We start from the raw sequence: 115343 nt of genomic DNA, 5'->3' as shown, positions 1-115343 counted from the left end.
GATGCACAAAGCCGACTAGCTATACGCCCTTACCCCACAGAATTAGTTGAAGAATGCAGGGCTAAAGATGGAGAGCTCATCACTGTAAGGCCAATTCTTCCGGAAGATGAACCGCATCACGCGGAATTCATCAAAAAAGTCAGCAAAGAAGATTTGTATAAACGTTTCTTCTCAGATGTTGGCGAGTTTAACCATGAAGCTTTAGCGAATTTAACCCAGATTGATTACGACAGAGAGATGGCTTTTGTCGCCGTAATCAAAGACGGAACCAAAGAAGAAATCATTGGCGTATCTAGAGCGTTGATCAACCCAGAAAACACCGATGCGGAATTTGCAATACTCATTCGTACCGATGTAAAAGGAAAAGGCCTTGGGAAAATATTGATGAGTAGAATCATCGATTACTGTAAGGCTAAAGGCACGAAGCAAATGTCTGGCATGACAATGCCAACCAACCGAGGAATGTTAACGCTGGCTCAAAGATTAGGCTTTGAGGTTGATGTGCACTTTGAAGATGGTACGGCTGATATGGTGTTGCCTCTCAACCCTGAATCATAATAAAACGGGCAATAGGATCATTAAGATCCTATTACCTAGTGTCGATCTTAAACGAGCTTCCAATTTTTCTTGAGGTATTTAATACACCAAGATTTAGCTTCGCCAATCTTATTTCTTCGCCACGCCATGATCAGTTCCATATCCCATGCCTGAGTACCGCTGATGATTTTTAGCTTACCTTCTTTAATCAAAGGCTCAGCGACATGTTTTGGCAAAGACCCAATGCCTAGACCTTCCACCAGCGCCTGACATTTAGCATTAAAATTCGTAACCGTTAAACGAGGCTGCTTCTGAAGAATATTCACACTCATCGCAGGCTGATCTCTTGCCGTGTCGGCAATAGCAATGACGCGATACTTTTGCCTTGCTTCTTCATTAAATTCACCACTTCGTTTATGAACATAGTGGTGAGTTGCAGCAACCCATACCATAGACATAGTGCCTAGAGTTTCAGATTTAACATCTTGAGGTAGCGTATCCACTTTTGGACAGACAAGTATATCCGAGCGATCTGTTGCTAGAGATTCCCAGCAACCAGCAAGAATTTCTTCTTGTAGCCTGATGCGCGTCTTACTCACATTGCCTAATTCTTCAACCATAGGGAAAAAGCAAGCGACAGGAATAATGCCATCGAAAGCGACGGTAATATCGAGCTCCCATCCGTTGGCCAACAGAGTCGCATCATTAACCAGTTTTTCGGTCGCAGAAAGAATTGCCCTACCTCGCTCTAAAAGCAGCTTGCCTGCTTCAGTGAAGTTGGCTTTATGTCCAGAACGGTCAAAGATCATGATATCTAGGTCTTGCTCCAGCTTTTGAATCTGATAACTCAAAGAGCTAGGCGCTCTATTCAGTTCATTAGCAGCAGATGCGAAACTACCTCTTCTATCAATTGCATCGAGAATATGCAGGGCTTCAAGAGTAATAGGGCTGTGCAAAACGATATCCTTATTCTAAAAGTAAAACTCTAAGTCAATCCGCAGATGAGTTTGCAAATCTCTTATAGATTACATAAATGAATGACGGATCGATATTAGCGACATTTTCTTAGAAATTATACTTAAGAAGTTGTTTTACTGAGGCTAGAACGAATGAAGCCAGCTAAAGCTGGCTTCATGATAGTGATTTATTGCATTCAAAAAGGTATAGAAAAGTGATGTAAATGCGATAAATTATTTGTTTTCTGCCATCTCTTTTTTCACCATGACTAAAGCCGCGACGATAAAAGTGATGATTAGCGCTAATTCCATGACAACTCCAAGAAATTGAAAATGATTTGGCCTAATAAATTTAACGGCGCAATTCTAACACTTATATGAACTTAATCTACTCATAAGAACAAAAATTAACGATTTTATCGACCTTGATCAATTTCCGTACATTTCTGTTAAAAAATTTAAATTTTCATTCGCTTTCTTAACCTTTTTAGCGAAATAAAAATCATGCGAAAGGACTACTTTGTTGTGACTTTCCCACCGATAATTTTGTAGGCTGGAGCGCCCCTTATCATACATTCCCGAGCAAATTCACTGGCACAATTTGGACATTTACACGCTTCTGTTACGTAGTTTTGTACGATCCGCTCTTTGAAGCATTTTACTAGTGCCCCTTTGCCACCTTTCTTGTACTTAAATAGTTGGGTGCGGCATTTGCTGCAATAGATATCGACACTTTTTTCTGGTTGTTTTTTGTTAGGTTTTGCCATTTCGAACTCTACTCAGCAAAGCCAGACTCAAATTCAGGCTTAACCCATACCTGACTAAAATCAAACCAGCCTAAAGCGTTACATTTAGCATTCTGCAATGAACCACATTGGTCCTTGCTGACACCCAACCAACAGTGAAACATCGGAATAACCTGTCGTGATTCTACAAGAGACTTACCAATCTCTTTGCCCGGAAAGTTTGCTTGCGATTCAGCACGCCATTGGTCAATTAAACCCGACCACCTACGGAAATCGTCTGGTCGGCTCAAATGTTCAATATCAGAATCATTAAGAAGCCATCCGGCTAAGGCATCATCTCTATGACTAGCAATCCCCATCGGCTTAATCCAAATATCCACTTCTCTGGCATTTTCAACCGTGAGTTCATATTTAATAAAATCAACGCCGATACCATCTTCCTTAAGAAGTTGTTCGATGGCTTTAGCAATCATAGGAAACGTTGGGTGCTGAGCATGATAAGCAACGGTAAGTCGCTTAGGTTCAGTAGGTGTGACACTGTGACTTACAGGGACTTGATGATACCAGCCGGGTTTCAGACCGTGAGCAGGCAATACACCTAGCTCCACAATGTTTTGTTCAGGCATCAACTTAAACAAGTTCATTGCGCTTAATTTGTGACACAAGTATTCAGCCCATGTTTCATCTGCGGCAATACCATCGCGACGGTTGAGCAGCAAATAAGTGCAGCCAGGGTCTAAATCTACATCTTCAGTCGATGAGCCCCTTTTATTTTTAACGGGATTAGAAAGGCTGGGAAAGACCATCGACGAATGTGTTTCATCAATGACCCATACCTCAACGCGGTCAAGCAAGGGGCGAAATCCGAAATAGTTGTCAAAAGCTTGCAGGACAAGTCGTTTTTCGTCGTTCAACACAACCTTATACGGTCCAGTACCAATAGGCAGCAAATCAAAGTTTTCTCCACGCTCCGATTCAGGTATAAGCACCTTTGCACAACATTCTGCTAACAGCAACGGTAAGCGAGTATCAGGTTTCTGTAACCAGATATCGACAATGCAGTCCGCCGGCGATTCAACTTTATCGATGTGTGAAAATAGATTAACGAAGCGAAGATTCCATAAGCTTTCAACAACCATTTCTGTCGTCAAAAGATTCCCATTGTGGAAACGGACTCCCGGGCGCAAGTAAAACCGCCAATGCTGAGGTGTAATAGGTTGCCAGGCGTGGGCCAAATCGGGTTTTAGCTGTTCTGCTTCGTCAAAGCGGGTTAAGCCACTATAAATTTGACGAGCAATATGCTGCTCCGAGCGACGCATTGGTTTTAATGGATTAAGCACCGAAAGCGGACGATAGTAAGGAAGTCGAACAACTTGAAGCCCTTCTTGGTGCTGAACGCCAAGGTAGCTTTGAATCACTTGAGTTAACTTGCTGGCATCATGGTCAAGTACAGAAAAAGCCTGAGCAATTTTACCTTCATCAAGATATCGCCGAGCAAGATTTTCACTGACGTCAGCCCTACTTCGCTTAAATATGAGTTTGGATAGTTTTCCTCGTCCTGCCGCTGGATGCCATTCTATCCAACCTTCTTCTTCCATTTTATTAAGTACTATTCGCGCATTTCGGCGTGTACAAAACAGAATATCAACGACATCTTCAAGCTGAGCATTGGCATCTTGACCATTGAAGTGCTCAAACAATGTTTCGAACTGAACTCTTAAGCGGGGGCTACTCATAAAGAGGAAATCTCACATAACTCAAACTTTCAGTGAGTTTCCCTATTTTCAATTATTGATGCAAGTGAGTTGATAATAATTTTAGTGAATAGAACAACCTAAACATTCAGCAAGTTGCTCCAACTGTGTTTGATTATCCAGTTTCATTGACCATTTAGCTTCACTGCAATTAACCACAATGACATTTGCCCCATTGCCTAGCAGTTGAACCGCATCCGTGCTCGCTTGTAGAGTGACACGATGTTCACCGTCGAGACGAATCACAATTTCGTGCTGAGTGGCGATAATTTTACCGAATTTGAATTCAATAACCATTTATTCCTCTGTACGCAATTGCTGGCGTTCATTGCGCATTTTCTTTACCGCAATAGTCAGACGGCTTGTACAAACTAAACGTTCGCGATCATCTGTAATATTGATTTGCCAGACTTGGGTTGAAACACCAATATGTACTGGATGAGCAGTACCGATAACATGCCCTGAACGCATCGAACGAATGTGGTTTGCGTTAATGTCTAAACCGACACAATAACTCTCATTATCCACAGCGAAGTTTGCCGCTACTGAACCCAAAGTCTCTGCTAAGACGACTGAGGCGCCACCGTGCAACATGCCTAAAGGTTGATGAGTAAAATGACAAACGGGCATGGTTGCAGTAACCGTATTCTCAGTAAAAGCGGTATACACAATATTGAGATGTTCCATTAGTGTATTTTTGTTGCTTGCATTGAGGATCTCTAAGCTTATTGGTTTCTTCCATATTTCCATCGTAACGCCCTGAATCGATTTAAAGATTTAGTATTGTAGTGGTAAAGATTTGGATTGATACTATAACCCTATTATTTATGACTGGGAACGAACGATGAATAAGATAATAAAAGCTTCCTTGCTCTTTACTTCACTCGGTTTAGCCGCCTGTAGCTCGTCTCCTACTGGGCGAAATCAATTGATCCTTTTTTCTGATCAAGATATGAGCAGTTTAGGAGCAAAGTCATTTGAACAGATGAAAATCGATACACCTATTAGTAAAGATGCTAAAACCAATGCTTATGTGCAGTGCGTAGCAAATACCATTACCGCTTATGTACCGAAACAACCAAACTTTTCTCAATGGGAAGTGGTGGTTTTTGACAGTGACCAAGTCAATGCTTTTGCGCTACCTGGGGGTAAAATAGGTGTCTACACAGGGTTATTGAAGGTTGCGGTTAATCAGGATCAGTTGGCTACCGTTATAGGCCATGAAGTTGCCCACGTCCTAGCGGATCATAGTAATGAGCGTTTGTCACAATCACAGCTCGCCAATGCGGGACTACAGATAACAGATATTGCACTTGGTGCTTCTGAGTATTCTCAATACCGTGAATTAACCATGGCTGCGCTTGGTGTCGGTGTTCAATATGGTGTTCTGCTTCCTTATGGAAGAACGCAAGAATCCGAAGCTGACATTGTTGGTTTAGAACTGATGTCTAAAGCTGGTTTTGACCCAAAACAGAGTATTGATTTGTGGAAAAACATGGCAAAAGCTTCGGGTGGAAGTGCACCACCAGAACTACTGTCTACTCACCCATCGCACAGCACTCGAATTCAAGAGTTGGCGAATAAAATACAAACATTACCTGCAAGCAGCGCTAAGAGTCCAAATTGCCAAATATAGAAAAGGGAGCAAATGCTCCCTTTCTGATATGAGTTCTAGATTCTCTTCCTCAAGCTTTATGTTCCAAGTATTAATAGCGGTAAGCTGAGCAAGGTGTCACCGGTAGTCGCAAAGCCCACAATAATACTGATTAAGCCTATCAATAATCCTATATACCAGACAGAGGAAACAATCTGCCCATATCTATCTAAAGGTAATAGATGGCTTTGATGCCTGTGTTTCCATTCGAATGCCAAATCCAGTGACCCCATGATAAGCAGGAATCCCAGCAAGGTTAGTCCCAATGCATAGCTAAGCGCAATACCGCCAATAATAGCCACAATACAGATCAGCATCCCCACTCGGCTGTTCATCGAAAAGCTAATGCTCTTTAATACGTGCCCGCCATCTAAAGGCAATATAGGCAACAGATTAAACAGGTTTAAGAACGCGTTAAACACAGCCAGAGCAGCCCATAACTGACTTCCTGTTATCCAATAGACGACTAACAAAATCAGCGACAGTATGAAACCAAAGCAAGGCCCCATAATCGAGATAACCACATCTTGCCAACGCGTGTTTATCTTTTCGTCACTCAGTGCAAGCCCACCCAAAAACGGAACTAAGTAAATACCTTTGGTACGCATACCAAAATACTTCATTGCCTTTACATGACCGTATTCATGAAACACTAAGCATAGGATTAAAGCCAACGCAAACTGATAAGAGAACAACCAAGAATATGCAGCGAGGCTTGCTGAAGCGAGCACCACTTTAATCAACTTGGCACTTTTCAGGGCTTTCATACCAAGCGATACGATACCAATCAGACTAAAGCGTTTTTCAGCAGGTGGCGGCGTAAACGGAACCTGTCGCTCGATGTCCTTTTCCGTTCTGACGCTCTCTTCAACAAGCTGCTCATCAACCAATACGCGATAGTTGAGACTAAAAGGTTGCCATGTTAAATCCACCTCGAGCCGACATTCAATGACCTGCTCGCCTCTTTGCAGCTTAAAGTGATGATTGATTGTAGTCGAATCATCAACTTGGGCTTCCCGTTGTGAGACCAAGGTATTGTTCCAAAACAATTGCTGCCATCCAGCCATGGAGCCTTCGAGACGAAGAGGGTGACCGAGTAATTCCGTGTTTAATAGTTCCACAAATCTGTTCTACTCTTAGTTTAACTTGGAGCGCGATTATGCCATTTGTAAGATAAACGTAAAACTATAGGTTATATGTATATGATATTTGTAGATTGTATCAATAACCCTTTAAATCCTGTGCATAAAGTGGATAATACGCCCTCACGAAATTTACAAAGGTGGGTAATATGTCTACTGAAGCAACTTTGCTTGAACGCTGCGAATCTAAATGTGAGCTATGCTCTGCTGAAACTTCTTTAACTCCGTTTGTGGTTGCGCCACATACACAAGTTACCGTAGATCACTCTGCGATGCTTTGCGAGACTTGTAAGAGTCAAATCGAAGAACCAGGGACGGCAGATGCGAATCACTGGCGTTGTCTGAATGACAGTATGTGGAGCCAAGTACCACCTGTACAAGTGCTTGCATGGCGTCAGCTTAAACGTCTGACGGCGACTGAAGGCTGGGCACAAGATCTTCTAGACATGATGTACATGGAAGAAGAAATCGCAAACTGGGCTGCAATCGGCATGGACGATGACGCAGAGAAACCACGCGATGTTAACGGTGTAGAACTTAAGAAAGGTGACGACGTCACAATCATTAAAGACCTACCTATTAAAGGTTCATCTCAAGTGATTAAGCAAGGTACAGTGGTACGCGGTATTAGCTTAGCTGATGATCCTAAACTTATTTCTGGTAAAGCTAACGGTCAGTCAATGTACATTATTGCTGAGTACTGCCGTAAAAAATAATGCCTGATGTTGCTTGTGAAATCGCTGATATTGACGCAGTCATTTCACAAGCCACGCACTGCATTGCAGAGATCAAAAAAGCCGAAGACTCTTAGAGTTTTCGGCTTTTTAATTCGTACGCATTTGATTAACGCTGCAGACCAATATCACGTTGGATATGGCTAGACAAATCAGCACTGTAGTAATGAGTCGCTGGTTTGTTATCTACAAACAAAATATCAATCAAATGAGCTATCAATCCTTTGAAGTTAACCGCATAGGTTTTTTTATCCATAGAGGTGGTCGTTGCTACACTACCCATATACATTGCTTGTGCCATGATAGCCTCTCTTAATAAATCCGGTAACTTTCTGTATTTTCAGCAATGATAGGTAATAATTTGCCCGTTAAAAAATGACAAAATTTGGATATTCGAATTAGATATTCTAATGAAACAAGCTGTTTACATACCACAAAATATAAAATCAAATTACATGACTAAAAAACCAGCAAACCGAATTCGAACTGACTAATTATTCCACAAGCGATCATGGACTAATAAATTTATACAGCTTGTTAACAAATGAAAATTTAACTATTTTGCCAACACTATCCCATTACTTCTCTGCGACTTACACACTGTAAGATAAAGCCCTATTCCTCTGATTTTACGTGAATTAACTCATTTCTCTCTAACGACTTCTGTTTTATGACTAAACACAGCACTGCCACAGTCATTGTGAATAGAAGAACAAGCAAAGAAATTTAGGTCGGAATTTCCCATGAGGAGCCCACCAACAACATTTTCAAACCAATAAACAGCATAATGAGGGACAGTGCTGGCTTAAGATAGATAAAATTATGCATCATTCCCTGTAAAACAAAGAACAATGATCGCAATCCAGGTAATGCGAAAATTTAACTCCTCACTGCTTTTAGCGTCTAGTATGAGGATCAAAAAAGGAGCCTTTGATAGCTCCTTCCTTCTTATGCCTTAAACAGCTTGGCAAATTTTAAAAACCAGCAATGGGTAATAAGTACACTAACGCGGACCACGCACCTATCCACCCTACGACAACTGCTGTATCAAACCAGTCTTGAAACCACATGTTTCCCCCTTTCCTTCTCGTATTTTGAGAAATAAAGACTGAAACTTAACCAGCAAACATTATGCCATGTTATTCGTTGTGGCTATGTAATTGCTCTATTGGTCTGTTATTTAACAGCTCTGGCTGAGCTGACAGTAAGCCAATAAAGGCATCTGCCATTGAAACGTTACTTACGTAACCCTCACCTTTCATTGCAGTTATTGCATCATAGCCTTCTTTACCTTTCATCGTATAGGCAGATGATGTACCACAATAAACTGTATCAGTTTCAACAAGTTGCCATTCATCATCAATACAGATCTTTAAGTCTTTGATGCGCTGACCAACAGGTTTATCTGCGTGATATCGGTAGCTTAAGTTGTGAGTATAGGGATAGCTTCCCGAACCTGTACCATCAACACCATTGTTTATTGCGTTATTAATAGCACCTTCAAGTGTGAGTGCGATTGTTTTCCCTTTCACAGAATAAACGCCAATCGGTACGGCAAACGGCAATAACTTTCCTGCAATGTCGGCAACCGAGAGTTTGCCCGGTTGGATGGAGGTTCGTACACCACCAGCATTGTGAATAGCAAACTGCACTTGATGTCCACGCTCACGCATAGCATGTACAAATGACTGCGCGACTAAAGGCGCGAGTTCACTTGGGCCATTTTCATCGGGCACACGTACATGTCTCAATGAGTTATGAGCTTCCGCGATCATCTGAGTCTGAAGCTCTCTGACTCTAGGAATATATTTGTTGATCAAAATGCCCTGTACATCAGGATCTTTTTTACAAACCACCACATTTGGATGATTGTTTACGTATTCGCAAGCTTCTAGGTGCGCACCATCGCTGCCCGCTTCACTCATACTTGCATCAATAAACAGACGACGCCCTAGCAGCAGCTCATTGCGACCATCGAAACTAATCACATTACCTTGATCATCAAAATCAATTTGGCAATGTCCCAGCGCTAACGCATACAAACCAGATTGAACAACATATGTGTTGTTAATGCGTTGGCCATACTCTTCTTGAGTTTCTAACCCTAAAGCGCTGAAATCGCCCTGTAGCACATGGCTATGACCACCAACGATGACACTGATGCCATTCACTTGTCGTGCAAGTTCTTTGTCTGCGTCATATCCAAGGTGGCTCAACAGGATAATTTTGTTGATACCCGCCTTATGTATTTGTTCGACCGTATTCTTTGCTGTTTCTAATGCATTCATAAACGGCGTATCGCTATCAGGGTTTGCGATATCGACCATTTTGTCTAATGAAAGACCGAAGATAGCGATGTTGCTACCATCTACATTTTTGGTAATCCAATTGGCACAACCCAATGTTGGGTTAAACGATTTAACCGATTCATTATCTGATAAGCGATGTTGTTTATTTGAACGCTCATTAGAAAGATCCCAGTTTCCGCACAGAAGAGGAAAGTTGGTACGCTTGGCAAAGATAGCGACCGGTTCATTCCCCATATCAAGTTCATGGTTACCCAATGCCATCGCGTCTAAGCCAATTGCGTTTAGCATGTCTGCGTTTGCCTTTCCTTTAAATAAGGAGAAATACAATGTGCCTTGAAAGCAGTCTCCTGCATGCAAAAAGATAAACCCTTTTTCCATACGGCGTGCATCTTCGCGCAATTGCTGCACTCGTGTTGCAATACGAGCAAATCCACCAGCACTAACGAAAGGCGTGAGTGTCTTACCATTGATATCTAAAGTTAACTGTAATGACGTAGGTTCAAAATAAGAATGGGTATCGTTGATGTGTGCCAGAGTGATTGACGTTACTTTTTTCGTGTCTTTTCTATTTTTCATATTGTGTGTTCTCTTTTCTTTCACTCTAATCCTAGCGCACAGATCATGACAGATTCGTGATAGTAATGAAACGATAATGCAAAGAAACTTGGGAAGTTTGACATCAACGCATCGCTTGATTTATCAACACTTAAACCACTTATAAGGTTTATGTGAGGTAACCGTCTGCTTATATTGCAGTTTTACATTATGCTTAAATAAAAATCATAACTAGCCTCCTTGGTATCCGAGGCATGAGGAGTTGGCCGATGCTATTAGAACGTATCGAAATTTCTGGTTTTCGAGGTATTCGTCGCTTATCTCTTTCATTTGATGAATTAACAACCTTGATTGGTGAAAACACGTGGGGCAAATCATCTTTGCTCGATGCTCTTTCAGTCATGTTACCCGCATCTTCTGAGCTTTATCAGTTTGAATTACAAGACTTTCATGTAGATTACGCCGTCTCCCATCCACAAACTCAAAATTTACAAATCGTGCTGAGCTTTGTCACTACAGACAAAAACGAATACCGGGCGGGTCGATACAGAAAGTTAAAGCCTATATGGTGTGAAGACGAAGAAGGTATGCATCGCATTATTTATCGCGTTAGCGCTTCTCGAGTTAAATACGATATAGCCACTACCTATACTTTTCTCGATTTAAAAGGCAACCCAATTGCTGTCCATCATAGTGAGAAACTGGCTCGCGAGTTGATGAGCTTGCATCCTGTCATTCGTCTGCGCGACTCACGCCGTTTCATTCGACCATTTGGTAAAACCAACAGTGAAAATGAACGGGTTGAAAAACGCATTGATAATACCTGCCGTCGCCTAATGGCCATTCCCGGTCACGTTAACAAGGGTGAAATGCGAAGCAGCCTAAATGCGATGAATGCATTGGTTGACCACTATTTTTCGTTTAAAAGTCAGAGCCGAAAAAATCCTCGCCTAGAGCGAGACAGTTTGGTTTATTCAACACCGACCAACGGAAAAAGTTTGAAGCAAATTGTCGGTGAGACGAAAGACAGACAAACACGGCTTTTATTCTTAGGACTTCTCAATGCTTACTTGCAAGCAAAAGGACCACAAGATATTCGCCGCTGCGCTAGGCCTATATTGATCGTCGAAGATCCAGAAGGCCGTTTGCACCCTACTCATCTGGCTAGAGCATGGAGCTTGCTCGAACTGTTACCAATGCAAAAAATATTAACCACCAATAGTGGTGAGTTATTAGGTTCTGTTCCCATTCATTCAATTCGCCGATTAGTGCGTAAATCTGACAAAACCATTGCCACTTCAATGCCAATAAAAGGATTCGGGCAAGACGAACTTAGACGAATTGGTTTCCACATCCGCTTCCATCGTACTGGCGCTCTTTTTGCTCGTTGCTGGTTATTAGTCGAAGGTGAAACAGAAGTTTGGTTGTTCAGCGAACTGGCAAGACAATGCGGTTATAACCTAGCTGCTGAAGGTGTGCAGATCATCGAATTCGCGCAATCTGGACTCAAGTCTTTGATTAAGGTGGCCAAATCATTTGGTATCGATTGGCATGTGGTCACTGATGGCGACTCAGCTGGGAAAAAGTACTCAGCAACGGTTATCAATATGCTTGAGCATGATCAACAAAGACATCGTTTAACTGAATTACCAGACAAAGACATAGAACACTTCCTTTACTCACACGGCTTTGAATTTTTCTTTAAAGACATGGTGAAGATCCCGCATGACCAACCTATCCCTGCCAAAAAAGTGGTCACAAGAGTGCTCAAAAAACATGCTAAACCGGATCTGGCATTAGCCATTGTTTCTCATTGTGAAGCTGGTGGCGTGGAATGCATCCCCGTGCTTCTTCGCTGGACGCTAAAACGCGTAATCACTATGGCCAATGGTAATACATAACACTCTATTAATTTGCTCAAGTGAGCATTAGCAAAAAAGGCATACTTTGGGGTATGCCTTTTTGCTATTAATAACCTATTCAAATAACAATTGAAGAGAAATATAAGAAATATTGATACTAGATATTACTCACTGAGCTTGTTCATTTATCACTGAATGGTGAGGTGATTTTTCTGTTGATGCACGTTTATGCAGCCATAACCCACTCGCTTTCATTGAAAAACCAAACGCACCACCTAGCAATAATGATGGAATCACAATTTGCCATTCGCCACTTGCAGCAAACGTGGCACAACAGCCAATAAATGTTCCTGGGATATAACTAAGCCATTGCTTTTTCGCTTGAATACACATCAAGAATGATACGATGCCGGTCAATACGTAGCCAAGAATGTCGATAGACATATACTGAGCACCACTGATAATGACCATCGCCCAGAAAACACCCGTCAGGTTCGTCGCATAACTTTCCAGTAAGCCGCGAACACCGTCTTTGGGTGCAGCGAAGTAGCTAGTGCAGCCCAGAAATCCTGCCCAAGAGAGTAAACCAAATGAAACGGCTACCCATCCCCATATGCCAGAAAGGATACCAGTCGTGATTGCGATTGCTAAAAGTGTGCTCATCATACCCTCTAGGAAGCGGCTTTTGCTTGTTAACCGCATCAGTGAATTGAGCATAGATACTAAAGGTAGTGATGCCACTATAAAGTGATATAAATCACATATAAAATGTACACTATAATCTTGTTACACATTTTTAGTGACGCAAACGATAAATCAACACAAACCGTAATGAACCATCTAGTGGCTGACTGCATCAACTTACAAAGATAAAAGTAGCACGTATGAGCAGATATTTTATAGGAAAAGCGATCGCCCTTTCATCATCCTAAAGCCTTCACGCATAATGCATTCTGCTAAAGGGTTTTCGGCCATATCGGCTCGCCAAATAAATGAAAGTGTTCTCTCCATATTTAGCTCGGGCACATTTAACGCAACCAGTTTTCCCATTTCAATGTAACGTTCTACGTCCAAATACGGCAGGCAGGTAAGATAAGGACCATTGGCAACTAGGCTACGAAGAACAGGTACGTGTTCGTATTCTCGCCACACATCCAGATCTTCCACTAAATGGTGAATAGAACTATCAAAAGTTTTTCTAGTGCCCGAACCTCTTTCTCGTAGAACCCATTTGGCTTGTTCTAACTGAGCGAGACTGACCGTGGCACGTTTTGCAAAAGGATGATGTGAAGAAGCAATGACAGTTAAATGATCTCTACACCACTCTTCCTGATGGATACGGTTGTCATCGCTGCGACCTTCGATGATGCCTAAATCAAATTTATAGTCCAGTACACCTTCAATAACCGCTTGGGTACTTTTTACGCTCAGATCGATTCGGATCTCAGGGAAGTCGTTATCAATAATACTTATGAGGTCTGGCACCAAGTGTTCTGCGGGCGTTTGACTGGCTCCGATAGAAATCTCACCACTGACTAATTGCTGATCGTAAAAGCCCATTTCAATCTGCTGAGCGTCTTGTAATAAACGCTTAGCCTTTGGACGAAGCCACATGCCCCAATGCGTTAACGCCATTTGTTTACCTTGGCGTTCAAAGAGCGGGCGGCCAAGCATTTTTTCCAATTGTGCTAGTGACATACTTGTTGCCGATTGAGTTAAAGCCAATTTCTCTGCAGCAACACTGACACTGCCGGTGTCGGCAACAGCATCAAATACAGCCAACTGCTTCAGTGAATATCTCATCGCACTCTTTCTCCTTTTACCAAATCCTCTTGCTCTTCTATGAGCATTCGGTTGCATTCTACCGACTAAACACAGCATATCAACATAATTGATAAGGGCTTTTAATATTATCAATTTTACTTAGTGAAACTCCGACCGTTAACCTAGTAACGAATCAGCACATAAGGTGTTGTTTTCTAATAAGGAGTATCACTATGGTTATCTATTGGGAGACCAGACATGGCGTCAACTGAGTCTTACAATCAACATTATTTTTCGCCGAAAGAGATGATGGCGGAAGCTGAGAAATTCGCATTAAGCAAAGCTCAAAAATCAAGCGGAATGACCATAAGTCTTGCCATCATGGCGGGTGCTTTTATAGGCCTAGCATTCTTGTTTTACATTACTGTAACCACCGGTAATGCAAACGCGGAATGGGGTCTGAACCGTTTTGTCGGCGGCTTAGCATTCAGTATGGGCTTAATACTTATTGTTATCTGCGGTGGTGAACTGTTTACCAGCTCTGTGTTATCCAGCATATCTTGGGCAAACAAACAGATTAGTTTAAGCAAAATGCTTGCTGTGTGGGGAAAGGTTTACATAGGGAACTTTATAGGTGCGATGTTTTTGCTTCTATTGGTCTCTTCAGCGGGCCTTTATCAATTAGATCATGGTCAATGGGGTCTAAATGCCCTAAACATTGCTCAACACAAACTTCACCACACCACACTACAAGCTTTTTCTCTTGGTGTTTTGTGTAACTTACTGGTCTGCCTAGCTATATGGTTAACCTTTAGCTCTGCAAATGCCATGACCAAGGCCGCGATGACAATTATGCCGGTAGCAATGTTTGTATCAAGTGGCTTTGAACACTGTGTCGCAAACATGTTTATGGTCCCTCTAGGCATAGTGATACATAACTTTGCTCCAGATTCATTTTGGCAACAAATAGGTGTCAGTTCTTCAGCATATTCCGATCTCAACATTCTGCATTTTATAACTTCCAACTTAATCCCTGTCACTCTCGGGAACATTGTTGGCGGCGCAGTTTTAGTGGGACTTGCAAACTGGTCTATTTATAGCCGCCCAAAACTTATCTCAGCCCAAATTTCATCAATAACACAAACAACACCAATTTCGTCAGGTAAGGAAACAACTATGAAAAGTACCATTACTATGAAAGACATTATGGATCCAAATCCGTTGACTATCAGTGCAGATATGCCAGTTCAAGCTGCTATCGATAAACTGCTAGATCATCAAGTAAACGTTGCAGCAGTGGTGAATATGGATAATCGTCTAGTGGGTATTTTTTCTGCTCATGATGTGATGGTTGAGCTTTGGTGTCAGAATTACATTCCAGCTAAGGATCAAAAGGTGGTTGATTTAATGTCACGTGATGTTATCGCCATTGATGTCAATGACAAGTTGGTTGATGTTGCCGAGTTTCTTTGCATCGACAGAGAACAGCTTTACCCAACGACAAGCATGGGAATTGCAACACGTCTAAGTACTTTATCAGTTGAAGAACGAGCTAAGAGCATGAAAGTTCAAAAGCCACACCAACTTCCTGTATTAGACAACGGACAGTTTGTTGGAATGATTGAGCGTCATCACGTACTACAAGCCCTTCGTCCAATTTATGGAGAACGTCTAACCGTTGTAGAAGAACAGCAGCTAGAACGTGCATAACAGTCAATAACAAAACAAAAACATCAGTTGGCAAAAAACAAAGCCCCTGCATGCAGGGGCTTTCTTAAATCTTACAAATTACTTTTTAACACCTTCAATATGGAGTTCCATATCGACATAGCTCGCTGGACCCATCACTGCAATATCGAAGTCTTTGAGTTCTAAACGTGTCGAACCTTCGAAGCCAGCTCTTTCGCCACCCCATGGGTCTTGACCAGCGCCGATGAACTCAGCATCAATCGTAATGCTCTTAGTGTGACCGTGTAACGTCAAATCACCCATAACATCCAGTTTGCCGTCACCTTTGTCGACAACTTTAGTGCTCTTAAATGTTGCAGTACTGAATTTAGCCGCATCAATGAAATCTGCACTACGGATATGTTTATCTCGTTCTGCGTGGTTTGAATCCAGACTTGTGGTATCTACATTCACCTCAACAGAAGATGCGTTGATGTTATTTGGGTCATAAGAGAATTCGCCATCGAACTTATTAAAGCGTCCTTTAATAAAGCTATAACCTAAATGGCTAACTTTGAAACTGATGGAAGCATGAGCTCCCTTTGAATCAATCACATAATCCGCTGCGCTTGCACCAAAAGATGCAATCATGCTTGCAGCTAATCCAACTGCCAATAACGTTTTCTTCATTACGATACTCCTATCATTTTGCGTAGCGTATTATCTTTACTAATAAAATGGTGTTTAAATGCTGCAAGTGCATGTAACACAGCAACGACGATTAAAGCCCAGGCCGCATAGAGGTGTACAAAACCGGCTAAGTCAGCCTGCCCCTCAAATAGAGCTCCCGCTCCCGGAACGGTAAACCAATTAAACACATCGATCCCACGACCATCTTCGGTTGAAATTAAGTATCCAGAAACAAACAGCACCATCAAATCAAAATAGATAAAGAAATGGGCAGTTTTAGCCATTAATCTCTCTAGTGGTGAACCATCCATTTTGGGTGACACCGTCACACATTTCCAGACAATGCGAAATAGTGTTACTACCGCAAGTAGTAATCCGACAGATTTGTGCCAGTGAGGTGCCGTTTTGTACCAAGTGCTGTAGTAAGAAAGATCCGTCATCCAAAGACCGACGGCAAACATTCCAATAATCACCACCGCAGAAACCCAGTGGATAATTCGCGTCACCGCGTTGTAGTGTGTAACTTCGGAACTCATACCTATTTCTCTCATTACCATTATTGATACCATCACTATTGTTGATACCAACATCCAATTAAAACGGTATCACTGGATACATAGTGTTAACAGAGTATTTACCAATATTTACCTTGCCGCTAGCCATACAGATTGAAGAACTTGTTCAGAAAAATCGAATGACTTTAAAACACGAAGACGAGATGAAAGATTAAAATTCGCTTTCTTTTTCAATTTGATAGAGCTCATCTGCGATATCAAGCATTTTTCTTTCGATGACAGATTGAGCGTCAGACAGACCTTTATTGTAATAAACTGGGCCGATCTTATTTGTAACAAACTCTAACAGAAACCATGCATCAAACTGTTCAAGCTCTATGCCTAACTCATCAGCACAGTATTTTTGTAGAGCTTCGGTAAGGCCCTCTTTCTGTTGTTGAGTAAACTCAATATCACTCATCGTCATCTCCCGAAATGAAATTAGGTGCTTATTATACCCAACAAGACTGATGATTTTCACTGAAACACTGCGGCAGTTCAAAATTAGGCAATTAGAGAAACATTAAAATCGAATTTTGGTGAAGTAAAACCATCATTTATCACTAGAGACAAGATGTAACTGTGATAATCTAGCTGAGCTTAAATTATGGAGAATAAGTAATTGTTATTGGACCTGGTCACACAAAGCGTCAATGAATTTCAAACAGACTGCTTGAGATTGTGTGAAAAGCACTATCCTACTATTCATAACAAAGGAATGAGTGAACACCATTTAGGGCTGGCTTTCGCTCGTCGCTTGTCGCGCACCTTAACGGAATTTGGTCACACCTGCGATTATGATTCGATAGAATCAACTCATCATACCGATATGCCTCACCATTTCCGTGTATCTTGTGAAATGGGAACAGTTTGGATACTCACTCATCATTTAGTCAGTGCCGGTAAAACGTGCCGAGACAAGTTAATGAGAGATATTTTTCAGTGGAAGCAAGAATATGCCTATGCTATCCAACCAAACGATCTTCTTATTCTTTTAACGGATCACTGGATAAGCAAAAGTCAAAAAAGCCGTGAATTACTTCACTGGTGGACAGGGCAATTACCCGACGAAATTGATGAGTACAGTGCACAAGGCATAACACTTTACGAGAGCGATTCACTTTTAACTCAAGCTTTAGAAGCTCGATATCAAATCAGTCCTTGCTACATTAAGTTTGGACATCCATTAAAACACTCGAAAAATCAGCAGTTAGTGAGAAAATACATCCAACTTTATGCGGTATTACAGTGGGGATAACTCTTCCCCATATCCCCTAACCCTATCTTCTCAAAATTTATCCTGCTGTCACTTTTTCTACATATTTCTGACTCATAGTAAATCAAAACCTAACCGTTAAGTTTATCGTGAAAAGCCTAAAGCGCTATCAGTACGAAAGATATGCAGTGCTATGTAATCTCGCTTATCCAAGAATATTCAAACAGACCAATTACGGATTCGATCCAAACGGTCAGCGCATTGTCTATAACCGATTTGGTAAAGTCATGATGCGGGTACTTTGGAGCAAGAAAAGCGAGGAAGTTATTGTTGTGATCAAAGGATCTCATTCACTTTGGGATTGGCTATTAAATCTGGGGATGTGGCAAATTACACCAAAGACACTTTGCACTCATTATCCCATTCATGCTGGTTATTCATACTTGATATTGCAAGAGAGCCGACCGGGCTACAACACCGATAAGCTTGGAGTCTCCGTTTACGAACGATTGTTAAGCTATATTGTTCCTCTGATTGAACTAGGGAAAAAAGTTACCTTTACTGGCCATTCATCAGGCGGAGCAATAGGAACTGTTCTGGCAGACTTAGTTGAGAAGAAATATCCAAAATCAATAAAACGAGTGGTAACGTTTGGTCAGCCAGCTATTGGTGGTTATCAATTTAAAAGACAATATTCGCTCTCACATAAAACATATCGTGTGTGTTGCGACCTCGATATCGTCACATTTTTACCCCCCTTGCCATTTTACTATTGGCACGTGGGTAAATTATTGTGGTTACACAACGAAAGAGTTTATGAAAATACACCAACGTTACTCAGGTTAGGTAAAAGTATTGTTTCATGGGCTATAAGACCATTTTCATATCATTTAATGAGTCGTTATATACGAAATAAAGATTTTTTTGACGATCGTTAATAAACATCAAACAACTAAAGAATCTAAATAGGATCATATATGGCTAAAAATAAAATTTAAGATCATCATGAAAGCATCAAAATATAACACTTAAATACAACGTAACTACACAATTTTTAGCATCACACACTATATAATATGGCACTTTAATGAGATTCAACTTGTACGAGTTAGGTTTTCTATTATTACGGTCATTAAAACGATCCAAGTCTTGATCTTTTACTATTTTTGATCTCGATATTAATGATTGACAGAATATTAATATCGTCAATACTATGACGTGAATCAAAACAATTTGACGCATGGATGCGTAGATTAAATATTATTTTTTGGGATATAGCGGATTCTATGATTCTTATTAATAAACACCAATACGATAAATACATTCGTTTCGATAACACAGGACAATATGTAGCTCATTATAAAAACATGACGCTACGGAGTGTATTTCAACCCATATTTTCTAGAGAAAAGAGAATTGTTGGTGTGGAAGCCTTGGTTAGAATATATACAAATGGACATAGACAAATTCGTCCTGATTTATTTTTTTATTCGGATCAATATAATCAAGTTGATCAAATTAATGTCGAATTATTAAGCAGAGCGATTCATATAAGAAATTTCGCCAACTCCCCTTTCAAAAACATCAGGCTATTTCTAAATCTGTTACCTTCTGTTGGCCAACTGCTTGTCCAAAACGAAAATTTGTCCTGCCGGTTATCAAATCGTATAAATGATCTCAACCTTAGACGTCCACAGATAGTCATGGAAATTGTTGAGCAACACTCAGACGATAATGAATTGCTAAAAGAAGCGACTCAAACCCTTTCAAATTACGGTTTTCACATTGCTGTCGATGACTATGGTTCACAAGCTTCAAACTCTGACCGAGTTGACCTCATCTCTCCAGATATCATCAAATTTGATCGTACCCTTCTGATGAAATATATGAACGGCGATACGTCACCACTGCTTGATGCAATTGAAGTAGCGCAGAATGCTAACGCTAAAACAGTAGTGGAAGGAATTGAAACAGAACAGCAGTTTGAAGCGATGAAAGCACTGAATCTTAATATGTATCAAGGCTATTTTCTTGGCACCCCTGAGCGTGTGATGCCAAGAGTGCAGCTAGCATGTGGCTAAGCTGTATTAATCAGTATTAGCCACAGCTCTCTAACCCAAGCAGTTTAACCTAAACAGTTTTCTGCCAATCATATTCCATTTGTTTTGCAGTATTCACAGCCAAATCCATAGACGCAATTTCAGACACCAAAAACAAACTCATATCGATACCTGCCGAAATGCCAGCTGAAGCAACCAAGTTACCTTGCTTAACCCAGCGTACATTCTCCTGCACATCCAACTTAGGAAAGTCACGCCTTAAATCTGCAATATCCTCCCAATGTGTTGTAACGGAATGATTATCTGTCACACCCGCTTTTGCTAACAAAAATGCACCGGTACACACTGAGGCAACAATCTTTGACTTTGCTGCATGTTGCTTAATCCAGTCGATGACTGTAGGTTTTTTGAGTTCTTCAGTGTGAACGCCACCAACGACGATCAGAAGATCTATGTTGGGGACCGTCTCAAACGAAAAATGAGGCTTCACCTCAAAGCCTCCGCGAGCTTTCACCAAATTCGACTTTTCAGCAAACAAAAACACGTTCCAATCATTATTCGCTAACCGCTTAGCCGTACTAAATACTTCAAACGGTCCGGAAAAATCCAAGACTTCAGCTTCATCATAAATGTATATCCCTATGTTCATTCGCATTCCTTAGTAAACAATCTATTTCTTAGTAAACAATCTGCGTGATGACTTGAGTTTTCACTGAGTTAGCAATAAAGCAGTTGTCGTGTGCCTGATGATGCATTTTTTCTAACACTTCGTGGCTGGGGATGTTGTCACCAACAAAAGTGACCTTTGGACGCAGAATCACTTTTGTCATAGATTCTTTGTTCTGTTCATTCAGCTCGAGCACACCTTCTGCATCATCAATATACTCATCGATGACGTAACGTTTTTTAGCCGCGATAGAAAGGAAAACAAGCATATGACAACTTGATAATGCAGCGATAAAGGCTTCTTCTGGGTCAACATTCTCTTCCACCGAGTACGGCAAAGGAACAACACTTGGTGAAGGAGACGCGGGAACGGTGATGCCACCATCAAACTCCCATACATGAGCTCGACTATATTTATTATCGCTAAACACTTCGCCATCCTTGCGAAACCACGAAATTTTAGCTGTATGCTTAGACATAGATACTCCCTTTTATCGATAAATAGTGAAACTAGAGGTCAAAAACACCCCCAAATATAATTTTATTTTCAATTATTTACTTAAATTACTGGAAGGTAGGACGCAGCTTTGCAATTCCCATTTTTGCTGTTGTTCAGCCAAAGAAATCTTTTGCCTGGCTTTAATATCGCTCCATAAGAAGCCATTTTCTAGCCCGCTGACTCTCTGTTCAAACTTGATACACGCTCTTTCAAGAACACTTTCTAACTGGATTTCAGTCTCAGATTCTAATGCGAGGAGAAGATTCAGGTAGTCCCAAAGCAAATCCCCCAGTTTTTGCTCTAGATAATAGCGACGATTAAGGGGGATTTCTTCTAATACTTCATCAAGCTCTGTACGCATCTCGTTGAGATATGTCTGAGATCCGTTGAACCAATCGCTCGTGGTATCAATGACACTTTTACGCCTTGCAATACTGAGCAACTGCTCAAAGTACATAGACGTCATCGGCGTTAATTTATCCATTATTTCCCTATTGATAGTAACTGAGGATCCTTCCTCAACATGTTTCTGACTAAACTAATTCTTCATCATTAGTTTTTCAGCCACGTTACCGCATCGCTATAACTTTCGAAATATTTAATTTCACCAGAGACAAACCAATTACCGATTTTTGCCGAGACTTCTTGCCATTCTCGATTACCATACAAGGCGATCTTGTCAAAATCTGAGCCATGTTTTAATCCAAGCTTAAAATCATCCCAAGCAGCTCTTAACTCCCACCCTTTAAGTTCTGTGGCATCAAAAAGTACTTTTACTTTGGGTTGATTTACTTTAATCAAAGCTGCATCGATCATCGGTGAGATAACTTGATAGTCGTCATGGGTAAGACGACCAACGGCTTTGATTGAAACAAAAAACTCATTCTCAATTCTATCTAAACTATCGATAAACCATGTCTTTCAATACTCATAAGTCCTCCTAAACATTCAATCTAGGAATAAGCGTTAAATATCACCAAGCGATATTCAACACATCATCATTTAAGAGATTAGTTAACAATCAAAGGAATGAGTTGAGCGTAAATCACTTTTTGAACAAACCGTTGTTTTACATCAATCGAGATTAACGCTCAGACAAGACGCAACAAACGGTACGCTGATTGCAAAGATCAAGATGGGAAAGTTGATAACGCCTACTTAAGTTTTCAATAAAACACTTCACCTGTACGAACATCCAAATAAATCTTGTCTGTTAGTTTAAGCCCACCACAGTATATAAAATACACATCGCGATCAGCATATTTGGTTGACTTCACCCAGCCACCAAGCTCTTCAAAGTCAACAGGTGAGCAGCTTCCATCGTTAAGTAGTTTGTCCGTCGTTTTTAAAAACATCTCTTCGAATTGCACGAGATCATCTGAAGCGGCAATGTAGCCCTGAATTGTTTTCTTCCGTTCTTCTGCTGTAATCACAGGTGCTTGCTCAACGAGTCCATCCAAAGGAATCCACTCAGCAATTTCAGGTCCACCCTGTTCATAAACAAAGTATGCAGAGACGCGCCCCCAGCCATTTTTCTTTTCTAGTAGACGAACTTTTTCGCCTTTATAAAGATAGCGTTGAACAAAGGCATCTAAATTTGCTTCTTCTCGTATCCCAAGCTTTTCTGCATCAACATAGAATTCCATATTCTCTGGCTTTAAATCCGCAATGCTTTGAGGTTTTACTTCCTCTGTTTTATCTGCTTGATCGTCGACAGCAGCAGCTTGGTTGGCCAATTCTTGTTGAGGTTTGTAGTAAAACAGGTAGTAACCTGCACCGGCGCCAGCAACTCCAAGAAGCAAAAATACAACCATCAGCAATTTTTTCATTTGTATACGCCATACCTTATGGTTTGAGCCCAGAGGATTCTCAATACTTTCTTTTCTTTAACTACAATAATCCTAGCAGTGGTGATTATTTGACCACTGCTAGGATTACCACTCTTGTGAGTACATTAGCATTCGACAATGAAACTATCTAAAACGCACTTGATCTCTATAACGACCATTATCTTGATAACTTTATCTTGGCTTACCCATGCGAGCCAGTGTAATGAGCAGGATTGGAACAAAGCGCTTGTTTCTCAACAAGCGTTAGATCGCAAGTACAATTCGTTAGCGCAGAAATACAACAAGTGGTTACCAAGTTTCCAACAGTCCATTTTTCTCCATCTTGAGTTTTCGAACCAAGAACTCACCTATCTATGGGCTAAGAACTCAAATCACTTTCGAAGCAAGATCGATAGACAAATAGAAGCTGCGTTGGAATCACGGCAAAAGATCAGCTCATTAGTCTCATACTTAGATGAGATCTCTCAGGAAGTGACTACGCAAATATCCGCATGGAATAAAATAGGACAAGACTGCGAAGTTGATAGGCTGATAACAAATGAAGTGGCAGCGCAACACTATGTGCGATCTAACAGGCAACTGATACAAGAGTTTACTAACTTTAAACAGCAACTCTTTACAATGAGGAGCTACTACGATCGCGAAATCTTAACCTTGCAAAATATCACTGCACCTATACCACCATAAGCCATGCCATACATGAGATTTACATTGTAAACTCGACAAAAGATTAAGGGTTTAACTCTATTAGTTAACAGCCACAATAGAGAACTTTTTATAGACAATTATCTGCACCATTTAAAAGCCAAATAGTCGAGCTTTTTGCATTATTTTGGTGCATTAGTGTTTTCTCATATAAATGACCCAAGAAAAGACTGGGTATTCAACTTTGGCTCGAAACTTGTACTACTCTCTAAAAAGTGAAAATGAATTGCACATATTTAGGGAGAAATAAGATGCAAGACACCTTAGCGGTAATACTAGCCGGCGGTATGGGTTCACGATTATCCCCCCTCACTGACGATCGTGCCAAACCCGCAGTACCTTTTGGCGGTAAGTATCGAATTATTGATTTTACCTTAACCAACTGCCTACATTCCGGATTACGTCGAATACTCGTATTGACGCAGTACAAGTCCCATTCCTTACAAAAGCATCTACGAGATGGCTGGTCTATTTTCAATCCTGAATTGGGTGAATTTATCACTGTTGTCCCCCCACAAATGCGAAAGGGTGGAAAATGGTATGAAGGTACAGCAGATGCTCTATTTCACAACATGTGGCTACTCTCTCGTAGCGACGCTAAACACGTCGTCGTGCTTTCTGGCGATCATATCTATCGTATGGACTATGCCGCCATGCTGGAGGAACATAAGGCTAAGGGCGCGAAACTGACCATTGCTTGCATGGAAGTTCCAAGAGAACAAGCGTCAGCCTTTGGTGTTATGGGGATTGATGAAGAGAACCGAATCACTTCGTTTGTTGAAAAACCCAATGACCCACCGTCAATGCCGAATAGCCCCAATTCTAGCCTTGTTTCTATGGGGATATACATTTTCTCTATGGATGTACTTAAACAAGCACTGCATGAAGACTCCGAAGTAGAAGCTTCTACGCACGATTTTGGTAAAGACATCATTCCAAAACTCATTGAAGGCCGAAGCGTCTATGCGTATGAATTCTGTAATGAGAAAGGACGTGTTGATCGTGATTGCTATTGGCGCGACGTCGGTACCATAGACTCTTTTTATGAAGCCAATATGGATCTATTGGAGCCAATTCCGCCGATGAACCTTTATCAAAAGAACTGGGCGATTAGAACTTATGAACCGCAGCTTCCACCAGCCAGAACTGTCTCTTCAGCGACAGGCAACGAGGGGATTTTCATCAACTCCATCATTTCTAACGGAGTGATCAACTCTGGCGGTTCAGTTCATCACTCGATCATTTCTGGAAGTGTAGTGATCAATGACAGTGCTACTGTTGTCGATAGTATCTTATTTGATGATGTTGAAGTTGGTGAAGGATGCCAGCTTGTAAATTGCATTATTGATAAGCACGTGAAAATACCACCTAATACACAGATAGGATTAGACTCTAAGGAAGATGCTAAACATTTCACAATTTCTGAAAAAGGTATCGTCGTCGTTCCTGAAAGTTATAAGTTTTAGCAGCAAATAACATATTGGACTTCCTACAAAACTGGCTGGCTGTTCGACACTGTATCCAGCTAGTTTTGCATACCATTCCCATCTATTCCCCGTTCTAAGTTCTGGTGTCTCAAAATATTTGATGATGAAACACATGCAACCAGAGATTGTCACAATTTAACCAATTGAAACCTGTATCATGGTTTTAAGGAACGAATAGGCGAAATAACAACATTTTCAATAAAAGAGATTGAATAACCACAGGTATTTCGTTATTTAAGTAACAAATCCAATTGTTGGGAACAAATAGATGAAAATAACAACCCGCACAATGGCTGCGTCAAAGCACGTAGCTCTTGTCGCACATGACAACTGTAAACCTGAACTTCTACGCTGGGTAAAAGAGAACAAAGAAAAACTACAGGGTCACTTTCTATACGCTACTGGTACCACTGGTAACATGTTGAACAAAGAAACTGGCCTACCTATCAAAAGCCTTATCAGTGGCCCAATGGGTGGTGACCAACAACTAGGCGCATTGATTTCTGAAGGTAAAATTGATGTCTTGATTTTCTTCTGGGATCCGCTTAATGCAGTTCCACACGACCCTGATGTTAAAGCATTACTGCGTATTGCTGGAGTTTGGAATATTCCTGTTGCAACGAACCGAGCAACAGCCAAATTCCTGTTTAGCTCGGAATTTATGGATAAAGAAGTAAGTATCGAGATCCCTGATTACGAAGCTTACTTAGCAGAACGTCTATAACCAAATATGCAAAATCCCCTTATCAGGGGATTTTTTCTTGATAACAAACAAGGCAAGGTAACTAACCCGCAATGTCATCCGATTGAATGAGTTTGCAACCAGCCTGCTTCATTTGCTTCCAAGCACTTTCCACATCGCCTTGCGCCATTTCTACGCCTCGGCAAGCATCTTGAACAACCGAAGTTTTGAATCCAAGAGAAACCGCATCTAAAGCCGTGAACTTCACACAGTAATCAGTTGCGAGCCCAACGATCACCAGCTCTTTAATTCCATTAGAATTTAAATAGTCAGCCAATCCCGTCGCTTGAAGTCTTTGGTTGTCGAAAAAGCCGCTGTAGCTATCAATCTTAGGGTTGGTCCCTTTGTAAATGACTTTTGTAATCGCCTCAACATTAAGACCAGAAATGAACTCCGAACCTTCGCTGTCCTGAACACAGTGATCTGGCCACATGATTTGCGGTATACCATCTAAAACGATCACTTCCCCAACCTTCTGATCATTAGAAGAAGCGAAGCTTGAATGCCCGGCTGGATGCCAGTCTTTAGTTGCAACAATGTGTTTGAAATGAGGAATTAGCCGATTAATTACGGGGACAATTTGGTCACCATCCGCAACAGGTAAAGCACCCGATGGTGAAAAATCATTTTGAACATCCACTAATAATAATGCTTGGGTCATATGGAATCCTTTTAACTTTTCTTAGTCACTGGATAATCGCCATTCAACAACTCCTGCACAAACACTGAACCATTTCCGGTATAAGTAATCCATACTTTCTCACGTGCACGAGTCATTGCTACATAAAATAATCGTCTTTCTTCTGCAAATGCAAAATTGTCATTAGAGGCTGTCAATGCGCCATCAAGGTGTAACGCTTTAACTCTCGCAGGGAACTGCCCTTCATCCACAGAAAGAATAATCACATAATCTGCTTCTTTACCTTTGCTGGCATGACAGGTCATAAATTCTAACTTAAGTGATAAGAAACGGTTTTGCCAATCTCGCAACAGTTCAGGTTTGTTGTAATGATTACGGCCAAGTAAAAGTACCGTTTTTACGCCTGATGCTTTGCGATTTAAACCATCTAAAATTTTCTCAACGCTGCTACTCGGCGATAGCACTACCGCTTTGCTACTTTGTGTCTTCACGCTGTTGAGTGTCTTTTCACGTTGCTGTGGGTTTTGCTGAACAAAACGATTCGCCACTTCACCCAACTTATCGTTGAAACGGTAGGTTGTATCTAGATGATGCACTGTCGAATATGGCATACGTGATTCGAAATCGGTGGTGAGATCGACATCGGATCCCGCGAATTGGTATATCGATTGCCAATCATCACCAACCGCGAACAAATTGCACTGGTTTGTATTCTGTTCACACAAAGCTTGAATCAGATCCAAACGCTGCGGTGATATATCCTGATATTCATCAATCATGATGAACTTCCAAGGAGCAGCGAACTTCCTTTTCGTCACATAATTCGTAGCACGACTGATCATGATGTTGAAGTCGATGTGGTTGCTTTCTTTGAGCATTTCTTGCCAAGCTTGATAGCAAGGCCAACATAGAGCGAGTTCACTGTTAAGACGAGGATAATCAGGATGCTCAACCAAACGCTCTTGGACCGACTTTTTCGATATGCCAAGTAAGGCCAATTGGTCTAACTGTTTCTCAAGCCAAGCAATCAATTTGGGGTTCTCGACATGGCTGCCGAGTTCATCATCTCCCGCCAGATATGCAATTGGCCATTGTGATAAATGCTTTTGCCAACGCTTAAAGTTTGTCGGTGTCATCCAGTGGCGTTTAAGCCAGTCGATACACCATGCCTTCTTAAGCTTTTCATCTAAAGCAATTGGCGAGATAACGGCATTACCACCATCAACCTTGTTTAGAATACTCAAGCCAAGTTGATGGAATGTGTTTACTTGGATCTTCTCTGCCGCTAAGCCTATTTTGTTCTTTAATCTCTGCTCCATTTCACCCGCAGCGTCACGGCCGAAAGCGACCAACAAGATTTCTTCGGCTTGGGCTAAATGGCTCTGTAAAAGATAAGCGACTCTAGCGGTGAGCACGCTTGTTTTACCTGAACCTGCACCCGCTAAGACTAGGTTGTGATCATCATTGAGTAATACGGCATGCTGTTGAGAAATATTCAATGGTGAAGACTCAACCTGATTGAACAAAACTTCCCAGTTCAATCTTTCATTTTCAATCCAACGACTGTTTCTTTCTAAGAGTTGGTCAGAAGTATTGAGTATCCAAGGTGACAAACTAGCAATGTGTTCGGGCAAACGCTTATGCGCTTCTTCTAACGACATCCCCATCGTTGTCAAATCGTCGTATACACGATTAACCCAGCTGTCGACGAGCGAATGCGGTAAGAATGACGGTAATCGAATTAAGCGTGTCAGCTCTTGCTGCCATTGTGGTAGATACTGGCTCAACTGAGCACATTGTTGATTGTGCCAATTTTGATAGATAGCAACAGCTTTGTGGGCAAATTGGCGGCAATCAGGCCAAGGTAACCCCTGAACTAACCAAGTTCGCTGTTTACCATTTTCTTCATGTGCGAAGAATTGAAGTGCTCCCCAAATGGCACCACGTTGAATTTTTACTTTTCCATTCCACACGTTAAAAGGAATATGCTCTTCAGTCATTAACGATGAGAGAATGACACATTCATTACCAAGCTCAACTTGATTATATTCACTAGAAATAAAAAACTGTGCAGTCTTATTTGCTCTCAGCTGCATTGATATTTGCTCTTTGAATTCGTTGCCAACCATCATACCCTAACCACTTAGCGTGAAGCCAAAATAATGTCAATAATGTTTGATGTTTACTTTGTGCTCGCATGAGATTATTTATGTAATTTGATCAAAAAGTTATCAACACAGTCTGATACACTCAATTTTTATTTTTAACAGTGATGGGCCATCGTGTATTTGTTAAAACGACTTCGTGTTCTATGGGCTAATAAAACCATCAACTACAGTGTGCTGATTTTCATTGCACTACTCGGTGTTGTCGTTCCAACTTGGTATTACAGTCTAAACACTTGGGTGACACCTCTGATACTGGGCGTTATCGCTGCGGCACTTGCCGAGCGAGACGACAGCTTTACAGGTCGATTAAAAGCCATCACCCTAACATTTTTCTGTTTTGCTCTTGCTGCCTTCTCAATCGAAATCTTGTTTAAAACGCCGATACTTTTCGCTATTGGCCTGTTTACGTCGACTTTTGGCTTCATCATGCTTGGTGCTATCGGTAGTCGTTATGCAAGTATTGCCTTCGGCTCCTTGCTTATTGCTATCTACACCATGTTAGGCGCTCATCACAGTACGAATATTTGGTTCCAGCCTTTACTATTACTGACTGGTTGTGCTTGGTATTACTTCCTTTCAATGATCTGGCATGTTCTCTGGCCACTTCAACCAGTGCAACAAAGCCTTGCCAATGTCTTTGTTCAAATTGGTCAATACCTCGATGCTAAAGCGGAACTGTTCCACCCTGTATCCGGTTTATCGCCTCAACCACATCGTATTACTGAAGCCAACTTAAACTCAGCCACAGTTTCTGCACTCAATCAGTGTAAAGCAGTATTTCTTACTCGCTCAAAGAGAGGCCACGTAGACAGTGCCAGCGACCGTTTTCTTAATATCTATTTTCTGGCACAGGATATTCATGAGAGGGTAAGTTCAACCCACTATCGTTATCAGGAGCTTTCAGGGCAGTTCGAGCGCTCAGATGTGCTGTTTCGGCTCAAACACTTATTGCAGAAACAAGCTCAAGCTTGTCATCAAGTTGCGCATTCCATTCAGTTAGGTTTGCCTTATATCCATGATAGTGATTCGATCATCGCGCTTGATGAACTTCAGCTATCCCTTAATCATCTTCAACAACAAGAGAATAAAGAGTGGAAAGTCTCACTTGCTCAGCTTGGGTATCTGTTCAACAACCTCGCGACGGTAGAAAAACAGTTATGTAACGTGAGCAATCCTGACACGACAAAACTTGAAGATGGCATCTTACAAGATACTGAAGCCCATACGTTCAAAACGGCCTGGTTAAGGATTAAATCTAATCTGACTACTGATTCATTACTGTTCCGACATGCGGTTCGAATGTCTCTCGCGTTAACCGCTGGGTATGGGATCATTCAAGGCTTAGGGATAGAGCGTGGTTACTGGATTCTGCTAACGACTTTATTTGTCTGCCAACCAAACTTTGCCTCAACACGTCAAAAACTGAAAGCGAGGATCATTGGCACTATTGCAGGCCTGTTGATAGGCGTACCGCTGTTAACCTTATTTCCCTCGCTTGAAAGCCAGCTAGTATTTATCGTCTTCTCCGGCGTGATGTTTTTCGCCTTCCGTATTAACAATTATGGCTATGCGACCGGATTTATTACCGTACTCGTACTGTTTTGCTTCAACCAGCTTGGTGAAGGTTATGCCGTGGTATTCCCTCGCCTTGCAGATACGCTAACAGGTTGTGCGCTAGCGGTGTTTGCCGTTTACTTTATTCTTCCGGACTGGCAGTCAAAGCGTTTGCACAAGGTAATGGCCGATGCTGTAGATGCAAACAAGCAGTATTTAGATCAGATCATCGGTCAATATCGAATTGGTAAGAAAGATAACCTGAGTTACCGAATTGCAAGGCGTCAGGCGCATAACCAAGACGCAGCTTTAGCCGTAGCAGTAAGTAATATGCTTGCAGAACCGGGTAAATATAGAGCCGCAACAGATGAGAGTTTTCGTTTCCTCACTCTTAACCATGCCCTGCTGAGCTACACCTCAGCATTAGGCGCTCACCGAACTCGAATTGATGATGAAACAGTGCACCAATTGGTCTTGGAGTCTCATCGCGTGATTCACCAGCACTTAGATGCGCTCTATCAGCAACTTTATAATCACTGCACTGAATCTGACGCAATCAATATTGATGATTCAGGGTTAAAAGAACGTCTAAGTGAATGGCGTGAAGAAGATAGCAGTTCTGCTCGCTTAGTGCTTCAACAACTCCATTTGATTTACCGAATGCTACCTGAGCTGCATTCACTGGCAGCCAAGTTCGCTGTACGTGTCCCTCCTAGCAAGCAACCGTCCTTATAGAACCACTGTTGGTGCCATTGAGAAAAATGGCACCAACATGCGTTTTTTTACATTAGCAGGCATATAACCTGACACTTTTCGGACATAAGCATCAGTACGAATACTAACATGAATGTCAGTCTTATCTTACACAGTAAGGTTTAGGTGCTCATGAACTACAAGACCATGGCGAGACGTGAAAACAGGTTATTACGGGACATTAGGATGAACAGCGTTCAGTTTGATAATTTCAAATCACAGTTACAGCAGTTAACACCTCAGCAACTGCGTGCGCTGCAAGGTGAGATTTCTCATTCTCTAGAAGGGGAAAGATCTGAGCTGGTGACTTCTGAAGAGTTAGAATTAATCTCTAAGTTGTTCTCGTAACTGCGTTTGTGCACCGTTAACTTGCATAATAAATGAACAAGGCATAAGCTTTTATCACTAAGAGGGATTAGCGTATGTCAATTTCATCTCTACAGTCTGGTTACCCTATTGTTCAGCAGTCATATAAAATGGCTGACGAAGCAGCAAGAGAGATTCAAGAGTCCAATTCATTCAAGAATGACTTTTCGGACAATGACGCGCTCAAATTCAATGCTATTGAACACAAAAAAGCCCACCACCATTCAAAAAACGATATTGAACCGATGCTAAAGCTAAACCAAGCGGCTCAATATAATCGCGTTGGAACCAATGTGATTCAACGCGAACAAGATATGATTGGCAGTCTGCTTGATATCCATATCTAACCCTCACACTTCTCGTTTAAAGATTGGCTATCGCAATATCTCTTTGTGAGACGCTTACGCCTTTGATCTGTGCGAAAACCTGCATGCCTTCTTCTAACTTTAGATCGTCCAAGGCCCATTTGGTGATGGTTGCCCATAAATAACAACCTTGTTTCAAATCCAGTTTTACAGCGACACTCTTTTTATTATCGCCATAGTGCTGATATTCAATACCCGCGATACGAGCTGGCAAGATGTTTCGAATCGAAGATTTTTCATTTTTATCCAGAGCGATCGAAACGTCATTTGCTCTAATTTGTAGACGAACGGTTGATCCAACTCCGGCATCAACTTGTTGAACCCAAAAAGTTAAACCTTCGACAAATTGCAATTGAGTCAAACCATATTCCAGATTGTGTTTGCTAACCGTGGCAGAAAATAAAGTGCTTTGCTCACTAAAAGATTGCCAAGGACGCATCACTTTTGATGACCAAACATCTTCTATTTTTCCATCTGAGACGACCTTACCCTGATCTATCACGATAAGATGATCCGCTAATCTTAGAATTTCGCTTAAGCTGTGCGACACATAGAGAATCGGAATTTTCACCTTCTTAGATAGCATCTCTAAGAAAGGCATGACTTCACGTTTACGAGGCAAATCTAAAGAAGCTAACGGCTCATCCATTAGCAATAAATCAGGTTTCGACAGCAATGCTCTGCCTATCGCAACACGTTGCTTCTCACCACCTGAGAGCCCTTTTGGATAACGAGACAATAAAGGTTCTAGAGACAACAACTCTACGATGGAGTTGAAATATTCATCGTCTTTTTCTCTGACGCCATAATTTAAATTTCCCTGAACCGTATAATGAGGGAAAAGCCGTGGTTCTTGGAACACATAGCCGAGATTACGTTTTTCAACCGCAATATTTGTACCCTGAGTACTATCAAATACGGTTCGACCATTCACCACGATCTTACCTGTATCGGGGCTTAATAAACCACTTACAGCATTCACTATCGAGGTTTTTCCGGCACCAGAACGTCCGAAAATTGCGGTAATACCGTGGCTTGGCGCAATGAAATCCACGTTCATTTCCACGTTTTCCAGATGCTTCTGGAAAGTCACCTTAACGCCTTGATTCATTGGCTCACTCCTACACGGCGTCTTACTCGTCGACTTACCCATTCAGAAGTCAGAAGTGATAACAGTGCAATAACGATTGAAATAATACACAAGCGTGCAGCCGCCATTTCTTCTCCCGGTGTTTCAAGGAAGGTAAACATAGCTAACGGAATGGTTTGAGTCTCAGCGGGGATATTTGAAACAAAACTGATTGTGGCGCCAAACTCTCCTAAACTTCTCGCAAAGGCAAGCATGACTCCGGTTATTACACCAGGCAGTGTTAAAGGTAGAGTAATAGTAAAGAATACTTTTATCGGTGAAGCGCCAAGCGTCTTTGCCGCTTGTTCTAGTTTAATATCAATACTTTCTACGCTTAAACGAATCGCTCGCACCATCAAAGGAAGTGACACAACCACACAAGCTAAAACAGCACCACGCCAACTAAAACTAAAAGAAACGCCAAACCAGTCATAGAGCCAACTGCCAATTACGCCTCTCCTGCCCATCGAGATCAACAACAAATAACCGATCACCACAGGCGGAAGCACTAAAGGCAAATGAATTAGGCTATCCAACACGCTTTTACCAACAAACTCTTTACGAGCAAGTACCCAGCCAAGTATTACCCCAACAGGTAGCAGCCACACAACAGCGTATGCGGCCACTTTCAAACTTAATAGCAGTGCGGTTAACTCATAATCACTGAGCATATAGTCACTAAGCAAATAGTCACTGAGCAAATTTCTCGTTTCCCAAGTCTGTACGGAATCCGTATTTATTTAGTATGCTTCTGGCTTCGTCAGACTGAATAAAGTCCACCAGTTGTTTGCTGCTTAACTTGTCGTTAAGTTGTACCAATGGATAGTGTATTGCTCCATGCAGCGATGGTTCAAATGACTGCAACATTTCTACTTTGTCAGTAAGTAAAGCATCTGTTTTGTAGACGATGCCTAATGCTGATTCTCCACGCTCAACCAATGCTAACGCACTGCGAACGTTATTTGTCTGAGCCAATTTAGATTTGACCTCACTCCAAACACCTAAGTTAGTGAGCGCCTCTTTGGCGTAAATACCGACTGGTACGGAATCTGTATTCCCTACCGCTATTCGAGAATCATCAAGCACTTTATTCCACTCTTGCTTTTGATCCAATTTGAATGACTGTGTCGGTGAACTCGCAGGTTTTATTAACACCAATTGGTTACCGGCAATCAATGAGACCTTATCTATATCGGCCAGTTTCTTTTCGACAAGATAGCTTACCCACTTCTCATTCGCAGAAAGGAAAACATCCGCAGGAGCACCGCTTTCAATCTGACGAGCTAATGAGGATGAACCTCCGAACACGGTTACGATATGACTGTCATGTTGTTGATTGTAAGCTTCAACTAAATCACCTACCGCATTGGTCATTGATGATGCGGCATAGATTGTAACGGTATCTTTGGCCAAAACTGAATGACTAGAAAGGAGTAATCCTAGGCATAATATGATCTGCTTCATTTTATTTAACCTTGAATGCACCGTCCCATAAGGAACTCCAATTCATATTCTCTTCTATTGCGTCTGCAATTCTATTGATTGCCAACTCTTTAGTCGCCACATGATCATATTCCTGTAATTCTTCTGCTCCCGCCCAGCGGCAAATTAGACTCGCTGTTTCAAACTCATCAAAGACACCATGCAGATAAGTACCAAGGATCTGGCCACAAGGACTGACTAATCCATCGTTATTACCATTATCAAGAGTAATAATAGGCTTTGAATGTGAATCCACCGCGAGTTCAGATACCCCAACGTGAATTTCATAGCCGGAAACACGGGCACTTTCGCCGTTAAGATGTAGCGTACCTTTGACATTCGTTAGTTGTTTTTGCGACGTTAACGTAGTGTCCATATCCAACAAACCAAGCCCTTTTGAGCTGCCCGCTTTGCCTTCTACACCATCTGGATCGTGTATCCAGTGACCAAGCATCTGATAGCCACCACATATTCCCATGACCTTGCCACCAAGACGAATATGACGCTGAATATCTTTATCCCAACCTTGTGAGCGCAAATATTCCATATCAGCACGAGTTGATTTGCTGCCTGGCAAAACTATCAGATCAGCATGTTGAAGTTTCTCTCCTTTACCTACATAACGCAGGTCAATATCAGGGTTTAGTCGCAAGGCATCAAAATCGGTATGGTTGCTAATACGGGTAAAAACCGGAACGACGACTTTAAGCTTGGTTTGTTCAGCTTTAACTTGATTAGCAGTAATTGCGTCTTCCGCTTCTAAATCAAATCCGTGTAAATATGGGAGTACACCAAGTACAGGCTTGCCTGTCTTTTCTTCCAGCCAATCTAGCCCTGACTGTAAAAGAGCAATATCACCTCTGAAACGGTTAATAACAAAACCTTTAACTCTAGCTTGCTCGGACTCAGATAATAGAGCTAACGTCCCGTAAAGATGGGCAAAAACACCGCCTCTATCAATATCGGCAATGATAATCACGGGAACATCTGCAGCCTCTGCAAACCCCATATTGGCAATATCGTTCTCTCTTAGGTTCACTTCTGCGGGGCTACCTGCACCCTCTATCACAATATACTCATACTGCTGTTGCAGCTTGCCAAATGAATCTAGAACCGTTTCCATCGCAACCTTTTTATAGTCGTGATAGCTTTGCGCTTCCATATTAGAGAGTGCCCTACCTTGCAAAATAACTTGCGCACCCGTATCCGAATTAGGTTTGAGTAAAACAGGATTCATGTGTACTGAAGCCTCAATGCCACAAGCAAGAGCCTGTACTGCCTGAGCTCGGCCAATTTCGCCGCCATCAGCAGTAACCGCACTATTCAAGGCCATATTCTGTGGTTTAAATGGTGCGACTTTGCAGCCTCGTCTTGCCAACACTCGGCATATACCTGCCACTAATACACTTTTACCAGCATCAGAAGTGGTACCTTGTACCATTAGAGCTTGAGTCTTCATTTTCATCGTATTTCTTGTACTGATTTTTTAAACATACTATACCCAAATTTGAACTAATGTCCTGAATATCAACACGAATGATGTAAAATTAGAGCAGATAAAAAGCAAACAAACATTACATCCATCAAATTTTTTAATCACCTTATATTAGTTAAGATACAATGGCCTGTAATTTGCTAATAAATAATGTATCTTTACATTTTAATTCACTCAGGACGAATACACTTATGTTAAAAAAGGCAGGTCTATTAAGCTTAATTGGTTTTGCTTTCGCAGTACCAAACACCGCAATGGCGAACAACTTTAGCTACAATTTTCTTGAAGTAAGAACTGCTATTAGCCCTGAGTCGTTTGGCGGTGAATTTAGTACCCATTTTACAGATAACTCTCACTTTATCTTACGTGCGGATACTCGCTTTGATGAGGATTGGGATATGGCTGGTGGTATTGGCTTCAATGGCCCTATTAACCAATTCATGGACATATACGGACAAATGTTGCTGCATCATGTCAACTACACCAAAGAAGAAGGTGATGATTCCGAATTTATCTATGAGTTGAATGTTGGTGGCCGCGTATGGTTGACTAACCAACTTGAAGTTCATGCTAAGATTGGTCGCGCTGATGAAAGCGGTGTGTTTATTGGCGGTGTCCGTTTCCATTCAACAGACCAGTTGTCTTTGAGTGCTGAAGCGAGAAACGCGGGTATCTGGGGACCTCAAATCGCTATGGGTGTACGCTTCAATTACTAATTGAACGTTAGATCTCATTCCCAAAATGATGTCGTCATATTTAATTTAGATTCGACTAAAATTCGAAGAGTTTTGTAATATACTCAACCTTATACCGTACTCAATAATAAAAACGACACGGCAAGGTTAAAATAGATATGTCGACATCAAGTTCCAATAACATCTCTGAACTCGAAAAATACCTCCAGAATGGCATGAAGTTGTCGGTCAGTTTCCAATTCGGCCCAAACGACAATTACGATTTCACAACCACCCTAGTCGGACATAAGACCCAACAGTATTTGATCCTCGATCTTCCAATCAAAGCATTGGAATTACTCGTCATGCGTAAGCTTTCTAATGTACAAACCGTGGTGAGGGGCATTTGCAACAAAGACTACGGACATATTGTTGCGTTTAAAACTTCAACTTATCAGTCGATTAGAAGACCTTTTAACCTTCTGTTTTTACGCCCTCCCAAACATTTTGCGACGAAAACTATTCGGGAGCATGAACGTTATTCAATTTCACTACCTGCTAGCATCAGCACAATAAACAGTGAAGTATCTGGCGTCATGGCGGATTTGTCCGTTTCTGGCTGTGGAATTTTTGTAGCTGGAGAAAACGAATTACAAACTGGCAGTAAAGTTGATATCCGCTGCGAATTGATAACTTCACTGCCTGAGAACCTTGGCTGTCACATTGTAAAAATCAGTAGAGAGCCCAAAGGGCATTTGATAGGTATTAAGTTCGATGAAACTATCAATATGTCAGACGAAATGAGAAAAGAAGTGCTGGAACATGCCTTCAGTGCTGGTTCGATATAGAGCAAAGTCTAGTTAAAGGCCTGCTCTATATCACTAACAATAGGTTTGTTTGTAATGAACCAAAGCTTGATACAGGCTCTCTTCTCGGATTGGTTTAACAATGACATATTCGGCACCCGCAGCTAAAAATGCTTGTTGGGTAGACTCCATTCCATCGGCAGTACAGGCGAAAACAGGTGTGTTCAGTTGCATCTCTTTCTTGAGGACTTTCGTTGCATCAACACCATCAAGGAAAGGCAATTGATTATCCATAAAAATAATGTCGTATTGCTGTGTTTTCGCTTTCTCTATCGCTTGTAAGCCATCTTTGACCCAATCCACATCCATCCCATACTTTTCACAGAACGCTCGAGCAATAAACGCGTTGGTATGATTGTCCTCAACCAGTAATACTTTCAATGATTTATCAAATAAAGCAAAGCGTTTAGTTTCTTCTTGTTTCTCATCCGAAATACTTTTCCGAGAAACAACTTCCATCGGCAATATAACCACAAACTCGGTTCCTTTACCAAATTCAGATTTCACTTGAATTGAGCCACCAAGCATTTCAACAAGGCTGTGAACAATAGCCAGACCTAATCCACTACCGCCATACTCCCGAGTTGTTGTCGGTTCAGCTTGCATAAACGGTTCAAAAATAATCTTTAAGTCAGATTCTTTAATACCAATACCAGTATCCCTCACGGTGACGTATAACTGGTCGGTGACGCCATATTGCATAGAAATACGAACATAAATCGAACCTTCATTCGTAAACTTGAGGGCGTTATTAATAATGTTGTACAAGATCTGATTTAAACGTACCTGATTGCTGTTAACGATTACGCCTTCGTTAATGTCAGTTTCAATTTCAAACGCCAAGTTCTTCTCTTGGCACATTGGTTTGTAAATTTGTTCAATGGCAGAAACCACATTAATTAACGGAAAGTCTGAAGATGAAATACGGAACTGCCCCTGCTCAATCTTAGAGAAATCGAGAATATCGTTAAGTACCGCGAGTAAATGTTCTCCGCTGCTGCACAGTACATTGAGCTGATCGATTTGCTCAGGGCTTGTTACGGAGCGTTTTAATAATTGTGATACACCTAAAATTCCGTTTAATGGTGTTCGCAGTTCATGGCTCATCTTGGCTAAAAAGTCCGCTCGAACTCTTGCGGATTCTTCCGCTTCTTTGCGCGCTAATCGACTTTGTTTCTCTGCTTCCGCGAAACTTGTTACGTCTTGCCCCTGAGTGATAATCGACTCAATCTTATTTTCGATCACTATCGGTGAGATACTCCAGCGGAACACTTTTTTATCGATTTCCGTCATCACCTCTTTCGATAGTTCGCCGGTTGCTGCAGATTGGATGTCTGGTAAGAGTTGTTTTTCTAAAGCCCTGAACGACCTCTTGCTTTCACCTTTCGCACCTATAAACTCCTTCTGCGCGGCTGGGTTCATACGAATAATGTACCCTTCCGTAGACCATAGAATGATTGGTGAGAGTGAGAAATTGAAAAGATCTTCGAACTGCTTTTCTTGCTCAGCTAAACGCTGGAAGGTGTTTTCAAGCGTGCGTCCAAAATGGTCAAACTCATAAATCGCAGATCCCGGAAAGAAATACTCTTTGCCCTGCACCGCTACTTTGTGGGTGTAAGACATCAGCTGATCAATTTCGTGTTTAATACGTTTATGTAACCACCAGCGAGTAACAATGGTTACACCCAACAAAGCGATTAACGCAAACACAATCCAAAAATAATAGCTGTCTCTTAATTTCAATGCATTCTGGTTACTTTGTACTGAAAATACCGCCAGATAGGTAGGAACACCTTCAAGTTCCAGCATGGTTTTGCTGACGATATTTTTTTCATCAAGAGCTTCACCCGTCACACTTCGGATAATATCTTGTTCATTGTAAAGATCGTTGCCATTCAGGGTCGAAGACAAAATATTTTCATCCACAGCAAGCACCAGATTTTGGGCATTGCTGTTATCTTTAATCGTTTCAATCAATGCGTAGTTATCATTGAGAACAATAGATACATAGAGAAAGCCAAGTACTTCACCCGTTGCAGGATCGACGATTGAAGACCTTCTTACCAAAAGGTAAGTAGGACCAAGTAGCGAAGGGCTCTTAATCAGATGCCAGTTACTGCTTATTGACACTCTACGGACTATTTTCCCAAGCTCTTTGGTTTCAATACCATAGAACTGAGAGTTGCCATCGTCCCAAAGCATTTCTTTCTGGCTGGTAATAAAACGAATGTCTGGTGTATTAGAGAGCTCAAGCTGGTCAACAGTAAGAAAGTATTGATCCAGCTCTTCTTCTTTGCCGCTGTGAATAGCCTGAACCAGTGTTGCGTTCTTCGCACTACTGTCTTGGTGTATCTGCAGTGTAGCAAGACGAAAATCAAACAAACTTTGTATTAAGCTCGAAGTCTGCTTTGACGTTCTCATGACTTCTTGAGCAATTAAACGACTACTGATTTGATAGCTCTGGAACAATACCATGATGATCAAAGTACCAAGTGCAACAACAATTGCATGACTTATAAAAGATGCAATATTTTTCTTCTGCTTAATCGGGTTGATACTTTTTACCACTGCTTATCTGCCTACTAATTATCTGAATATCGGAAAGCGCGTTGTTTGAGTTTCTCTATCGTTTCTTTAGAGTCATTTTTAGTTACAACGGCTAAATCGCCTGAATAGACAAGCGGTACGGGTTTATTTTCGATGTCCCATTTAATGGCTTCCGCCATTGCAATACCGGTATCATCATTCATTCGCATCACAGTAACATCCAAATCACCTTGCACGATAGCGTCTAGCTCAGCAGAACCGCCTCCCCATCCATTGATTTCAACGTCCTGACGATTCAATTCCTTTAGCGCTTTTGCTGCACCTAATGCAACGTCGGTTGAACAGGCATAGATGAATTTAATATCAGGATCTTTTTCAATGATCTTTAACGTCGACTCATAACCACTCTGCTCGGTAGTTTTGGTATAAAAAGACGAAGAAAGCTTGTAGCTATTACTCTCTTCCATCATTTGAATGAAGCTACTACCACGAGCATCACTGATATAACCTTCAGAAAAATACAGCACCGAATACTTACTGCCATCTGGAATAGCTTGCTTGTAATAATCAGCAATTTGATTTGCACCGAGCTCATGATCGAAACCCACATACATCATGGGTTGTCTCTCTTCCCAGCCTTGCACTGGTGTCGTGATATTTTGCAGAATGAGTTTGGTGTCTGACGAATTCAACACGTGTTCGATAAATTTCCTATGGCGTGTTGTGTCTAGAGTAAAAATTAAATAGCCAGTGTTATTTTTTATCGCTTCCATCAGAGACAAACTTTGTTGTCTCATATCCACGTTTGGTCTAGTAAACACTTGGTTTAACTGATATTTAATCCCCAACTCTTCCATTCGTTTCTCGAATGCCTTGATATTGCGAACCCAATAATCAGAAATTTGTTGGCCGGGATAAACAACAGAGATAGTGACAGGTTTGTCTTGAGTGACAGAGATTGGGACAGGTTTGTTACGCACGGTTTCCGAAAGCAAAAGCGTCCGCTCTTTCTCCGTTGGGTTGATACTTAAAAACTCTTTGTAGTGCCAATAACCATCTAGAAATTGAGCCGACAATGCAGGTGTGGCACTAAAAAAAAGTGAAAACAATAAGGCTCTTTTCATTCTATCCGTATTCTTTTTGTACGCTGTTGATTGATTATTCACTCAGTAAGCCCTTAAGTTTGACCTTAGTATCAGTGCATCATTTAGACATGAAATACCTACACAGATTACTAAGAAGTTGAAAGGATGCAACTTGGAACATCAGCTATTCAAATGAATATTTTCAATAACATAGCGGTTCTAGGCTTAACGAGTATATAAGGATTATTATGCATATATTGCCGAATTGATAGTACAGGCACCTAAAATTTCTTATAGGTGCCTGCGTTCGATGAAGTATTGTTCAGCTTTAAGGGCTAGAAAGTGAAAGCTAGGTTGGTTGAAACCCCAAACTGCCCGTCTCCCGCATAATTACCAGCCAAGTCAAAACTGACGAGATCTCCAGGGCTAATCCCGATACCAAGGGTAACAGCATCATCCAACGTATCTTCAATATCAATCTCGTAGCCCGCTCTCAGCTGAGCCCATCCCCATGCATTACCTTCAACACCAAACCGAACATATTGAGTATTATCTTTATACCCTGAGAATCTTTCCTGCTTGGTTAAATCGATATCCACAGAGGCAGTAAACAGCTCAGTTACGTATCCACCGGAAACCGTGACCTGAGTATCTAATTGATAGGTGTTAACTCCATCATAGGTTTTAAGCTCTTGTGAAAAGAGATCTTTAACTGCAATACCTGCCCGATAATTATCGAGCATCCATACCGCCCCCAAATCCAAGTTGAACGCATTGTCTTTCACTTCGCTTTTGTCATAATCATCCAAATCAAAGTTTTCTACCGTGACAACTTGTTTATATGTACGCAGTTGTTGGAACTTAGGTGTAACACCAAACGCAAAGTCTTGTCCTTTGATCGCTACAGTTTTCGCAAATGACAGGCCATACTCTGTATAGCCGAAAGCCAATAAATCCACACTTGAATTTTCGTAACGGTTTCTGGCATCAGCCTCTGTATTCCCCGTAGAAGCCTCAATATCTGTTCTTACCAAAACTTCAGCGTACCCTCGAGCGATAAAGTTCACTGAAACAGCCTCTAGAGGTACAGCAACAGCCATACCTGCGCCAGCAGAAACACCCAAAGGTTTGTCGTCAGAGAGTTGATCAAGATAACTGTTTATTTGATTGACGTTTTCTTGAGTCGGTGTAGCTGCGGCTTCAAAGGCTTTAATGCTGTCTTGCAGATCATCAATTGTTGTTAATGACTCGTCTGGGTCACGAGCCGTTGCTCCGATTGCGGGCAGTAAGATACCGAAGGTATCATTGTCTCGATATATTGCTCCTAATGCTGGGTTATAAAAAGGAGCGAGAAGATAGTCGGCAGTTGTCACACCAGTATTGCCCATACCGTTACCACGTGCATCGGCGACTGTATTCGCCGCATTTACTGAGGTCGCAACCAATCCACACACTGCTATAGAAAGTACTTTCTTAGAATTATTCATTTCCACATCAACCTTTTGTATTGTCCCTTTTCAAGATTAATACACAAAATCAATATTTACAGAAAACCGTGCGATCGTTATCTCAGAAAACAGATATTGTTGATAAAAATAAGGTAGGAAAAGCTCAACGCTTCGCAGGGAAAGCTCTTAGTTAGGAACGTATACGCTTAGTAATGAAGGTTGTTGAATGAGTTTTTCTTTTTGAATCTTAGACAGACGTTTGATTCGATATTCAAGTCGAAGAGCATCACCTTTCTTGTCACCAACTTGATGCGACCAAACCAGCTCTAAAGGCATCTTTCCTCTTAAAGCTTTTGCACCAGTGCCTGAGCAGTGCTGGCCAAAACGACGTTCGACATCTGTGGTAATACCGCAGTAGAGGGAATTTTGTGGTGTTCGTACAAAGTACACCCACCACGATTTTTCTTTGTGGCTTAACGTTGTCATTAAAGAAGCTTTTCTACCATGGCTCTGAGTTCAGCAACTTCTTGTCGTAGCTCTGCGACTTCAGCCTCAAGCATTTCCATTTTGTTGCTTGAGAAAGTACTTGCCGAAGATGACTCAACCGCTAGAGCTTCCAAGTCTACTTCTCCGGAAAACAGATGCTGATAACGCGACTCTCGTTTACCTGGCTCACGAGGCAGTTTCACCACTAATGAACCTGATTCTCGCGCAGCTAAACGTTCTAGTACTGCTTCTGTTTCTTTAACATCGTTAAATGAGCATAAACGATTGGTTCTTGTTCTTAGCTCGCCTGGCGTTTGAGGGCCTCGTAGCAACAGACAACAGACAATGCCTAGTTCTTGCTCATTCAGCTTTAAGTCACCGAACTCGGTATTACAAAATCTATGCTGAAACTTGCTTGCGCGGCTGTTAAAACCACTCTCATCACTCACTAAACGGCGAGAGATAAGTTCAGACACTACATCTTGAACTTCTGCATCACTCAGCGACAAAACTGGCTCACGATTACTTTTTTGGTTAACAGCGGCAGTCAAACTATTTAAGGTTAGCGGGTAATAATCTGGAGTTGTGACTTCCTTTTCAATCAAACAGCCAATGACTCGCGCTTCTAAAGGACTCAATTCTATATTCATTTTTTTATTTCCTTCTATGGAGAAATGACCGCAACTAAAGAACAGTTTAGTGTTCGAGAGTCATTGCAAACTTCAATATATTGCCGTTCTCGTCCATGATAACGATTTTTGCTCGGTTCAACTCAATATCAATATGTTCCATGACTTTACGCTCACGAAGGTAGGCTTGACGGAGTTTAACGTTGTGTTGATCTTCAACTAGTGCGATATCGGCTTTAGAGACAACAATTTCAGAGGACAGCATGATCATTTCGGTACTTAAAGTTTAACTGCGCACATGATATAGCGCTTATTGAGTGAAGTACAATCAAGCCAAGCGCTAACTGGCGAATAAATGGACAAGTTGTTGTAAGGTTTGATCTTAAGTCTGTTATGAGTTGCAACGATGTGCTTTAATCACTGTTAGTTGCATTGAGATAGGAAAAGGGACCTATGAACAGCGTATTTGAAATCGTGAGCTTAGCTCGTCGCAAAAACAAACTGAAACGTGAACTTCTTGATAATGAAAAGAAAGTTCGTGATAACCGCAAACGTGTAGACTTGCTTGAAAACTTGGTTGATTACATCAAACCAGAAATGACTCAAGAAGAGATCATGACTATCGTTAAGAACATGAAAGCAGACTACGAAGATCGTGTTGATGACCACATCATCAAAAGCGCAGAAATTTCAAAAGAGCGCCGCGACATCAGCCGTCGTATCCGTGAGCTAACAGAACAAGATAAGCAAGCGCACCAACCTAAAAAATAAGGTTGAACCCAATTAATGAAACCCGTCATTTGACGGGTTTTTTATTACCAATAACAATAGCTTCTCTTCGCCAAAAAACCTAAAGCCAATACCTGCCATTGATAAGCCAGTAACAGTGGATAGCGTGAAAAGTAAGAAACGAGCAAACTTGAATCTGGATGTTGCAGATTTCGGGTTCAGATACAAAATAAAGAGAAAGAGCAGGCTTAATAACCTGCTCTTTGTTTTTCAAAACTGTATTTCAGAGCTGAATGAAACCTGCATATGCCGCTCTATTGGATTTAGTTGAGTTCTTCGATGTCATTAACAACAGTATTAGCAATCGCCTCAACGAAATCATTCTCAACAGATTTGTCTCTTAAAGCTCCCGCTATCACCTGAAGATTCTGTGCGAAACTACCTTTGTAAACTAGGTTATTGCGATTAATGAGTGGTTTAGTTGGCTCATCACCTGCACGTTGCACGTTAAAGTTAAATTCTGGATATCCAAGTGAGTCAGATGGAATTGGTGTTGCGTCGCCTACAAATCGTCTGGTGTAGTCGATGTTTATCGTAATCGTATCCATTCCCGGAGCATCTGAAAGCATACCTTTATCAGCTAGTTTGGTAAGTACTAGACTCTCCACCATTTTAGATAGCTCTTCTTTACTGTGATACTCAATGGCAGGTTCATGAAACTGAGTAACCTGAACGTTAATTTTATCGATGTGGAACTGGGCTGTTACTTCTTTACCTTTTGAAGTGCTGCCACAGCCACTTAAAAGTAAGGTTGCCATAAGTACAGGAATAGACATTAACCACTTGCGTTTCATAGGGGTTTTCCTTTTTTTATATTGAATGAGCCATTAAGAAACCAATGATAAAATCTGTAAAGTGAATACCGACACATAATTGAGCTAAATCAATAATATAGATACAAAACCTATCGCTATGTGTTGCTAGCCTAATTTGGCTTTTATTGATGGATGTAAATATACCTTAAACTAACGACATACCATTCTAGAGTCGTTCGACTTAGACTGAGCATAGAATCATAGTTTCGTTTAGTTTAAAACCATCAACTAACTGATTTAAAAAACCTTTAATTAAGGCACTTAATCATGAAACAAAACATTGTACATATTGCATTAGTCGTCAGAGATTATGACGAAGCGATTGATTTTTATGTGAACAAGCTTAAGTTTGAGCTTATTGAAGATACCTACCAGCCTGAGCAGGATAAGCGTTGGGTGGTGGTTGCCCCACCAAATTCACATGGTGTTAGCTTGTTGTTGGCGAAAGCTTCAAAGCCTGAACAACATGACTTTATCGGCAATCAAGCTGGAGGCCGAGTGTTTCTCTTTTTAAATACTGATGATTTCTGGAGAGATTACGAATATATGAAATCAATTGGTATTAAGTTCATCAGAGAACCTCAACAACAAGACTATGGTACTGTTGCTGTGTTTGAAGATCTTTATGGTAATTTGTGGGACCTATTGCAGCTCAATGCTGACCATCCTATGGCCAAGCGATAAGCACTATTTGCACGTTATAAGGGTTTTGATTCGATAAGTCGGCAGACATTATTCTACTTTGTTGCTTAGTTGAAATGAGGAATTATTCGCTCGCTCACAGAATTAATTTCATTTGATTGCTACGTAAAACGTTTGCGTAATCGCTAACCTTCTATTTCCTAAATATTGAGGCTTTCATCACACTTTGACTGTTGGTATATTAGCGCCAGTTAATCAACTTAGACCATTCGAGGCATGGAGCTCCCTCATTTATCTCAAGACGAGAAGATTGGTACCGGTGATACCAAGTCCGGCAAATAAAGAGGGTCTATATTATGGATATGCAAACAATTGAAATCATGGGTTACGCAGCGTCAATCATGGTTGCTATTTCTCTAACTATGAAAGACATCGTAAAGCTTCGTATTCTGAACTTTATCGGTTGTACGCTATTCTCAGCTTACGGTCTTATGATCGATGCGCTGCCAGTTGTAGCAACAAACACTTTCATCGCTGTTGTAAACGTATACTTCCTAGTGAAGATGTACCAAGAGAAGAAAGCCGCTGAAGCAGAAGGTGTTCAAAACCCAGCTTAAGTCATGATTGCTTAAAACTGATTAAAAAGGGAAAACCCAAGTGTGAATCACTTGGTTTTTTTCATATCGTTAAAGTAATAGTGCACGCAGTAACGCTACGTTGTCACTCTTATAAAATCGTTAAATCTGAAAAACGATACCAACCAGATTCTTGCTTGCCAGCGTTAGCGAAATTTAAGCGCGCATCACCATGGCTATCAACCAGAGCGAGCTCAAGATAATAATGCCCTGCTTCAAGTGTACTTGGTAGCGTAAGGCTACTGTGCGTTTCGTGTTCTCCCGGTAACCATGAACGAACATCGTAGCTAGAAGTACCAAAGAAAGCGGTATTACCATTGGCATCTATTAGTCTGTAAGCCAAATAACGATGTTGATAAGGTGGAGCGACACCTTCGTTGACAAACAATGCGTTCACATTCATCACACCACCAGCTTTGAGTTCAACTTGGTGATTGAGTTTCTCTAAACGAATTCGGTAGCCAATCTTAAGAAGTGCGTCATCAAGTAGCCCACGATACTGAGTCGGGATCGGCTTTGATTTCAAATTCAACGTCGACGCGTGATGCGCAATTGCCCAATCCAAACTGGCTTTCACTTCTTCATAGCTATAGCCTTGAGTTGATTCCCAACCTTGCATTGTTCCACAGGTTTCAAGACTGATAGGTCCACGTTGCCAACTAGTATCAAAGTTTGGAGCGTCATACTGAGCTTGCTGAATGCGATATGGGTAATCATCTCTCATGTGGCTCCAAGTGGTTGAGAAATGGTGCCAGTCTCCCCAACAATCCGCTCGCCATCCCGCTCCTTTTTCAGTCGCGTAAGCTAAACTGTTACCGCCGCTGATTAACATCACTTTTGGTGTTTTAGGGAATGCTTCAAAATGCAGATCAACCCACTTGTTCAGGTCAGCATCGCTGTATTTCTGATGTAACGGCTCTAAACCGGAAAAGTTACTGTTGTGCCATTCGCCCCAAGAACCGACCATGCCAATATCAATATGGCTTAAGTTAGAATTGCCATCGTAACGCTTACCGAAGGCTTTCAGCAGTTTTTCACCGTAGTAAAGGTACAAGCTGTCATCTAGGTTTGGGACGAAGGTTTTATTATCTTCAGTCCAATAACCGCTAATGCCTTTGTTAATTAGCCATTGTGGTACTTTGCTGCCGCTTTCCGGTTCTTCCGCTGTCATAAAGCGAATCGCTACCATTTTAGGTGGCGTTTCATGGCGGTTTTCACTGAGAATTTTATCCAGCTTATCAAAGGCATACTTACCTTCTTCAGGCTCCAATTCGTTCCAGTAGAATCGGTAGTAATCAATGCCAGCATCCGGATATTCGCTAGAGCTTAATGTCGAGCCCCAATTATCGTGAAAGGTTTCAACGCCCATCCCCGGGTTAGTAACAGGGCCAGTAAGCGCTGTAGGATAGACGGTAATAAAAGTTTGGTTGTTTAGATCCACCAGCTCGCTTTCGCCACCGCCAGTACTTGTTTCAGTTTCAGATCCTTGATCGTGCTTATTATTTGACGGATGGTTATCCGGCTTTTTTGCTAGTCCAGAACTAAGAGGCAACATTGTCAGCATTGCCAATACAACAGCTTTGTAAGGCCGTATTTTCATAAAAACCTCGGGGTTAATTTACAATAATAATCCTTTAAACCAATCCCAAATTCCGAATGAAAATCCCTTAAAAATATCAATACCAAGTGCTGACTTTATTAAGTACAGAGCCAGCATTGCCAAAAGGCTGATTGATACCACTCCTATTAGGATTAATAACGTAAGAACAAAGTGAACCAACTTTGAACGCTCACGCACATCTTTTCGATGATCTCTGCCACACAGAAATACAATATAGAAACGTTTACCGAACCAAGGAACGGTTTCTCTAATATCAATGGAATGTCTTGCGACCAACCCCATCGATTTGACTGCATGTTCTATGGCTTGCTTTTGCTCGTCATTTAACGTCTCAGCAATACCACTATCTAAAGTGTGATAGAACTGCTTAATAACTTTGTCTGAGCGGTTGTTAGACGACACTTGTTAATACCCGTTAGTTACTTTGAACTCTGCGCTTTTTTATAAACTTCAACAGTTTGAGCGGCTATCTTCTCCCAGTCATACTTTTCCAAATAAGTGGCATAATCCACCTCAGAGTGTTCTGGAAGATTCGCTAGTTTACTTGCCAATGAATTCACATCACCAACCGGAAAATAACTTTGCTCATTTAACCCAACTTCGGTATTTGCAGGTATATCGCTGACAATCGCTGGAAGTGAGAATGACATCGCTTCTAAAAGTGCAATGGGTAGACCTTCATGATAAGAAGGCATAACAAACACTTTTGCTTGAGAGAACAGTACTTTCAGTTCATCCCCTTTGACAAAACCTGTTAACTTCACACCCTTCGTATTGCGCGCTTTGGCTTTTAATTCTGAGCTATAAACAGTTTCGTGGTCGGTATCTCCCACCAATACTAATGGCAGGGTTAGTCCCGATTTTGCATAAGCATCAATAAGATCATGAAAGCCCTTTTCTTCAACAAATCGACCAACCGCCACAATATAACCTTTAGCCGACAACTCATGATTGGCTAAATACTTATCAATAATGGCTTTATCCAACGGCTGAGCTTTAAGCACGCCGTTATAGATTAAATTGGCATCAAAACGCTGGTACTTGTCTTTGATAATAGTATTGATCACATCGGATATCACAATCACTTCGCTTGCCCACTTTGCAGCGAATCTTTCACCCAATTGCAGAATTTTCTTAGCAAAACCTCCCCATTTCTGACGATCGTAGTCAGGGCCATGGTGAGTAAACACGACTTTCTTACCCAGCAGACGCAGCAACGGCACCACCAAACCCGGCCCAATGGCATGTACGTGCACCACATCCGAACCATCGGTTAAGGTCGAAAATGCGGCTAGAGTTGAGTGGACAATAGCTTCGAGTGATTTCTTCTTTGGCGCCCAAATAGCTTTGGTTTTCACACCTTGGTATTCAGAATGCTGATAAGGAACGTAAGGAGAACGTGCAATCACACACACCTCCGCCCCTGTTTGTCGCACTATTTCCGGATACAAGTGCTGGCAATGGGTTTCAACGCCACCAAGCACATCTGGAATTCCTCGCGTACCTAGTACAGTGATCTTCATAGTCATATTATTTCTCACTCAGTAATTCTTGGTACAAATGCATAAGCGTATTTTCGTGACGAGCCAGAGAGTACTTGTTCTCTAAGCGATGACGAGCGCGATTTCCGAACTCAACAACCAGCTCTGGGTGCTGGGCGAAATCATCCATCACTTGTGCTAAAGAATCTGGATTCCCAGACTCAAACAAACGCCCTTCTACACCTTCTCTTACTTGTTCTGGAATGCCACCGATATTGGCCCCGATGATCGGTTTGCCATAGGCCATAGCTTCGATAACAGACATAGAACAGTTTTCATAACATTCAGAAGGAACAATGACTGCGCTGCACTCTTTGATCAACGTGTGTAGAGTATCGCCGCTTTGGAAACCAAGAAAATCGACATTGTCGTAATTAGCGGCCAACTCATTGTACAAAGGCCCGTCGCCAACCACTTTTAATGGCATCTCCTGCTTAGAGCGTTGATAAGCTTCAGCCAAAGTCGCTACGCCTTTTTCAACACTTAATCGTCCCAAATAGAGGAAGTATCGCCCGTCTTTTACACCATTTCGCTCAACATGCTCATCAATACCATTCACAACAACTTCAATACGGTTATGAGGTAATTTTTGACGAATAATGTTGGCGAGAAACTCACTGGGTGAAACGATCACATCCACAGCTTGGTAGTTCTTAGCCAATGATTGATACGTTGCCTCAAGCGATAATAAAGCACTCTTAAACAGCGAACCTTCCTGACAACGATACTTAAACGCGTTCCATACCGATCCCTGTAAGCAAGCTTCGCAGGTATGTCCATCTCGGTACATGGTGTAACTAGGGCATGCGATTTTTGTGTCGTGAGCTGTCAGCACTGTCTTGCAGCCTAGCGACTTGGCGACTTTAATGATTGATGGCGTTAGCTGATGATAGATATTGTGAAAGTGAACAATTTCAGGGCGCTCTTCAGTAATTAAAGCTTTTAACTTCTCACAAGCTTCGCTGTTATGAATAAAATTGATCGCCGTTTTCACACTACCTAACAAGCTCTTCTTGCCGTCATGGTAATCAACGTTAGAAACAAAATAGTCACTAAAAGCCGAATCAACGTTTTTCTCATGCTGCATAGAGAAATCAATAATTGTTGCTCCTGAACGCGCTAACATCTCGCGTTCCTGAAAAAACACGGTTTCCGCTCCGCCTTTCATAAAGAAGAACTTGTTTACTAAAAGAATTTTCATTGTTCTTCTCCTTTAAGCAGTCGGTTATCTGGCGCTTGATTCGGATCTTTTAAACGACAACTTAATCCTCTAACTAACCCCGTAGAAAACACACTCAGATTCACCACACTTTGAAGTGCATCTCTTAATGATCGGTTCTTAATTGCTTTCAGCGCAAAGAAAGCCACCAGCGGCAGTAGCGCAATTGAGATAATTTTTATATGGAAAGTCAGAATGGATATCGCCAGTAAGAACAAATAAAGGGTAAAGACCGCCTCGTTCTTAACTACGAGCAGCGCGTCTTTAAAATGCGGCTTTCCCCACGCACTTTTTAACAGTTCACCAGAAGCAAACAAATAGCCACTTCTCCAGCGATACTTCATTAGTTCGATGGAAGACATGTCATAAGAAGTGTGAGAAAAGTATGGAACAGCCAGTCGATGCAGCTTGTAACCCGCATGCTTTAATCGCATACCCAATTCTGCTTCTTCATATGCATGTAGATTGCGATTGGTTAAATAACCGATTTTTTCAATGGCAGAACGTCGATATAGGCCGCCTCCACCAAGATGGGAGGTATCACCTACAGGATAGATCTTGTGAATACGCTGCTTACGGGACTTGAACTCGTAGCTTTGTGCATCATCCATTTCAACCATACCAGCTACGCCAGCGTAATCGCGGTGAGTATCTAAATAAGCAATCCCCTGCTCGATAAAGCCGGGCGCCAGTTCCATATCCCCATCCATGAGCAAAAGAAGCTCACCTTGTGCATGAAGATAGCCTAGCTGATGCCCTACACCACAACAGCGTTCATCACCATTAACCAATGTGGCGACCTTGGCTCCATGTTCCAGAGCTATCGCTTGAGTATCGTCTGACGACAGGCTGTCGGCGACAATAATCTCATGAGAGTAATTGGATAAATTTTCGCGAATACTGGTAATAGTTTTCGCGATCCCAGCCTGTTCATTATACGTTTTGATAATGACACTGATTTTAATATCTTCACCCATAAGAAGGCTCACTTATTGTTAATACTGACTTGCGGATAACTAAGGCAGCACCTAATGAAAAATAGAACAGAAACTGCGGCATCGGCACTATCATCAGAGTTTGACTGTAAGGAAGACTCAAAAGCCCAGCAATACCAAAGGCAATAAACGCGGGCTGGAAGGAAAGTAAACGCACGTCTTCCTGCGTAACTCTGTCTCTGGAAATAAGTGGTTTTGGCATCACAATCCGTAACGTATAGCCGACGACGCCAAAGAACAGTAAGGTTCCAATCAGACCCATTTCCCAAAGCAACATGCTCAATGATGTTGAATCCAAAAATACGTTAAAGATGATATTTAAAAATCCTGGCGCAACGGTACTGCCTCGGTTGGTGGCATTGAGACCATAACCAAACAACTGGCTTGGTAGTCCCCACAAGTCACTGTGTTCTCCCCAGAAGAAAATGGTGGTCATCCTTCCCAGTTCTCCGGTTTCTGCCATGATGTAATTTGGGTCGAACACATATGACAAAGAGTCGATAAAGATGTCCAAAGCGCCTTTATCTGAACTACCCGCAAAGGCGGATGAATAAGACGCAGCCAATATCATGATCGCAAGAGAAATAAGGCCGAATAAACCGCCGATGATCATCAAAGCAGTTTTAAGATCGAGCCGTTTCATTCCAGCCAGATAGCTTGGAGAAAACCAGACGAACGCCAGCAAGAACGGTGAAATCAGAATAACGAATTTCACCTCGCCTAAAATACACAAGATAAATGCCGCAATGATGTGAAGACCGGTGTTTAATTTCGTCGTCAGACCATGTTTATATTCAGAAAGCTTAAGCAGCATGATCAGTAAACAGAACAAGCCCATGGCGGCAGTGTTCCCGCCTTTCATCGGGTCACCACCAAACGTGCCCACAACCGCATCCCACTTTTCATACTCACCACGAAAGGCGACGCGTTTGGGAACAACAATCAGGATCTGGTACAAGATGACGGGGAACTGAATATAGAACACCCAATAGAGCGCTTTGGTAATCCTATAAATCTGTGACTCGCGCACAAAGCCCAGTAACAGACAAAACATAATCAGCGATATTGCTAACTCGTTCTTCATGCCGACAATCGTTACTTTGATGCCGCTTTGCAATACTGTTGATACGGTTGCCAACGCAAATAAACTCACGAACAACACCAATAAAACTCGTTCTTTGTTGTCCAGATAAAAAGCGCTGTAACGGGTTTGCATTGGTAACAGCAGTACCATTAAACAGGTCATCAAAAACGGCAGCCAAAGAACCGCGCCAATCCCTGTGAAATATTGAATGACTCCACAAAATATCAGTGTGGTTAATGTAACAACTTGGAGGTAAAGCCCGCTGTTTAAACTAAGGTTCACTTGACCTCCATTCCTTCTCGCATAGAACGAGCCCGTTGATTCACTTTCAAATAAATGAATCCATAACGTACAGCCGAAAGCACCGCATAAGTCATCACTGAATACGCGTAGTCATTGTAGAAATAAGGCAAGATGACAAAAGCCACGATAACAACGGCCAACTGTTCAATTTGAATACGTAAGAAATACTTAGGTGACCCAAATACCAACTCAATAACAGTGAGTGGGCAAATAGCCAATGCGGGGAACAAATACGGCAGCATATATTGTGAAGTCGGAATAGATTCTACCCATTCATGAGTGATCCAGTTTTTGGCCGCTGCGAATTCCATCACAATCGGATAGAAGATAAAGACGCCAGCAGTAGCAATGAGACCAAGGACGAAAAGAAGTTTGCGTACCTTTATGAATTCCGGGTAATTGAAACGCTGATTGCGAAAATCTAACGACCATTTAGAGAAGATAGAATTGCGTACCGCATTCCCGACAATCACGACTGGCGATAAACAAAATCGGCTAACAATCGCAAAATAGCCTGCCGTTACCGCAGAAAACCAATAGTTGATGAGAACTGTCGGCAAATTACTGTTTGCCATCGCTAATACTTCGGCACTACCGATACTGACAATGTGTTGTTTATTACGCTTAAAGAATTCTCTGTTGGATGACCAGCCCCACTGATTCCATGCCATGCGTCCAAATGGCATCGAGTAAAGTAACCATAGAAAAACGATAACGATCAGCGCAATCGCCCAGCTCCAGTAAAGCAGTTCAGCTGTTGGCGTCATCAGCACACACACTAAAACTAAGCCAGAAGCAAGCAGACGCTGAAATGCTAACAGCTTCATTTTTTCATCCCGCAATAGCAGGTTTTCAGAGATCAAAATCCAAGCATGAGCAAGAGTAAGCAAATAGTAGAGAGCAAATGGTTTATTGAATAACCAAACAATAACAGCGGTAAACGGAATGGCTAATACCACCGTCTGCATAAGGCAAAATACGATGTTTTGCGCCAGATGTTCATCTTGCTGCTTTGGAATCAAAAGCTGCGAAGCAAAAGTACATATCTGTGCACCAATAAGTACAATGCTGTACACCATGGCGTAAATACCGACTTCGTTCATACCATAGCGATTTGACACAAACCAGATGGAAGATGCCCCTATCACTTGGGTGAGCATCGAAGAGCTGGCAATCGTTGAGATACTTTTGATCAGCCCCATGCGATTAATCCTCAGCTAACAGCGCTGAAAAACTGCCTTGAGCAATAAACTGCTTACTTTCTTCACTTTGTAAGTTATCCGCTTGAACTCGGTTTAACACCGCGCCAATGGTATTGATATCAGGCTGATTTAACTTCTCGATATCTTGGCGAATAACTGGAACCGAGCGAGAAGCGGCTTGCATCACCACAACGACTCCATCTAATGTTTTAGCGGCCAACTGGGTATCTTTGTTGTCCGTAAGGCTTGGCAAGTTCACTACGATTCGTTCATAAAGCTCAGGCAACTCTTGCATCATGTGCAAAAATTGCTCACTAGAGAAATACACCAACGGTGACTGTTCAAGAACCCCACGCGGCAACAAATCGAGCTTATCATTGAGAGAGATAAACAGTGGCTTGTGATTGTCACTAGCCCCGTCAGCCCATTGAGCTGCACCTTTAGCTTCTGTTGCACCATTCATCGCCTCGTCCGCTTGTGGAAGAAACTCAGGCAACATTGACAAGCCTGTTTCACTGCGAAAATCGAGATCCAACAAAAGCGTCTTATGGTTACGGCTTAAACTGTCGGCCAGCAACTGTGAAACTAGCGTCGCCCCTTCCTTTTCAGTACTGGAGACAACACCTAAACAATAAACTGACGGTGATGCTAGTTGAATCGCGGTTTTTATGCCGTGAAATGATTCCATCGCATAAGGATTACTGCGAATTAGGTTAACGAGTTCGTTTCTGTCCTCTGTTTGCCCCATATCCGGTAAATCAGCTAATGGATTCAAACCTAATTTCTTCAAGACTTGTGTCAGGTTATAGATCTTCTGATCCATTGCAGCGCGAATAATCACGAACAAAGTGGATAGCGTGAATGACATAATGAACACCATTGCCAGTAGTAACAATTTGTTCGGTTTTGCTGGCGTTTTGGCAACTGCGGCCGGGTCATATAAGACAGCATCTGGTTCACGATAAGTAGAAGAAAGCTCTTGTTCTTTGCTGCGTAAAAACATGCCTTTGTATAGGTCTTCCGTTTTTTGCAAATCAGTCTGCATACTTTCGTAAGTATCACGTTTCGCCACTAATGCTTTGAAGCCGTTCTTCTGTTCATTCAACAGCGCTTTATAGCGATTCTCTTTCGCCAACTGAGCTTGATATTCTTTGTACAGTCCTAATTTCAGTTCTACCAGCAGACGACGGAATTGAACTTCAATCGCCCTAATCTGCGCTTCAGCTTCAAGGATCTTGTTGTGTTTCGGCCCATAGCGATTTTGTAAATCAAACAACGTTCGCTTCGCCTGAATCATTGCGATACGCAAATCCTGTAACTGTGGATGACTGGAGATTTCAGGAATAGATGCGAGATCTTCCAGCGGTGCATCTAAATTCTGTACCACCAGCTCATAATGAGATTGAGCAAGCATTCGGCGTTCAGTAGCATTAGCTAAACGCTCCGTCATAATGCTGAGTTGTTGAGTTTCAAACCCATCAATGCCTTTAAAAGTAATCAAGCCTTCTTTGTTAAGAAACTGCTCCATTTCCTTTTTCTTACTTGCCACTTGCTTGCGCAGTTCTTCCATCTGCTGCTCATTCCACTGTTGAGCGGCTAGGGTTTTCTCTACTTTTTTATCAACGGTATACTCAATAAACGCTTGAGCAATACCGTCGGCGATTCGTGCGGCTTCTTCAGCATCTTCCGATTCAAAAGAAACATGCACCAGCTGCGTTAAACGTACTTCTGAAAAAGAGAGGTGTTTACGAATGTTTTTAACCGTAGCATTCATTAAATCAGCTTCGGTCATTGGCAATTCTCTAATGCTGTCATCTACCGTTACACCACCGTTGTATCGCGGATCTTCATTGAGCTTGAGATCTTTGATGGCTTTTTCTAGAACAACACGAGATTGCATCAGATTAAATTGCGTAACGTAGTAAGGAGAGCGAGTTGAATCGTATCCGTCCACATTATCAATTGGCGTGGCGTTGTCTTCTTGCGCTTTGAACAATACCGTTGCAGTAGACACATATTTGGAATTCATACCAGAAATCAGCGGAAAGCAAGCTCCCGTTACCACGACAGTAAAGAGCAATATCTTCCACCAGTGTTTCTTTAATGCTTTTATAAATGGTGCAAAATCGATGCTGCTTTCCATCTTTTGACCATTTTCAATCATGCCTACTGCCATATTAGAAAAAACTCTGCTCTACGATTACGGTATCGCCAGGCTGCACAGGATGAGTGAGCTCAACGTCTTCAATTACTTCATTTGTCGTACCCGAACGAATACTAATGTCATCTCGGTCAGCACGGTCAGTAAAACCGCCAGCAATCGCAATCGCCTGCTCTACCGTTAATCTCGGTTGAAACTCATAACCGTTAGGGGAAGTCACCTCGCCAAAAATATAAAACAAACGGAACGATTCCATGTTAATGGTGACCATAGGGTTCAATAGGTAATCACCTCGCAAACGTTCTTCTATCTCAGTTTCAATGGCACTTGGCGTACGACCAGAGATAACAACGTCACCAATATAAGGAAAGTTAACCACGCCCGACTTACTCACTTTAAACTTCATAGACATATCAGGTTCACCGTAAACGATGATTTCAATTCTGTCGCCGGTGCCCAATAAGTAATCATCCAAGTTATCATCTACTTGAGGATTCGCTTGTTGTGCAGATGCCTGCTGTTCATTTATTGCCACTGAACCTTGCTGTGCGGCTTCCTCAGCCATTAGAGGCAAAGCCATAATCAAAGTAAGAAGGAATACCAACCATTTACGCATCTATATTTGCACCTTTAACTGCAACTCGACATACGATTGGTCGTAACCTAATCGTCTGATAATCGAGTACTGATCAAATTCACCGATGTTGAGTACATCTATGTCTTCATTTGAGCTGAACTTTTTCCACTGGTAGTTCATTTCGAAGCGAATCGACGGTCTGAAATCATAACCAATCGCAAACTTGGCGGTTTTGGTTTTGTCGTATCGATTGTTGTCTTCAATACGATAGTCTTCCGTCTCATATTCATAGCTAATGGTGGTAGAAAAGCGATCTACCCACCAAAAATGCTGCCAAGAAATGCCGTAAATCCCATCAAGGATATAACCACCTTCTTGCCTCGGGTCTTTGACACGTTGAGAGGTGTGCAGAGACCAAATATCGTGCTTTAACGGTTTCCACTCCAGAGCGACATTCCAGTTAGCTCCCAGAAAACTTTCTGAGCGGTCATTTTCGGGAAACGCTTTGTACAAAGCGGCAATATCCGCATCAATGGTTGTTTTACCGCTTCTGACGCTTTTAATGCCAAACAACAGATAATATTCGTTACTGTCTTTGCGTTTGTTCGCCTGATAGTGACGACGGTTAGTAATCAAACTGTAGCGAAATCGACTGTCGTCGCTGTATTGGTCAAACAGCTCGATCAGACCTGTGGTTTCTTGCCACTCTTGTTCCAAAACGTATTGATAGAAATCATTATCCGCGATTTGAATATGGTCTTTGTCATCATAACCAAAAGACTTAGTCTGTAGCATGACATCCAGTTTCCCACGCCCCTTTGGCGCACCGTAGCTATAGCGAAGGCTGGTATTAAATTGTGAATAATCCAGACCAGAGTCACCAAAGCCATATTGCTCCATCTGAGACTCATCAAATCCTTCTGTTAAACCAAGCCCTCTTTTCTCTTTTCCATACCCCTGTTGGACATTCCACTTGAGTCCGTGTCTTAGCCCGTAGCGCCAGTAACCATCGAACATCATGAAGTGGCTGTCGGAGTCATCTTCATGGGAATCTTGGTAGCGGTTGTAGTCGCCCTTATACATTAGGAGGTACTGGTCTTCTCCTCTTTGTCCGATGGCTTTTAACTCAGGCGAAACGGTCAAATAGTTCGACTCTATTTTATCTTCATCATCAATCTGAAACGTGACGTTGTCATCAATACCATAAGCAGTACCGACTTGACTCTGGAAGTCGATACCTGCGATTCCAATATGCGATTTTGGTTTCAAATCAGCATGAGCAGATACGTTAACCAACAAGGTGCCCATACACAGTAAAAAGCTAGTATGCCGTTTCACTGACAAAGCCTTTAAAAATGGTCAAAAAGATAATTTTAATATCAAGCCACAACGTCCAGTTTTGCATGTATTGGATGTCGTATTGAATGCGTTTTTCCATCTTATCGACAGTTTCTGTTTCACCACGATAACCGTTTATCTGAGCCCAACCGGTAATGCCAGGTTTAATCTTGTGTCGAATCATATAGTTATCGACTATCTTTCTGTATTCTTCGTTGTGAGCAACGGCATGCGGTCGAGGTCCAACAATCGACATGGAACCTTGAAGCACATTAATGAACTGAGGCAACTCGTCTAGTGACGTTCTGCGAATAAAGGCGCCGAACTTGGTTACCCTAGGGTCGTTTTTGGTCGCCTGTGTAACAACATCGCTGTTTTCCATCACTTTCATGGAACGGAACTTCCACACTTTGATTTTCTTGCCTCCCAAACCATAACGATCTTGTTTGAAGAGCACAGGGCCTGGCGAACTCATTTTTACACCTATCGCCACGGCTATTAGAACGGGAGAGATCATCAGTGTAATCATTGAACCGATGATAATATCTTCGATTCGCTTGATAGCAGCACCCACCCCATCAAAAGGTGAACCAAAGACACTAAAGGTTTGCACACCATTGACAGACTTCACTTTCGAAATGCTGATGTTGTAGGTGTATAGGTCTGGAACGAGATAGGTATCCACCGTACTGTCAGACAGTTGTTCTAAATAGTGACGAATGCGGTCTTTCGCCACCATAGGCAAAGCGACATACACTTCATCAATTTCGCCATTGCGAGCTTTTTCCAGCAGTACATCAACTTTTCCTTTGTAGGGAATTTTGGTCAGGTAACCGAATCGTTGCTCTCCTCGGTCGTCATAATACGCGAGCTCAATATCGTTCAGGTGGTAGTCACTGAGCAGTGAACGGGAAATAGCAATACCAGCCGGTGTCATACCTATGATGGCTATACGCTGTTTCTGGTTCATTTTCTGACGGAAGGTTCGTACAGTGGCAATTGGCAAAACCCTAGCCGCTGCCAGCACAACAAATGCTAATACATACCAAAAAGCAAAAACCGTTGGGTTTAGGTTTGTGATGGTCACGCCATCCACATTCTTGAAGAAGTACTTCACCACTTCCATGGCTAAAACTGAGATGGTTAACGTTGCAAGCAATCGAAAAAACGAAGCCCTAATGCGACGTAGAGTTCGATAGCTGTAGAGTTTGCAGTACTCTCCGACTAAAAGAAAAATAACCGAGAAAATAAATGCGGCCAGAATATCTATTGCCGTTTCATGATCACCAAGCGATTTAATAATACTCGTTAGCATGAGATTAATAAGAAGGAAATCAACTATCTTTAACAGCGTTGCGTAGCCGTCATCCGCAAGTTTTAATACTTTTCTCGGTGTCATACCTAGTCTGCCTCAAACGTCTGAAAAATGAATTACTGATTGCTTGATTATCTAATTATTCTGTTTCACTAAGAGTCTATTTAACTTTTAGCTGTGAATTCCATTTAGTTTCAGTCTAGAACAATTCCACTAAACCTATGAATAAAAAGCAGTAAAAGTATATTTCTTAGTTGCATAGAATGTTTGCAAAAATACTACCTTATTTCGTGACGTTCATTCCACATATGTGCTGTAGGACTATTCTTATATTTGAGAATTATTTTAATTACTTTCTGTTTCACACGTTCTGAATATTGACCTAAGAATACAGTTGTAGGATTTCAGACTGAAAATGTAAAAAAGGAACTCATTGAGTTCCTTTTTGATTTCATTGAAGTGACTGTTTAAGAGTCTGTTTACTCGGTAGATTTTCGTTTGCAGTGTTCAATCGCATCATGCAGTAGCTCTAGTGCTGACTTATCGCATTCCGGTAACACAGCATCACTTGTGTTGACAGGAGTCACACGCTGCCCCCATCGGATATGGCCGGCTCCCCACGTCAGTCCTGCGCCGAAAGCTGCCACAAGAATATTGTCGTTTGGATTAACCTTACCCTGTTCTAGCGCTTCACAAAGAGCAATTGGAACCGTCGCTGCAGAAGTATTGCCATACTTGTGAATATTGACGAAGGCTTTGTCTTGGCTGATACCAGACACATCACATAAGGTTTGGATGATTCGAATATTTGCCTGATGAGGGATCACCACATCGACATCATCATTAGTTAAACCACTTCTTTGCAGTACTTGTTGAGACGCGGCACCCATACCACGCACCGCGCGTTTAAAGATGTCTTTACCAATGAAGTTAAAATCCCAATGACCATTATCAGCCGCGAAACGATCCATTGCCGTACCAAACTTAGGCACTGCCAAAATATCACGACCTTCAGCATCGCAACCGATTTGCGCATCTTGCAAACCAAGCATCTCTTCCGTACGACTTAATATTGCTGCACCAGCACCATCACCAAACAAAACTGCGGTGTCTCGCTTAGTCCAATCTAGATAGAAAGAAAGGCGTTCAGCACCAATCACTAATGCATGCTTGTAGTTACCCGCCTGAATCAAACGAGTCGCAGTTTCTAAACCATAAAGGAAACCAGTACAAGCAGCATTCATATCAAACGCAGCCGCGCCTTTGTTACCCAAATTCAGTTGAACTTTCGACGCAATATTCGGAATCAAGGTATCTGGAGAACAGGTGGCAACAATAATCAAATCAAGATCGCCAGCTTCTAATCCAGCACACGCCAAAGCTTGCTTAGCGGCAACGGTTGCCAAGTCAGACGTGTTAACGTGGCTAATGCGACGATTTTCGATACCAGTACGAGTGCGAATCCACTCATCGTTGGTGTCTAAAAAAGTACTCAGATCTTCGTTTGTAAGGGTTGCTGGAGGCAAACATTTACCCCAACCTGTAATTTCAGCGTAAAACTTGGTCATACTCGTTCCAAATCTATAATTGTTATGCCAATACCAGCGTTGAATTAACCTGTAGCCTATGATTAATTCCGTGCCGATATTGTCTATTGTATTTATATCAATTGCCCCAACATTAGGCATAAGGGCGGATTATACGCTCATTTACCATATAGCGCTATTTGCCATAAAGAGCTGTAAAGACCATAAATACAAATCACGATTTGAGAGGAAACTATGTCTACCTTCAATACACGCTGCCCTTCTTGCCATGGATTAAACCGTGTTCCCAATGAGCGAGTATCAGAGAGCCCGAATTGCGGCAAATGCCAAACACCTTTGCTGGACGGCTCACCAATAGAAGGTACAGATGCTAATTTTGAGGCTATTTTGCAAAGTTCTCAGCCTGTCGTTGTCGATTTTTGGGCTACTTGGTGTAACCCATGTGTGGGTTTCGCGCCTGTTTTTTCAGATGTAGCAAATGAAAGAAATGGTTCAGTACGTTTTGTAAAAATCGACACTGAAAGTCAGCAAATTCTTGCTGCTAAGTTCCAAATTCGCAGCATTCCAACCATTATGGTGTTCAAGAACGGACAAAGAGTTGATGTCATAAATGGTGCGCTTCCTAAATCCCAGTTTAATCAATGGCTGAACCAAGCTTTAGCAAAATAATTCTTGTGAAATTTTTCTAGTTAAGTTGGCTTATTTTAGGATAATATGCCGACTTAACTTAGTATTTTATAGATTAGATATTTAATAAAATTTATTAATCGTAAAGATCACAAATTTTAGTTTTACCTTTCCTCTCATAAGTCCCATATTCGCCGCAAATTCTATCTTCCCCCTATAAACTTTGAGGCGACGTCGTTGGACAACTTGTTGGTATCAACTTCTTCTCAACGCATTTCTGTTCCAGTAATTGCGTTAACTTTCTATGCAGTGGCATCGGGCTATTTAATGAGTCTGATTCCCCTTATGTTGCCTCATTATCAGTTAGAAACCAGTTTAGCGAGTTGGCTAGCGAGTGTGTTTTACGCAGGGCTGTTAATCGGTGCGATGATCGTAGATCCTGCTGTAAACCGTCTTGGTCACAGAAATGCTTTCATTGCATTCTTGATGATTCTGCTGGTCTCTATTGTCACCCTACCTATAGTCGCGAATTCAACTGTATGGTTGATTTCACGTTTTATCGCTGGCATTACAGTCGCAGGTATATTCGTCGTCGTTGAATCTTGGTTACTGCATGGGGATGAATCAGGTAGAGCTAAGCGACTTGGCATCTATATGGCTGCTTTATATGGTGGTTCCGCAATTGGTCAGCTAGGCATTAGCTACATAGGTATTAACGGTACGCTTCCATTTTTAGCCATCTCAGCGCTGTTACTCATTGCATCTGTTGTGTTGATTTTTGGTAAATCAACACAACCAGCTTCACAACAAGCGGCAAGCCTGTCTTGGCGTCAAATGACCAAGTTGAACCATGCCGCTATTATGGGATGCATCGTATCAGGGCTAACTCTAGGTGCTATTTATGGTTTGATGCCTGTAGAACTGGAAAAGAGAGGTTTAGACCATTCCAATATGGGTGCGCTGCTTGCTCTAGTTATTCTGGGTGGAATGGCGATTCAACCTAGCGTTCCTTGGCTTTCGAAATATTTAGGTCGTACTTTATTGATGGCATTGTTCTGTTTAATCGGCTCTGGTGCCGTTATGCTGCCATTCCTCGAATCTGGCTTAACAGTGCTTGCGATCAGCTTGTTTGTATTGGGCATGGCGACATTTGCACTTTACCCAATCGCTATCAATTTGGGATGCGATAAGCTCGATGCCAGTTACATTGTTTCTGCAACTCAAGTGATGTTGTTCAGCTATAGCGTAGGGTCTGTGGTTGGTCCTGTCATTGCTGACTGGTTCTTACAAAATGGTCAAGGTTTGTTGGGGTATCTATTCGTAATTCAAATGGCGACTTGTCTATACATGCTACTTGCAAGTATGAAAACTAAACGCCAATGGGTTGCAGGTGAATAAACCGTTCACACTCATTCCACCTGCAGCTATCTGAATTATTGATTGTTACTACTTATTGGACGCTTTAAGTCGTTGATGACGATTTGAAGCGTCTTTTTCTATTTTGACGGGTGGTTCTTTTCGCTCATGTAGTAAATGACGAATCGCAAGAATAGGATGTGGCAGTAACATTCTTGGACCAGAGTATCGCATCACCAATCTCATGCTTTCTTTCGGTTCTGGCTTATAACAATGGATTGGGCATCGATTACAAGTCGGCTTATTTTGACCGTAAGGGCATCTGTCTAAACGTATTTCTGCGTAATCGAGCAGTGCTTGGCATGCTTCACACAATCCATTTTTACTATTATGGTGTTTTTGACAGTAGATGCCCATCATCGCAGCTACGGTCTTATATTCTGTTTGTAATGACCCGATTAAAATAGAACTGGGTTTTGTCATTATTACACCCTATTGAATAACAGCCTGGTTAATTTCTTACTGGCTATTGAGCTTAGTGTTCAAAACCATTAAGCTCCCCTCCCTCATGTTCCTCAGATGTGAAAATCATGAACCGTAAAAAGAAGATCAACCAAATTTTAAAAAAGAAGATTAAGCAACAAAATGCTAAGCTTAATAAAAGTAATAAGCCTCGCTACGTCTCTAAAGCAGAGCGCGCTAAAATGGAAGCAGAAGAAGCTTCACAAGCTATTGAACAAAGTGAGACTCAATCACCAGAGTAGTAACTCGTCATCAATAGCAATGTATCTGTCAGCGGCTTCTACTAGGCTGTTCGCTGTTAAACCGGGTACACCATAAACTTCTACTTGCTTGCCAAATCTTTGTTGGATGCGTTTGGCGAGCAAGTCAAAATCGCCATCACCAGAAACCAACACAACCACATCAACTTCTTCTGCTAGCTCAATTGCATCAAGCGTAATACCCACATCCCAATCGCCTTTAGCACTGCCATCCCTACGTTGAATAAACGGCTTTAACATCACTTCGAAACCGATACCACGCAATATATGGTGAAACTGACGTTGACCCGCATCTTTGCTGGCAATAGCGTACGCATTGGCTTTCACTACGGTGCGCCCATGAGTCACTTTTTGCCAAAACTGGTTGTAATTGAAGTTAAGTTGATAACGTTCTTTACAGGTGTAGTAGACATTCTGCACATCTACGAGAATGGCGATTTTTTCCATATTGATGTTGGTACCCTTATAGAGTGTACTTTCTAAACGCAAAACATTGAGCCAAATAACAGCCTTGAAACAAACGAAACCATACCACAGCCTAAAGCTGAAAGTTACACGATTATTGCTTATTGAGAATGTATGACATCATCGCGAAGACGTTTATCTAAGTGACTACGATAAGAGAAAGAGTCTTTTGAGATATTTGAGAGAGTACTAAGAGAAAGAGTCTTTTGAGATATTTGAGAGAGTACTAAGAGAAAGTGGAGGCGCGTACCGGAATCGAACCGATGTACACGGATTTGCAATCCGGTGCATAACCACTCTGCTAACGCGCCTTATTTGGAATTTGATGGTGCCCCGGGCCGGACTTGAACCGGCACGACTCGAAAGTCGAGGGATTTTAAATCCCTTGTGTCTACCAATTTCACCACCAGGGCAACGCATACTGCGATGGCGACACCATCTGTTCACCACATTGCTGTGTGAACGAGGCGTACTTTAGCGAAATCAGCCCCAAGGTCAATAAAAAACTATCAACTTATTTACCGACTGCTGAATAAAACAACTCTAACGTATAGATGAGCAACAATTTGTACATTTATCCCACACCACAAAGACTTCTGGGCTTTGTGTTTATCTTTGACCTTTTCCAAAATGCAGCTAAAACATTTTGTATGGCATGTTCTGCGTTTTCTATAGTATCGACCTTAAAATCTAACACATGGCATCTTCTAGCCACTTCAGAGCCACTAACGTCATCACATATTGCACAGATTGATGTACTTCTCGATGTGAGAGTTATATGTATTGCATTTCAAATGTCGCTAAGTACTGAATGAATACCAAGAAATAGTTGTGAGAAGCTTTAAAAGCCAGTGAGTATTGAACTTTTTTAATTTAAAGAGTTTAGAGATAGAAAAGAGAGAAATGGAGGCGCGTACCGGAATCGAACCGATGTACACGGATTTGCAATCCGGTGCATAACCACTCTGCTAACGCGCCTTATTTTTGGAATTTGATGGTGCCCCGGGCCGGACTTGAACCGGCACGACTCGAAAGTCGAGGGATTTTAAATCCCTTGTGTCTACCAATTTCACCACCAGGGCAACGCATACTGCGATGGTGACACCATCTGTTCACCACATTGTTGTGTGAACGAGGCGTACTTTAACGGATTCATTTTGTTGGTCAATAACAAATTCTATATTTTTCAACTGAATGGCTAATAAACATGCCACCACGCATAAAAGACACACAAAAAGAACAAATGCTCAGCGAATCTCAGCTTGATAATTAACGTTTATTGGTCATCCAAGATCCAAGAGTTTACTTACTATTCCTTCAAAAACTCATGGTTTTATTTATTTTTGGAAAGAGGCATAGTGATAACCTGATTTACTAGCAAATAAGTTTGTTATGTCTCTACCAAAACTCTCGATTTTAGATTTAGCGCCTGTCTCTGAAGGCGCAGATTTCCACACAACGTTTCAACATACGGTTTCACTAGCACAACACGCCGAGAAGTTAGGCTACGAGAGATTCTGGATGGCGGAACACCATAACATGCCGGATATTGCGAGCGCAGCGACGTCTGTTTTGCTCAGTCATGTCGGTGCACATACTCAATCGATTCGTCTAGGATCTGGCGGAATTATGCTGCCTAACCATGCCCCTTTGGTCATTGCAGAGCAATTTGGTACTTTGGAAGCACTCTACCCGAATCGTATTGATTTAGGTTTAGGTCGCGCTCCGGGAACTGACCATTCAACCATGCATGCTTTACGAAGAGAACCGGATCGAATGGACCCTGATTTCGATGAGCTACTGGAAGAGTTGCAGTTTTTCATGGGACCCATTTCGACTAACCAGCCAGTAAAAGCTTATCCGGGCAACAATTCTAAAGTACCAATCTGGTTGTTGGGCTCTAGCACCTACAGTGCTCGTTTAGCGGGAATAAAAGGACTGCCATTTGCGTTCGCCGCGCATTTCGCCCCTGACGCTATGTTGAGAGCGATCGATATTTATCGTGATAACTTCCGACCTTCAGACCAACTTGATAAACCTTATGTCATGATCGGGGTAAACATCATAGTGGCTGAAACAGATGCTGAAGCCCAGTATTTGGGTACCACTGAAAAGCAGAAGTTTCTTTCCATGATCAGAGGCGGGCGAACCAAACTTGCACCTCCGGTGAAAAGTATGGAACCGCTTTGGCTACCCCATGAAAAGCATCACATTCAGACTCAGCTGCGCGAATCGATTCACGGAAGTGTCGATACAGTGAAAAGTCAAATAATGGATTTAGTCGCCAGAACCCAAGCCGATGAGATTATGGTCAATGCCATGATTTTTGATCATCAAGCTAAGCTACGCTCTTACGAGTTACTGGCGAACATCGATTAAAAGCACTGAATAAATTGCCTTAGATACAACAAAGGGAGGTTACACCTCCCTTTTCTTTTGCGGATTTTAACCAGCGCTAGTTGTTAAGGCTAACTGGCATTAGTACTGAATATCGGTTACCACTGCTTTGCTATGCGCCCAAAGATATTAGGATGATAACGCCAGCAATGGTCAAACATACTCATTAGTTCTGGGTTGCCATAGCGCGACAAACTGATGGCATGAAAGCGATTTTTCGCGGCCTTTAATCCATTAACCTTAGCGAGAACTTCCTCATTCTGCTTAGGCGCGATGAAGTCAGAAATCACCACCAAATCGGCATTCTTATATGTGCCGTCAGCCATTAATTCCACTGACTTTTTCAGTACTGGCTCTAAGTCTGTACCACCGTGGAATGAGTAGCTCAAAAAGTCACTCACTTCTCGCAAGCCATCCTGCTTGGTCAACTCATAAGTGATGTGTTCAGTAGAAAACAGCATGACATAACAATCACGGTCTTCGGCTAAAGCAATTTGCATCAATGCGTAAGCCATCGCTTTTGCACATTGCTCAGGAAAACCATGCATCGAACCAGATGCGTCAACACAGACGATGAAAGGCCCTTTTTCGATATCTGCTTTCTTGTTATCTGGCTTATGCGCACGAACTTTTCGAAGTGTGCGTGACTTACCTTGCATCCGATAGTTCATCAAACGCTTATCAACTAAGTGTTTATAGAAAACCACTTCAAGCTCTGGGTAAGCGAGAAAGAGGGTTTCATTTGGCAGCATCTTATTAAGATCATCACTCTCATGAATACCGACAATGTCGTCTGTCGCTTCATCGGACTTCTCTTCCACCATTTGTGGTTCTTCGGTAGGTGAGCGATTTAAATCTGGATCATCAACGTCACTTGCCATTCGGCCTAAGCTTTCCGCTATCTCTTGCAACGCGTGATGTTTTTTCAAAAACTCGGCATGGCGCTTCATAACTGTTAGGTCACTGCGGCTTAATTTAGCAGAAGCCATATCCCACAGCCTGCCGACACTGCTTTCATCACCCGCTTCGGTGACCTTATCCATATTGCGCATGGTTTCCATACGCTGATAAAGATCCGTCAGGAGTTTTTCTTTGTTCGTTTCCAGTTCCATCACTTGAGCTTGCTTAATTGCATCGCTTAATGACTTGTACCATTGGTCACAAAAGAAATGAGGGAACATAGGGTTATAAACACCCTTGTTCTTTTCCATCAAACGTCGTGCTTGTAAATAGAAGGCGGAGTGCCATTCAAGCTTTTTGATCACATCATCAATACGGTCGAAAAAGGTCTCTTCGTCCCAGTGAATCACTTCTTGATAGTAGCTAAGCTCTTGCTGAAAGCGCTCAGTCTCACATACTCGTGTGATACGTTTTTTAACGCTACCACGCCATTTCAATAAGTGATTTTTTACCGTAGACCGAACACCACGATCTTCCGCCATCAACATCACTTGTGAGCGAGCAAGGAGATCATTAACTGCGGTATCAATAATGCCGCTGTCTGCAATCATAAGAGCGAGGTTTAATCCATCAGCGCCAAGCATGATGTCTCCTATTCAAAAAACTGAGCGAGATTTCGATAACGCTGCGCGCTTTTCTCGCATTCAGTTTGTGTCGCTTCCAACAGCTGCTGAAGCATATGCAATGTTGCTTCCATCGCTGTTGGTAAAGTTGGGTCAATAAAGTTGTGAGGCAACGCTCCATGGAATACAGAACGTACTTTGCGTAAATGATGTTCTGCGTGTTTTAGCTGCGCCATCGCTTGCTCAGTTTTTGCCAACCAGTCTTGATACAACCCTTGGTCCAATCCCTCTTTTGTCACTAATGACACCATGACAGAGCGGTTAGCGATGTCTTTAATCACCAAATTGTTTGTCGCATCAACATCGAATTTGAGTCTGCACATATTGGTGTTTTGGTTGACGTAACCGTAGACATCACCTTCACCATCTTTAATGACTCTTTCTAATTCACTCTTTGGAACATAAACCCAACGGCTGTCCCCTTTCTCAGACTCAGACACCGACATATTACTTTGTAATAAAACCAGCTTAACGAGATCATAAGCCGCACCGACTTTATAGCTCTTAGCGCCTTTGATATCGTACTGATTGATGACTTTTTTCTTTATCAGGCCTGTAGCCGTCTCAAGCGACAACATCATGCCAAACTCTGATTCCAGCTCATCCTGAATCGAGGCTAACTCTTCGCGGCAAAGTGAAATTTGATGTTCAACTTCCATTTGATCGAAGGCGTAACGTAGTGCGAACTCTTTTACGACACTATGAACCACTTCACGTGACTCAGGACTGTTCCATAAACAGTCTTGCAGCAATAGAATATCCAAAGGATTAATCGCATCACGACCATTAAAGAAAGCGCTCGCCTTTAACAACTTCACTGCTTTCTTCCAACGTCGGTCAGACACATACATGTCATGAGTCGACAAATTGCTGTCTTCCACCGCTGATTCCAACATGTTCTTAAGCTGATAGAGTTTTTCAAATACATCATCGCTCAGAGTGAGGCTATCTAACTGTTGCTGCCACAGATGATATTCTTGGTCTGTGATCGCCAAACCTTCTGGAATACGAGCTTCTTGAGGCGTACCAACTGTGAGCATGGATTTGAAATTCTGTTTGTTCTGGATTCGGTTGACGAACACTCGCACCAGCATTCGGTCATACAAAGCTTCAAGACCGCTGTCTTCATCAGGCAACTCGTTGGATGCAGAGATCAGCAAACGCATTGGTACACGTTCAATATCACTGCCGTTTTTAAATGTTTTTTCGTTAACGACCGTAAGAAGCGTATTCAGAATCGCTGGACCGGCTTTCCAAATTTCGTCCAGAAAAACGACCTGCGCGGTAGGAAGATAACCATTTGTTAAACGAACATATCGTCCGTTATCTTTCAGTTCTTGGATGCTGAGTGGGCCAAACACTTCTTCAGGCGTGGAGAAACGGGTCATCAAATATTCAAAATAACTGCTGTTATCAAAAGCTTGAATGAGTCGTTTCGCGATAAGACTTTTTGCGATGCCGGGAGGGCCTAAAAGGAAGACACTTTCACCAGCTAGAGCCGCTAGCAAGCAAAGTTTAATGGTACTTTCTCTTTCGTAAACACCATCAGAGAGAGCTTTGGAGAGCTTATTAATACGTTCTGACAATAACGCTTTTTGTCCATGAGAGGCTTGAGTTGGACTGATCATGCTTGCACTCCTAAGCAATACCTAAATTCGTTCTTATATAAAATTTTACACATTTGTTATCATTTGGTTACAACTATAATCCGAATTTGGACGGACTGTTATATCAGATCTACCTAATGTGCAAAATGATGTAATCATAGTTTGCACTTATGCGACATAGCGCTCATAACAACCATATGAATTTTCGACGTTGAATTTATTTCCGATTGAGATTCTGCAACCAAATACGATATGGTAGACGTACTACGCCAAAGTGGCTCTCCTCCACCGATAAGAACTATTTTTGTATGAGCAATACCATACACTCGTGGAAACGCATTTCTCTTGTTGAAGAGAATGTCGTACTTCCCAACGGTAATAACGTCAAACACACAACTATTGTGCATCCTGGTGCCGCAGTCATTCTTCCGGTCACTGAAGACAACCAAATTGTCATGATCAATCAGTTCCGACCTTCGCTGAAAAAGTGGCTACTAGAACTTCCGGCGGGAACAATTGAAAACCAAGAATCACCACTTGTTTGCGCTCAACGAGAACTCGAAGAAGAAACAGGCTACAGCAGTGATTCCTTTATTAGTTTAGGTCTGTTCACTCCTTTAGCGGGTTTCTGTGATGAAATTCAGCATCTGTTTATCGCGAAAAACCTTGTGAAAACATCTAGGTATAGCTGCGATGATGACGAAGTCATTGATGTCATCACTTTTTCAGTGGCAGAAATTGAGCAAAAGATCATAAGTGGCGAGATTACAGACTCTAAGACTATCGCTTGCCTGAGCAAAGCGAAGCTATGTGGATATTTATAATAAGTTAAGTTGGTTATAAGGAAATAAGATGGATTTTCGTTCTGATACTGTTACTAAACCTACTCAAGCCATGCGCGAAGCAATGGCTCATGCCGAAGTCGGCGATGATGTTTATGGTGATGACCCTACTGTCAATAAACTTGAAACATGGGCAGCAGAAAGACACGGTTTTGAAGCTGCGCTGTTCACCACGTCAGGAACACAAGCAAACTTGCTGGGTTTAATGTCTCATTGCGATCGTGGCGATGAGTATCTATGTGGTCAACAAGCGCATAACTATAAGTTTGAAGCAGGCGGCGCGGCGGTATTAGGCTCAATCCAACCTCAGCCAATCGAAAACAATCCTGATGGCACAATTGATTTTGCAAAGTTAAAAGCAGCAATCAAGCCCGACGATTTTCATTTCGCACGGACTCGCCTCTTGAGCTTGGAAAATACTATTAACGGTAAAGTGCTGCCAATGGAGTATTTAAAGCAAGCGAGAGAGTTCGTCGATCAGCATAATCTCAAACTGCATTTGGACGGAGCTCGCGTTTATAACGCAGCCGTTGCATTGGATACTGACGTAAAGAACATTGCTCAGTATTTTGATTCTATGACCATTTGCCTTTCTAAAGGTTTGTGTGCTCCTATTGGCTCTTTGCTATTAGGAAGCAAAGAATACATTGCCAAAGCAAGGCGTATTCGAAAAATGCTCGGCGGCGGTATGCGTCAAGCAGGTATTTTGGCGGCAGCAGGTAAACTTGCTCTCACAGAACAAGTGGCTCAGCTTAAAGTCGATCACGACAATGCAAAACACTTGGCCTATGGTCTTGCTCAACTGCCGGGATTCTCACTAAACCCAGAGTGGGTTCAGACGAATATTGTGTTTGCAAAAGTTGATGAAAATATTGATATCAATGCGATTGCTGATCAACTAAAACGAGACAATATTATTGTATCTCCGGGCAATCCTATTCGATTTGTTACACACCAAGATGTTACCCGCGAAGACATTGATCTGTTGCTCAACAAACTGAGTTCTCTACTTTAGGTTTTTCTTATCAATAATCCTCTTATGCTGCGTATCAGCGCACAATTGGATTATTGATAACTCTCTTTTCCGTGAAAATTTCCGTAAATTCTGGTAAAAGGTCGCTCATACACAGCAATGAATAAATTGAGTCTGTTGACCTTTTGCAATGTTTATTATCGCAACTTATGAGTTATTCATACATGGCCACGACGATGGCGTGAAACACTCTTAGCATCTAAGCGATAACGCAGAACAAACAACTCAGTACTGCTACCCGAAGGTTCGGTTAAATTCGTTTAATCGAACAACGTTTAACCTTAAAAGGTCTACAGACCACAATATGACTGATAAAAAACAAGGGCGTCGTAGCGCAGATGATGCCCATAAAACTCGACTGCATATTCTCCGGGAAGCCACCAATTTATTTTGCGAGCTAGGCTACGCTCGTGTTTCGTTACGTAATATCAGTGAGAAAGCGGGTATATCACACAGCCTGATACGTCACCACTTTGGCAGCAAAGAAAAAATATGGCGTTACATTAGTGATGGTATGCACAGTTATATGGAATTTTATTTACACAAAGTATTATCTGAAATACCTGACGATACCGCGGTAAACGTAAAACTCTATCGGTTTACCATGCATCTGCTGGCGCACAGCCTCATCATTAAACAACCGATTCAGTTTATTGCTGACGCAGTCCGTCAAGAAGGAGCCTTGTTTGATTACTTTATTGATACTGCAGGTGAGCTAGAAGAGATTATTGAAGGCTTAGCCGACTTGTACAACAAAGAGTACCCAAACGCGCCGATTAAGGTATGGGAAATAAAGTGGCAAATGATCATGTTTAGCCATGGTGCAGCAAGCTTAACTCCATTTATGAAAGAAACATGGGCGGATGAAACTCGTGATTTAGATATTTGCCTATTGAAACACTGGTCACTGTTCAATGACATCATGATTCACAAGTTCAGCATTCCTGAGCAAGATGTCATGCGTCCAAACAGCGTAAAAGAGCTGGTGTACGAAGTTCGTTATGACTGGGAAGAAGAGTGCGAGAAGCGCATTAGCGCGAATCAATAGCATAAGGGCTGCGTTACGCAGCCCTTATCGTTTTACTCGGAGTTGGTTTAGCGTCCTAACCGCCTACTTTTTCTTGCCTCGGCTAGCATGGATTTTCAACTTCGCTTTCATTTTACGTTTCTCCGCTGAGCGGCTGTTACGCTTTGCAGGTTGGTTATCATCAAAGACTGGTTCAATACTCGGCTCGAATCCCTGCAACCACTCTTGCGGTAACCTTTCATCTAATAAACGTTCAATTGCATGTAATAACGGCTCTTCGTCTTGACTCATCAACGATACTGCTAAGCCCTCTTTACCTGCTCGACCAGTACGACCAATTCGGTGTACGTAATCTTCAGCTTTAAAAGGCATGTCGTAGTTCACTACTTGCTCTAGCTGTTCAATATCTAAGCCTCGGGCAGCTACATCAGTAGCAATCAGTGCGCGTATTTTTCCGGCTTTAAAGTCATCAAGCGCTTTCTGTCTTGCTCCTTGGCTCTTATCACCGTTGATGGATGCTGCTTTTATGCCGTCTAGTTTTAACTCTGCAGCAAGCGCATCACTACCCTGCCTTGTTTTTGTGAACACTAGGACTTGCTGCCAGTTTCTTGAACCAATTAGATAAGCAAGCAACTCTCTCTTGCGCTTCTTGTTCACTGGGTAAACCATCTGCTTAACCGTTGCCGCTGTTGAATTACTTGGTGATACCTGTACTTCAACAGGTTCCATCATCATTCGGTAAGCGAGTTCTTTGATCTTTTTATCGAATGTTGCGGAGAAAAACAGCGTTTGGCGAGCACGATTCAGCTTACGAAGCACTCTTTGAATATCTGGCATAAAACCCATGTCCAGCATGCGATCGGCTTCATCCAGAACCAAAACTTCAACCGTACCCAGATACAGAGTCTTAACATGGGCATGATCCAACAATCGCCCCGGCGTGGCGATAAGAATGTCTGCACCGCCACGGAGATTATTCACCTGTACTTTCATGCTTGTGCCACCATAAGCGGTCACAATTTTGATGTTTTGACCTTTTGCATACGCAGTCAAATTATCAAAGACTTGTTGCGCCAACTCTCGGGTTGGTACCAACACCAATGAGCGAATGTCTTTACCTTTTCTTTCAGGATCAGAGGGATTATTAATAAAACGCTGTATGAGAGGCAAACCAAACGCAGCCGTTTTACCCGTTCCCGTTTGAGCTCCAGCCAATACATCACGCCCCTCTAATACTTGAGGAATTGCCTGCGTTTGGATAGCCGTTGGAATTTCTATACCAATACTGGCTAGCGTTGCCACTAAAGCAGGTTGAATACCTAATTCTTGAAAGGTAGGAGTTTGTTCAGACATCGGATACCAATTAATTCAGCTATATAAATTTCATTACCTAAAGCTCGCCAAGATTGTATTGGTAAACACATAAAAACATTGGCTGCTAGGATGGGCGGCGGATTGTATCAAAAGCGAATGCTTTTGGCTTTCTCTAATACTTGTGGATAGAGTGAAAAGAAAAGCGACTCTAGCTCCTGATAGGAATCTTCAAGGCTGACATAACATTCAGCAAGAGGTTTCATTCTTTCTCTTCGCAAAGACATGCGTTGCAATGCGAAATGGATATTTTCAAATTCAGCGTATGACTCTAACCAGCGTCCTTGCCACATTTTGTCGCTCACCATCATATAACGCTCGGGTAAAGACGAAGAGTGGTCAATCTTAACTTTCCTTTCCGCATCTAATACAAACTGCCGTAAAGACTGTGAATGAAAACTCTGCCAATGCTTGGCTAAACAGTGGTCCCAAAACATATCTAATGCGATGGGTGAGAAACGACGAGTTGTTGCTGGAAACAAGGCTTTAGCGAGAATCATGACCTCATGGCTATCTGTATAGGCATCTACCCATCTATGGAGTCTGATTCCTTGCACGATTTCTTCTGAATACTGCTCACTCGGATTGCCCTTGACGAAATCCCCCAAAAGATTGCCAAGTAAATTGCTGTCTGATGCTTCTGCTATATGTAAATGAGCAAGATAATTCATATTAAAAACTTAGACTCTTTCCTTGGCTGTTCGCTTGATTATAAGTGTATTCATATTTAGTAGTTGAATTAAAAAACCAAACATATAAGCCATAACATTACTTACCAAACAATCCGTAAACATTTATTTACATCAATGGAGTTTAATCTGTACAAATTGATTGACGTTTACAGATAAGTTCTACAAAATGTCGCAAAACCAGCGAATAAAACCACATTTACTGGTCAATATTCGAACATAATCTTAAGCAACACAACACAGTAAAGATAAGTTTACAAAATGATGAAATCAAAGCTTTTAGGCAGTACTTTGATTATTGCGGGCACCACCATTGGTGCAGGTATGCTTGCTCTGCCACTCGCATCCGCAGGAATTGGGTTTTCAACCTCTCTGATTATCATGCTTGGTCTTTGGGCATTGATGTCATTTACAGCATTACTCATGGTGGAGATCCATCAGTACGCCGATAAGGATGCGACATTACATACCCTAGCGAAACAAATTTTAGGCGATAAAGGGAAATGGGTGGCGACTTTTGCCATGCTATTCTTGTTTTACGCTTTATGTGCTGCGTATATCGCAGGTGGCGGCGCTCAGTTTACTCACCGCATCGCAAGTTTTACGGGCGCAGAGATCAATGGTCAAATCGGCACTCTAGTTTTCACTTTAATCGTTGCTGCTGTTGTGACTATCGGTACAGCGACGGTTGATAAAGTTAACCGCCTTTTGTTTGCAGGTAAAATCATTGCAATGATTGTGGTGCTGACGTTCCTCGCACCTAACGTGACACAATCATACTTACTCAGTATGCCTGTCGGCCAAGGATTGATTGTTGCTTCTATCCCTGTAATTTTTACATCATTTGGTTTTCACGGCAGCATACCTGCAATCGTGAATTACTTGGATGGACATACGCCTTCATTGCGTAAAGCGATCATTGTTGGTTCTGCTATTCCTTTGATCATTTACATCTTCTGGCAAGTAGTAACACTTGGTGTGGTTAGTCAACCAGACCTTATTGGCAATGCTGGTTTGAGTGCTTTAATCTCAACGCTTTCTCAAACAGTTCATCAATCAAATCTTGGTAACATCATTGGTATCTTTGCCGATCTAGCACTGCTTACTTCGTTTTTGGGTGTAAGTTTAGGTCTGTTTGAATTCATGGGTGACACGATTCGTAAGAAAAACGGCGGCATGAACAGAATTGCAGCTTCGCTTGTAACTTTCACACCTCCGCTAATCTTTGCTTTGTACTACCCTCAAGGTTTTATCATGGCTCTAGGATACGCAGCGATTGCTCTTGCGGTTTTAGCTATCTTCCTGCCGCTAGTCATGGTTGTGCGAGTTCGCCAAACGGCAACAGCAAATCATTACCAAGTTGGTGGCGGCAACATCGCTCTAGTCGCTACTGGCGTGGTCGGAATAGTGATCATCGGTTCACAACTACTGATTACAGCTGGCGTTCTCCCATCACTGGGTTAAATAATCAATAAAATCTCTTAGGGTCAAATACTGATGTATTTGACCCTTTTTTGTTTCCGGAACACTAGCCGATCTAAATCTCATTTTTTAAATTTATATTACATTTATTGCAAATTTAAATACGACGTAAAGCACATAAATAGTAGGATACTAGCTACACAAGAATCTCTTAAATTTGCCTCTCGGAGTAACAATGAAAGAAGTTGAGTTCCGAACGATAGACCGCGTGTTTATCAAGATGTCTATCAACGATAAAATGTGGGTTGTCTTCACACTGTTTCTATTAGCGATCGCAAGCATCTCGGGCGCTCGCTATTTCGATACTTTGGACAATATTGAACAGCAATCAAAACTCGCTGTTGAATACAAACTGCAAGGTATAGTCTCCCAATCAAATATCAGCAAAGTTTCGGGTTTAGAGGTACGCTCATCATTAAGCGAAACTCGATATAACAACGGTGTGGTAACAGCGACTGCGAAAGCATCCGATGGCAAAGTTTATGCGCTTACCGATGATTTTGCTAAACGTGAGCAAAATGCCCGTTCGGAAGCCTTCACGACTTTCTTACTTTCATTTTTGTGGGTAATTCCGTTTGCTATTTTTATCTACTGGGTCGCGACATTTATCGGTGGCGCTCTTTGGGTTCTTTACACGACGACGCAAAAAATTGCTCAAGGTGACTTAACTTCACGTTTAGGATTCCATGCTGGCCGTGATGAGTTTGGTACTATCGGTTGTGCATTAGATAACGCGATGGATACCTTGACTGATCTGGTAGTCGCAGTAAAAGATAACTCAACAACATTAAGCGAAACGTCAGCTTCTTTTGCTGAAGAGATGCGCGAAAGCGAAACACAAATCCAGAGACAATACTCTTCTTTAGATTCTGTAGCGACGGCAATGGAAGAGATGACGGCATCAGCGCACGAAGTTTCAAACATTGCTCTAAAAGCGACTCAGCAAACTGAGAATGATTCTGAACAGGTCAGCAATAGTCACAAGAGAGTTCAGCAAGCGATCAGCGAAATTGAACAGTTAACGGGTTACATTGCTCAAACCTCTTCGTCAGTGACAACACTGAATGAAAATGCCATCAAGATTAACGATGTGATTACCACTATCAACGCGATTTCTGAACAAACCAACCTTCTTGCCCTTAATGCAGCAATCGAAGCTGCACGCGCTGGTGAGCAAGGCCGAGGTTTTGCTGTCGTTGCGGATGAGGTTCGTACATTGGCAAGCCGCACACAAGCAGCAACGGTTGAGATTCAGACCATGATAGGTAAGCTGCAAAGCGAGACGCTGAACATTGCAAAAATTACTGATCAAACCGTCAGCCAAGCTCAAACTAGCAGCCAGTTAGTCACAGAGATTGGTAACGATGTAAATCTCATCGCTGAATCGGCAAACCTGATTAACGACCTGAGTATTCAGATTTCAACATCAGCAGATGAGCAAAGCTCAGTTGCAAATGACATCGCTTCTGAACTGAGTGATATCCGCAATCAATCAAATACCATTCGTGGTGTAGCGGAGCAGTCTTCTATAGGTATTCGTAATATTGCTCAAGCCACTCGTAACTTAGTAGAGACCTTGAGCCGCTACCGCACCAATTAATACAAACAGATGTAGTTTTAGAAATGCCCCCAGCCTAGCTGGAGGTTTCTCTATACAAAGCAAAAAGCGGCCAGAAGGCCGCTTTTTATTTGTTTACACCATTAGGCGGAAGGATAACCTTGCGGATTATTCGACTGCCAGCGCCACGTATCTTGAGTCATCTCTTCAAGTGTACGCGAAGCCTTCCAGCCTAACTCTTGCTCTGCTTTCGCAGGATCAGCCCAGCATTCCGCAATGTCACCAGGTCGTCTATCCACCAGCTTATATGGCACTTGTTTGTTTGAGGCTAGCTCAAACGCCTTGACCATATCTAACACGCTATAGCCAATGCCAGTGCCTAAGTTATAGATATGTAAGCCCGCTTTATTACCCACTTTCTGCAGTGCTGCAATATGACCATCGGCCAAATCCATCACGTGAATGTAATCACGGACACCCGTACCGTCTTTAGTTGGGTAGTCACTACCAAACACAGAAAGAAACTCTCTACGACCTACTGCAACCTGAGAGACAAAAGGCATTAGATTGTTAGGGATCCCTTGCGGATCTTCACCCAATTCGCCTGACGGATGCGAACCCACAGGATTGAAATAACGCAGCAGCGTAATGCTCCAATCAGAGTTTGCCTTTTGAAAGTCCGTCAGACACTCTTCCACCATCAGTTTACTGCGGCCATATGGATTCGTTGCACTGGTTGGGAAATCTTCGGTGATAGGAGCAGATGCAGGATCGCCATAAACCGTAGCGGAAGAGCTAAAAACCAATGACTTCACACCTGCTTCTCGCATTGCTGAAACCAAGACTAGAGTCCCATTAACGTTGTTATCATAGTATTCAAGTGGCTTTTGAACCGATTCTCCCACAGCTTTTAAACCTGCAAAATGAATAACGGCGTCAATCTTGTGCTCAGTCAGTAATTCCACCATCAAGGCTTTGTTACGAATATCACCTTCAACAAACTTAGGTTTTATCCCAGCCACTTTCTCGATGCGATCAAGCACTGTTGATTTGCTGTTGTATAAGTTGTCCAAAATCACCGGTGTCATACCTGCGTGAATCATCTGGATGCATGTATGACTACCGATATACCCGATGCCACCAGTCACTAATACGTTCATTATTCTCTCCATAAGAGCAGCCTCACGCTGCTTACCTAACCATTTATAAAATTTGTTGCCAACTGTACTGTATTTACATCAATTCTTGAGTTGATTTTTCAGCAAGCACAAATTGGCCTTTACCTAAATTCTTTGCCTTGTACATCGCGTTATCAGCCACTTTGATCATCGCGTCTAAACTATCTTCTCTGCTGTCAATCAAGTATACGCCAATGCTTGCCCCAACATTAACACTGTGTTGTTTGTATTGAATATCTTGCTCAATCAGCTTAATCAGTCGTTGTGACATTAGCTCGACACTTTGTCGCTCACTGGGATTAATCACAATGACAAATTCATCACCAGACAATCGGGCGACAAGGTCCTGACTGCGAACCTGAGAAAGCAATCGCTCCGACACCTGTTTTAGCACTTCATCTCCAGCCGCGTGGCCATAGGTATCATTAATCTGCTTAAACCCATCTAAGTCTAAGTAAAGCAAAGAGAATGGACGAAACGACACTTGGTTCTCGGCAATGATGTCATTTAGTACTCGATACAACTTAGAGCGATTAGCCAAACCTGTTAGTGAGTCATGATGCGCAAGATATTCTAATCGTTCCATCTCTTTTACATTGGAAAGATCTGAAATGATGATAACCATATCCTGTCCTTTAGACAGGTCAGATTTAGCAATACGATTAACTTTGGCAAACAGAGGAACTAGGTGTCCATCCGTATGCCTCTCCCACACCTCTCCTTGCCACTGCCCAAACTCTTCCAACGACTGTTCGATACTTGGCAGCAAAGAGCTGAATTGATTCCAAGCCAAGACTTCATCAATCGGTTTGTTCATTACATCTTCGTTGCTATAACCAAGCAATTGGGTCACCTTAGGGTTAATCACGGTGATCACACCTTGGTGATTAAGTAGAATTATCCCGTCTTGGCTATTTTCAAACACGCCTGCCGCTAACCTTTGACGTCTAAGTGCAACTTCAATTTCAGTCACATCTTCAATCGCGAACAAAGTTTGGTCAGGTCTGGATAGCGGGCGACTACTGACTCGCAGTAACTGTTGAGTATTATTGCCGTTTTGCCTGACTATGAGTTCTTCATCTAGCTGCTTATGTTCATTTAACGCTGAATCGATGATGGAATCGTTCTCTACTTGTAAAATATCAATAATATTTTGCCCTAACAGCCCCAGTGATGAATGATGGAAAACCCGACTAGCTTCGCCATTTGACATGATAATTTCGCCATTACTATTCACCACAATTAAACCATGTTGGACAGTATCGACCACTTCATTGGCAAAGGACTTCTCTTGCTCCAACTTAACGAGCGTATTCCTGTCTTGTTCTTCGTGAGCCTCAATAGTGTCTAGCATGGTGTTAAATGCACTCACCAAATCACCGATTTCATCTGTGGACTTGCAATCGATATCTACATTTCGCTCTCGGTTATCAATGTATGCCTTCATCGCGTGATTCAGCGAGTACACGGGCTTAACGATTAGCTTTTGAACTAACTGATAAAGTGCAATACCAGAAAGCGTCAACACAGTAAAAAAGAACAATGCATCATTAAGCGCTGTCTCATATATTTCACGTAATGACTTTGCCGAAACCGTTACACTTAATGAAGCAACTGTCAGCCCTTCAATTTCTATCGGAACGGTAAGGTAGATATATTGGTCTGAGATAGCATACTCATTCTGCAATGCTTTTTTACGTAGAATCTCGTTGGGAATCGGTGCATCACTGCCCACTTTCTCATACAAGGCAAACAACTGGTTTTCTTGATCAAACAGTTTAACCCGCACAACATCATCGTCGACCGCAAAAGCGGACAGAATTTCCTGAGCGATGAGTTGATCATCAAACAAAATGGCCGCTTGCAAGTTATAGGATACGCCTTTCGATAACACATGAACGCGTTCGATTAGACTTTCCTCTTTCTGCTCAATATCTTTCTGAAAACTAAACCACTGTGCAATACAGAAAATGGACGACATCAGAAAGAAAATCGGAAGGATGAGTTTAAATCTTAAAGATAGCGAGTTCATATTTTCTCCCCATCTTCAATGATAGCTATGCGTAACAAACTGGAAGAAATTGAATAGGCACCTATATTGGCCATGTAGATCTTCGGTTTTACTTTACCTTCTAATGTCGCTAATTCTATGGTTCCACCTCGGGAACCTATGGATTGATTGTCACTAATGACAACCGTGTGTGGCAAAACATCAGCAAGATTTAATTCACTCTTAGCATCCACAAAGAGAATGTCACATTGCTCCCTATAAAAAGGGGTAACAGAAAGAGGGAGCTGGCGAACGGTTTTATCTTGGGTAATTTTTTCCAAAGTTGACGCGATTTTATCGTTGCCGACAATGCAGAATTCTATATTGGTCATCTCACTTTCGCTGTTCCAGTGGATGAAATTTGAAATACGGAAAATATAAACCGCTTTAATATCCGTTGGATCATAGGCTGCATAAGACACGCTTGAAAAAAGCATTAACATCAATACCCAAGCGCGATGTAAATTAAAACTCATAAGAAGCCTTTAGCACTCCAGTTTCTTCATTAATTGTGCTAATCCAATCGGTTCTATATCCATCTTTCTCCCCAATATTTTGCAAAATAAGTTCTAATCTAGGTGCCTTCGAATTTGCCTGCCACGCTAACCGAGCATCAAAAGCAATATAATTTGGGATTTGCGGGTAATAGTCATCGTATTTAATCGAGTGACCACGAACGATAAAATCTAGCTTCCACTGGGTAGAAATATCCCAAAGCGTCTGTAAGCTTGTATTGTGCTGAGCATCTATGTCATACCAGCTTTCAAAGCTGCCGTTAGAGTAACGCCCACCATTCCATTCGCCTTTAGCATGCAAATAACTGTAACTTAGATAGAAACGCAAATTTTCTAAAGCGATATACCCAGCACTTAACTCCACACCATGAGTATCAAGCGAATAGTCATCGGTAACGACTAAACCAACCACCTGCTCTGGTACACCGGATATAACCACACTATCTCGTCCTCGCACATATTTATGTTGGCTTAGAAAGAATATTGCATCAAATTCAAAGCCTGTCGCTGAATCATAACGATAACCAACTTCATATGTACTGACGCTTTCGGGTTTCATATTGCTTTCACCAAGCATCACTTCCGTAAGGTACCTATCTTGATTGGCATCATAGTAATTTGTGATGAGGTAAGTATTAGATGTCAAATATGAAGGAGCCACAGAAGCTCGCCCATACCCCACCCAAGCTGTTTGATTGGCATCTATCGTCAACAGCGCTCGCAACTGAGGCGAGATTTCAAACTGATTTGAAAGCTCAAAGTACTCCAGTTTCACGCCAGCGACTGTCTTCCATTTACTATTCCATGTTCTCTCAGATTGTAAGTATAAGTTTGCGATACTATCCACATCTCTCTGATGAAAGGCGTAACGTTGATAATTTGGCAAGTTATTGAAATCGACACCCTCAAATGGATGAAAGAACTCGACTTCGACGAGACGATAACCACCACCATAAGTGAGTAGATGTTCATCATTTATCTGATAGTTGTAGTTAAAATCCAAATCAAAGGTATTAGACAGTCCAGCTCCATCTGCCATTTCATTCGAGTTACGTTCAAGCCAAACTTGATAGTTTCCGACCAGTTTGTCCGAATGCTGTTTATCGTAACTAAGTTGTGTATAAAAAGAATAACTATCAACGTGTTGCTCAACGAGATCAACGGAATCTAAATAGCCGTTTGAATAATGTAGCTGATACCAATCCTGGCTATAGGTCAGACGCTCACCTCCGAGACGAAAAGCCCAAGCATCGCTATCGTCATCTGATTGAGTGACAAAACCTGCCGTCTCTAAAGTCCAGTCAGGGTAAGAATTTTTCCGATCGTTGCGTAGCTGACGTCTTTTGTAAAACGCTCTTGCGCTAACATCCTCGCTCCATTGCAGCCCATGTCGGACACTTGCATCGTAATCACCACCTTCTGCCCATCCAGCCGCTACATAGGTTCCCTGAGTTTCTTTTGCCGACTTTGTGATGATATTAACAACGCCATTCACCGAATTACCGCCCCACAACGCTGCACTTGGTCCCCGAAGCACTTCTATTCTGTCTATATCTTCCAGAACATAATCGATGTCTGCCCAATAAACTCCGCCATAGAGAGGACTGTAGACACTGCGTCCATCAATCATGACAAGCTGCTTATTAAAAAGCCCATCGTGAAAGCCTCGTGCGGAGACTATCCACTCGGTATCTGAGAACTTGGAAACATGCAGCCCCGGAACCAGTGCTAGCGCATCGGGGATAGTACGCGCACCACTTCGAATGATGCGTTCATTACTCAACACATAAACTGAAGACGGGATATCCGCTAATCGCCGCGACGATTTAGTGGCTGTTTCCATTTGAACATTCAACATTGAGAGCTCTTCAATCGAAAGGCTCATAAGATGCTCAAGGACATTGTCGTCAGCGTATCCTGCTGCTGAAATAAAAACTAACGTTGTATAAATACACGTCGCTTTTTTCATTTACGATCTCTTCCATGTGTATGGGCGTTCAGTAGGGACTAATGTATTGGCTAAACCAGTTATCAGCTAAGCAAGCCTTCAATCATGTAATGCATGCAATAAACGATGAGCTTTATCGCTGTTTATTTATAATTAATTCTGTATTTTATAGTAGCTTAAATACTAAGGAACGATGATTCACGTGAAAAAACGGACTATCACTCTTAACTGCGACATGGGCGAAAGTTTCGGTCATTGGCGCATGGGCAACGACGAATTGGTAATGCCATGGGTCGATATGGCCAATATTGCGTGCGGCTTTCACGCTTCCGACCCGCATGTCATGAGCCGAACCATTGATTACGCGATTCAACATGATGTTCAGATTGGTGCGCACCCTGGCTATCCAGATTTGCAAGGATTTGGGCGACGTTCAATGTCGTTTTCAGAAGAAGAAATTTGCGAGATTCTGATCTATCAAATTGGCGCACTAAAAGCGCTATGTGAAAGCAAGAATACTGAAGTCACATACGTTAAACCTCATGGCGCCTTATACAATGACATGATGAAAAATGAAGATGTGTTTCGGGCAGTCACTGATGCTGTTTCATGTTTCAATATCCCTTTAATGATATTGGCTTCAGGAAACAATCAACGTTATTTAGATATTGCAGACAGTTACGATGTGCCACTGCTGTTTGAAGCTTTTGCCGATAGAACCTATTTATCGAACGGGCTATTAACACCTCGCTCTTCGCCAAATGCGGTATTAACCAGCGAAGACGCTATCTTGAGTCAAATTAAACAGATCGCAGAATATGGCAAAGTCAGTACATCTGACGGGGCGATTATCCCAATTGAAGCCGACACGATTTGTGTTCACGGTGATAATGAAGCCGCCATCGAGCTTATCGCTAAAATAAGAGCCCAACTGGATGCTTAGGCTAGATATCTAGAAATTAGCCCCATTGTAGGTACACACGCTGGGGCTGGCAGATATCAGGTTATTTCATACCGACAAACTTGGCTAAAGCTTGAGGGTATCCTCGCTCTTGCGCTAGTCGCTTCGCTCTCGATTCAATATCGTTGGGCGTCAACGACATGCTGATCGGGTGCTGTTCTTCAATTGACTTATCCGATAGTGCTTTCACAAGCTGCCAATTGGAAACTATCTTTCTCACCGCCTCTAACGCAGACGACCCTTTCACAACTTCCATTCGAGCATAGTTGTTGTCTTCAAATGTCACATCTGCAGCCCGCAGAGTCGCATCATATCCCGGAATTTGCTGAGCACCGTACAACGGTTTACCACCGACCTGCGCACTCTCAAATTCGGGCATAAACTGACTGATATGTCGAATGGCTTTGTGAGTTCTTTCATTAAGAGCATCACTCTGCCAGCCTTCAAGTATTTTGCGCTGCAGATATTTAGGCAGAACTGGCTGAGAAGAATGGTCCTCAGAGGTTACCAAACCATCTTTAAACAAAGTGATATCTTCCGTCATACCATGTAACTGAAACACACCATCGGCATAAGGTGTTAGCTGCGCCATGCCTCGTGGCGTACCACGTTCTCCGTGAAATACCACTTCAGGCCACTCATGTTGGCACTGCGGCCAGTGAGTGACATAGGCCGCTTTAAATTCAACCATGCGCTTACGCTGATAATGTGCCATGTCATCGACTTTACCTGTCTCATAACCACAGGCATTGATCAGATAATCGGCTTCCACTTGGTGATGTTGACCATCAATATCCACATACGTAAGCTGCCAACAATATCCGTTGTATTCTGCACTAACTAAAGTAGCGTGAGTCTTTGCCTGACAGTTAGCCATAGCACTTAGCGCCAGCTCCGCACTCGCTGCAAGCCGAAATACACTCCAGCCATACTCTTGAACAACCACTACAGGGTATTTAATCGAGTTCAGGTCAGCGTACTTGGCAAACGGAATCAACCACTCTTCGCTGGTCAGCGGTTCCTTCGGTTGAGCTTGGTTAGCTAAGATCTCTAACTGCTCACGTTGGTAAATCGAATAATACTGCTTAGGATCACCCATAATCTGGTTACGAGGGTCCTCATCGACCAACTGTTGATAACATGCCTGAATGGTATCCAAACGAGGAATGATATCTTGTGGCTCTCCTGAATCGGTGTCCGGAATAGCAATCACCGTTGGGCGCTTATTCAAGGTATGTGGGTACAGACGGATCGTTTCAACCGACTGACGCAACAATTTAATACATTGCTGCTCTGAAATTTCTCTGTATAAGTTCCCCCCAGCATGGAGGTGACAAATTGGCGGCCCGTTCACTAAACTCGGGCCTTTTTCCAGTAACAGTACATTGACGCTCAGTTCACCTAAATGAACCGCAGCTGTTGCACCGGCAACGCCGCCGCCAATAATGGCGACGCGAGGTGACTGAAAGTTTGTTGTATTCTGTGACATGTCGCTACCGATAGTCATTCAAACTAAACCCATTCTAAAGCTTATAAAGTGTTATTAAAATCACATTTTTTACGTGGCTATAGCTCGACAGAATAAAAGTTGCAATACAAAAAAATGAAATAAATATCTTGACTCAATATTCTGTGATCGGTGCTTTTTTAACCTTGTGCATAAAGCTCTGTCTGCAGCCAAAGGTTCTACGGGGCTAAGGCAGAAATACACTGCATCAGAGCTCTTAGTTATCCCAGCATTTATCCACCGTTTTTGTGGATAACTCTCGCACTTACTCAAGGAATCACTAATTAAATGCTTTATTTATAGGAACTAACAAACGCTTAATTAAACTATTCACAACCGCAGCTAATGTGCAAAAAGTGACGATTGGCAGCACCAGCCACATGTTCAGATGTAACGAAGGTGATAAGTCAAAACCGAACTTCATAACACTCGCTACGACCACATCTGCGCTTAAAGCAGCAACGATACCGGCAACCAAAGCCATAAGCCCAAACTCTGACCAAATAGTCTGAGTAACTCGGCGACGGCTCGCGCCTAAAGTTCTATACAGCCTTATCTCTTGCTGACGCTGACTCAGACTTAAGCGTAATAACGTAAAAATCAGGAGTATACCAGCGACTACGCCCATCAAAGCAAGTACTGTTATCGACCAAACAATTTGTGTCAGCAGATCTTGGATTTTCGCTCCCATTGCTCGGATATCCATCAAGCTCACTGTAGGGTGATTACGTGACAGTTCTGTAAGTAGCCCATCATGCTGCTGTTCTATTCGAAAGCTAACCAGCCAAGAGCTAGGAATGTCCTGTAATAAATCTGGTGTAAAAATGAAGTAGAAGTTAGGCTTCATAGCACGCCATTCAACATGACGAATAGTATTTACCGTCGCTGCGACAGGTTGGCTGTTGATAGAGAATGTCAGTTTATCCCCAATTTTCAGGCCAAGGTCTTCAGCGACATCTTGCTCAACTGACACCCCTTTGCTTTGCGTCCACTCTCCAGCAATCAGGTCATTATAGGTTGGTAGGCTATCACCCCAAGTGAAGTTAAGTTCACGCCTTAACGCGTCGCTGCTCCCTTCCCCTTGTGCATAAGTTTTCGCTTCAACACCGTTAATTTCAGTTAATCGTCCACGAATGATCGGATAAGCATCCGAACGTTCAATTCCAGCTTTGTCTATAGTTTCCAAATACGCATCTTTTTCATAAGTGGCAATATTGAAAGCAAACGCATTCGCCGCATTAGCTGGCAATGTTTTTTGCCAGTCAGATAATAAATCGGTTCTAACCAGCCACATTACAGCCAATAGCATCAACGAAAGTGACAATGCGCCAAATTGAATACCCGTAGCCAAAGAGGAACGATTGATCCGGCTAAGAGCCAGCTTCATTGCAGTATTAAGCGGTAACTTTGCCAAAGAGCGTGTCACCACAACGCTGATTAAAGCAAGAATCAAAAACAGCACCGTTATTCCTGCAAGTACGATCCAAACCAACTTGTTTTGCCAGTAGAAAGCAAGCATGGGCAGTAAAGGCACAAGCGCAAGAGCGATATTCCATCGCATTCGGTTCTGCTTTTGTGTGTTCTGCATAACACTGGCTGCATTTACATTAAGTAGATGCCCTAGCGGGATACCTAAAGCAGGTACGGCAATTAACACACTTGAGGTCAGCGCCACCAGCGCTGGCTTATAACCATAACTTGGAAGCGGCGTAGGCAGCAGGTCGACCAACGGCACTCGCAACAGATATTCAAGCCCCATACCTATGACAATGCCACTCACGGCGGCAAAACCAAGTAGTAACGCCACCTGAATAGCTAACCAACGCCCTACCCATTGCTTACTGGCACCCAAGCTTTTAAGCATTGCGATCGTACGCTGACGAGTAGAAACATAATGCTGGCAGGTCAAAACCAAAGTGGTAGCTGCCATGATGATCACGATAGCCACAGTCAAAGACAGATATTGCTGAGTTCTTTCAAACACTTCATTGGTTCTGCTACCGCTGTCTTGATCTCTCCATCGCTCACTCGGGGACAAAGTTACTGCTTTTTTCAGTTGTTCAATGACTGGCTCTTCAGCATTAATGAAAAGCTGGTATTGAACCCTGCTGCCGATTTGGATAGCACCGGTGCGCTCAACATCTGATAAGTGAATAAAAACGGACGGCATTTGCTGAAATGGGTTGAAGCTTAAACCGGGTTCTTGAACGACTCTGCCTGATACGACAAAATCAGCGTCGCCAATCGTGACACTGTCACCCAAATTAACGTTCAGTTCGTTAAAAATTCGTTCGTCCAACCATAACTCATTTGGCTGGATCTGATGCTTGATGGTGCTTCCATCCGACAATTCCATCTCTCCACGCAATGGATATTGGCTGTCTACAGCTTTAACCGTGACTAACTTCATACCATTGTCACTGAACGCCATGGTGGAAAAACGAGTCATGGTGGAAGTTGTTAGGTTATTTTCATTGGTCAATTGCAACAATGTTGAAGGCAAAGGATTTGCCGAAACAAACACACTGTCTGCCGTCAATGCATCTTTTCCCTGCTTAACAACCACCTGCTCCATACGGTCAGCCAATGCTGTTAAAGCAAACACACAAGCAATGATGAGAGTTAGAGCTACGGAAATCGGCCACAATTGGCCGTGGCGAATCTCGCTAAAGCTCCATCGAAACAGACGTTTGTTTAAAGATGGGGCAACATTCATACTCGCTCCTCCAACATACCTGCCGTCATGTGAAAGCGTCTTTGGCATCTTGCAGCAAGAACAGGGTCATGAGTGACAAGAACCAATGTTGTTCCATGTTGCGAGTTCAACTCAAAAAGTAAATCGATAACCTTCGCTGCGGTTTCCTGATCTAGGTTGCCTGTCGGTTCATCAGCAAATAACACTTGTGGGCTGATCATAAACGCTCGCGCCAGAGCAACCCGTTGCTGCTCACCACCCGAAAGCTGACTCGGCGAGTGATGAATACGATGCTCTAACCCCACAGATTTTAATAACGCTTCTGCCCGTTGTTTATCTTCGGCTTCGCCCTTTAACAAACACGGCAGAGTGACATTTTCTAATGCAGATAAGCTTGGTATGAGCAAAAAACTTTGGAATACGAACCCTACCGACTGACTACGAATCGCGGCCCTCGCTTCATCATCAAGCTCTGTCAGTGATTTCCCCAACAGATGAACTTCTCCGCTGGTCGGCGTGTCCAATCCTGCAAGCAGTGTCATCAATGTCGATTTACCTGCACCAGAAGTACCAACGATGGCCACACTTTCGCCTTGGCGAATATCAAGATTCACCTCTTTGAGGATTGTTAATTGCTCCTGATTGGTGGAGACTACTTTAGATAAAGACTGAGCTGAAATAACGGATGATTGCATGACTAGACTACTTTCCTTGCTTCTTGTTGTATTTTTCTCGACCAACGCTAGTAGTAACACACTCTTAGTGTTGGGTGATAGTTTGAGCGCTGGCTATAACATGTCTATAGAACAAGCTTGGCCTAATTTGCTTGGTGATGCTTTAAAAAACAAAGGGAAATCTGTAACAGTAATTAACGGAAGTATATCAGGCGATACAACCGGAAACGGATTATCGCGTTTACCTTCATTACTCAAACAGCACAAACCTGACTCCGTTTTGATTGAACTCGGTGCCAACGATGGGCTACGTGGCTTCCCCCCTCAGCTTGTTGAAAACAATCTGAAAACTATGATTGACACCATTCATGCGCAAAACAGCCAAGTGATCTTGATGCAGATCCGTATCCCGCCCAATTACGGTAAACGTTACAGTGATGCGTTCTCGCAACTTTATCCCAACATCGCCAGCGAAAAATCCGTGCCACTGGTTCCATTTTTTCTAGAGCAAGTCATCATCAAACCTGAATGGATGATGCAAGACGGATTACACCCAAAACCGGACGCCCAACCATGGATAGCCGATTTCATGGCGGAACAACTAGAACCTCTGCTTTAAGGTGTTTTCCTACATTATGACCAACTAACTGTAGGTCTGTTGCCTCAGCTCAATAAACTTTACCTAACTTTACGCTATTGTTACTGCCCCCACAGAACCAGAAGGTACCAATAATGCTCATAGAACCCGTAATTCAGGGTGTGGTTGCTCGTACCGCACATCCTTTCGGTTGCGAACAAGCCATTCTAAAGCAAATTCAATACGTTAAATTAGCAAGCCCAATTAAACATGGTCCTAAACGTGTCTTAATTTTAGGTTCATCATCCGGATTTGGGCTTGCCGCGCGTATCGCGTTAACATTCGGTGGTGCGAAAGCTGACACTATTGGCGTTTCTATGGAACGCGGACCATCTGAAAAAGGCGTGGGTAGTGCTGGATTCTACAACAATCATTTCTTTAAAAAGCACGCAGAACAAAATGGCAATGTAGCCGTCAATATTGATGGTGATGTGTTCTCAAAAGAAATTAGAGAACAAGTGATCGAAGCAATCGAAACTTACTTCGAAGGTGAAGTCGACCTAGTTATCTACAGTATCGCCAGTGGTATGCGCCGAAAAGGCGACAGTGACGAGTTCTGGCGTTCCGCCATCAAACCGATTGGTGATGCAGTATCAGGCTCCACCATCATTCTGGAAAACAACAGTTGGGTAAATAGCACACTAGAACCTGCGACAGATGAAGAGATTGCCTGCACCATTAAGGTCATGGGCGGTGAAGACTGGGAGAACTGGATTGATACTTTGATCAACTCGGACTCTATCGCTGACGGCTGTAAAACCGTTGCTTTCTCATACATTGGTCCGGAAATCACTCACCCTGTCTATCTTGATGGTACTTTGGGTTATGCAAAAGTTGATTTGCACCAAACCAGCCACTCTCTTAATTTGAAGTTAGCGAATTACAATGGTGGCGCTTACGCTTCTGTCTGTAAGGCATTAGTCACAAAAGCGAGTGTGTTTATTCCAGGCTTAAGCCCATACATTTTAGCGCTCTATCGAGTGATGAAAGAGAAAGGCACCCATGAAGGCTGTATTGAACAGATGCAACGTTTATTCAGTGAAAAACTGTATCTGGGAGAGAATGTCACCACGCCAGTTGATAACGAACGTTTGATCCGAATGGATGATCTGGAACTTAACCAAGACACTCAGAAAAAAGTATTGGCGATTCTCGGCGAAATGAATGCTGATAACTTTAAACAACTGGGCGATTACCAAGGATTCAAGCAAGAGTTTCTTAATCTCAATGGGTTTGGTTTTGAAAATGTCGACTACTCAAAGGATGTCGACTTAAAGCCATTCTTAGCGCAAGACTATTAATCAATTCAACCGCTGATGGGAATAAGATCATCTTGTCTGAACCCGCCTCTTTGTTGACAAATACCCCTCTGCCACTAAAACTGTACTCCTAAATAGAGTACAGTTTTTGTTTATCCCACAAGGATTAAGCAACACATGGCTTTACTCCCTTGATAGGGCTACCTATAATCGCCCCCTTTTCATTATTCCAAGAGCAGTCGTGATGGATGTATTAACAGCAAAACTGAAAAAACTCGAAAAACAGAATTATCGCGCATACCAGCAAATCAAAGGCGAATATGATTTCGGCGACTACAATCTGTACATCGATTATGTTCAGTCAGATCCGTTCGCGTCAGCTTCGCGCTTGCGTGCGACAAGAGCATGGTCACTCACTGGCTTAGCATGGTTGAAAGATAAGTCTCCGGCTTATCAAATGGCAGCCCGAGACTTTATCGCTCGCTCATTCGCAGAATTCGCCAAGCAAGAAAACTCCGTAACTATCCATATCACCGGCCAAACCGTAATGGATAGCACCGCCGTATTATTTACTGAACACGGCATTGAGTTGCGTTTCCGTATGTCTCTACCTGCTGAAGGGCGTGACATTCTCGCGAAAAAAGCACTCAACACGCTTACATTTCATATGCCTAAATTCATTCGCAAAGCAACCAATGCTCGTGAATTGGATATTGAGGCGCTGACTCATCACTGTGAAACCATCGAAGACCAAGAAGCATTGCGTTCTCAACTTGATGAGAAAAACTTGGTTGCCTTTGTTGCAAACGGAAGTGTGCTGCCACGTATAGCTGGTAACTGCGACCTACCGATGAAAGATGCTATTGCATTCCAGTCACCAAAAGAATTGGAAACCATTTTGCTGGCACCAAATAAAGGTGAAGTACGCGGAATGGGCATTCCAAAAGGTATCACTTTGATTGTCGGCGGCGGTTTTCACGGTAAATCGACCCTGCTTACAGCAATAGAGCGTTCAATCTACAACCATATTCAGGGTGATGGACGTGAAGGTATTGTCGCTGATGTCAACGCCATGAAAATTCGCGCTGAAGACGGTCGCTGCGTGCACAATCTCAATCTTTCTAACTACATCAACCATTTGCCACTAGGCAGAGATACTCGTGACTTTAGTACTCAAGATGCCTCTGGCTCTACCTCACAAGCGGCTTGGCTTCAGGAATCAATAGAAGCTGGCGCTAGCACTTTGCTGATTGATGAAGACACCTCGGCAACCAACTTCATGATACGTGACGAACGGATGCAAGCATTGGTGAGTAAAGGTGATGAACCGATCACTCCGTTAGTCGATCGCATTGGTCAACTGCGAGATGAGATGGGAATATCTAGCTTAGTTGTTATGGGTGGTTCTGGGGATTACCTTGATGTGGCTGACACGGTAATTCAAATGCATGATTTCCAAGCGATTGACGTGACAGAAAAAGCACAGAAAGTGATAGCACTTCACCCTACTGAGCGTAAAAACGAATGTGAAACGCCTTTGGAAAACATTGCACCTCGTTCTTTAAATTGCATGGCGTTACAAACGATACTGGCAGAAGGCAAATTCCGAGTATCAGCAAAAGGCACTGATTCACTTCGCTTTGGCAAAGAGTTTACTGACTTAAGCGCTCTTGAGCAGATAGAATCGCCTTCAGAAATTAATGCTATCGGTTGGCTTTGGTTCCAACTTGCACAGACGCCAGGTTGGTCGAAAAACCCAGCTAAAGATTTCGCGGCTTTTCTTAACGACAATTGGCACGAGAACATGCCAAACCATGGCGATTTGGCGAAACCTCGCATACTGGATGCGATGGCAGCACTGAACCGTATGCGCAAAGCTAAGTTCAAGAATTAAGAGTTATCGAAACAAAAAACAGCGCAAATTTGCGCTGTTTTTTCTGGTAAAAGATTTCTATGCCTCTTGGCGAAGAATATTCCATGCCTCACATAAAATCCTAAATTTTTCTGCATTGCCATTATCTCTGTCCGGATGCCATCTTAAAGCGAGCTTTCGCCATGTTTTGCGGATTTCAAAGTGTGTAGCATCATCGTGGAGTTCAAATAACCGCAAGGCTTGTTGTCGATTTAAGTCTTTGCTACTGCCACCAACAAACTTACGATAGCGAGTCCAAAACTCATTGAGAAGGCGTTTAACTTCCCCTTCGCTCGCTTCATAGTGCTCCCACTGTGAATAGTATTCGCGCAAAGGATCTTCAACATCAATTACGTGGGAGGCATTGCGAAACATCGGCATCAGAATAATATCCATAGCCTCAACTTGAAGCCATTGCTTTGGATAGAGAGTCTCTTGCAGTTGGTAAAGCGCATTCATGATAAGAAAATTACGTTTGAACAAATCTTTTTCTGGAGCTTCATCCAGTGTCGGCATCAGTTCAAGTTCACCCAAATGCGCCGCAAGCGTATGAACTTTCCAACCGGATGGTTGCCGTTTCAACACTTCCAAAATTGGCCACAATAAAGGATTCTCAACATAGTTGCGAAACGATGCAGACAATTGCTGTGCTTCAGTCATATAGTTTCTCTCAATTTTCCCTTCTTTTATTCAAAGCCATGAGAGGCTTTTTGTCGAGTAAGAATAGGACGAAACTATTAAGGCTTTGACCTTTATTCAACTTTTCATCTCTAGAATACGAGTAATTCCTAATTACCTCTAAGATTAATCTACTCGATTTTTACTACAACTTAATTGAACACTGTTTCAAATGATGTAAACATGTTTTATGAAATTGAGTAAAGGATATTTAAAATATGACAGCACCGAGAAGCCTGACACTACTGACTCTGGCATATACAGCCGTGTTTATTTTTTCCGCCATCTCTCCCGCATCACGAGCAGTATGGGTTGCCGAAATTATACCTGCATTACTGATTCTTGCGATTGTGTGGCTGGTTTCAATGAGACAGAGATTGAGTACAACTTCTTATACTCTCTTTTTCATCTGGCTGACTCTGCATACGATTGGCGCGAAATATACCTTCTCAGAAGTTCCTTTTGATTGGTTCAATACCCTCATTGGTTCAGAGCGCAATAACTTCGATCGTGTCGCGCACTTTTCCATAGGCTTGTACGCATACCCAATTGCCGAACTGCTTATACGAAACAAACTGGCTAAACCATTGTTTGCCAGTAGTTATGCTCTATTTTGTATTATGAGTATTGCCGCTGGCTACGAAATTGTTGAATGGTGGTATGCAGATTTGGCTGGCGGGGACGAAGGTATCGCCTTCTTGGGTTCTCAAGGTGATATCTGGGATGCCCAAAAAGATATGCTGTGCGATACCTTAGGTGCATTAACCTCATTGTCATTACTCGCAGTACAGATTCGAATTAACCCCAATCGATTAACTGCCTAATTCGTATTGGCTTCGATCCATTGCAAGTAAGGGTTGAAGCCATCAGTAATAGGCACTTGAACAATTTGTGGAACTTCATAGTTATGAAACTGCTCAATCGATTCCGTTATTTGCTCGAATAATTTGGATTGGGTTTTTATCACTAGAAGGATCTCTTCATCATTACATACCTCACCTTCCCATATGTAATGACTGTTGATAGGCATTGTTTGAATACATGCAGCCAATTGGTTTGATAAAAGATATCGAATCAGTTGCTGGGTTACATCTTGACTATTTGTTGTGGTTAAAACCATACAGAATTTATCATCCATTTCTTCGACCCCACTAAAGTTTTTCTTTTTGTGTATTTGAAGTTTCTTTCAAAATCACTGAGTTCGTTAATTAAGGTTTAGAAATCAACAAACTCAATTCATAGATTTATGAATTGAATCTCAAAAAATGAAAGAATAATGTAATTATAACAATCACCGACCGACATTCCGTTTATTCTGAGCATAAAAGAAGCAATAGCTAACACTAAATAATAAAAACGATTTGAAGAGAATGTGTGATGAAAATGATCGAGTGCTGTCCACTGTGTCAAAGTGATGAATATTTGCTGTCTGAAAGCGGTGAAAAATTTCTCTGTGGCAAATGTGGTTTCCACACGGAAGAATTGAGTAACATTGAGCCTACAATATTAGCCACTAACCTGGTGCTAACCCCGTACATCCACGTGCCGGAGAACACGCTTCATTAATTGAATTTTTAATATCAATACTTAAGCTAAATACAAGGTTAGCTGTTCTAAGCTCTCTAGCACTGTAACTTTGGGGTGAGACACTCTATTTTGCCAAGTTAAAGGCGTGATTTGAAAGGTGGTTACACCGGCATTAAGCCCCGCCTTCACACCCTTGTGCGTATCATCAACGTAAACACATTCATCTAACATAAAGCCCATATTCATAGCGCAATAGCGGATCAAATCCGGTTCTGGTTTCCAACTATTTGCTTCGAATGCTGAAAAGATTTTTCCTTGGAAATAGCTGTATAACCCTGCCGATTTTAGAATCGATTCAATACGGTCTTTGGGCGCGTTCGATGTAACGCAAAATTCTGTCTCTGTTTCTCTAAGCCAATCTAACAATGCAACTGCACCGCGCATTGGTGTGAGCTTCTGTAAGAAGAGAGGTTCCAACACTTCACGATATCGCTGTTCCAACACATCAATATCCGCAGTTTTTTCTGCTAGTTGCAAAGTGGAATGCATAATGTCGGCAATTTTGCCACCTTCAAAGTTATCAATAATATCTTCGATAGATAGCTCTGCCCCAATCTCATTAAACACCTGCACTAGGGCTTCACAACATAAGCGTTCACTGTCGACCAATGTACCTTCACAATCGAAAATAACGCAATTCGTCTTTTTGCCAACCATAATATTTCTCCTTTCTATGCAGTTTAAATACAAAAACAATAGGAAAAATGATTCAGTTAACAATTTGAAATCTGCTTACGCAGCAATGTTGATATTTTGTAGCACCGTCACTGTTTAAAACAAACCGGAAATTTCTGACTCAATTGACTGTTTTATATTAGTGTTCGATATAGAATGAGCCTGAAAATTCGTTACTTTTTAGCCACTTTTGTGTTACTGCTTGAGAGAATTGCTCAACAGAACTATAGGTAAGATCTTTAACAACAATATCTGATATCAAGAGTTCATTTTCAGCTTGTGTAATTAAAGCGGCAGCCACTGGTTCAGCCTGCTTAAATCCTACATAAAGATAACAAGGCTCAGAGAAGATAATTTGGGTGAAAAACTCCAACAGATAATTTTGCTCTTGTTCATCACGTCCTCGCGACGCTTGAAGTAATGAGAACATCACAGTCAAACGATGAAAATCAACCAGATATATTTCATCTAAATTGATGTCTGTTTCTTGCGTACTTTGAATCAACGGAGTCACAGTATTCTCTTCACATAGAGACTGATAAATGGCTCTGCCTTTTAAACTTTCAGGCGTCGGAAACTCAACCTCAACTTGATCAAACAGCCACTGATTTTTCACTTTAACGACGTTTGGATAGGAATCTGTCATGAAATATTCTTCTATTGAAGTACTTACGCTAAAACCACATTTAGCAGTAATGAATAAGCGAAGGATACTTAGGTACACTCAATCTCACAAGTCTTGATATCTCATCTACACATCTTTCTTTATTTACAGTCAGATATTTGCTTCGGCATCTGTTTGCAACTTGAGTTATGATAAGTTCAACTTTGTATGCGGCACCATAGGATAAGCAATGAAAAAGTTACTTTTGATGGTAGGACTGTCTACTCTACTAGTCGGATGTTCAGATAGTGAAGTTGGTGATGTATCTCTAGGCGTATTTACCATGAAGGATATTAAAATCGCATCGCTTCATGATGACAAAATACAGGGGGTGACTTGCCATATAGCGTCCATCGAAGCAAATTTAAGTCTTTCAGACCCGAGTGACAGCTCAATCTCGTGTCGACAAACGGGCGATATCACTCCGGACATGCTTGCATCAATCGATAAAAGTAAATCTGGTGAGGTAGTGTTCAAGCAGTCGAAGAGTATTTTCTTTAAGACTATGAAAGTCAGACGTATTTTTGACGCAGAAAATCAAACACTTCTTTATTTGTCCTATACGACGAAAGAAACGGACGGCAGTTTTAAACACAGCCTGTCAACCGTTCCACTTTGGGGCACAAAAGCCTATAACGCTTTTACAGATAGTCAAACCACCACTCAACAATGATTGAGACGCACGGAAAGTGGTACCCACAAAAGCCATTTTCCGTGTAATAAAATGAAAATATAAAAATATATTTGTGATATTATGCACGAAATATTTCTTTCCCCTAACAGTCAAGATGAAGTTTCCCGGACAGCGTAAATCTAAGCACTACTTTCCGACACATGCTCGAGATCCATTACTTAACCACATTCAACAAGCACCAAAGCTACATCGTCCAACTATTGTTGGTGTTGGCCAAACAATTGTTGATATAGAAGCTCGAGTCGATAACGATTTCTTAGCCAAATACAATTTGAGCAAAGGTCATTCTCTTGTCCTAGAAGAGGCTAAAGCAGATGCCTTATATAGGGAGCTGGTTGAGCTGAATCTCATCACCCATCAACATCCGGGTGACACCATTGGCAATACGCTACACAACTATTCCGTGCTGGCAGATAGCAAATCTGTGCTTCTTGGTGTTATGTCTAAAAACATCGAAGTAGGTTCATTTGCCTATCGTTACTTATGTCGAACTTCTTCACGCATGAACCTCAATCATCTTCAAACGGTTGATGGACCTATAGGTCGTTGCTATACGTTAATCACCGAAGATGGCGAACGTACCTTTGCGATAAATGAAGGCCACATGAATAAGTTGCGTCCGGATAGTATTCCTGAGCAAGTATTCGAAAAAGCGTCGGCTTTGGTTGTCTCTTCTTATCTTATGCGTGGAAAGCCTGAAGATCCTATGCCTCAAGCGGTTCAACGAGCGATTGAATTAGCCAAGGCAAACAACATTCCTGTAGTGTTAACTCTGGGCACCAAGTACGTCATTGAGGGCAATGAGAAATGGTGGCAAGAGTTTCTAAAGGAAAACGTCACTGTCGTGGCTATGAATGAAGAAGAAGGTGAAGCGTTAACGGGGCATAAAGATCCGCTTCTTGCATCAGACGCCGCTCTTCAATGGGTCGATTTAGTTCTCTGTACCGCAGGACCAATCGGCTTGTTTATGGCTGGTTATACTGACGAATCCAGTAAGCGTGAAACAGAACTACCACTACTTCCGGGCAACATTCCAGAGTTTAATAAGTACGAATTCAGCCGTGCCATGCGCAAAAATGACTGTACAAACCCAGTCAAAATCTATTCACACATTGGCCCTTATCTTGGTGGTCCACTAGAAATAAAGAATACCAACGGAGCGGGTGACGGTGCTTTATCTGCGCTGTTGCATGATATGGCGGCCAACGCCTTCCATCTGATTAATGTGCCAAATTCCGTTAAGCACGATCAGCCATATCTGACTTACTCTTCTCTCTCTCAGGTATGTAAATACGCAAACCGTGTCAGCTATGAAGTGTTGACACAGCACTCACCTCGTTTGTCTCGATCGTTACCAGAACGCGAAGACAGTTTGGAAGAGGCGTATTGGGAACGCTAAACTAATTTCTGACGAAAACAAAAATGCGGCGCTTAGCCGCATTTTTATAGGTCTATTGTTTTAAACATCAAAGAGATGCGCTATTACAAGTGTACTTTTTGTTATTAAAGCTTGCGCTATAGCACGATTAGCAACAATTATTATTATCAATAATTGAATCACTATTCATTTAGATTTAAATTGAAACATCGTTTAGGATTAATGCTCTAAAGCTCTAGCCTTACAGATGTTTTAGGTTCATATTTCTTTCATCCATTTTTCGCATTATGGTTAGCAGTTGTTAGAGTTGGTATGCGGTTATGTCGTTAAAACAAGATAAATTATCTGTTATAGAGAATGCTCTAGATGACACATATTTAAAGCGTTTAGTGCATATATTCGACGTGTTTAAACACGGTGTTTTCTATATGGATGAACAGGGTTTAATGACTTTTTATAATCCTGAGTTTTATCATCAATTCGGATTCGAATCGAAGACTATTGAACTCTCAGATTGGTTCAGCATAGTACACCCTTTAGACGCAGCGTTGCTTGATAGCCGAATCGGTCAACATATTGATGAAGGTGGGAATGTCGTTACTCAGTACCGTTTAAGAAAGACTAATGGACAGTACATATGGGTTGAAGGTGTCGCAACGACAAAAAACATATGCGGGCATGCCTTTATGATTGGAAGTCATCGAGATATCTCCGACCAAAAACTGATGGAATCCTATCTCCACCAAGCAGCCTTTTTTGACAACGCCACTGGTCTTTCAAATAGAACCAAACTGATACACGACATAGAAGCCCTCGCCAAAAAACCTCAACTAAACGCCGCCCTTATCTATATCCAGATTGACGATATTAAGTCATATCTTAACCAATATGGCACAGATGTATTTCAGCAGATTATTGAGCACTTAACAGGTGCGTTACGTGTGCTTCCTGATGATGATTGTGAGCACTATCGCGTACGTTCCGATGATTTTGCTGTGTTGCTTTACGGCGACTACACCACTGGAGAACTTCAACGACTTTGCCAAAATATCCTTAAGCACTATGCAGAATCTACACTCGAATATGGCAAGTTGTATGGGGACAAAATTAGTATTGGTGTTTATCCTTACATAGACACCAATTTAACGCCTTCTGAATGCTTAAGTATAGCATCGAGAACTTGCCAATTTGCAGGTGAAAACAATTGCTCTCGTATTGAAATCTATACTGGCAGAACTCAGAACAGTGTTGACCGTTTCTTTTTTATTGAGAAAGAACTTAAAGAAGCAATCCACTCTCGCTCTCTGAGTGTAAAGTTCCAACCCATAATCAACGCAGCCAATGGCAAAGTTGCCAGTTTCGAGGCTTTAGTCCGGTGGAGGTCTAAAGGTTATGGCGAAATATACCCCGATGAATTTATTCCTATTGCTGAAAAAAAAGGACTGATTAATGAGCTGGGGTATTTAGTTTTTGCTAAAGCGTGTGAATTCATTAGTCGCTACAACCAATTAAACAAAGCCAACATACGTGTAAACATAAACGTTTCGGTATTGCAACTCTTAGACACTAACTTCCCAATCAATCTTTTTACTCTCGCTGTAAATTCTAATGTCGAACCAAAATCCATTGTTCTGGAACTAACAGAGACCGTCATGCTCGACGGGAACAAGAATGCACTAAACCAGATTTATATTCTAAGCAGTATGGGATTTTCGTTGTCACTTGATGATTTTGGGTCCGGTTTCAGTTCGATTCACAGCTTCTTAGGCTTACCGCTAAAACAAATTAAGATAGATAGAGTGATGACAACGAAGTCGATGACCAATGATGCGTATGAGCAGTATCTACAGTTTATTACTCAATTATGCCGCTCAAAAGGGATTGATATTGTGTTTGAAGGGATTGAAGATCAAGCCATGTTCCAAAAATACAAAGACATGGGCGCATCTTATTTTCAAGGTTATTGGTTCTCTAAACCCCTGTCTGTTGCCAGCGCTAGCCGCTATACACTGCTTAGAAGTGACGTTATTCCTCAAGCAGTGCCAAAAACAACTGCTTGAGGAGATTCTTGTTATTGATTCACAGCGTAGCTCTTTTGAGCCGTATAGTAATTGTTGTCAAATGCTAAATTCCCCCACATAGCGTTGGCGTGAGCTTTAATCACCGTCGCTTCACTGAGAGGTGCTGCGGTCAACGAATCTTCATTTGGATTATAAGTGTAAGTAGAAATGCCCTTCTCTGGCTGAATAACCACCACCTCGTTATCTGCTGTCATCCAAGCAAAGTTCTTATCGCGCTGCATCATTGCTCGTTGTTTTTCAACAGGCACTTCATGTGTTAAATCATGTCCTATCATAGGGTTCTGGCTACTGATGCCAGCCAACGATAGTAGCGTCGGTACCAAATCTATTTGACTCACCAAACGATCATCCATTTGAGGTTCAATACCGCCACCAAAGATCACTGCAGGGATTTTAAAATGTCCAATTGGCACTGGAAGCGTTCCTGTCGCGCGAGCATCATGATCCGCAATCACTGCAAAAACAGTGTTGTTCCAATATTTAGATTTCTTCGCCTTTTCGACAAACTCACCTAAAGCATAATCAGCATACTTAACTGCATTTTCCGCGGTTTGTTTAGGTTGGTTGTATGGCTCAATAACACTATCTGGATATTCAAACGGGCTATGGTTAGAAGAGGTAAAAACCAAACTAAAAAACGGCTGTTCTGTTTTTGATAGCAGTACAAATTGTTCATCGACTTTCGTAAAGAGGTCTTGATCCGACGCTCCCCAAGAACCAACATATTTTGGAGAAGAAAATGTTGGAAAATCTTGCATATCGACAAAGCCATTACCTAAGAAAAAGCTCTTCATATTATCGAAATGACTTTCCCCACCATAGATAAACTGAGTGTGGTATTGGTTTGCTTTCAACAAATTAGCGATGGTAAAGAAGTTGGTCTGGCTCTTACCCAGTTTAACTACAGCTCTAGCTGGTGTAGGAGAAAAACCTGTTGTTACCGCTTCGATACCGCGAACTGAGCGAGTACCTGTGGCGTACATTCTTGTAAATGCCCAGCCTTCTTGAATTAGTTTGTCTAGATTTGGAGAAGCATCAATACCACCTAAACTCTTTACGTAACGCGCCCCATGGCTCTCCAACAACAGAATCACAACATTCTTTCTTGGACCGGTATAAGACGCAACATGATTAGCCAGTGTTGGTTTTTGATTATCAGCGAATGCTTTTGAATCAATATTCATAGAATCTTTGATCTGATCAACAATCAGTTGCTTATCCATTTTTGGATAAAACTCAAATGCGCTCGCTTCTGAGCCCATTTGTTTGGCTGCGAATATTACGGAATAAGAGGAGTTTAACGTCAAGTCATTTACTAAAGGGTCAGCAGCAAATGCCACCATCGCAGGGTTCAATGGTCGGTGTCCAAGAGATGAACGAGCCCCCATCAAGCATATAGCAACCACAACAACAGCAATCAAAGGCCGCCAGTACCAACGTGGGTATGTTAATGATTTAACAAGAGACGCAGACCATTTCCAGCCAACAATAAGCGTTATGACACTTACAGCGAGCCCCAAAAATAGCTCAAGCTTGTAGCCGGACCAAAGCATGCCAAACACCTCTTTTGGATAAATCAGGTATTCAACAAACAATCGATTTGGTCGTAAGTCATATTCGATGATAAAAGGCGGTGTAGCAGCTTCCATGTAAACGACTAACCACAAACCAGCCGTTATCCAAATCCTAAGAATCCAGTTCCACACGCGACCAATAACGTGATCACCAGATAGAAATGAAGTTAATAACGCTGGAAGAATAAAAAGATATGAGACAGATGCGAAATCAACGCGCAACCCACTCAATAGGATATCTCCCCACCCATTGACATCCGATACACGATCGAAATGCCATAAGGACAATCCTATGCGTGAAAGAGTAAACAATACAATCATCGCAACGGAAGCCGCTGCCAAAGGGTAAATCGGCCCCAATAAAAACTTAAACTTTTTCAAGAAATTCTCTTTATAGTTAATCAGTTATACAAATATAATTATCAATATATGATAACCATTGTGCATGTAAAGAATATGTAAACAAGCTGGGTGCAGTAAACTATAGAACTAGATCCCAGTAATTAGAAAGCGGATGAATTGTGCATTACACGATGTGAAAAAAAAGTCGTCGCGCAAGTATATGCGCAACGACTTAAAGAAATAGTTGAAAGGTAGTTGAGTATTTTATTGAGCGTTACGCCTCACTAACGCCAAAATAGTCATAAACAATAGCGACATAAAACCAAATGCCCCTCCGCCAGAATCGCCTGAGCTAGAAGATTCTTTTCCGATACTGTCTACATAAGCCTGTCTTTTTGCATCGGTCGCGACATATTTTGCTGTTTCGGTACCCGCTAGCACGGCGTCGATCCAATCTTGATAGTCATAAACTTCGGTAAAGACTGAAGTAGAATTAAAGCTAGCATCGCCACAAAATGTAGAAGGGCCAAAACTGGTTAACCCCACTTGAATGTAACTGCTACCGGAGTACCAATACAAAGGACCTCCTGAATCCCCTTGGCAAGTGCTGGCTTCTAAGCCGTTTGATGGATTAACCGCTCCCTCCATACATAGTTTGGTGTCTGTCATATTGCTGTAGTTACAAGAGCTATTTTCGACATACGTTAATGAGGCCATTTGTAAATCATCATTATCATCAACACCAGTTTTAGTATTACCATGTCCGACCGCATAAAAAGTCTCTGAAGCGTTACGGTAAGTAGTACCTGTCGAGGGCCTATTTGCATAATGACTAGAGTTAATAGTAGTTAATGCAGATTCCAGTTGCAGTATTGCCAGATCATTATTTAACGTGGTGCTATTGTAGTCATCTCTATAATAGATCTTTGAAACGCGTTTTTTTTCATTGATGCTATAGGGGTAAAAACTTTCCTTCTGTAACTCAGGTACAACTACAGTAAACAGCGAATACAGGTTGTTATCTGGGTCCGAGCTATAAACGCAGTGAGCAGCAGTTAGGATGTGATTGGCATTTAAAATTGTTCCACCACAATAACTTCCAGCATAATAAGTATTGTTGTATTCAATCAAATCGACGAACAAAGCAACGTAGGAAGAAAACTCAGTAATATTGGCGTAAGAGCCATTTACTATATACGCGGTATAATCTTCCGCGGCTGATACATGGCTACACACACCGATTAGAGTTGAAAGTATTGCAGCCTTTTTCTTCATAGTGGTAATCCGTTACTTACATCTGTTACTGATAATTTTAGACGGCTACTGTAAATAAAAAAGAGCCGTAAGACTAGACTTACGACTCTTAGGACTAACCTATTTATTTAGATTCACTTAACCGCGGTAGTATCTTTGCGGTACAAACGGCATTTTTTCTACCAACATCGGGAGCATCTTGCCACGAACTTCTGCAAATACTTCTGTACCGACTGTGGCGAAATCAGTGCGGACATAAGCCATAGACACTGGTTTCTCCGCTGTTGGGCCTGCCGTGCCACTAGTAACGACACCAATATGTTGACCATCTGCATCAAACAACTCGGTACCCTCACGTACTGGTGCTTTAGTCTGACCAACTAAACCAACGCGTTTGCGAGCCACATCTTTAGTCGCGATCTGATTGAAGATAATATCAGCACCAGGGAAACCGCCCTCTCGTGCACCGCCTGTGCGGCGTACTGGCTGAATCGCCCATAGCAAGCTTGCTTCTACTGGCGTAGTTGTTGTATCTAAATCATGACCGTATAGACATAGACCACACTCTAGACGTAGAGAGTCACGAGCACCCAGACCAATCCATTCAACTTCTTCAAATGAAGTCAGCTTACGAGCCAGTTTTTGAGCTTGGTCAGCTGGAACTGAAATCTCATAGCCATCTTCGCCGGTGTAACCACTGCGGCTAACAATGCATTCAATGCCATCAATGCTAACTTGCTGAATATCCATAAAAAGCATGTCAGCTACAGCAGGTTGCAGACGAGCTAGAACTTCGACGGCTTTTGGGCCTTGAAGTGCTAACAGCGCTCTGTCTTCAATAATTTCAAGCTCAACCTCAGAAGGTAAATGAGCTTGCAGATGATCGATATCCTGTTCTTTACAAGCCGCATTAACGACCACGAACAGATGATCACCTAAATTAGCGACCATAAGGTCGTCTAAAATCCCACCTTCTTCATTAGTGAAAAATGCGTAACGCTGCTTACCTTGAGGCAAGTCCACGATATCCACAGGAACTAGAGTTTCTAGTGCTTGAGCAGCACCTACACCATGCAGACGAAGCTGACCCATATGCGAAACATCAAACAGTCCCGCAGCCTCGCGAGTATGCAAGTGCTCTTTTTTTACGCCTAGTGAATACTGAACAGGCATATCATAGCCTGCGAAAGGAACCATCTTTGCACCAACTTCAATGTGCAAAGCATGTAAAGGAGTAACTAGAAGTTCCTGAGTCGCATGTTCTTGAGTCATTTTATTCTCCATTTTGCCAAGCTCTTATACGTAGAGTCAGCCATCTCAAAAAGCAAAAGTTCCATAAAGCGGAAACCATGTTTCCAATAGTAAACAAGAATGCGCCTGTTTTCTCTGATTAACAAGTTTCAAACAGTGACCAAGATCTAAGTTAACAACTCAATCACATTCTGAGTAAGCAACAAAAACGCCGCATTGATTCTATAAACATCAATGCGGCGTATTTTTCTTCAAATCAAAACAAAATGCAAACGTTTGCCTTCACTATAGGAAACTTTTTATTTTTAAGTCTATTTTGCGGTTACCCAGAGAATATGAGCATCATCTTCACTTAATGAAACCAGCATATGCCCCATTGTGGCGTCATAGTAAACGCTGTCACCCTCTTCTAGGCGGACAGGTTCATAAAACTCGCTATAGAACATAACCACACCTTCGAGAATAAGAAGAAACTCCTCACCGTCATGGCGAACCCAGTCACTGTACTCTTCAAAAGCACGAGCTCGAACTCGACTTTTAAATGGCATCATTTTCTTATTTGATAACTGAGTGGCTAAAAGTTCATGTTCATAGGTCTGTGTCGGATGCGGTTTCCCAGCACTGCTTTTTGTTATATCTCTACGCCCTGTCGCCAGTATTTTCTTAGGCGGTTCAAATAGTTGAGGCATATCGATTTGCAAACCATGAGCCAACTTTTGCATAGCTTGGAAAGTTGGCGAAATCTGTTCATTCTCTATCTTGCTTAATGTCGAGCGAGCCAAACCCGTTCGATTACTTGCTTCTTCTAACGTGATCCCTAACTTTGTTCGGATATCTTTTATTCTCTGCCCAAGTTTTAAAGGTTCTATATTTTGTTCACTTGCTTCTTTGGCAAGTATCATTGATGGGTACTCATCATAAATGTCTTCTGACATGCTTTCCCTCTAATGAATAGCATTCCTGTATTTGAAAATCATTGTGGCACAAAGCTATTGATTCATTAAAGAGCACATATTGAAATAAAGCGTGCTTTGGCTAACAAAAACGTCATGCATGTTTCCTATAGGAAATTTTTCATTGATTGTTGTCACACCAAAGAGTATGTTACTGGCTTGTTAGCTAAGCCAATCATGGTGGTATCGTTGAACCGGTTAAATTTAACATTTTTACTTAACAAAATGCTTATCAGAATCGACCGAGTTCACATTGCGAAGCTCAAGCAATAATCACAATACCAAGAGCACAACCATTCAGAATTTTTGAAGCGAAGCATAGACAAAATAAATCATCTCTTTTTGCATCAGAGATGCCTATCATTACTTTTGATGTGGAATTCACACATCATCACGAATAGATAGGTTTAAGCTGTTTAGAATTTGAAATCGTTGTTGATAAGGTCTATCTAAAAAGTCTGTCGACAACAAAACATTTGATAATGCTTGAAGATTGAATGGAACATTAACACTCAAGGCCCCCATTCAATCGGTAGTACAGTTTGGATACTTTTTTGGAGAATTAGCAATGGACAATACACTGAAGTTTACAGAAAGCCATGAATGGGTTCGTGACAACGGTGATGGCACTGTAACTATCGGTATTTCTGAGCACGCTCAAGAAATGCTGGGTGATGTGGTTTTCGTTGAGCTACCAGAAACAGATACAGAGATTGATGCTGGAGACAGTTTTTCACTTGTTGAATCTGTAAAAGCAGCTTCTGATATCTATGCACCAGTATCTGGTGTGGTAGTTGAAGTAAATGAAGAGCTACAAGATAGCCCTGAGCTTATCAACGAAGAACCTTATGAAGGTGGCTGGATTGTGAAAGTAAAAATGTCCGATCCTGCAGAGCTAGACGATCTTAAAGATGCCGAAGAGTATCTGAGCTCAATCGAAGAAGACTAATTTATACAACAGGAAAGCTGTCCATTTGGGCAGCTTTTTTCAAAGCCACGCAAGCGAGTTGTCTCGTGGTTTAGAAGGTAAAGGGAAAATGACTGAACTACTTCATAGCCTAAGCACGCAAAATGAATTTGTTGCTCGACACAATGGACCTAATCATAACGATCAAGCAAAGATGCTTGCCACCATCAAGGCTGAGAGCTTAACCGCACTTATCGCAGATACGGTTCCATCAAACATTCGCCTAGAATCTCCGCTTAATCTTGCTCCAGCAAAAAGCGAAGCAGACATGCTTGCTGCTATGCGTGTTTTCGCAGAGCAAAACCAAGTCAAAAGAACATTCATTGGTCAGGGTTACTACAACACTTTCACGCCAAACGTAATCTTACGTAACGTGCTTGAAAATCCAGGCTGGTACACCGCATATACACCATACCAACCAGAGATCTCTCAAGGTCGTTTAGAGTCTTTGTTGAATTACCAGCAAATGGTAATGGATTTAACGGGTATGGACATTGCCAACGCATCACTACTTGATGAAGCTACAGCGGCAGCTGAAGCAATGACTCTGTGTCAACGCGCAGGTAAGAGCAAGAGCAACGGCTTCTTTGTAGCGGATGATGTTCATCCACAAACTATCGAAGTGGTGAAGACTCGTGCAGAGTTCTTTGGTTTTGAAGTTATTATCGGCGCAATCGATTGCCTTGCAGAGCAAGATGTTTTCGGTGCACTTGTTCAATACCCTAGCACTACAGGTGAAGTTCGCGATTTAACCGATATCATCGAAAAAGCACACGCAAACAAAACGTTAGTAACAGTAGCCACAGATCTTTTGGCGAGCACCCTTCTAAAACCAGCAGGTGAAATGGGCGCAGACGTAGTGATCGGTTCTGCTCAGCGCTTTGGCGTGCCTATGGGTTACGGCGGTCCGCATGCTGCGTTTATGGCAACTCGCGAAGCATACAAACGTACTATGCCAGGCCGTGTTATCGGTGTATCGATTGACAGCAAAGGCAACCAAGCTCTTCGTATGGCAATGCAGACTCGCGAACAACATATTCGTCGTGAGAAAGCGACTTCGAACATCTGTACAGCTCAGGCTCTGCTTGCAAACATGGCTTCTTTCTACGCGGTATACCATGGCGCAGAAGGTTTATTGAAGATTGCTCGTCGTACACATCATTTAACTGCAATTCTTGCCGCTGGTTTAACTAAATCAGGCTACGAGCTTGCACACAATAGCTTCTTCGACACGATTACTATCAATACTGGTAGCAAGACTGAAGCAGTCTATCTAAAAGCACAACAAGCGGATATCAACTTACGCAAACTTCCAAATCAGCTTGGTATTAGCTTCGATGAAACTACAACACTTGCAGATATTGAAGCTTTGTTTGCTATCTTCGACGTTAAAGAAGATATTTCTGAACTTTCAAACACAATCGCAAGTAATGAATACGCCGCTATTCCTGAGAACTGCCGTCGTGCATCTAAGTATCTAACTCACCCAGTGTTTAACACACACCGCAGTGAAACGCAGATGATGCGTTACCTGAAGAAGCTTGAAAATAAAGATTTCTCTCTGACTCACGGTATGATTCCACTAGGCAGTTGTACCATGAAACTGAACGCGGCTGCAGAGATGATCCCAGTGACATGGCCTGAGTTCGGAGCACTACACCCGTTTGCGCCAAAAGCACAAGCTGCTGGTTATACAGCTCTAGCGAATGATCTGAAAGAGAAGCTATGTGAGATTACAGGCTACGATGCATTTTCTCTTCAGCCAAACTCAGGTGCTTCAGGCGAGTATGCTGGCCTACTTGCGATTCAACGTTACCACCAAAGCCGTGGTGAAGGTCATCGCAACGTATGTTTAATCCCAAGCTCTGCACATGGTACTAACCCAGCTACAGCATCAATGGTTTCATTGAAAGTGGTTGTAGTTAAATGTGATGAGAACGGAAACATCGATTTGGGCGACCTTGCAGATAAGATTGAAAAACACAAAGACAATCTATCAAGCATTATGATCACTTACCCTTCTACACACGGTGTTTACGAAGAGCAAGTACGTGAAGTTTGTGACATGGTACATGCAGCAGGCGGTCAGGTTTACCTAGACGGTGCAAACATGAACGCTCAGGTTGGCCTAACTTCCCCGGGCTTCATTGGCTCAGATGTTTCGCACCTGAACCTGCATAAAACGTTCTGTATTCCACACGGTGGTGGCGGTCCGGGTATGGGACCAATTGGCGTTAAGTCTCACTTAGCACCATTCCTACCGGGTCACATCGAAGGTGGTGTTGAAGGCACCGACTATGCGGTTTCAGCAGCCGATATCGGCAGTGCATCTATTCTTCCTATTTCATGGGCATATATTGCAATGATGGGAACAGAAGGCCTAACTGATGCAACCAAAGTGGCCATTCTGAACGCTAACTATGTGATGGAACGCCTACGCCCACACTACCCAGTATTGTACCGTGGTAAAAATGGCCGTGTAGCCCATGAATGTATTATCGACATTCGCCCATTAAAAGAAGAAACAGGTATCAGCGAAGAAGACATAGCTAAGCGTTTAATGGACTACGGATTCCATGCACCAACTATGTCCTTCCCTGTTGCTGGTACATTAATGGTAGAGCCAACGGAGTCTGAAGATTTAGCTGAGCTAGACCGTTTCTGTGATGCAATGATCGCAATTCGTGAAGAAATCAACCAAGTTCATAACGGTGTTTGGCCACTGGAAAACAACCCATTGGTTAACGCTCCTCATACTCAAGTTGATCTATCAAGCACAGAGTGGGATCACCCATATTCACGTGAGATTGCTTGCTTCCCAAGTAAGCAAACAAAAGATTCGAAATACTGGCCAACAGTTAACCGAGTAGACAACGTCTATGGCGACCGTAACCTAATCTGTTCTTGCCCTAGTATTGAAAGCTACGAGTAGCGATTGAATCTGTTGATGACTATTAATTGTCTGACTAACTAAGTTACAGAGAGTAAAGGCGAACCGAGCGGTTCGCCTTTTTGCTATTAAGCCAAAACAATCTTGGACAAAAGCGGTGTCACATATTTTTCGATTTGCATACACCACATATACGCCCAGAAGTTTCGGCTCCCACTCTGTTAGCAGCCCGACCAACTCACCACTTGCAATAAGAGGTTTAGCTGCAGCTACTGTCTGTAAACTGATTCCATGGCCTTTTTCTGTTGCTGACAACTAATGCAGTTATCAATACTACGAAAAAATGGATATCAACGTATTGATACTCGAGCTAATAGTTATTGCAGGAGGAACACTACACCTATATCAAAACACTCATTTAGTGGAAAGAGTTCGTTATCGGGGCTACTAAATTTCACAAGAAACGATAGTTCAATACCAAAGCCGACCAGAATAGGCCAATTCCATAGAAGCTGTGAGCCAATAAACTGAGTCCCCTAGCTTTCCATGGAGAGGGAGTTTTGCTCGCTGCAACCCCAAAGCCCAGGCAAGGTTGGATGATGATGAAAGGAAAAATCAGGGTAACGATACCAGTTATTAGAGCTGGAAGTATATGCGGATCAACTAGCCATACTTCGCCCAATAGTAATACATGAACTAAGGCGAAAACGATACCTATCAAATAATGTAGGCTCCAACCCAAAATTTTTTCTCCTTGTATAGGTGTTGTGTCCATTATTGTATGGTGAATCAACTGACCTCTTGGTATTAAACTTACCCACCGAGCTACAAGTGCATAATCGAGAGACTGAATTCGTAGTACTCGTTTTTGAAAACATGCCCATGCATCCATAATTAGAGTGGCACCAATACCAATCAAAATTGTTTGTAGCCAGTCCATTGTATCCATTCGATATTCCTCATTGTATTTCATCAAGAACTTGGTAGATTGGCTCGCATGATACAACTTGAAGTTGACTTTAAGTCAATGGTGGATTTTATGGATATTGCGACCGTGTCTAGTGAGTCTGGGTTAAAACCTTCAACACTGAGATATTATGAAAAACTCGGACTTATTCATTCTATTGGTAGAAAAGGGCTACGACGACAATACGCGCCAAATGTGTTGAATAAACTGAATATTATCTCCTTAGGGCGTTTGGCTGGATTATCACTAAGTGAAATTTCAACGATGTTTAATGAAAACGATGAATTGGCTATTGATCGAGTTTTGCTTACTCAAAAAACGATAGAGATTGATGCGCAAATTAAACGGCTAAAAGCGGTACGAGATAGCCTAAATCATGTAGCAACTTGCCCTCAACCATCTCACTTAGAGTGCCCATCATTCCAAAAAATGATGAAGTCAGTTAAGCACTATATGTCTTAGAAGCTGTATAGAAAGCCATTATCCTCCGGTCATTAAGAGAATCGTATTCGATGGCATTTTGGAGTATCAAACTTTAAAGTTCTGGTACGGAAAAACTGGAAGACCATATTGCATATAGGTTTACATGAGAGAGCATTCTCGTCCCATTTTTTGCAATTCCGTCTTCCTATGTATCTGACTCTCTCCTATTCATCTTCCAACTCCCAACAATTTAACGTTCACATACCAATAAAATGTGACTGGTAATATTTGGGAGTAACCGCCAAACGCTTTTTAAACTGGCGTTGGAAGTGAGCTTGATCTGAAAAGCCTAAACTATGAGCCACCTCTGTTAGAGAGTTTCCCGTCCTCAACATCACCTTAGAACGTTTTATCTTCTCATCCATCAAATAGGCGTAAGGAGGTAGCCCGTACTGGGTCTTAAATGCTCTAAGTAACTGGTATCGACTCATCCCGGCTTCCTTCGCTAAGCTCTCAAGTTCATGATGCTCTGCTATTCCATCAAGTAACTTTTCCTTGATACGCTTGATAGGAGGAGCGAGGCGTTTTCCTTCTTTGATTGAACTCGATTTGTAGAGACTGGACTCAACAAAATCATAAAAACAAGACTCTATGTTCAAGCTAGAAGACTCATCTTCTAATGCAGAAAATAGTGCTAGATATTGATGTTTCAGGGATTCATTGCGTTCATAATCAGCGTTGAAAGGCTGGTAGTCTAAGCTAATACACTGACTTTTCTCACGTAAGACATCTTGCTGCATCTGCCCCATTTTAAAAGCATTAACAAACAACATGCTATAGGACCATACATCTTGCTCTGGATTACAGGAATGAATATCAGAAGGGTTAATTGTTACTAAGTCTCCAACCCCTATAACATGAGATTTGTTTCGATTTTTATAAACAGCACAACCTTGGCGAATAACACCAAAGGAAAACTCGTCATGCGAGTGAGCTCCGTAGCAAGCGTTGCTCTTATTAGCAACTCGCAATTCTACCCACGGAAGAACTGAATTTTGCTTAAAACGAGTACTGTTATCTCTTTTCATACCAGATGTTTTCTCAGTTCCAAATCATGATTACAGACACAAGTAGTATCATCGCCATTACTCGATTAAATATCTGTTGTCTTCTTTTGCCATTTAGGTAATTGGTGAGCATTGAACCAACTACTGCCCATATGCCTACACCGACCAAGCAAGCAATTAGTGAAACTAATGTGTACATCCATAACCATGACTGTTGTTCGTTCTGTCCAACAACAAAAAGGCTAACACCTGACATAGCCACTAACCAAGCTTTGGGGTTTAACAACTGAACCAAAGCCCCATTTGCCCAACCTAAATGATGCCCATCTTCGACACTCAAACTTTCCAAAGGAGCCGAATATAACTTGTAGGCAAGATAGCATAGGAATGCACTCGCTATAAACTGCATCCAAAGCTCGACCTTGGGCAACCACTCAACAAAGGTATTTAGAGTAATACCAGTGATAAACACAACAATTGTATAAGCTATCGAAGCTCCTAACACATACGTTACTGCGACATTTTTACCGCGTTGAGCGACCGTCGAAGCTGCAATGAGGTTCACAGGGCCAGGAGTAACTGCGCCAACAAATGCGAAACTAACCATCGCGACAAATATACTTTCCATTCCATTCCTTTCTCTATCTAGAGCCATATAGGTAAAAATAACAGGTATAAAATGACAGTATTGAATGATATTGCAGTGACGTTTCTGATTAAAAGATTCAAATATTCATTAGGTCAATGATTGATACGAAGACAGTATGGAACACGAAAGAAAGCTTGCTGAATTAATGAGCCCAAATTTGCCCAATTAACTCTAGTAAGGTTTGAAAGTGACGGATGCAGAAAGCATGTTAATAATAACCAACAAAAGTATAGTAAGTGTGTTACCTTAGTTTTCATCCCTACCGCTTAGTAGGGACTTCTTTTCTTTTCCGAACTCGCATCTCGGCACTCCTTAGTTGCCCTCCTAAGCCTCACAACAGGCTTTAGTTATGCCCATTTCAACCCCAAAGTTAATAAACATATTCAAACTCACTAGAAGTGAAAATGTAGAAACTAACAATGACACCCACCGTATAGCACCTTGGTTACCGCTAGCTCAGAAAGTAAAACCTATCATCCCGTCTGCGATTATATATTGTGAAGGTAATTTCGGTAAAATTGATGGTAAAACAGCTAATGGTCTAGTTAGGCATTCATTAAACTATCGTATTCTATCGGTTATTGATAGTGAATCTGCCAGCTTAGATACTGGAGAAGTACTAGATAACAAAGCCAATGGAATACCTATCCTTGCTAATACAGAAGAGGCTATCAATCACGCAGAAAGCATTCCCGACTACTTCATTTTTGGTATTGCGCCATCAAGTGGCTTTTTATCTGACATAGATAAAAGCATCATTTTAAATGCCATGTCACTAGGAATGAACATTGTTAATGGTTTACATGAATTTCTTACCGATGATCCTCTATTTTTAGAAGCTAGCTTAAAGAATAACGTTCGAATATTAGATACTCGCAAACCCAAAAATAAAAGTGACATGAAAACGTTTAGCGGGACAATACACAGCGTTAAATGTCCGAGAATTGCTGTAATGGGAACGGATTGTGCGCTAGGAAAACGAACAACAGCAACAATATTGGCAAGTGAACTAACAAAAAAAGGCCTTAACGTTGTTCTTATTGCCACCGGTCAAACGGGCATTATGCAAGGCGCACAATACTGCGTTGCACTTGATGCTGTTCCTTCACAATTTTGTGCTGGTGAGTTGGAATCTGTCATTGTACAGGCCTATGAGAAAGAGGACCCGGACTTGATTATTATTGAAGGGCAAGGAGCCTTGAGTCACCCTGCGTTTTCAACCAGCGCTTTTATCTTACGTGGCAGTTGTCCTACAGGTGTAATATTACAACACGCCCCTAAGCGTTTATATCGTATTGATTTTCCTGATTGCCCAATGCCCACTATTGCCTCGGAAATCAATCTTATCGAAACATTTTCTAATACCAATGTAATTGGACTAACGCTCAATCATGAAGGTATGTCTTTGGATGAAACATACCGTGCGATAGATAGGTATAACACCGAATTTGGTATACCTGTTACTGATGCATT

106 protein-coding genes, 4 tRNA genes and 2 pseudogenes (2 of these 112 cut by a window edge) are annotated in these 115343 nt (G+C 42.0%); 40 read left to right on the top strand and 72 right to left on the bottom strand.

The window, feature by feature from the left end; translation table 11 throughout:
- Positions 1-558, top strand: the 3' end of a protein-coding gene (locus AAGA51_RS17655) for a bifunctional acetate--CoA ligase family protein/GNAT family N-acetyltransferase (RefSeq protein WP_042487108.1). It extends 2133 nt beyond the left edge of the window; only the last 558 of its 2691 coding nucleotides appear in the window; its start codon lies beyond the left edge, outside the window; it ends in the stop codon at positions 556-558.
- 47 nt (positions 559-605) lie between these two features.
- Here AAGA51_RS17655 and AAGA51_RS17650 read toward each other — a convergent pair whose 3' ends face one another.
- From AAGA51_RS17650 to AAGA51_RS17630, 5 genes are all read right to left on the bottom strand, one after another.
- Positions 606-1493 (bottom strand): LysR family transcriptional regulator, encoded by an 888-nt coding sequence (locus tag AAGA51_RS17650; protein WP_042487111.1) that lies wholly within the window; start codon positions 1491-1493, stop codon positions 606-608.
- A gap of 515 nt (positions 1494-2008) precedes the next feature.
- Positions 2009-2260 carry a hypothetical protein gene (locus AAGA51_RS17645; RefSeq protein ID WP_042487114.1) on the bottom strand — a complete coding sequence of 84 codons (252 nt, stop codon included), beginning with the start codon at positions 2258-2260 and terminating at the stop codon, positions 2009-2011.
- Between the two features lie 8 nt (positions 2261-2268).
- The gene (locus tag AAGA51_RS17640) at positions 2269-3975 is read right to left on the bottom strand and encodes an SgrR family transcriptional regulator (RefSeq protein WP_042487117.1); all 1707 of its coding nucleotides are present in this window, start codon (positions 3973-3975) and stop codon (positions 2269-2271) included.
- An 81-nt stretch (positions 3976-4056) separates the two neighbouring features.
- Positions 4057-4290, bottom strand: coding sequence for a DUF3389 domain-containing protein (locus AAGA51_RS17635; protein ID WP_042487119.1), 234 nt, complete (start codon positions 4288-4290; stop codon positions 4057-4059).
- Positions 4291-4743 carry a hotdog fold thioesterase gene (locus AAGA51_RS17630; RefSeq protein ID WP_042487121.1) on the bottom strand — a complete coding sequence of 151 codons (453 nt, stop codon included), beginning with the start codon at positions 4741-4743 and terminating at the stop codon, positions 4291-4293.
- A gap of 94 nt (positions 4744-4837) precedes the next feature.
- On the opposite strand from AAGA51_RS17630, the gene AAGA51_RS17625 reads away from it, so the two are divergent.
- The gene (locus tag AAGA51_RS17625) at positions 4838-5629 is read left to right on the top strand and encodes a M48 family metallopeptidase (protein WP_042487123.1); all 792 of its coding nucleotides are present in this window, start codon (positions 4838-4840) and stop codon (positions 5627-5629) included.
- 56 nt (positions 5630-5685) lie between these two features.
- Here the strand turns inward: AAGA51_RS17625 and AAGA51_RS17620 are convergent, their stop codons facing one another.
- Positions 5686-6768, bottom strand: coding sequence for a metalloprotease (locus AAGA51_RS17620; protein WP_042487126.1), 1083 nt, complete (start codon positions 6766-6768; stop codon positions 5686-5688).
- A 170-nt stretch (positions 6769-6938) separates the two neighbouring features.
- Here AAGA51_RS17620 and AAGA51_RS17615 point away from each other — a divergent pair, with 170 nt between their 5' ends.
- On the top strand, positions 6939-7505 hold the full coding sequence (locus AAGA51_RS17615; RefSeq protein WP_042487128.1) for a PhnA domain-containing protein: 567 nt from the start codon (positions 6939-6941) through the stop codon (positions 7503-7505).
- Positions 7506-7632: 127 nt separating this feature from the next.
- Here the strand turns inward: AAGA51_RS17615 and AAGA51_RS17610 are convergent, their stop codons facing one another.
- The 3 genes and pseudogenes from AAGA51_RS17610 to AAGA51_RS17600 all read right to left on the bottom strand — a co-directional run bounded on the left by AAGA51_RS17610 (position 7633) and on the right by AAGA51_RS17600 (position 10408).
- Positions 7633-7824, bottom strand: coding sequence for a hypothetical protein (locus tag AAGA51_RS17610; protein ID WP_042487131.1), 192 nt, complete (start codon positions 7822-7824; stop codon positions 7633-7635).
- A gap of 314 nt (positions 7825-8138) precedes the next feature.
- Positions 8139-8402: pseudogene (locus tag AAGA51_RS17605) on the bottom strand (hypothetical protein); the annotation flags it as partial.
- Positions 8403-8662: 260 nt separating this feature from the next.
- Entirely contained in the window at positions 8663-10408 is a 1746-nt protein-coding gene (locus AAGA51_RS17600) for a bifunctional metallophosphatase/5'-nucleotidase (protein WP_042487137.1), read from the bottom strand.
- 248 nt (positions 10409-10656) lie between these two features.
- Between AAGA51_RS17600 and AAGA51_RS17595 the strand changes: the two genes are divergently transcribed.
- On the top strand, positions 10657-12288 hold the full coding sequence (locus AAGA51_RS17595; RefSeq protein ID WP_042487140.1) for an ATP-dependent endonuclease: 1632 nt from the start codon (positions 10657-10659) through the stop codon (positions 12286-12288).
- Between the two features lie 129 nt (positions 12289-12417).
- Here AAGA51_RS17595 and AAGA51_RS17590 read toward each other — a convergent pair whose 3' ends face one another.
- On the bottom strand, positions 12418-12912 hold the full coding sequence (locus tag AAGA51_RS17590) for a DUF1097 domain-containing protein (RefSeq protein WP_042487143.1): 495 nt from the start codon (positions 12910-12912) through the stop codon (positions 12418-12420).
- A gap of 234 nt (positions 12913-13146) precedes the next feature.
- Positions 13147-14052: a LysR substrate-binding domain-containing protein gene (locus AAGA51_RS17585; protein ID WP_042487146.1), complete on the bottom strand. Its 906-nt coding sequence runs from the start codon at positions 14050-14052 to the stop codon at positions 13147-13149.
- A gap of 219 nt (positions 14053-14271) precedes the next feature.
- On the opposite strand from AAGA51_RS17585, the gene focA reads away from it, so the two are divergent.
- Positions 14272-15723, top strand: a complete 1452-nt coding sequence (focA, locus tag AAGA51_RS17580) for a formate transporter FocA (protein WP_042487149.1) — start codon at positions 14272-14274, stop codon at positions 15721-15723.
- A 78-nt stretch (positions 15724-15801) separates the two neighbouring features.
- Here focA and AAGA51_RS17575 read toward each other — a convergent pair whose 3' ends face one another.
- The 3 genes from AAGA51_RS17575 to AAGA51_RS17565 all read right to left on the bottom strand — a co-directional run bounded on the left by AAGA51_RS17575 (position 15802) and on the right by AAGA51_RS17565 (position 17346).
- A complete protein-coding gene (locus AAGA51_RS17575; RefSeq protein ID WP_042487152.1) occupies positions 15802-16371 on the bottom strand; it encodes a YceI family protein in 570 nt (189 codons plus the stop codon).
- Positions 16371-16907: a cytochrome b gene (locus tag AAGA51_RS17570; RefSeq protein WP_042487416.1), complete on the bottom strand. Its 537-nt coding sequence runs from the start codon at positions 16905-16907 to the stop codon at positions 16371-16373. The genes AAGA51_RS17575 and AAGA51_RS17570 overlap by 1 nt, the downstream gene beginning before the upstream one ends.
- Before the next feature lie 190 nt (positions 16908-17097).
- Positions 17098-17346 carry a DUF2164 domain-containing protein gene (locus tag AAGA51_RS17565; protein ID WP_042487155.1) on the bottom strand — a complete coding sequence of 83 codons (249 nt, stop codon included), beginning with the start codon at positions 17344-17346 and terminating at the stop codon, positions 17098-17100.
- A 201-nt stretch (positions 17347-17547) separates the two neighbouring features.
- On the opposite strand from AAGA51_RS17565, the gene AAGA51_RS17560 reads away from it, so the two are divergent.
- The 3 genes from AAGA51_RS17560 (at position 17548) to AAGA51_RS17550 (ending at position 20222) form a co-directional block, all read left to right on the top strand.
- Positions 17548-18183, top strand: coding sequence for a hypothetical protein (locus AAGA51_RS17560; RefSeq protein WP_042487157.1), 636 nt, complete (start codon positions 17548-17550; stop codon positions 18181-18183).
- Between the two features lie 107 nt (positions 18184-18290).
- A complete protein-coding gene (locus AAGA51_RS17555; protein WP_042487160.1) occupies positions 18291-19079 on the top strand; it encodes a lipase family protein in 789 nt (262 codons plus the stop codon).
- A gap of 306 nt (positions 19080-19385) precedes the next feature.
- Entirely contained in the window at positions 19386-20222 is an 837-nt protein-coding gene (locus AAGA51_RS17550; protein ID WP_255209393.1) for an EAL domain-containing protein, read from the top strand.
- Positions 20223-20271: 49 nt separating this feature from the next.
- Here AAGA51_RS17550 and AAGA51_RS17545 read toward each other — a convergent pair whose 3' ends face one another.
- The 5 genes and pseudogenes from AAGA51_RS17545 to AAGA51_RS17525 all read right to left on the bottom strand — a co-directional run bounded on the left by AAGA51_RS17545 (position 20272) and on the right by AAGA51_RS17525 (position 23195).
- Positions 20272-20850, bottom strand: a complete 579-nt coding sequence (locus AAGA51_RS17545; protein ID WP_042487167.1) for a DJ-1/PfpI family protein — start codon at positions 20848-20850, stop codon at positions 20272-20274.
- A 28-nt stretch (positions 20851-20878) separates the two neighbouring features.
- A complete protein-coding gene (locus tag AAGA51_RS17540) occupies positions 20879-21346 on the bottom strand; it encodes an OsmC family protein (protein WP_042487169.1) in 468 nt (155 codons plus the stop codon).
- Between the two features lie 72 nt (positions 21347-21418).
- Positions 21419-21850, bottom strand: coding sequence for a MazG nucleotide pyrophosphohydrolase domain-containing protein (locus AAGA51_RS17535; RefSeq protein WP_042487172.1), 432 nt, complete (start codon positions 21848-21850; stop codon positions 21419-21421).
- A 68-nt stretch (positions 21851-21918) separates the two neighbouring features.
- Positions 21919-22298 (bottom strand): annotated as a pseudogene (locus AAGA51_RS17530) (STAS/SEC14 domain-containing protein).
- A gap of 234 nt (positions 22299-22532) precedes the next feature.
- Positions 22533-23195 (bottom strand): SH3 domain-containing protein, encoded by a 663-nt coding sequence (locus AAGA51_RS17525; protein WP_042487175.1) that lies wholly within the window; start codon positions 23193-23195, stop codon positions 22533-22535.
- Between the two features lie 138 nt (positions 23196-23333).
- Here AAGA51_RS17525 and AAGA51_RS17520 point away from each other — a divergent pair, with 138 nt between their 5' ends.
- The 3 genes from AAGA51_RS17520 (at position 23334) to AAGA51_RS17510 (ending at position 26132) form a co-directional block, all read left to right on the top strand.
- Positions 23334-23903 carry a hypothetical protein gene (locus AAGA51_RS17520; protein WP_052404613.1) on the top strand — a complete coding sequence of 190 codons (570 nt, stop codon included), beginning with the start codon at positions 23334-23336 and terminating at the stop codon, positions 23901-23903.
- 239 nt (positions 23904-24142) lie between these two features.
- The gene (gene glgC / locus AAGA51_RS17515) at positions 24143-25387 is read left to right on the top strand and encodes a glucose-1-phosphate adenylyltransferase (protein ID WP_255209394.1); all 1245 of its coding nucleotides are present in this window, start codon (positions 24143-24145) and stop codon (positions 25385-25387) included.
- Positions 25388-25676: 289 nt separating this feature from the next.
- Positions 25677-26132 (top strand): methylglyoxal synthase, encoded by a 456-nt coding sequence (locus tag AAGA51_RS17510; RefSeq protein ID WP_042487181.1) that lies wholly within the window; start codon positions 25677-25679, stop codon positions 26130-26132.
- Positions 26133-26193: 61 nt separating this feature from the next.
- On the opposite strand, the gene pncA is transcribed toward AAGA51_RS17510, so the two are convergent.
- Together pncA and helD are read right to left on the bottom strand one after the other, a co-directional pair.
- Positions 26194-26811 carry a bifunctional nicotinamidase/pyrazinamidase gene (pncA, locus tag AAGA51_RS17505; RefSeq protein WP_042487184.1) on the bottom strand — a complete coding sequence of 206 codons (618 nt, stop codon included), beginning with the start codon at positions 26809-26811 and terminating at the stop codon, positions 26194-26196.
- An 11-nt stretch (positions 26812-26822) separates the two neighbouring features.
- Positions 26823-28886: a DNA helicase IV gene (gene helD, locus AAGA51_RS17500; RefSeq protein WP_042487422.1), complete on the bottom strand. Its 2064-nt coding sequence runs from the start codon at positions 28884-28886 to the stop codon at positions 26823-26825.
- Positions 28887-29072: 186 nt separating this feature from the next.
- Here helD and yccS point away from each other — a divergent pair, with 186 nt between their 5' ends.
- The 3 genes from yccS (at position 29073) to AAGA51_RS17485 (ending at position 31978) form a co-directional block, all read left to right on the top strand.
- Entirely contained in the window at positions 29073-31247 is a 2175-nt protein-coding gene (gene yccS, locus AAGA51_RS17495) for a YccS family putative transporter (RefSeq protein WP_042487186.1), read from the top strand.
- A 204-nt stretch (positions 31248-31451) separates the two neighbouring features.
- Positions 31452-31613: a hypothetical protein gene (locus AAGA51_RS17490; RefSeq protein WP_167828610.1), complete on the top strand. Its 162-nt coding sequence runs from the start codon at positions 31452-31454 to the stop codon at positions 31611-31613.
- Between the two features lie 74 nt (positions 31614-31687).
- A complete protein-coding gene (locus AAGA51_RS17485; RefSeq protein WP_042487189.1) occupies positions 31688-31978 on the top strand; it encodes a hypothetical protein in 291 nt (96 codons plus the stop codon).
- Positions 31979-31994: 16 nt separating this feature from the next.
- On the opposite strand, the gene modC is transcribed toward AAGA51_RS17485, so the two are convergent.
- From modC to AAGA51_RS17465, 4 genes are read right to left on the bottom strand one after another with little or no spacing between them, the layout of a single operon-like run.
- Positions 31995-33107: a molybdenum ABC transporter ATP-binding protein ModC gene (modC, locus tag AAGA51_RS17480; protein ID WP_042487191.1), complete on the bottom strand. Its 1113-nt coding sequence runs from the start codon at positions 33105-33107 to the stop codon at positions 31995-31997.
- A complete protein-coding gene (modB, locus tag AAGA51_RS17475) occupies positions 33104-33796 on the bottom strand; it encodes a molybdate ABC transporter permease subunit (RefSeq protein ID WP_042487194.1) in 693 nt (230 codons plus the stop codon). Before modB ends, modC begins: the two co-directional genes overlap by 4 nt.
- Positions 33797-33815: 19 nt before the next feature.
- Positions 33816-34589 carry a molybdate ABC transporter substrate-binding protein gene (modA, locus tag AAGA51_RS17470; protein WP_042487197.1) on the bottom strand — a complete coding sequence of 258 codons (774 nt, stop codon included), beginning with the start codon at positions 34587-34589 and terminating at the stop codon, positions 33816-33818.
- Position 34590: 1 nt separating this feature from the next.
- Positions 34591-36072 (bottom strand): cobyric acid synthase, encoded by a 1482-nt coding sequence (locus AAGA51_RS17465; protein ID WP_042487200.1) that lies wholly within the window; start codon positions 36070-36072, stop codon positions 34591-34593.
- Positions 36073-36293: 221 nt separating this feature from the next.
- Here AAGA51_RS17465 and AAGA51_RS17460 point away from each other — a divergent pair, with 221 nt between their 5' ends.
- Both AAGA51_RS17460 and AAGA51_RS17455 read left to right on the top strand, forming a co-directional pair.
- Positions 36294-36818 (top strand): hypothetical protein, encoded by a 525-nt coding sequence (locus AAGA51_RS17460; RefSeq protein ID WP_042487203.1) that lies wholly within the window; start codon positions 36294-36296, stop codon positions 36816-36818.
- A gap of 137 nt (positions 36819-36955) precedes the next feature.
- Positions 36956-37624 (top strand): PilZ domain-containing protein, encoded by a 669-nt coding sequence (locus AAGA51_RS17455; protein WP_042487206.1) that lies wholly within the window; start codon positions 36956-36958, stop codon positions 37622-37624.
- 33 nt (positions 37625-37657) lie between these two features.
- Here the strand turns inward: AAGA51_RS17455 and luxQ are convergent, their stop codons facing one another.
- The 6 genes from luxQ to AAGA51_RS17425 form a co-directional block, all read right to left on the bottom strand.
- The gene (gene luxQ / locus AAGA51_RS17450) at positions 37658-40210 is read right to left on the bottom strand and encodes a quorum-sensing autoinducer 2 sensor kinase/phosphatase LuxQ (protein WP_042487208.1); all 2553 of its coding nucleotides are present in this window, start codon (positions 40208-40210) and stop codon (positions 37658-37660) included.
- A gap of 14 nt (positions 40211-40224) precedes the next feature.
- On the bottom strand, positions 40225-41313 hold the full coding sequence (locus AAGA51_RS17445) for an autoinducer 2-binding periplasmic protein LuxP (RefSeq protein ID WP_042487211.1): 1089 nt from the start codon (positions 41311-41313) through the stop codon (positions 40225-40227).
- 296 nt (positions 41314-41609) lie between these two features.
- The gene (locus tag AAGA51_RS17440; RefSeq protein WP_042487213.1) at positions 41610-42761 is read right to left on the bottom strand and encodes a conjugal transfer protein TraF; all 1152 of its coding nucleotides are present in this window, start codon (positions 42759-42761) and stop codon (positions 41610-41612) included.
- 147 nt (positions 42762-42908) lie between these two features.
- Positions 42909-43208 carry a GIY-YIG nuclease family protein gene (locus tag AAGA51_RS17435; RefSeq protein ID WP_042487216.1) on the bottom strand — a complete coding sequence of 100 codons (300 nt, stop codon included), beginning with the start codon at positions 43206-43208 and terminating at the stop codon, positions 42909-42911.
- Positions 43208-43858 carry a YceH family protein gene (locus tag AAGA51_RS17430; protein WP_042487220.1) on the bottom strand — a complete coding sequence of 217 codons (651 nt, stop codon included), beginning with the start codon at positions 43856-43858 and terminating at the stop codon, positions 43208-43210. Before AAGA51_RS17430 ends, AAGA51_RS17435 begins: the two co-directional genes overlap by 1 nt.
- 46 nt (positions 43859-43904) lie before the next feature.
- Positions 43905-44102, bottom strand: coding sequence for a hypothetical protein (locus AAGA51_RS17425; RefSeq protein WP_042487425.1), 198 nt, complete (start codon positions 44100-44102; stop codon positions 43905-43907).
- A 188-nt stretch (positions 44103-44290) separates the two neighbouring features.
- On the opposite strand from AAGA51_RS17425, the gene AAGA51_RS17420 reads away from it, so the two are divergent.
- Positions 44291-44608 (top strand): DUF496 family protein, encoded by a 318-nt coding sequence (locus tag AAGA51_RS17420; RefSeq protein ID WP_042487222.1) that lies wholly within the window; start codon positions 44291-44293, stop codon positions 44606-44608.
- Positions 44609-44889: 281 nt separating this feature from the next.
- Here the strand turns inward: AAGA51_RS17420 and AAGA51_RS17415 are convergent, their stop codons facing one another.
- Positions 44890-45420 (bottom strand): hypothetical protein, encoded by a 531-nt coding sequence (locus AAGA51_RS17415; protein WP_042487225.1) that lies wholly within the window; start codon positions 45418-45420, stop codon positions 44890-44892.
- Between the two features lie 288 nt (positions 45421-45708).
- Here AAGA51_RS17415 and AAGA51_RS17410 point away from each other — a divergent pair, with 288 nt between their 5' ends.
- Positions 45709-46125, top strand: coding sequence for a VOC family protein (locus AAGA51_RS17410; RefSeq protein WP_042487228.1), 417 nt, complete (start codon positions 45709-45711; stop codon positions 46123-46125).
- Between the two features lie 314 nt (positions 46126-46439).
- Entirely contained in the window at positions 46440-46700 is a 261-nt protein-coding gene (locus AAGA51_RS17405; protein ID WP_042487232.1) for a YgjV family protein, read from the top strand.
- A 109-nt stretch (positions 46701-46809) separates the two neighbouring features.
- Here the strand turns inward: AAGA51_RS17405 and AAGA51_RS17400 are convergent, their stop codons facing one another.
- The 12 genes from AAGA51_RS17400 to AAGA51_RS17345 all read right to left on the bottom strand — a co-directional run bounded on the left by AAGA51_RS17400 (position 46810) and on the right by AAGA51_RS17345 (position 61642).
- Complete coding sequence (locus AAGA51_RS17400) at positions 46810-48318, bottom strand: DUF4832 domain-containing protein (RefSeq protein WP_042487235.1); 1509 nt, start codon at positions 48316-48318, stop codon at positions 46810-46812.
- Positions 48319-48336: 18 nt separating this feature from the next.
- Positions 48337-48741 carry a hypothetical protein gene (locus AAGA51_RS17395; protein ID WP_042487238.1) on the bottom strand — a complete coding sequence of 135 codons (405 nt, stop codon included), beginning with the start codon at positions 48739-48741 and terminating at the stop codon, positions 48337-48339.
- 17 nt (positions 48742-48758) lie between these two features.
- Complete coding sequence (locus tag AAGA51_RS17390; protein WP_042487241.1) at positions 48759-49868, bottom strand: glycosyltransferase family 4 protein; 1110 nt, start codon at positions 49866-49868, stop codon at positions 48759-48761.
- A gap of 1 nt (position 49869) precedes the next feature.
- Positions 49870-51081, bottom strand: a complete 1212-nt coding sequence (locus AAGA51_RS17385) for a glycosyltransferase family 4 protein (protein WP_042487244.1) — start codon at positions 51079-51081, stop codon at positions 49870-49872.
- Positions 51078-52076: a glycosyltransferase gene (locus AAGA51_RS17380; protein ID WP_042487246.1), complete on the bottom strand. Its 999-nt coding sequence runs from the start codon at positions 52074-52076 to the stop codon at positions 51078-51080. The genes AAGA51_RS17385 and AAGA51_RS17380 overlap by 4 nt, the downstream gene beginning before the upstream one ends.
- The gene (locus AAGA51_RS17375) at positions 52069-53460 is read right to left on the bottom strand and encodes a hypothetical protein (RefSeq protein ID WP_042487249.1); all 1392 of its coding nucleotides are present in this window, start codon (positions 53458-53460) and stop codon (positions 52069-52071) included. The genes AAGA51_RS17380 and AAGA51_RS17375 overlap by 8 nt, the downstream gene beginning before the upstream one ends.
- A complete protein-coding gene (locus tag AAGA51_RS17370) occupies positions 53457-54683 on the bottom strand; it encodes a lipopolysaccharide biosynthesis protein (protein WP_042487252.1) in 1227 nt (408 codons plus the stop codon). Before AAGA51_RS17370 ends, AAGA51_RS17375 begins: the two co-directional genes overlap by 4 nt.
- A 4-nt stretch (positions 54684-54687) precedes the next feature.
- On the bottom strand, positions 54688-56859 hold the full coding sequence (locus AAGA51_RS17365) for a GumC family protein (protein ID WP_042487255.1): 2172 nt from the start codon (positions 56857-56859) through the stop codon (positions 54688-54690).
- A 1-nt stretch (position 56860) separates the two neighbouring features.
- Complete coding sequence (locus AAGA51_RS17360) at positions 56861-57460, bottom strand: polysaccharide biosynthesis/export family protein (RefSeq protein WP_042487256.1); 600 nt, start codon at positions 57458-57460, stop codon at positions 56861-56863.
- Positions 57461-58759 carry a capsular biosynthesis protein gene (locus tag AAGA51_RS17355; protein WP_255209395.1) on the bottom strand — a complete coding sequence of 433 codons (1299 nt, stop codon included), beginning with the start codon at positions 58757-58759 and terminating at the stop codon, positions 57461-57463.
- Positions 58743-60158 carry an undecaprenyl-phosphate glucose phosphotransferase gene (locus AAGA51_RS17350; protein WP_042487262.1) on the bottom strand — a complete coding sequence of 472 codons (1416 nt, stop codon included), beginning with the start codon at positions 60156-60158 and terminating at the stop codon, positions 58743-58745. Before AAGA51_RS17350 ends, AAGA51_RS17355 begins: the two co-directional genes overlap by 17 nt.
- A gap of 395 nt (positions 60159-60553) precedes the next feature.
- Positions 60554-61642: a ketoacyl-ACP synthase III gene (locus AAGA51_RS17345; protein WP_042487265.1), complete on the bottom strand. Its 1089-nt coding sequence runs from the start codon at positions 61640-61642 to the stop codon at positions 60554-60556.
- A 213-nt stretch (positions 61643-61855) separates the two neighbouring features.
- On the opposite strand from AAGA51_RS17345, the gene trxC reads away from it, so the two are divergent.
- Positions 61856-62290, top strand: a complete 435-nt coding sequence (gene trxC, locus AAGA51_RS17340; protein WP_042487267.1) for a thioredoxin TrxC — start codon at positions 61856-61858, stop codon at positions 62288-62290.
- 195 nt (positions 62291-62485) lie between these two features.
- Positions 62486-63646, top strand: coding sequence for an MFS transporter (locus AAGA51_RS17335; protein ID WP_042487270.1), 1161 nt, complete (start codon positions 62486-62488; stop codon positions 63644-63646).
- A gap of 48 nt (positions 63647-63694) precedes the next feature.
- Here AAGA51_RS17335 and AAGA51_RS17330 read toward each other — a convergent pair whose 3' ends face one another.
- Positions 63695-64087, bottom strand: a complete 393-nt coding sequence (locus AAGA51_RS17330; RefSeq protein WP_042487273.1) for a nitrous oxide-stimulated promoter family protein — start codon at positions 64085-64087, stop codon at positions 63695-63697.
- A 107-nt stretch (positions 64088-64194) separates the two neighbouring features.
- On the opposite strand from AAGA51_RS17330, the gene AAGA51_RS17325 reads away from it, so the two are divergent.
- Positions 64195-64368 carry a DUF2986 domain-containing protein gene (locus tag AAGA51_RS17325; RefSeq protein WP_081878729.1) on the top strand — a complete coding sequence of 58 codons (174 nt, stop codon included), beginning with the start codon at positions 64195-64197 and terminating at the stop codon, positions 64366-64368.
- Here the strand turns inward: AAGA51_RS17325 and AAGA51_RS17320 are convergent.
- The 5 genes from AAGA51_RS17320 to AAGA51_RS17300 all read right to left on the bottom strand — a co-directional run bounded on the left by AAGA51_RS17320 (position 64357) and on the right by AAGA51_RS17300 (position 65933).
- Complete coding sequence (locus tag AAGA51_RS17320; RefSeq protein ID WP_042487275.1) at positions 64357-64833, bottom strand: NYN domain-containing protein; 477 nt, start codon at positions 64831-64833, stop codon at positions 64357-64359. The genes AAGA51_RS17325 and AAGA51_RS17320 overlap by 12 nt on opposite strands.
- Positions 64834-65088: 255 nt before the next feature.
- Positions 65089-65162, bottom strand: a tRNA-Cys gene (locus tag AAGA51_RS17315).
- Positions 65163-65177: 15 nt separating this feature from the next.
- Positions 65178-65264, bottom strand: a tRNA-Leu gene (locus AAGA51_RS17310).
- 491 nt (positions 65265-65755) lie between these two features.
- Positions 65756-65829, bottom strand: a tRNA-Cys gene (locus AAGA51_RS17305).
- A gap of 17 nt (positions 65830-65846) precedes the next feature.
- A tRNA-Leu gene (locus AAGA51_RS17300) sits at positions 65847-65933 on the bottom strand.
- 310 nt (positions 65934-66243) lie between these two features.
- Between AAGA51_RS17300 and AAGA51_RS17295 the strand changes: the two genes are divergently transcribed.
- The gene (locus AAGA51_RS17295) at positions 66244-67230 is read left to right on the top strand and encodes an LLM class flavin-dependent oxidoreductase (protein WP_042487279.1); all 987 of its coding nucleotides are present in this window, start codon (positions 66244-66246) and stop codon (positions 67228-67230) included.
- A gap of 116 nt (positions 67231-67346) precedes the next feature.
- Here AAGA51_RS17295 and viaA read toward each other — a convergent pair whose 3' ends face one another.
- Positions 67347-68792, bottom strand: a complete 1446-nt coding sequence (gene viaA, locus AAGA51_RS17290) for an ATPase RavA stimulator ViaA (protein WP_042487282.1) — start codon at positions 68790-68792, stop codon at positions 67347-67349.
- A gap of 8 nt (positions 68793-68800) precedes the next feature.
- Positions 68801-70459, bottom strand: a complete 1659-nt coding sequence (locus tag AAGA51_RS17285; RefSeq protein ID WP_042487285.1) for an ATPase RavA domain-containing protein — start codon at positions 70457-70459, stop codon at positions 68801-68803.
- A 287-nt stretch (positions 70460-70746) separates the two neighbouring features.
- On the opposite strand from AAGA51_RS17285, the gene AAGA51_RS17280 reads away from it, so the two are divergent.
- The 3 genes from AAGA51_RS17280 to AAGA51_RS17270 all read left to right on the top strand — a co-directional run bounded on the left by AAGA51_RS17280 (position 70747) and on the right by AAGA51_RS17270 (position 73361).
- Positions 70747-71262 (top strand): NUDIX hydrolase, encoded by a 516-nt coding sequence (locus tag AAGA51_RS17280; protein ID WP_042487287.1) that lies wholly within the window; start codon positions 70747-70749, stop codon positions 71260-71262.
- Positions 71263-71290: 28 nt separating this feature from the next.
- Positions 71291-72295, top strand: coding sequence for a low-specificity L-threonine aldolase (ltaE, locus tag AAGA51_RS17275; RefSeq protein ID WP_042487290.1), 1005 nt, complete (start codon positions 71291-71293; stop codon positions 72293-72295).
- Between the two features lie 322 nt (positions 72296-72617).
- The gene (locus tag AAGA51_RS17270) at positions 72618-73361 is read left to right on the top strand and encodes a TetR/AcrR family transcriptional regulator (protein ID WP_042487295.1); all 744 of its coding nucleotides are present in this window, start codon (positions 72618-72620) and stop codon (positions 73359-73361) included.
- Between the two features lie 63 nt (positions 73362-73424).
- Here AAGA51_RS17270 and AAGA51_RS17265 read toward each other — a convergent pair whose 3' ends face one another.
- Together AAGA51_RS17265 and AAGA51_RS17260 are read right to left on the bottom strand one after the other, a co-directional pair.
- Positions 73425-74693, bottom strand: coding sequence for a DEAD/DEAH box helicase (locus tag AAGA51_RS17265; RefSeq protein WP_042487298.1), 1269 nt, complete (start codon positions 74691-74693; stop codon positions 73425-73427).
- A gap of 107 nt (positions 74694-74800) precedes the next feature.
- On the bottom strand, positions 74801-75382 hold the full coding sequence (locus AAGA51_RS17260) for an ACP phosphodiesterase (RefSeq protein ID WP_042487301.1): 582 nt from the start codon (positions 75380-75382) through the stop codon (positions 74801-74803).
- A 279-nt stretch (positions 75383-75661) separates the two neighbouring features.
- Between AAGA51_RS17260 and AAGA51_RS17255 the strand changes: the two genes are divergently transcribed.
- Together AAGA51_RS17255 and AAGA51_RS17250 are read left to right on the top strand one after the other, a co-directional pair.
- The gene (locus AAGA51_RS17255; protein ID WP_042487304.1) at positions 75662-76864 is read left to right on the top strand and encodes an aromatic amino acid transport family protein; all 1203 of its coding nucleotides are present in this window, start codon (positions 75662-75664) and stop codon (positions 76862-76864) included.
- Positions 76865-77057: 193 nt separating this feature from the next.
- Positions 77058-78482 carry a methyl-accepting chemotaxis protein gene (locus AAGA51_RS17250; protein ID WP_042487307.1) on the top strand — a complete coding sequence of 475 codons (1425 nt, stop codon included), beginning with the start codon at positions 77058-77060 and terminating at the stop codon, positions 78480-78482.
- Between the two features lie 101 nt (positions 78483-78583).
- Here the strand turns inward: AAGA51_RS17250 and galE are convergent, their stop codons facing one another.
- The 4 genes from galE to AAGA51_RS17230 form a co-directional block, all read right to left on the bottom strand.
- Positions 78584-79600, bottom strand: a complete 1017-nt coding sequence (galE, locus tag AAGA51_RS17245) for a UDP-glucose 4-epimerase GalE (protein WP_042487310.1) — start codon at positions 79598-79600, stop codon at positions 78584-78586.
- A 73-nt stretch (positions 79601-79673) separates the two neighbouring features.
- Positions 79674-81650 (bottom strand): diguanylate cyclase, encoded by a 1977-nt coding sequence (locus AAGA51_RS17240; protein WP_042487313.1) that lies wholly within the window; start codon positions 81648-81650, stop codon positions 79674-79676.
- Entirely contained in the window at positions 81647-82144 is a 498-nt protein-coding gene (locus AAGA51_RS17235) for a YfiR family protein (RefSeq protein WP_042487317.1), read from the bottom strand. The genes AAGA51_RS17240 and AAGA51_RS17235 overlap by 4 nt, the downstream gene beginning before the upstream one ends.
- A complete protein-coding gene (locus tag AAGA51_RS17230) occupies positions 82134-84152 on the bottom strand; it encodes a TonB-dependent receptor plug domain-containing protein (protein WP_042487321.1) in 2019 nt (672 codons plus the stop codon). The genes AAGA51_RS17235 and AAGA51_RS17230 overlap by 11 nt, the downstream gene beginning before the upstream one ends.
- A 181-nt stretch (positions 84153-84333) precedes the next feature.
- Between AAGA51_RS17230 and AAGA51_RS17225 the strand changes: the two genes are divergently transcribed.
- Positions 84334-85074 carry a 5-oxoprolinase subunit PxpA gene (locus AAGA51_RS17225; protein WP_102953700.1) on the top strand — a complete coding sequence of 247 codons (741 nt, stop codon included), beginning with the start codon at positions 84334-84336 and terminating at the stop codon, positions 85072-85074.
- A 61-nt stretch (positions 85075-85135) separates the two neighbouring features.
- Here AAGA51_RS17225 and AAGA51_RS17220 read toward each other — a convergent pair whose 3' ends face one another.
- From AAGA51_RS17220 to AAGA51_RS17210, 3 genes are all read right to left on the bottom strand, one after another.
- Complete coding sequence (locus tag AAGA51_RS17220; protein ID WP_042487324.1) at positions 85136-86599, bottom strand: FAD-dependent oxidoreductase; 1464 nt, start codon at positions 86597-86599, stop codon at positions 85136-85138.
- Between the two features lie 280 nt (positions 86600-86879).
- Complete coding sequence (locus AAGA51_RS17215) at positions 86880-89315, bottom strand: ABC transporter permease (RefSeq protein WP_042487327.1); 2436 nt, start codon at positions 89313-89315, stop codon at positions 86880-86882.
- Positions 89312-89989: an ABC transporter ATP-binding protein gene (locus AAGA51_RS17210; RefSeq protein ID WP_042487330.1), complete on the bottom strand. Its 678-nt coding sequence runs from the start codon at positions 89987-89989 to the stop codon at positions 89312-89314. Before AAGA51_RS17210 ends, AAGA51_RS17215 begins: the two co-directional genes overlap by 4 nt.
- On the opposite strand from AAGA51_RS17210, the gene tesA reads away from it, so the two are divergent.
- The 3 genes from tesA to AAGA51_RS17195 all read left to right on the top strand — a co-directional run bounded on the left by tesA (position 89988) and on the right by AAGA51_RS17195 (position 93758).
- Positions 89988-90587 carry a multifunctional acyl-CoA thioesterase I/protease I/lysophospholipase L1 gene (gene tesA / locus AAGA51_RS17205; RefSeq protein ID WP_042487335.1) on the top strand — a complete coding sequence of 200 codons (600 nt, stop codon included), beginning with the start codon at positions 89988-89990 and terminating at the stop codon, positions 90585-90587. The genes AAGA51_RS17210 and tesA overlap by 2 nt on opposite strands.
- Before the next feature lie 113 nt (positions 90588-90700).
- Positions 90701-91906 carry an enoyl-ACP reductase FabV gene (gene fabV / locus AAGA51_RS17200; RefSeq protein ID WP_042487338.1) on the top strand — a complete coding sequence of 402 codons (1206 nt, stop codon included), beginning with the start codon at positions 90701-90703 and terminating at the stop codon, positions 91904-91906.
- Between the two features lie 202 nt (positions 91907-92108).
- Complete coding sequence (locus AAGA51_RS17195; RefSeq protein WP_042487341.1) at positions 92109-93758, top strand: ABC-ATPase domain-containing protein; 1650 nt, start codon at positions 92109-92111, stop codon at positions 93756-93758.
- Between the two features lie 57 nt (positions 93759-93815).
- Here the strand turns inward: AAGA51_RS17195 and AAGA51_RS17190 are convergent, their stop codons facing one another.
- Positions 93816-94436: a DNA-J related domain-containing protein gene (locus AAGA51_RS17190; protein WP_042487342.1), complete on the bottom strand. Its 621-nt coding sequence runs from the start codon at positions 94434-94436 to the stop codon at positions 93816-93818.
- 236 nt (positions 94437-94672) lie between these two features.
- Here AAGA51_RS17190 and AAGA51_RS17185 point away from each other — a divergent pair, with 236 nt between their 5' ends.
- Positions 94673-95278 (top strand): DUF2238 domain-containing protein, encoded by a 606-nt coding sequence (locus AAGA51_RS17185; protein ID WP_042487345.1) that lies wholly within the window; start codon positions 94673-94675, stop codon positions 95276-95278.
- Here the strand turns inward: AAGA51_RS17185 and cutA are convergent.
- From cutA to AAGA51_RS17165, 3 genes are all read right to left on the bottom strand, one after another.
- Positions 95275-95592 carry a divalent-cation tolerance protein CutA gene (gene cutA, locus AAGA51_RS17180; RefSeq protein WP_042487347.1) on the bottom strand — a complete coding sequence of 106 codons (318 nt, stop codon included), beginning with the start codon at positions 95590-95592 and terminating at the stop codon, positions 95275-95277. The two genes, AAGA51_RS17185 and cutA, sit on opposite strands and share 4 nt — an antisense overlap.
- Before the next feature lie 449 nt (positions 95593-96041).
- Positions 96042-96698: an HAD family hydrolase gene (locus AAGA51_RS17170; protein ID WP_042487349.1), complete on the bottom strand. Its 657-nt coding sequence runs from the start codon at positions 96696-96698 to the stop codon at positions 96042-96044.
- Positions 96699-96855: 157 nt separating this feature from the next.
- On the bottom strand, positions 96856-97362 hold the full coding sequence (locus tag AAGA51_RS17165; protein WP_042487352.1) for a hypothetical protein: 507 nt from the start codon (positions 97360-97362) through the stop codon (positions 96856-96858).
- Positions 97363-97570: 208 nt separating this feature from the next.
- On the opposite strand from AAGA51_RS17165, the gene AAGA51_RS17160 reads away from it, so the two are divergent.
- The 3 genes from AAGA51_RS17160 to AAGA51_RS17150 all read left to right on the top strand — a co-directional run bounded on the left by AAGA51_RS17160 (position 97571) and on the right by AAGA51_RS17150 (position 101512).
- Positions 97571-98053 (top strand): CreA family protein, encoded by a 483-nt coding sequence (locus tag AAGA51_RS17160; RefSeq protein WP_042487355.1) that lies wholly within the window; start codon positions 97571-97573, stop codon positions 98051-98053.
- A gap of 115 nt (positions 98054-98168) precedes the next feature.
- Positions 98169-99473: an inosine/guanosine kinase gene (locus AAGA51_RS17155; protein WP_042487356.1), complete on the top strand. Its 1305-nt coding sequence runs from the start codon at positions 98169-98171 to the stop codon at positions 99471-99473.
- A 299-nt stretch (positions 99474-99772) separates the two neighbouring features.
- Positions 99773-101512: an EAL domain-containing protein gene (locus tag AAGA51_RS17150; protein ID WP_042487360.1), complete on the top strand. Its 1740-nt coding sequence runs from the start codon at positions 99773-99775 to the stop codon at positions 101510-101512.
- Between the two features lie 11 nt (positions 101513-101523).
- Here the strand turns inward: AAGA51_RS17150 and AAGA51_RS17145 are convergent, their stop codons facing one another.
- From AAGA51_RS17145 to AAGA51_RS17130, 4 genes are all read right to left on the bottom strand, one after another.
- Complete coding sequence (locus AAGA51_RS17145) at positions 101524-103488, bottom strand: LTA synthase family protein (protein WP_042487363.1); 1965 nt, start codon at positions 103486-103488, stop codon at positions 101524-101526.
- A gap of 225 nt (positions 103489-103713) precedes the next feature.
- The gene (locus AAGA51_RS17140) at positions 103714-104724 is read right to left on the bottom strand and encodes a S1 family peptidase (protein ID WP_042487366.1); all 1011 of its coding nucleotides are present in this window, start codon (positions 104722-104724) and stop codon (positions 103714-103716) included.
- A 117-nt stretch (positions 104725-104841) separates the two neighbouring features.
- Positions 104842-105975 (bottom strand): glycine cleavage system aminomethyltransferase GcvT, encoded by a 1134-nt coding sequence (gene gcvT / locus AAGA51_RS17135; protein ID WP_042487370.1) that lies wholly within the window; start codon positions 105973-105975, stop codon positions 104842-104844.
- 290 nt (positions 105976-106265) lie between these two features.
- Positions 106266-106889, bottom strand: a complete 624-nt coding sequence (locus AAGA51_RS17130) for a helix-turn-helix domain-containing protein (RefSeq protein WP_042487373.1) — start codon at positions 106887-106889, stop codon at positions 106266-106268.
- A 586-nt stretch (positions 106890-107475) separates the two neighbouring features.
- On the opposite strand from AAGA51_RS17130, the gene gcvH reads away from it, so the two are divergent.
- Positions 107476-107856, top strand: coding sequence for a glycine cleavage system protein GcvH (gene gcvH / locus AAGA51_RS17125; RefSeq protein WP_042487376.1), 381 nt, complete (start codon positions 107476-107478; stop codon positions 107854-107856).
- An 88-nt stretch (positions 107857-107944) separates the two neighbouring features.
- Entirely contained in the window at positions 107945-110806 is a 2862-nt protein-coding gene (gene gcvP / locus AAGA51_RS17120) for an aminomethyl-transferring glycine dehydrogenase (protein ID WP_042487430.1), read from the top strand.
- Between the two features lie 412 nt (positions 110807-111218).
- Here the strand turns inward: gcvP and AAGA51_RS17115 are convergent, their stop codons facing one another.
- Entirely contained in the window at positions 111219-111713 is a 495-nt protein-coding gene (locus AAGA51_RS17115; protein WP_042487379.1) for a DUF2938 domain-containing protein, read from the bottom strand.
- A gap of 90 nt (positions 111714-111803) precedes the next feature.
- Between AAGA51_RS17115 and AAGA51_RS17110 the strand changes: the two genes are divergently transcribed.
- On the top strand, positions 111804-112193 hold the full coding sequence (locus AAGA51_RS17110) for a helix-turn-helix domain-containing protein (protein ID WP_042487382.1): 390 nt from the start codon (positions 111804-111806) through the stop codon (positions 112191-112193).
- 218 nt (positions 112194-112411) lie between these two features.
- On the opposite strand, the gene AAGA51_RS17105 is transcribed toward AAGA51_RS17110, so the two are convergent.
- Together AAGA51_RS17105 and AAGA51_RS17100 are read right to left on the bottom strand one after the other, a co-directional pair.
- Positions 112412-113242, bottom strand: a complete 831-nt coding sequence (locus AAGA51_RS17105; RefSeq protein ID WP_042487384.1) for an AraC family transcriptional regulator — start codon at positions 113240-113242, stop codon at positions 112412-112414.
- Between the two features lie 13 nt (positions 113243-113255).
- A complete protein-coding gene (locus AAGA51_RS17100; protein WP_042487387.1) occupies positions 113256-113849 on the bottom strand; it encodes a LysE family translocator in 594 nt (197 codons plus the stop codon).
- A gap of 370 nt (positions 113850-114219) precedes the next feature.
- Between AAGA51_RS17100 and AAGA51_RS17095 the strand changes: the two genes are divergently transcribed.
- On the top strand, positions 114220-115343 hold the 5' portion of the coding sequence (locus tag AAGA51_RS17095; RefSeq protein ID WP_042487390.1) for a DUF1611 domain-containing protein. It continues 82 nt past the right edge of the window; the window shows 1124 of its 1206 coding nt (coding positions 1-1124); the start codon lies at positions 114220-114222; its stop codon lies beyond the right edge, outside the window.

This window comes from Vibrio diazotrophicus (genome assembly GCF_038452265.1).
GTDB classification, from domain to species: Bacteria; Pseudomonadota; Gammaproteobacteria; order Enterobacterales; family Vibrionaceae; genus Vibrio; species Vibrio diazotrophicus.
Note: the sequence above shows the minus strand (reverse complement) of the source record. Positions and strands in the feature narration are given on the sequence as shown.

Bases quoted from the DNA above. Each gene is read 5' to 3' on its own strand.
- AAGA51_RS17645 (WP_042487114.1), bottom strand. From the start codon at position 2,260: ATGGCAAAACCTAACAAAAAACAACCAGAAAAAAGTGTCGATATCTAT.
- AAGA51_RS17640 (WP_042487117.1), bottom strand. From the start codon at position 3,975: ATGAGTAGCCCCCGCTTAAGAGTTCAGTTCGAAACATTGTTTGAGCAC.
- AAGA51_RS17635 (WP_042487119.1), bottom strand. From the start codon at position 4,290: ATGGTTATTGAATTCAAATTCGGTAAAATTATCGCCACTCAGCACGAA.
- AAGA51_RS17630 (WP_042487121.1), bottom strand. From the start codon at position 4,743: ATGGAAATATGGAAGAAACCAATAAGCTTAGAGATCCTCAATGCAAGC.
- AAGA51_RS17625 (WP_042487123.1), top strand. From the start codon at position 4,838: ATGAATAAGATAATAAAAGCTTCCTTGCTCTTTACTTCACTCGGTTTA.
- AAGA51_RS17615 (WP_042487128.1), top strand. From the start codon at position 6,939: ATGTCTACTGAAGCAACTTTGCTTGAACGCTGCGAATCTAAATGTGAG.
- AAGA51_RS17610 (WP_042487131.1), bottom strand. From the start codon at position 7,824: ATGGCACAAGCAATGTATATGGGTAGTGTAGCAACGACCACCTCTATG.
- AAGA51_RS17600 (WP_042487137.1), bottom strand. From the start codon at position 10,408: ATGAAAAATAGAAAAGACACGAAAAAAGTAACGTCAATCACTCTGGCA.
- AAGA51_RS17595 (WP_042487140.1), top strand. From the start codon at position 10,657: ATGCTATTAGAACGTATCGAAATTTCTGGTTTTCGAGGTATTCGTCGC.
- AAGA51_RS17590 (WP_042487143.1), bottom strand. From the start codon at position 12,912: ATGAGCACACTTTTAGCAATCGCAATCACGACTGGTATCCTTTCTGGC.
- AAGA51_RS17585 (WP_042487146.1), bottom strand. From the start codon at position 14,052: ATGAGATATTCACTGAAGCAGTTGGCTGTATTTGATGCTGTTGCCGAC.
- focA (WP_042487149.1), top strand. From the start codon at position 14,272: ATGGCGTCAACTGAGTCTTACAATCAACATTATTTTTCGCCGAAAGAG.
- AAGA51_RS17575 (WP_042487152.1), bottom strand. From the start codon at position 16,371: ATGAAGAAAACGTTATTGGCAGTTGGATTAGCTGCAAGCATGATTGCA.
- AAGA51_RS17570 (WP_042487416.1), bottom strand. From the start codon at position 16,907: ATGAGTTCCGAAGTTACACACTACAACGCGGTGACGCGAATTATCCAC.
- AAGA51_RS17565 (WP_042487155.1), bottom strand. From the start codon at position 17,346: ATGAGTGATATTGAGTTTACTCAACAACAGAAAGAGGGCCTTACCGAA.
- AAGA51_RS17550 (WP_255209393.1), top strand. From the start codon at position 19,386: ATGCGTAGATTAAATATTATTTTTTGGGATATAGCGGATTCTATGATT.
- AAGA51_RS17545 (WP_042487167.1), bottom strand. From the start codon at position 20,850: ATGAACATAGGGATATACATTTATGATGAAGCTGAAGTCTTGGATTTT.
- AAGA51_RS17540 (WP_042487169.1), bottom strand. From the start codon at position 21,346: ATGTCTAAGCATACAGCTAAAATTTCGTGGTTTCGCAAGGATGGCGAA.
- AAGA51_RS17535 (WP_042487172.1), bottom strand. From the start codon at position 21,850: ATGGATAAATTAACGCCGATGACGTCTATGTACTTTGAGCAGTTGCTC.
- AAGA51_RS17525 (WP_042487175.1), bottom strand. From the start codon at position 23,195: ATGAAAAAATTGCTGATGGTTGTATTTTTGCTTCTTGGAGTTGCTGGC.
- AAGA51_RS17520 (WP_052404613.1), top strand. From the start codon at position 23,334: ATGAAACTATCTAAAACGCACTTGATCTCTATAACGACCATTATCTTG.
- glgC (WP_255209394.1), top strand. From the start codon at position 24,143: ATGAATTGCACATATTTAGGGAGAAATAAGATGCAAGACACCTTAGCG.
- AAGA51_RS17510 (WP_042487181.1), top strand. From the start codon at position 25,677: ATGAAAATAACAACCCGCACAATGGCTGCGTCAAAGCACGTAGCTCTT.
- pncA (WP_042487184.1), bottom strand. From the start codon at position 26,811: ATGACCCAAGCATTATTATTAGTGGATGTTCAAAATGATTTTTCACCA.
- helD (WP_042487422.1), bottom strand. From the start codon at position 28,886: ATGCAGCTGAGAGCAAATAAGACTGCACAGTTTTTTATTTCTAGTGAA.
- AAGA51_RS17490 (WP_167828610.1), top strand. From the start codon at position 31,452: ATGAACAGCGTTCAGTTTGATAATTTCAAATCACAGTTACAGCAGTTA.
- AAGA51_RS17485 (WP_042487189.1), top strand. From the start codon at position 31,688: ATGTCAATTTCATCTCTACAGTCTGGTTACCCTATTGTTCAGCAGTCA.
- modC (WP_042487191.1), bottom strand. From the start codon at position 33,107: ATGAATCAAGGCGTTAAGGTGACTTTCCAGAAGCATCTGGAAAACGTG.
- modB (WP_042487194.1), bottom strand. From the start codon at position 33,796: ATGCTCAGTGATTATGAGTTAACCGCACTGCTATTAAGTTTGAAAGTG.
- modA (WP_042487197.1), bottom strand. From the start codon at position 34,589: ATGAAGCAGATCATATTATGCCTAGGATTACTCCTTTCTAGTCATTCA.
- AAGA51_RS17465 (WP_042487200.1), bottom strand. From the start codon at position 36,072: ATGAAAATGAAGACTCAAGCTCTAATGGTACAAGGTACCACTTCTGAT.
- AAGA51_RS17460 (WP_042487203.1), top strand. From the start codon at position 36,294: ATGTTAAAAAAGGCAGGTCTATTAAGCTTAATTGGTTTTGCTTTCGCA.
- AAGA51_RS17455 (WP_042487206.1), top strand. From the start codon at position 36,956: ATGTCGACATCAAGTTCCAATAACATCTCTGAACTCGAAAAATACCTC.
- AAGA51_RS17445 (WP_042487211.1), bottom strand. From the start codon at position 41,313: ATGAAAAGAGCCTTATTGTTTTCACTTTTTTTTAGTGCCACACCTGCA.
- AAGA51_RS17440 (WP_042487213.1), bottom strand. From the start codon at position 42,761: ATGAATAATTCTAAGAAAGTACTTTCTATAGCAGTGTGTGGATTGGTT.
- AAGA51_RS17435 (WP_042487216.1), bottom strand. From the start codon at position 43,208: ATGACAACGTTAAGCCACAAAGAAAAATCGTGGTGGGTGTACTTTGTA.
- AAGA51_RS17430 (WP_042487220.1), bottom strand. From the start codon at position 43,858: ATGAATATAGAATTGAGTCCTTTAGAAGCGCGAGTCATTGGCTGTTTG.
- AAGA51_RS17425 (WP_042487425.1), bottom strand. From the start codon at position 44,102: ATGCTGTCCTCTGAAATTGTTGTCTCTAAAGCCGATATCGCACTAGTT.
- AAGA51_RS17420 (WP_042487222.1), top strand. From the start codon at position 44,291: ATGAACAGCGTATTTGAAATCGTGAGCTTAGCTCGTCGCAAAAACAAA.
- AAGA51_RS17415 (WP_042487225.1), bottom strand. From the start codon at position 45,420: ATGAAACGCAAGTGGTTAATGTCTATTCCTGTACTTATGGCAACCTTA.
- AAGA51_RS17410 (WP_042487228.1), top strand. From the start codon at position 45,709: ATGAAACAAAACATTGTACATATTGCATTAGTCGTCAGAGATTATGAC.
- AAGA51_RS17405 (WP_042487232.1), top strand. From the start codon at position 46,440: ATGGATATGCAAACAATTGAAATCATGGGTTACGCAGCGTCAATCATG.
- AAGA51_RS17400 (WP_042487235.1), bottom strand. From the start codon at position 48,318: ATGAAAATACGGCCTTACAAAGCTGTTGTATTGGCAATGCTGACAATG.
- AAGA51_RS17390 (WP_042487241.1), bottom strand. From the start codon at position 49,868: ATGACTATGAAGATCACTGTACTAGGTACGCGAGGAATTCCAGATGTG.
- AAGA51_RS17385 (WP_042487244.1), bottom strand. From the start codon at position 51,081: ATGAAAATTCTTTTAGTAAACAAGTTCTTCTTTATGAAAGGCGGAGCG.
- AAGA51_RS17380 (WP_042487246.1), bottom strand. From the start codon at position 52,076: ATGGGTGAAGATATTAAAATCAGTGTCATTATCAAAACGTATAATGAA.
- AAGA51_RS17370 (WP_042487252.1), bottom strand. From the start codon at position 54,683: ATGGGGCTGATCAAAAGTATCTCAACGATTGCCAGCTCTTCGATGCTC.
- AAGA51_RS17365 (WP_042487255.1), bottom strand. From the start codon at position 56,859: ATGGCAGTAGGCATGATTGAAAATGGTCAAAAGATGGAAAGCAGCATC.
- AAGA51_RS17360 (WP_042487256.1), bottom strand. From the start codon at position 57,460: ATGCGTAAATGGTTGGTATTCCTTCTTACTTTGATTATGGCTTTGCCT.
- AAGA51_RS17350 (WP_042487262.1), bottom strand. From the start codon at position 60,158: ATGACACCGAGAAAAGTATTAAAACTTGCGGATGACGGCTACGCAACG.
- AAGA51_RS17345 (WP_042487265.1), bottom strand. From the start codon at position 61,642: ATGACCAAGTTTTACGCTGAAATTACAGGTTGGGGTAAATGTTTGCCT.
- trxC (WP_042487267.1), top strand. From the start codon at position 61,856: ATGTCTACCTTCAATACACGCTGCCCTTCTTGCCATGGATTAAACCGT.
- AAGA51_RS17330 (WP_042487273.1), bottom strand. From the start codon at position 64,087: ATGACAAAACCCAGTTCTATTTTAATCGGGTCATTACAAACAGAATAT.
- AAGA51_RS17325 (WP_081878729.1), top strand. From the start codon at position 64,195: ATGAACCGTAAAAAGAAGATCAACCAAATTTTAAAAAAGAAGATTAAG.
- AAGA51_RS17320 (WP_042487275.1), bottom strand. From the start codon at position 64,833: ATGGAAAAAATCGCCATTCTCGTAGATGTGCAGAATGTCTACTACACC.
- AAGA51_RS17295 (WP_042487279.1), top strand. From the start codon at position 66,244: ATGTCTCTACCAAAACTCTCGATTTTAGATTTAGCGCCTGTCTCTGAA.
- viaA (WP_042487282.1), bottom strand. From the start codon at position 68,792: ATGCTTGGCGCTGATGGATTAAACCTCGCTCTTATGATTGCAGACAGC.
- AAGA51_RS17285 (WP_042487285.1), bottom strand. From the start codon at position 70,459: ATGATCAGTCCAACTCAAGCCTCTCATGGACAAAAAGCGTTATTGTCA.
- AAGA51_RS17280 (WP_042487287.1), top strand. From the start codon at position 70,747: ATGAGCAATACCATACACTCGTGGAAACGCATTTCTCTTGTTGAAGAG.
- ltaE (WP_042487290.1), top strand. From the start codon at position 71,291: ATGGATTTTCGTTCTGATACTGTTACTAAACCTACTCAAGCCATGCGC.
- AAGA51_RS17270 (WP_042487295.1), top strand. From the start codon at position 72,618: ATGACTGATAAAAAACAAGGGCGTCGTAGCGCAGATGATGCCCATAAA.
- AAGA51_RS17265 (WP_042487298.1), bottom strand. From the start codon at position 74,693: ATGTCTGAACAAACTCCTACCTTTCAAGAATTAGGTATTCAACCTGCT.
- AAGA51_RS17260 (WP_042487301.1), bottom strand. From the start codon at position 75,382: ATGAATTATCTTGCTCATTTACATATAGCAGAAGCATCAGACAGCAAT.
- AAGA51_RS17255 (WP_042487304.1), top strand. From the start codon at position 75,662: ATGATGAAATCAAAGCTTTTAGGCAGTACTTTGATTATTGCGGGCACC.
- AAGA51_RS17250 (WP_042487307.1), top strand. From the start codon at position 77,058: ATGAAAGAAGTTGAGTTCCGAACGATAGACCGCGTGTTTATCAAGATG.
- galE (WP_042487310.1), bottom strand. From the start codon at position 79,600: ATGAACGTATTAGTGACTGGTGGCATCGGGTATATCGGTAGTCATACA.
- AAGA51_RS17240 (WP_042487313.1), bottom strand. From the start codon at position 81,650: ATGAACTCGCTATCTTTAAGATTTAAACTCATCCTTCCGATTTTCTTT.
- AAGA51_RS17235 (WP_042487317.1), bottom strand. From the start codon at position 82,144: ATGAGTTTTAATTTACATCGCGCTTGGGTATTGATGTTAATGCTTTTT.
- AAGA51_RS17230 (WP_042487321.1), bottom strand. From the start codon at position 84,152: ATGAAAAAAGCGACGTGTATTTATACAACGTTAGTTTTTATTTCAGCA.
- AAGA51_RS17220 (WP_042487324.1), bottom strand. From the start codon at position 86,599: ATGACTATCGGTAGCGACATGTCACAGAATACAACAAACTTTCAGTCA.
- AAGA51_RS17215 (WP_042487327.1), bottom strand. From the start codon at position 89,315: ATGAATGTTGCCCCATCTTTAAACAAACGTCTGTTTCGATGGAGCTTT.
- tesA (WP_042487335.1), top strand. From the start codon at position 89,988: ATGACTAGACTACTTTCCTTGCTTCTTGTTGTATTTTTCTCGACCAAC.
- AAGA51_RS17210 (WP_042487330.1), bottom strand. From the start codon at position 89,989: ATGCAATCATCCGTTATTTCAGCTCAGTCTTTATCTAAAGTAGTCTCC.
- fabV (WP_042487338.1), top strand. From the start codon at position 90,701: ATGCTCATAGAACCCGTAATTCAGGGTGTGGTTGCTCGTACCGCACAT.
- AAGA51_RS17195 (WP_042487341.1), top strand. From the start codon at position 92,109: ATGGATGTATTAACAGCAAAACTGAAAAAACTCGAAAAACAGAATTAT.
- AAGA51_RS17190 (WP_042487342.1), bottom strand. From the start codon at position 94,436: ATGACTGAAGCACAGCAATTGTCTGCATCGTTTCGCAACTATGTTGAG.
- AAGA51_RS17185 (WP_042487345.1), top strand. From the start codon at position 94,673: ATGACAGCACCGAGAAGCCTGACACTACTGACTCTGGCATATACAGCC.
- cutA (WP_042487347.1), bottom strand. From the start codon at position 95,592: ATGGATGATAAATTCTGTATGGTTTTAACCACAACAAATAGTCAAGAT.
- AAGA51_RS17170 (WP_042487349.1), bottom strand. From the start codon at position 96,698: ATGGTTGGCAAAAAGACGAATTGCGTTATTTTCGATTGTGAAGGTACA.
- AAGA51_RS17165 (WP_042487352.1), bottom strand. From the start codon at position 97,362: ATGACAGATTCCTATCCAAACGTCGTTAAAGTGAAAAATCAGTGGCTG.
- AAGA51_RS17160 (WP_042487355.1), top strand. From the start codon at position 97,571: ATGAAAAAGTTACTTTTGATGGTAGGACTGTCTACTCTACTAGTCGGA.
- AAGA51_RS17155 (WP_042487356.1), top strand. From the start codon at position 98,169: ATGAAGTTTCCCGGACAGCGTAAATCTAAGCACTACTTTCCGACACAT.
- AAGA51_RS17150 (WP_042487360.1), top strand. From the start codon at position 99,773: ATGTCGTTAAAACAAGATAAATTATCTGTTATAGAGAATGCTCTAGAT.
- AAGA51_RS17140 (WP_042487366.1), bottom strand. From the start codon at position 104,724: ATGAAGAAAAAGGCTGCAATACTTTCAACTCTAATCGGTGTGTGTAGC.
- gcvT (WP_042487370.1), bottom strand. From the start codon at position 105,975: ATGACTCAAGAACATGCGACTCAGGAACTTCTAGTTACTCCTTTACAT.
- AAGA51_RS17130 (WP_042487373.1), bottom strand. From the start codon at position 106,889: ATGTCAGAAGACATTTATGATGAGTACCCATCAATGATACTTGCCAAA.
- gcvH (WP_042487376.1), top strand. From the start codon at position 107,476: ATGGACAATACACTGAAGTTTACAGAAAGCCATGAATGGGTTCGTGAC.
- gcvP (WP_042487430.1), top strand. From the start codon at position 107,945: ATGACTGAACTACTTCATAGCCTAAGCACGCAAAATGAATTTGTTGCT.
- AAGA51_RS17115 (WP_042487379.1), bottom strand. From the start codon at position 111,713: ATGGATACAATGGACTGGCTACAAACAATTTTGATTGGTATTGGTGCC.
- AAGA51_RS17110 (WP_042487382.1), top strand. From the start codon at position 111,804: ATGGATATTGCGACCGTGTCTAGTGAGTCTGGGTTAAAACCTTCAACA.
- AAGA51_RS17105 (WP_042487384.1), bottom strand. From the start codon at position 113,242: ATGAAAAGAGATAACAGTACTCGTTTTAAGCAAAATTCAGTTCTTCCG.
- AAGA51_RS17100 (WP_042487387.1), bottom strand. From the start codon at position 113,849: ATGGAAAGTATATTTGTCGCGATGGTTAGTTTCGCATTTGTTGGCGCA.